The sequence below is a fragment of the Vibrio injensis genome, from assembly GCF_001895205.1.
Lineage (GTDB): Bacteria > Pseudomonadota > Gammaproteobacteria > Enterobacterales > Vibrionaceae > Vibrio > Vibrio injensis.
The window spans coordinates 115,343-230,685 of the sequence record NZ_BDJF01000011.1; the positions used below are offsets into that span (position 1 = coordinate 115,343).

Here is a 115,343-nt window from a genome sequence, read left to right on the forward strand (position 1 = left end):
AGGTTATCGCTTAGGTTTCTACCCACAAATACGTGAAGTCATGCACCGCGAGTTCGACAATATTTTTGCTGGACGCTCGTCGGTGGAAAATAGCCTCAAACGAGTCGAAGACGAAAGTAAAAATCTCCTGCAACGTTTTGCTCGTACTGTGCAGTAACGTTTGTCATTACAACAGGCTTAAGACTAACGGCTTCGTTGTTTGAGTCTCGCTCATTGAATGGTATGGCGAAGATAGCCGTACCATTCAGTACCATTTTTTATGATTGGAAATAACCGTGGAACGTCGACAACAATTTTCTCATACCCCTTTGCCCTATTTACTGTTAGCGCCACAAATGGTGATTATCGCTATTTTCTTTCTCTATCCGGCCGCAAAAGCGATCTATCTTTCCTTTATGCTGGAAGATCCATGGGGGATGTCCTCTACTTTTATTGGCTTGGAAAACTATCAGATGCTGTTTCAATCTCATGAATATTTGAAATCACTCAGCTTCACTTTACTGTTTTCTATCATCGTCTCTTTTTTATCACTCGCTCTTGCTCTGCTACTGGCCGTCAAAGCAGACAACATCATTCACGGGCAAGGAACGTACAAGGTTACTCTAACTTGGGTTTATGCTGTGGCTCCCGCGGTGGCGGGCATTATTGGTGGTTTTCTGTTTAATCCTCACATTGGCCTATTAACGGACCTGTTTGCGATTGCTGGATGGCAATTTAGTCTGCAAACCAATCCATTCGATGCAACCTTCGCATTAATTCTGGTCTCCGTATGGAAACAAGTCGCGGTCAATTTCATCTATTTTCTCGCCGGATTACAGTCCATTTCTTATGCCGTCAAAGAGGCCTCAACGCTCGATTGCGTCAGTGATGCCAAACGTTTTTGGACCATTACTTTTCCTTTGCTTGCCCCGACTGGATTCTTTCTCTTAGTGATTAACCTCACCTATGCCTTTTTCGATACGTTTGGCGTGATCGATACCATGACCAACGGCGGACCTGGCGGCTCAACAACGTCTTTGGTTTATAAGGTTTATCGTGATGGATTTGTTGGCGCTGATTTAGGCGGCAGTTCAGCACAATCTGTGATCTTATTACTACTCGTTCTGGGGCTAACGTTTATCCAGTTCCGTGTCGTTGAAAAACGTGTTCATTATTAAGGTGTTATATCTAAGGAAGCAAAATGAAAAGTAATAACCTATTCGATCACTTAATTTTGATCACCGGAGCCTTATTTATGCTGGTGCCAATCTGGTTGATTTTTGCCAGCTCGACTCATCATCCCAACACCATCATCAGCGACGGCTTACAGTGGGGAATGGGCGATCAATTTTTAGCCATTTATGAAGAAGCGTGGCACAAAAGCCATGGATTTTCGGGCAATGTTACCGCGCAATCGATGATCACCAATTCGATGATCATGGGACTGGGCTTTGCGTTTGGAAAAATTTTGGTTTCGATGATTGCGGCTTACGCTTTGGTCTATTTCCGGCTGCCTTATGCCAGCTTCTGGTTTTGGCTTATTTTTGTCACGCTTTTATTGCCGTTAGAAGTACGAATCATCCCCTCTTATGAAGTGGTATCAAGCCTAGGAATGCTCAATAGTTATACAGGACTTATCTTACCTTTGATTGCCTCAGCCACTGCAACCTTTTTCTTTCGTCAGTTTTTTAAAACGATTCCAGATGAATTGATGGAAGCAGCACAGCTCGATAATGCCGGACCGATTCGTTTCTTTATCGATGTATTACTGCCGCTGTCGAAAACCATGATCGCCGCCATTTTCATCATTATGTTCGTGGTGGGTTGGAATCAGTATTTGTGGCCAATCATGATGACCACCGATGAGCAATACAACACCATCGTGATGGGCATTAAACAAATTCTCAATAATATCAATGAAACTCGTTTACCACGTTATGACTACGCCTTTGCCATGGTGATTTTAGCCATGCTGCCACCGGTATTCGTTGTTGTCATCTTCCAACGTTGGTTTGTTAAAGGATTAGTCGAAAGTGAAAAATAACGCCATGCATTTAGTTACCCCTACTTCGCCACAAAAACTGGACAATGTTATGTTGGATATCAGGCAGTTAGTTAAAACCTATGACAATGGTCATCAGGCCGTTAAGGGCGTAGATCTGGCGATTAATAAAGGGGAGTTTATCGTTTTAGTCGGTCCCTCTGGTTGTGGAAAATCATCCATTCTACGCTCGATTGCGGGGCTTGAGCCCATCAACAGTGGAGAGATCCATCTAGCCGGTCGTCGAGTTGATAACGAAAAACCTGCGCTACGTGATATTGCGATGGTATTTCAAAATTACGCTCTTTATCCTCATATGAGCGTTTACGATAACTTGGCGTATGGCTTAAAAAATCGTGGTGTGGATAAAAAATCCATCGCTGAAAAAATTAATCACGTCGCCAAAACCCTAAAAATTGAAGATTATTTGGATCGAAAACCCGCCAAGTTGTCTGGTGGTCAACGTCAACGTGTAGCGATGGGACGAGCGATTGTTCGCGATCCGCAGCTGTTTTTGTTTGATGAGCCATTATCCAATCTCGATGCGGCATTACGCGCGCATATGCGGTTGGAGATAAAAAAACTGCAACGCAAACTCGGCGTGACCAGTGTTTATGTCACCCATGATCAAGTAGAAGCCATGACACTGGCTGATAGGATTGTGGTGTTAAATCAAGGAAAAATTGAGCAAGTGGGTAGCCCAAAAGAAGTTTACCATCAACCCGCCAGCACCTTTGTGGCCAGCTTTATTGGTAGCCCTGCAATGAACTTTATCCCGGCATCATTAGATAGAGGCGATTTACACGTTGCGCAGCAAAAGGTTTTCTTGCCTCAATATCAACAGCTTAGCGCGCCATCGTTAACTCTCGGTATCAGACCTGAGCACGCTGGACTGTCAAGTAATGAAAACACCCTCAATCTACGCTTACAAATCAGCGTGGTAGAACCGCTAGGACCCAATCAGCTAGTACATGGTAAAATCGCTGGTTTAGATAACCCCAGCGATTTTATTGCGGTAACACCTGAAATGAGTGTAGATATTGATCAAACGCTTAACCTATCAGCCAATGTAGATAACTTACATCTGTTTGACGAACAAGGTCGGCGTTTATGCCCGACCTCATTAGCCCAGCGAGCTATCGCTTAATCATCCTAAGTTAAACTCTTCACTCAGCGGCAGTTTTCCGGTGCGGCTGAGTGAAAATCGGCTCGCTCACGCAGCGTATTGGTAATACGCATGATATTTGGATAAAGGCTAATATCAACGGCAAAGCGCTCTGCATTATACACTTGAGGAATCAGGCAGATATCCGCCAAAGAAAGTGCATCGCCGATACAATATTGCCCTGCACTTATAGTCAGCTTTTCTTCAATGGCGCGAAAACCTACCGCTATCCAATGTTGATACCACTGCGTTTTTTGGGGCTCATCCACAGCAAGGTTTTGTGATAAATATTGTAAAACCCTTAAGTTATTTAATGGATGAATATCCATTGCGATATCATGAGCTAACGCCAACACGCGATATTTTGCCTCACCTGAGACAGGAATAAGCCGCGCCTGCGGGTAGTGGTCATCAAGATATTCAATAATCGCCAGTGATTGGCTGAGAACGAAATCACCATCAACTAACACTGGCACTAATTCACTTGCATTAAGCTGATGGAATATCTCGCTGTGCTGCTCACCACCTTGAGCGATGAGATCAACTGGAAACTGTTGATAACTCAGTTGCTTAATTGCTAAGGCAAGGCGCACTCGATAAGTGGCGGAGGAACGCCAATAGCCATATAACTTTAGCTTACTCATCCATCAGCTCCGCCAGTCAACAACCGTCTGTTCAATCGCACCAAATACGCTATCTCCTTGCTCATTGAGCATTTCCAGTTTAATCGTATCCCCGACTTGCATAAAAGCAGTGCTGGGCTGACCATCTCGAATGGTCTCAATCATACGTAACTCAGCAATACACGAATAGCCGACACCGCCTTCTTGAATCGACGAGCCATATTCAGTTCCTTGCTTATTCGATACGGTTCCAGAACCTATAATGGTACCACTGCATAAAGGGCGAGATTTCGCGGCATGAGCAATCAGCTGAGGAAAATCAAACGTCATATCGACCCCTGCATTAGGACAACCAAATAACTGACCATTATAAGTTGATAGTAATGGCAAAGATAACTTAGCGCCGTCCCACGCCGCATTGAGTTCATCCGGAGTCACTGCCACCGGAGAAAAAGCAGAACTCGGCTTCGATTGAAAAAAGCCAAAACCTTTGGCTAATTCATTAGGGATTAACCCACGTAGAGAAACATCATTCACCAGCATCACTAAGCGAATATATTGCCCAGCCTGATCGGCGGTTATCCCCATAGGCACATCATCGGTGATCACCGCCACTTCAGCTTCAAAATCTAACCCCCATTGAGGGTCTGCAAGTGGGATGGGCTCTCGTGGGTTAAGGAAACTGTCCGAACCGCCTTGATACATTAATGGGTCGGTCCAAAAGCTGGCAGGCATTTCTGCCCCTCTGGCTTGCCGCACTAATTGCACATGATTGACGTAAGCGGAACCATCCGCCCATTGAAAGGCCCTTGGTAACGGCGAGTTACAGTTATCCTCAACAAACGGTAAAGTATGCGTCAGTTGTCCCGCATTTAAAGCATGTGAAATTTCTTGTAATGGCCCTTCTACTTTATGCCAATCATCAAGTGCTTGCTGTAATGTCGAAGCTAAATGATCAACAACCACACAGCGTTGTAAATCTCGACTAACAACAACCAATTGACCATCTCGCGTATCATTTTTTAACGTGGCTAACTTCATGGCGTATCCTTATGCTCTTTCCAGCTATAAACGTACTGAGGATTTTCTACTTTTTTAACCGCGTCGGTAAATTGCAGAGCGTGACGAGTATCAATCATCACCGCGACTTCATCGGTAAAGGTTTTACTGTTTTTTAATCCGGCTTGGAACGCTTTCGGATGTGGGCCATGGGTAAAACCCGCAGGGTGAAACGTCACCATACCAGCTTCAATATTATCGCGACTAAAGAAATCCCCCGCGTGATAAAACAGCACTTCATCATAATCATCATTATTGTGATAAAACGGCACTTTTAATGCGCCGGGATCACTTTCAATCGGTCTTGGTACAAACGTACAGACTACAAACCCTTGCCCAACAAAGGTAGTATGGGCTGATGGCGGCAAATGATAACGATGGGACATTAGCGGTCGAATATCTCGCCAATTCAATCTCAGTACCGCCAGATCGCCATGCCAGCCTACCGCATCTAGAGGATTAAAAGGATAGGTGATCACACTGACTTGATCATGACGTTTAACTTCAACGTGCGTAGTACGCTCCGAATATTGCGCCTGAAAACGTGCATTGATGCTCGGCACTTCAAGCACCGCCGGATCAAACAAAGCGTGCTGACCGACAATGCCTTTTTCTGGTAACGCATAAGCGGCATCCGTATTCTCGATCATCAACAAAAACAACGGTTCATTAGGGTCTAAACGCCAAGTCGTTGAGCGCGGAATTAACACATAATCCCCTTCATGAATCGTCATATGGCCATAATCACAAAACAGCTCGGCACTGCCTTTATGAACAAATAATAATTCATCGCCATCCGCATTACGCACCAATTGGGTCATTGGTTGGCTAAGCTGCCAGACCCGGATTTTCACCTCTTGGTTATGCAGTAAATGAGGGACAGACCAAGGGGAGGATTGTTCAGAGTGGCTCAAGTGATTTAAGTTAAATGCTCTGGGCCGTAAATCGCCCTGCCATTCGGTCCATGCGGTGGGTGGATGCTGATGATGAAAGTGACTCGCAGCGCCAAAAAAGCCACTGCGCCCAGCTTCTCGCTCATAGATCGCTTGCTCAGGAAAATCCGCATGAGCCTGTTTCGAAAACACTCCTTCGCGATGAGGAAACGTAAACGGTTTATGCATCATCCAATACTCCACGACGAATTTGATCTTCTTCTATCGATTCAAACAAGGCTTTGAAATTACCTTCGCCAAAACCTTGATTGCCTTTGCGCTGAATAATTTCAAAAAAGACTGGACCAATAACGGTTTGGGTAAATATTTGCAGCAAAATACCATCTTTGAGCGGTGCACCATCAATCAATACCCGCAATTCGCGTAACTCATCAACGGATTCATGATGACCGGGAACGCGCGAATTAATTTTCTCATAGTAGGTATCTGGGGTAGGCATAAATTCCATACCTTGCGATCGCAACGTACGTACGGTGTGATAAATATCGGTGGTACTCAAGGCGATATGTTGAATCCCTTCGCCATTGTATTCACGCAAAAACTCTTCAATTTGTGATTTATCATCACGCGATTCATTGATTGGAATACGAATTTTTCCACATGGTGAGGTCATCGCTCGGCTAACAAGCCCGGTTAACTTGCCTTCAATATCGAAATATCGAATCTCTTTAAAGTTCGCCAGCTGTTCATAAAAACCAGCCCACTTATCCATATTGCCTTGTTTTACGTTATGAGTCAGATGATCGATTTCGCATAAACCAACCTGCTTGTGCTGCAAACGCTGCTCTGCATCGTCGTAAAATAAGAAATCAACATCATAAATACTTTTATCGCCATAGCGGTCGACAAAGTACAACAAACTGTCACCAATCCCATAAATCGCTGGAATGCTCAATTCCATCGGCCCTATTTCACCTTGATAAGCCTTGGCTCCACAACTTAAGGCATGTTGCAATGCGCTTGCTGCATCCTTGACTCGAAATGCCATACCACAGACCGAAGGGCCATGCAGCTTTGCAAAGTCAGCCGCTTGACTATGAGGTTGAGCATTGATGATGAAATTGATATCCCCTTGACGATATAGCCAAGCTTGTTTAGAGCGGTGTTTCGCGATTTCAGCAAAACCTAAAGAAGTGAACAGCTGTTTTAGTGCTTCAATCCCCTGCGCATCCGCTGCCGTGTATTCAACAAACTCAAAACCATCGGTACCAAGAGGGTTACTTATTGATGTCATGTCTAGGTTTCCTTTATAGGGTCGAAATCTCTATTAACCATGGCACGATTCAATAAAGTCGCAACGATCAGCCAATACCTAATACTGCCCCTAAAAAACACCAACAATGTAACATTTTTGTTACATTGAAAAGCCATAATCCGTTTAAGCCGCCAGTGGCTCATCAATCTCGTTGTCATTTTACTGACAAACCTCGCTCGAAAGAGCCGAGTTTAGTGAGTATAAATATCTATACAGGTGTAAAAAATGAAGGATTTAACTACTTAGCAAACTTAATGCAGGGTTATTTTTTAATCTTGCCTTAGATGACGCAACAAATAACGAATTGGTGAAATCAATGATTGCGCACTATCTTTAATCGATGCGTGTATACAACCGCATAAAAAAACGGAACCTTCGATAACTTATGCCTTGTGCCTTGGCTCGCTTGCTCTATAATGCGCAATCTGTGTACAATCCGTTTCAAATTTAAGACGAAGTTAGAAATACAGGTCAAAAGCATTGCAAAATAAAAAAAGAGTCCTACTCAAAAAAATATTATCTGCTTGTCTTATCCCTATCCCGATCGTTTTTTTTTACGCTTACTACACCAGCGTCACAAGCATTAATAGCCAACTGAATACGATTGCTGATTCATACGCCAAACGAATCGATAGTCTGGTCGCTGATCTCCATGATGAAAATGCCAAAGCGTTATACAGCAACAAAAGCTGCGCTCAGATTCAAGAAGACTTACTGTTTGAAAGTTTATTGCGTGAAATGTTGATCGTTGAAGATCAACAGATCGTTTGTTCATCCAAACGAGGAGAAATGCAGTCAGACATCAGCTACTACTATCCAGATGGTATTATCACCAGTAAAGAACGCTTCTTTGACTTGCAAAACGATCCAGCCATGCGCACTTTATTAGTCATTGATGCCGATAAAAACAATCCCTATCGTGGTGCCATTTCTGTTGTCGATCAAGGTTATATTCAAGCTCGTCTCGGTTATCATACCGATACTCGTATCGCGAAATTAATCGTCAAAGTCGGTAATGAATACTATCCAGCTAATAGTAAATTTATTACTAAGCAACATAATGTAAAAGTGAATTCCGCTAATAAACTGTTTACGTTACAAATTGTCGCTAGTGACTCTTTTGTCACCGAACAGATAACCTTTTATCTACTGAGTGCCCTTCCAGCTTCGATTGCGCTGTCTTTCTTTATTTATGCACTATTTTTATTTTTTACTGGCCGAACTAGCCTACTCGATGATCTAAAAAGAGGATTAGAACGACACGAGCTATTTTTAGTCTATCAACCAGTGATCGATAGCCAGAAACAAAATGTGGTCGGCTATGAAGCGTTACTGCGTTGGATTAATCCTAAATTGGGTTTTGTTAAACCCGATACGTTTATTCAAATTGCAGAAGAGTATGGCTTAATTAATAAAGTCACCGATTATGTGATTAATCAAGTCCAAAAAGACGCTCAGTATTTACCTAACCATCAGCAATTACACCTTAGCATTAATGTTCCGCCTTGTTATCTTTCGCATCAAAAACATATTCATCGTTTAATCCTTTGTGCCACTCATCTGGCGACTCAAGGAATTCAATTAGTGGTTGAAATTACTGAACGCCAACTGCTGGATCAAAAAGGACAAGCCGTTTTACATGAACTACGGCAAGCTGGCGTGATGATCTCTATTGATGATTTTGGCACAGGACAAACCTCGTTATCGGTCCTGCAACATATCGCTTTCGATTATTTAAAAATCGATAAATGCTTTATTGATTCGATTGGCGTGCAATCGGTTAGTGCCCCAATTTTAAACACCATTATTGAGCTGGCTCATCAGCTGAAAGTCAATATCGTCGCGGAAGGAGTGGAACATGCCGCTCAAGCCAAATACCTTGCCAACAAAGGGGTTCAATATCAACAAGGCTATTTCTACTCTAAACCCCTCGATCTTTCGACAATAACAAAGGGGAAAGCATCCTCATCCTAATGAAGACCAGCCAGAACAACACCAAGGTTACACCTTCTGTTGTGATAGGGATTTGCGCAACCAGTGTATATGCGGAACAAATCCCCCTTGCTGATAAAAATGTTGCGCCGTTTGATTAAACTCCCACACCTCAACAAACATTTCTTTGACGCCATAGTCAACGAATGTCTGCTCTAAATGAGCAAGAAGCGAGGCTGCGACTTTTTGTTGGCGATAACAGGGAACAACATATAGCTCATCAATACTGCCCATCGGAATGGGCTGACTGACACTCGAAATTAACTCACAAAAATGCCCAGTAATAAAACCAACGATCTGAGCCCCCTGTTTAGCAACGTAAACCAAACATTCCGGATCATCTAAATAACGAGCAATGCTCTTCTCTTGCTCAATCTCATGAGCGGTTTTGAAATAAGCTGGGCAAGCACGGTGATGCTCGTCGTGTAACTCAAACATCAACTGATTGAGTACTTCTAAATCATTTACCTGAGCCGCTGATAGGATAATTGTTGACATTGTCTTGCCATAACAGAAATAAAAACTAGAGCAATTCTAGCCAATAAAGACAAAAAAAAATACGCCCAACACCGATTAGTGTTGAGCGCATGGGTTAGCATCAAAAAGTAAATAGCGCTACTCTGTGACTGGTGCTTTTACGGTTAATGCATCACGACGCAGCTTGAGAATAGTCAGTAGCATGGCACAAAGTGCTAGAACACTCATGCCGATATAAACCAAGCTAAAGCCTTGAGCTAACACATGGCTAGCAACTTGCGCCTGCTCAGCGCCATGCTCACTCACCGTCACGTCTTGGGGAACTCGTAGATAGAATAACGCCGAGCAAAATGCCACCCCTAATGCCCCACCTAACTCACGACCAAAGTTAAATAACGACATGCCAATACCACGATCGCGAGCAGGCAACACACTTTGCACGACAACGCTGAGTGCGGGCAAGGTTAAGCCAAGTCCAATTCCTGCAAAACCGAGCGCGAAATTAACCCAAATATCATAGTGAATTTGCCATAGCGCAATCATCGCCAAAGCAAAACCTAACGCTACCAACAATTTATAACGAGCAAACTTAGCAACTAACTTGCCGCCAACATAAGCCCCCGCCGTGATACAAAACATGAAAATGACCATCACAACACCACTTTGTGATGGAGAAAGCCCCTTCTGCCATTGCAGTTGTAACGGTAAATAAACTAACAGCGCAAACATCAACATTTGCGATCCCATCACCAACATAATGGCGGTTAAGTAGTTGGGTAAACGCGCTAAACGAGCGGGTAAAATAGGATCGCTCACACGTTTTTCTACCAGTACGAGCATGACAAGGCTTGCCAATAAAATAAACGCACCCCAGCCATTCGGTATAAACGAGTGTGATGAAAGCAACAGCAGCAACATGGTAGTGGCGATCATCAATAATCCGGCACCAAGCCAGTCAAAGCGGCTATTACGGCGTTTATTCAAGTGGCTGAGGTAACGATTAACCATCCATAATGCTACCAAACCAAGAGGCAAGTTGATTCCAAATACCCAGCGCCACGTTAAATGATCGGCAAAATAACCGCCCAATAATGGCCCAGCAATACTCGATACCGCATACACCGCGGAAATATAACCTTGGTACTTGCCTACTTCACGGGCAGGAATCGAATCCGCAATCACGGTAAAGGCGAGAGCAATTAAGCCACCACCACCAATACCTTGAATAACACGAGCACCAATTAAACTCGGTAAATCAATCGCAAACGTACAGAGCGCCGAGCCAATCATGAAAATGACAATGCTGATATTGAGCATGCGTACCCGACCAAATAGATCGCTCAACTTACCATAAACGGGTAGCACTGCTGTCGCGGCCAATAAGTAAGCGGTAATCACCCAAGTAAGCGCCTTTCCAGCCGATAACTCCTGCCCAATCAAAGCTAAGGGTGTGGTGACAATGCTTTTTTCTAAAGAGCCTAAGGCAATCACCAGCGCTACACTGGCAAATATAATTTTCGGATTAGCTGAATAAGTCGAATCGGTTGACATAAATCCTCTGGTATTAAACGATACCAATACAACATAACGTTAAATGGGTAAATAATCAGCGAATGAGCGCAGAGGGTGCGCAGCTTCGGTAACTCAAGATTGAAGAAAGCGCAGTCTATCGCGCATCACGATAAGATAACTGAATATCATTCTATCTAAAATAGGATAGAATGGGATCGTCAATTGCAAATATGGGATTATGATGAAATTAGACGATCTGGCGCTTTTTCTTACGGTGGTACGCTGCGGCAGCTTCGCCTTAGCCGCTAAGCAAAAAGCGCTCTCTAGCAGCACTCTAAGTCGCCGAATCCAACAGCTTGAGCATGATATAGGCAGCATCTTGCTGATCCGTAATAGTAAAGAAATTGTTTTAACCAAAGAAGGGGAACAATTATTTGAGACCTATGCCGAGCTCTTTGCTGAGATCGAATCGAAACAAGAAATCGCCTTACGTGCCAAACAAGAATATCGTGGCACGATTGTCATTAATGCACCGATTATCCCCTTACGTCATCAACTGAGCCCACTTGCATTAGAATTTTGTCAGCAACATCCCAACGTTAATATCCATTTTCAAGTCGGTGCCGGCATGGATTACTTCACGCGTCACGATATTGATATCGCTTTGCGTTTTGGTCCTCAGCCACATTCCGATTGGGTCGCTCGTAAGCTAGCCAATAATCCATCACAGCTCTGCTCGACTCCCAGTTACGCCGCTACCTTAACCTTAAATCATCCTGAACAGTTGCAAACATTACCGCTACTGACGCTAAATACCAAACAGGCTTGGGTGTTTAAACATCGGCTCACCGGAGAACAATTTCAATTTACCCCCCGAGCTCGCTTAAGTTCAGAAGAGTTAGATACGATTTTACAAGCGACACTCCTAGATATGGGAGTCGCTCGTTTACCGAAAGGATTGATTAGCCAAGAGCTAACGCAGCAGCAATTAGTTCCTCTATTGCCAGAATGGGATATAGAAGGGGCTGATGTTTATTTACTGCACCCTCAACGGCGATTTTTACCAGAAAGGACCCAAGCTTTTATTGACTACATTAATGCACATTGGCCAAGAGTGGCGTTCAGTCATTGGTTAAATACATAATTGACGAGAATAAAACGCCCTTGGAGAAAAACAAAACCTCCAAGGACGTTATTGATGTTTTATCAACTGAGTGATAAACCGATTTAGCGACTAACCGCTAAAGCGATTATAGAAAATGGAAAGTTGCGTTAAAGGAAAGCACACTGACGTCTTTCTTATCGAGAGTATAACGATGGTAACCCGCGCCTACCGAAAAAGGACCCATAATAAAATATTCAGCGCCTACGCCATACATGATATCGAAACCATCATCATCTTTACTGTTGTTGATTTCTGTTTTCCATGAATGGATACCACCACGCGCATAAATATGCAAAGGGCCAAAATCAATGCTTGGTTTTAGTGCGGCATACATGGTTGAAGCAGAGGTCTCAATACCATTAATTTTAAAATCGCCTAATTTTGTGTAACCACCTTCAACCGCAAAAAATGGCAGAATTCCGGTCCCAACGTGCAAATTGTAAGCCGTACTGCTATCACCACGGTAATCAGATTGGCCAACCGATGCACCAGCGTAAACCAAAGCATCTGCCATTGCTGCAGAAGAGGCTCCCAATAGCGCGAGGGCAAGTAACGTTTTTTTCATAATTAACCTTTTGATAGTTGTCTGGCCGCTTGCTGCTAAGCCAATGTTATGCATTACCGGAAATTATAGAATCATCTTCACTGCACCTCAAGGAACGAAAGGACAGATAGTGAATAAAGATCAATAATATATCCGCTTATCATTTGAAGTCACCGCCCGATGGGCGGTGACTTGTAGCTTGCCTAACAGGCATCGATCGCTTGTTTGACCCGTTTATCCGAAATCGGATAAGGTGTACCGAGTTGCTGAGCAAAATAACTCACTCTTAGCTCTTCAATCATCCACCGGATCTCTTTGACCGATTCAGGCACTGCCATCCCTTTCGGGATTTTATTCAATAAGGTTTTATACTCATTGACCACAGATTCAATTTTCAACATGTGCAAACGATCTTTATTGGGATCAACCGGTAGCTTTTCCATCCGCCGTTCAATGGCCTTCATGTAACGCAAAATATCCGCCAGCTTTTTCCAGCCACATTCGGTGGCAAAGCCTTTAAAAATCAGCCCTTGCATTTGTGCTTTGATATCCGACAAAGCAAAAGCCATCGTGAAATCGACTTTGCCTTTCAAACGCTTATTGATGTTGTAGGCGGTGGTTAAAATGGTTTCTACTTGCTGGGCAATTTCGACCACCGTATCCCCCAGTTCAGCGCGAACATATTCTTTCAGCGCTTCAAAGGCATCTGGCTGCCAAACCATGCCTCCATGCTGTTCGATAAGCTTATCAACGCCACAGGCAATACAATCATCAATTAAATCCAGCACTTTACCGTAAGGGTTAAAATACAAGCCAAGCTTAGATTTATTGGGCAAGTTACTGTGTAAGTATTTGATCGGTGATGGCACATTAAGCAAAATTAACCGCCTTTGTCCGGCTTGCATGGCAGTTTGCTGCTCACTTTCCGTTTCAAATAGCTTAATTTCAATGCTGTCTTTATTATCCACCAACGCCGGATAGGCTTTAACCTCAAAACCGCCACGTTTTTGCTGGTAGACTTTCGGCAGCTCACCAAACGACCAAGTGTGGAGATCTTTCTGCTCAATATCATCATCTGCCACTTGCGATAGGGTTTCTTGGACCTTAGCTTTCAAGCTTTCTTTCAATGCGTATAAGTCTTTATCCTCATTGAGTTTTCGCTGACGGTGATCCACTACCCGATAAGTCACTTTTAAGTGATCAGGCACTTGCTGCCAATTCCAATCTTCGCGCTCGATAGCCACGCCTGTCATTCGTTTAAGCTCTTTTTCCAGCGCATCCAGTAATGGCATGTCTAATGGCGTGACCCGGGCTAGAAAAGCATCAGCATAGTTTGGCGCTGGCACAAAGTTCTTACGCAGCGTTTTCGGTAGCGATTTAATCAAACTGACCACTAATTGATGACGTAAACCCGGAATTTGCCAATCAAAGCCTTGCGGCTCAATTTGGTTAAGGATCGGCAGTGGGATATGCACCGTGACACCGTCACTATCAATGCCCGGTTCAAACTGGTAACTGAGCTTTAACTTAATCCCATTTTGGTGCCAGAAATTAGGGTAATCGAGTTCGGTGATATGGCTGGCATCGCCTTTAACCAGCATCTCTTTTTCAAAACTGAGTAGATCCGGGTTATCACGGCTGGCTTTTTTCCACCAAGCATCAAAATGACGTCCTGAAACCACCTCCGCGCCGACTCGTTGATCATAAAATTGGAACAGCTCTTCATCATCCACCAAGATATCTCGGCGACGCGATTTATGCTCTAACTCTTCTACCTCAAGTAACAAGGCACGATTTTGCTTAAAGAAAGCGTGTTTAGTTTGCCAATCACCTTCCACCAAAGCACTGCGAATGAAAATCTCTCTGCTCAATGGCACGTCAATCGCGCCATAATTCACCGCACGTTTGGCAACGATAGGTACGCCATAAAGAGTCACTTTTTCATACGCCATCACCGCAGCACTTTTCTTCGACCAATGTGGTTCGCTGTAACTGCGTTTGATCAAGTGCTTAGCAAGAGGCTCAATCCATTCCGGTTGAATTTTGGCGACAATCCGCGCCCACAGTTTCGAGGTTTCAACCAATTCCGCCGACATCACCCACTTTGGCTGTTTTTTAAATAAACCAGAAGCTGGGAAGATATTGAATCTTGCGTTACGAGCCCCTTGATACTCATTTTTTTCAGCGTCTTTACTGCCGATGTGTGACAGCAAACCCACCAAAATGGCGCTGTGCAGACGGTCATAATTGGCCGGCTGATCGTTGAGCTTATAATCCATTTCACGCATCGATTGATGAATTTGGAAATAAACATCTTGCCACTCACGAACGCGCAAATAATTTAAATAATCCTGTTTACATTGACGACGAAAAGCATTGCTATTCAAGGCCTTTTGCTGCTCTTGTAAGTAATGCCACAGATTGATTAAGGTAACAAAATCCGAGTCTTCATCGACAAAACGGCGATGTTTTTCATCTGAGGCTTGCTGCTTATCACTCGGCCTTTCTCTTGGGTCTTGAATCGATAACGCTGAGGCAATGATCATCACCTCTTTTAAGCAGCCGAGCCGCGGCGCTTCTAGCACCATTCGTGCTAAACGTGGGTCAATCGGTAAACGAGCCAACTGGCGTCCAATCGTGGTCAGGCGTTTTTTCGGGTCGCTGATCTCAGGGTTCATTGCCCCCAACTCTTCCAACAAGCGAACCCCATCTTGAATATGACGTTTGTCTGGCGCTTCAACAAATGGGAACGCCTCGATATCGCCTAAGCCTAGCGCGGTCATTTGTAGAATGACTGACGCTAAGTTGGTGCGTAAAATTTCCGGATCGGTAAACTCAGGGCGAGATAAAAAGTCCTCTTCTGAATAAAGACGAATACAGATCCCTTCTTCAACACGTCCACATCGTCCTTTGCGCTGATTAGCACTGGCTTGAGAAATCGGTTCAATCGGTAAACGTTGCACCTTGGTGCGATAGCTGTAACGGCTGATCCGCGCGGTGCCCGGATCAATAACATACTTGATCCCTGGCACCGTTAACGAGGTTTCCGCCACGTTGGTGGCAAGTACGATCCGCCGGCCGCTATGGGGTTGGAAAATCTTATTTTGTTCACCAGAGGATAAACGGGCATACAAAGGCACAATCTCGGTATCTCGTAACTTACGTTTGGCCAACGCATCCGCAGTGTCACGAATTTCCCGCTCACCATTCATAAAAATCAGGATATCCCCTAAACCTTCAAGGCACAGCTCATCCACCGCGTCAAAAATACCTTCGAGTTGATCGCGATCGCTGTCAGTCTCGGAAACCAATGGCCGGTAACGAGTTTCTACCGGAAAGGTTCTGCCTGATACTTCAATGATCGGCGCATTATCAAAGTGTTTCGAAAATCGCTCAGGGTCGATGGTTGCCGAGGTGATGATCACCTTGAGATCAGGGCGGCGCGGTAGTAACTGGCGTAAATAACCAAGAATAAAATCAATGTTTAGACTGCGCTCGTGGGCTTCATCAATAATGATGGTATCGTATTGATTGAGATATCGGTCATGTTGAATTTCTGCCAGTAAAATACCGTCAGTCATTAATTTGATTTGCGTTTGTTCCGAGATTTGATCGTTAAAGCGAACTTTATAACCAACGACTCCGCCGAGCTCACACTGCATCTCTTCAGCAATACGATTCGCTACCGAGCGAGCAGCTAAACGGCGTGGCTGGGTATGGCCAATCAGCCCATATTTGCCGCGTCCAAGTTCAGCGCAAATTTTCGGTAACTGAGTGGTTTTACCAGAACCGGTTTCCCCTGCGACAATCACCACTTGATGCTGCTCAATCGTCCGCGCAATATCATCCCGCTTTTGACTAACGGGTAACTGTTCTGGGTATTCGATAGTCATCTTTTGCGCTTCTCGCTGCGAAACCACCATCATGGAACGAGCAATATCTAAAGCAATCTCATCAAAGACTGCCGTTCTTGCTTGCTCTTTAACAATTTTACTGGCACCGATGATCCGCTTGTTGAGACGAAAACGATCTTTGATTAAACACTGTTGCAGCGCTTGTTGTAGTGATTTGGCTGTATTGGCTTTTGCCATTGTGTTTTTTTCTGAATGAGGCTGTGACTGAGTCAAAGCGTTACCTATTCTTTTCTTTGCATAAAATTGTCTGAATTGTATCACAAACTTGTGGATTGTTCGGTACTTCGTATTGAGCAAATCATACGGACTTAAGCCACTAACCAGCAAAGAAATGCATTTCGACGATTAATTGTTCGTTTAAGGCCCATTGCATACAAGAAGGTTTAGTTTTATTGTCATTTGGCCGCTAAAATAGAAAGATACCTAACCAAGTAGAAAATATTGTGAAAGCTTCTGAACTGAAACTGAGATTGGATGATCTGCCTGCTGATTGTGACCCTGAAGTCGTTATGGGAGAACTTTGGCTACCCGAACGCTTAGTCGGCACTCAGCATGATAACGATATGCTGTTTTTGCAATTTGATAATGCTCCTGAAGAAGGAGAAGGCGAAGAAGAAGGCCGCGGCTTTGTCCAGCATGAAATTAATCTGATCCGCGAGCGTATTACTCAATTGCTCAATGAACCTAATCCGCAGAGCGTTCAGGTTGAAGCCTTGGTTGCCTTACTGCTGCTTGCCCATGAACAAAGCAGTTCAGAGTTTGTCGAAATGGTCAGTGACTGGGAACTCTAGGTATTTGAATGGTTCACCACTTAAATCACCACTCTCTTTCACCCTATTCTGTAACGACAAGGGAACTGTGGCTCCATTTTCTCCTCCAATAGTTAGGGTTCACCGATAGCGCATACAGAAAAGGTTTTTTTATGTTTAATACTATTACCGCCTTATTTAAACAACTCCTCGACGGGCAAGATCTAAGTCAACCCTCTCCTAGCCCTAATTTTGCTATCGCTTGTTTATTAAGCGAGGTCGCTGGCTCAGATCAAAAAATAACCCCCACAGAACGACAAGCTAAGCTAGCCTTACTGCAACGCTTACTCGCGGTAGAAGAGAATGAAGCACAAGCTTTGATTACCCGTGCTGAGCAGCAAATACGCCAATCGGCATCACTGTATGAATTTACTTCCCAGTTGCGAGATCTAACCCAAGATAAACGATTTGAGTTAATAAAAGCGATGTGGGAAGTGGCCCACGCCGATGGCGAAATTGATCCGCTGGAGGATGCGGTGATCCGTAAAACGGCTGAGTTACTGTACGTTGACCACAGTCAGTTTATTCGCGCGAAATTGATGGTTGTTAATCCGAAAAAATAAAGCGAAGTTCTCGAATTAACGCGACCTTCGCTTGATGGTTTATTTGTTTGCTGTTTTTACTTTCTTTAATGTTGCATTCCACGATGACCTTGATGGGAGCTAAGCAATACACCCATCAAGGCCTCTAAGACCGTTCGTTAATATTTAAACTGATTTAAACGCGAACTCACCGCACTCACCCGATTCGCCGCGTCGCGACTCTCTTGATTCGCCGCGCTGGCACCATTATCAATTTCATTCGCCGCATCATTAATCGCCACAATATTGCGATTAACCTCTTCAGTCACTGCCGCCTGCTCTTCTGCTGCGGTAGCGATTTGATGCGCCATGTCTTGAATACGTTCACTTTGCGCGCGAACCTCTTTTAAAGCATCAACAGCACGTTGTGATAACGCTTGGCAGTTATTACTCTGTTCACGACTTTCATTCACTGTGGCCACCGCTTTTTTACTGCGCTGACGTAAAGTATCAATCATGGTTTGAATTTCATCGGTGGACTGCGCGGTGCGCGTGGCAAGGTTACGCACTTCGTCAGCCACCACGGCAAAACCACGTCCCTGATCGCCAGCACGCGCCGCTTCGATCGCTGCGTTTAATGCTAATAAGTTAGTCTGCTCAGAGATGGCTCGAATGACATCCAAGATTGACCCCACTTGCTCACTTTGCGCTTCCAGCTCTTCTATCTCTTGCGCAGATTTGAGAAGATCATTAGCTAGACGTTTCAATCCTTCAGCACTTTGTTCAACTTCGCGCTGGCTTTGGTTAATTTCTTGCTGAGCTTGAGTCACCGCGCTGGCGGTTTCTTGAGCATTGTCAGAAACGCTGTGTGCGGTAGAGGACATCTCATTAGTTGCCGTCACCACCTGCTCGATTTCTGCTCGTTGATGTCGAATTTGATCGACCCCTTGTTTCGCATAAGAAGCCGAACGCTGTGTACTTTCGGTTAAACCCTCCATTTGCTGGGCAACATCAGAGACTATCGAACGAACATTACCGACAAAGGTATTTAAATGATGAGCCAATTGCCCGGTTTCATCACGGCGATCAATTTTAATCGTTTGAGTTAAATCTCCGCCAGATTGGGTGAGTTTTTCAACCAAACCGACCAGCTTTTGAATCGGACGACTGATTGACAATGCCATAATCCACATCGCGATAATGCCTAGTAGAATGAGTAAACCACCGACCCAAAGCTGGCCTTGAAGATTAGCGGAGAAGCCCTGATCTAACTGCTGCGAAATCACAGCGGCTTGAGCTAGTGCTACAGAAACGGGTAGGATAACAATAACTTCCCAATGATCATTCACGCCATGAGCACGAAACTGTGCTGATGCAATCACGGAATTATCTTCAATCCGGCTTTGTCCAACCACACGCTTACTGATCAGTGAAGCCACACCCGTCTGCTGGAGGGCTTTACCAACATTTCCGGCTTCTGAACTATCGGCACTCACGATATTTTTCGGGCTGAGGATGATCACTCGCGCTTGACGGTCAATATGCTTTTGGGTATCAGCAGCAATACGTTGCAGGAAGTTTAACGAATAATCGACGCCAACCATGCCAACCGCTTTACCATTAACCATCACGGGAGAGACAAAAGAGCTCAATAAGGTTTGTACACCTTGAATATCGTAACTCGCTGGGTCAATAACGCAATTTCTGCCCGTTTCGATAGGACATAAATACCATTCAGAATTACGTACACCTGTCGAAGAAACGGTTTTATCGTACATATTACCTAATGGACGCATCCCTAATTGCCCCGAAGCTGAACGGTTCCAATAAGGGGCGAATTGACCATTATCTTTACTATGCGGTAACCCGAGAGAGAAAATATCATCGCCATCGAATTGATGCGCTTCCCAGCCAGTATAAATACCCAGCAGATCGGGGTGCTGAAGAAAAACACTGCGCAGCATCTCGGTGACCACTTCACGGGAAGGTCGTTCACCTTCTAAGCTACTCGATAACGACTGTGAGATCAGCATTGCTTGATCAAAACGACTTTTGACTCCAGACGCCTCCTGATTGGCGATAAGTTGCATATTTTGCAACGCTTGACGACGCAGCTCTTGATCAACCTGTTGATTAACAGAAGCGGATAAAGCTTGACTGCTATGATAACTAAAACCAATCACCGCAAGAGTAATTGATAGAAGGGCTAACACACTGAAGGTTAAAACCTGTTGGCGAATACTGGTAAATTTCATCCTGATAACCTTACTTATCCATTGATTACTACCAGTTTAAGTCAGATTTTTCCTTTGAGCATTGTCATCGCGTTTTTATTGAGAGATTTGCCATAGAAACAACGCAAAAACCAGCTTTAAAGCATGGTTAGTGCCAGTTTAGCGAGGTTATAAGCGTCCACATAACCGGAATGCTGCCGCCCTTCCCAATCAATGCCTTGTGCTTCTTGCGCTGCTCGGTGCCCGATTCGTTTATCTTTTAAACGATGTTGAAGACGATATAATGTCGCTAAATTGACACATTCGTGGATCGGCATGGGCAGACCTTTTTCAGCGCACTCCTTGGCTAAGATCAAATCGTCTCTTCCCCAACACGCATAAATCTTCTTACTGCCTCCAAAATTTTTCACCATCGAACGCAACACATCGGCCAATGGGCGTCCTTGTTTAGCCACTGTACGCGGAGTAATACCCGTTAGTTCAACGCAAAACTCAGAAATTTTATCCTGCTCTGGTTGTACATAATATTGAGCTCGCTTAACAATTTTACCCGCGGTGAGATCGATTTCAGCCAACCCCACTTCGATGATCTCTCCGGTAGTGCCGACACCATTCTCATTCCAACAACACATTTCAAGGTCAAAACACACCACTCGGTTGTAGTTCATTCGCTTATTCCGTGATTAGACTCAACTAGCTGCAAATATTACCCAACTCTCTGCCAAAACTCGACGATTAAACCGTAACACCATGATTGGTTACCGCAATTTTAAAACGATTGTCGACAAACTCGGCAAATCACCACGTTGAGCGCCTAAAAAGCGAACGAATAGTCGTTCTCTCCCCCTGAAAACACCGATTTAACCATGCCTCATCGGTTGAATATGCTAATATCTGCCCTTATTTATCAAGCTATTCTGATCATCAAAATACCGCAGCACGCTGTATTTGTTAGACCTAATATTGAGAATTCATCATGAACTTCGATTTAAGCGCTATGCCAACCACTATCGACATGCTCCACGCTGTCCTTGCTATTTTGAGTCTATTTTTTGTTTTATTACTGATTCTTCGTAAACCGCGTGTGATAGAAACCCTCGTTGAAAAACCGATTGAGAAAATCGTCGAAGTGGAAAAACCGGTTGAGAAGATTATTGAAGTCGAAAAGATTATCGAAGTAGAAAAAGTGGTCGAGAAAGTGGTCGAAGTTGAATCTAAACTTGCCACGACATCGACTGACTCTGCACTGCAACTGCTGGCTATTTTGCAAAAAGAAGCCCGATTCATTGACTTTTTACAAGAAGAACTCAGCGCATTCTCTGACGAAGAAGTCGGTGCAGCGGCTCGCGTTATTCATTCGGGTGGCCAAAAAGTTCTCAAAGAGTATCTAACTTTGGTGCCGATTCGTCCGGAAGACGAAGAAACACGCATCACCATTGAACAAGGCTTCAACTCGCAAGCGATTCGTTTGGTCGGCAATGTAACGGGACAAGCACCGTTTACAGGTACGTTGATCCACAAAGGTTGGCAAGCCAGCGCCATTCATTTACCAAAACTGGCTGAGCATTATGATGCCTCGATCATTGCCCCAGCAGAGGTAGAGCTATAATGGAACATCAACACGATCTCTCCACCCAATCATCAGCAACTTTTAGTGTCGGTATTGATTTAGGTACGACTCACTGTGTGATTGCTTATAGCGATACACGAAACGAACACGCGAGTGTACAAGTCATGCCGATTCCCCAGCTTAGCGCACCGGGTAGCGTCGAATCACTCAATCAGCTTGGTTCTTTTGTCTATCAACCCCATGAGCACGAAATGAATCCTGCGTCTCGTGTGTTACCGTGGACAGATAAACCCCATGCCTTAGTCGGAGCGATTGCCCGTAATCTTGGTGCGAAAACGCCGATTCGTTTGGTAGCCAGTGCTAAATCTTGGTTATGCCATGGCGGCGTTAATCGTCGTGAAGCATTTTTACCCGCTGGTAGCCCCGAAGAAGTCGAGAAAATCTCCCCTCTCCGCGCTACCGAGCTTTACCTTGAACACTTAAAACAGGCGTGGGATCACGCTCATCCCGGTCATCCACTGAGCGATCAAGACGTCACTATCACCGTGCCAGCCTCGTTCGATCCGGCAGCACGAGACCTCACGGCTGAAGCTGCGCGGAATATTGGTTTACACCATCTGACTTTACTCGAAGAACCTCAAGCAGCACTGTATAGCTGGATCGATAATAGCCATGAGCAATGGCGCGATCAGGTCAACGTGGGTGATATTGTATTGGTGGTCGATATTGGTGGCGGAACAACTGACCTATCACTGGTTGAAGTGACCGAAGATGAAGGGACATTAACTTTAAAACGCATCGCCGTCGGTGAGCATATTTTACTTGGGGGCGATAATATGGATCTCGCTCTTGCTTACCATTTAAAAATGAAACTAGCCAAAGAAGGTAAAGAGCTACAACCTTGGCAAGTGCAAGCAATGACTCACGCTTGTCGTGATGCTAAAGAAGCATTATTGAATGACCATCAACGGCAAGCCATGCCGATTGTTGTGCCAAGTCGCGGCTCCAAACTGCTCGGTAGCACCTTGAAAACCGAATTAACGCAGCACGACGTTCAACAAATGTTGGTTGAGGGCTTCTTCCCTAAAGTGACGATTAATGATCATCCACAGCAACGTAACCGTGGTGCATTGACCCAAATGGGCCTACCTTATGCGCAAGATGCCGGAATTACTCGCCATATTGCCGCATTTCTTGCCAAACAAGCGAACGCAACCACAGAGGCAACAGACCAAGAATTCAACCCGTTTCTTGGTGGCATGCTCGGCCAAGCATCACCATCAAACGCTTTTATTAAACCAACCGCCATATTGTTTAATGGCGGGGTGTTAAAATCATCCCTTCTGGCAGAGCGTTTGCAAGACACCATAAATCAATGGTTAATCGAGGCTGGTGCTCCAATCGCTAAACGCCTAACTGGTGTTGATTTAGACTTAGCGGTTGCCAGTGGGGCGGCTTATTATGGGGCCGTACGTCGTGGTCAAGGGGTACGGATTCGTGGTGGTATCGCTTCGAGTTACTACGTCGGCATTGAAAGCGCCATGCCAGCGATTCCCGGTATGGCCCCACCGATGGAGGCGCTCTGCGTTGCGCCATTTGGCATGGAAGAAGGCTCGAACGTCGACGTCCCCAGCCAAACTTTTGGTTTGGTGATTGGTCAACCGGTTAACTTTCAGTTTTTTGGTTCGACAACCCGCCGCGATGATACCGCAGGGACTCATCTGGATCATTGGCAAGAGGATGAGTTAGAAGAGCTGCCAGAAATTCAAGTTACCTTACCAGTATCAGAAGGCCGTCGCGAAGGTGAGATTGTCCCCGTCACTTTAGCCGCCCGAGTCACTGAATTAGGCACTTTGCGCCTTGAGGCTATCGCCGCGGATAATGGGCAAACGTGGCATGTTGAGTTCAATGTGCGTGAAGAGGCTCAACCGACCGCTTAGTCATCCATTACCAAACGGCACTTTCAGAGTGTCGTTTTTATTAACGAAAAAGGTTGTCATGACATCTCCTCGTTTTCTGGTGGGCATTGACTTAGGCACCACCAACACTGTCGTCGCGTATTGCGAGTTAAATACAGATTTACGGCATTCTCCAGTGACGCTGTTCGAGATTGATCAATTAATTGGTCCTGGTGAGGTAGTGCGCAAACCACTGTTGCCTTCTTTCCGCTATCATCCGGCAGCCGATCAAGTCAATATTGCTGATCTTACCCTACCTTGGCAACATCAACCGGTCAGCGGTGATCTTCCTCAGGTGATCATTGGTGAATGGGCTCGATCGCTCGGTGCCAAAGTTGAAGGTCGCCAAGTAGCGAGTGCCAAAAGCTGGTTATCTCATCCTAATGTTGATCGACACTCCGCGATTTTACCTTGGGCTGGAGCGAGCGATGTCGAAAAAGTCTCCCCCGTCATTGCCAGTGCCAGTTACCTAAACCATATCCGTCAAGCGTGGAATCACCGCCATCCAGGAGATCGGTTAGAAAATCAAGAAGTTGTGGTCACAGTGCCAGCCTCATTTGATGAAACAGCACGGCAACTCACTCTTTCTGCAGCGCAATTAGCTGGCTTATCTAAAATCATCCTCTTGGAAGAGCCACAAGCGGTTTGCTACGATTGGTATGCTCGGCACTCTGCTACAGCCAGTGAACAACTGCGTGATCTACCGTTGATTTTAGTTTGTGATGTCGGCGGCGGTACCACTGATCTGAGCTTAATTGAAGTCAATCATCAGCAAAGCTTAAGCCTCAATCGCATTGGTGTCGGTGAACATTTAATGCTCGGCGGTGATAACGTCGATCTTGCCCTCGCTCATCTCGCAGAACAACGCTTCAATAATAATCAAAAACTGAGTGCAGCGAGCCTGAGTAAATTGATTCAGCAAACCCGACAAGCAAAAGAACAATTACTCTCTCATGATGCGCCAGAAAACATCAAAATCACCCTACTCGGCAGCGGTTCTAAATTGCTCGGCGGCAGTAAAAGCATCTCTCTCACTCGCCAAGAAGTACATCAGATTGCTCTGGAGGGATTCTTTCCACGGTCTGAATTCTCTCAGTTGCCTGATAAGCGGCGTCGTGCGGTCGTCGAATTTGGCTTGCCCTACGTCGCCGACCCTGCGGTAAGTAAACATATTGCTGAATTTCTTCATCAGCACCAATCTGTAGCGCTCTCAGCACTCGATCAACTGACCGCTCACCAAGCGGCCATACCGGTTGGCTTATTACTCAACGGTGGGGTTTTTAATAGCCCGTTAATTACTGAACGTCTTACCCAACTGCTGACCGATTGGCGAGGTGCGCCAATAACGGTGTTAGATAATCCTCATCCTGATTGGGCAGTGGCGCTTGGTGCTGTCGCGTTTGCTAAAGCCCGACGCGGCGCACAACTGAAAATTGGCGGCGGCTCACCTCGTTCGTATTTCTTGCATCTTCCAGAAAAAAATCATTTAGGCAAAGCATTGTGTTTACTCGCTAAAGGCAGTGAAGAAGGACAAGAGATCCGTTTAACGGGTCGGCGCTTCTCGTTAACGTTAGGTGAGCCGGTTCGTTTTAACCTTCTCACCTCCAGTTATGATGCTATTGATGAAAAAACGCCCATACAAAATGGTATGGTCGTCAAGGTTGAACCCGAACGATTGAGCCCTTTACCGCCATACATTACCAGCCTCGACGGTGAGGGGAGCGTTTTACATGCGAATCAAAAAGAACGGATTGAAGTACAGCTTGCTTGTCAGTTAACCGAAGTCGGTACATTGAAAATAGAGTGTGTTCACGTTGACGATGAAAGTAAACGCTGGGAATTAGAATTTGAAGTTCGTCGGCAAACCGAAGCGATGCAGCAACCAGCTTCTCTTCATCCTCGCTTATCAGAATGCAAAGCTTTAATCGCTCGTTTATACAGCGGTAATACCAAAAGTGCAGCGAATAACGAGATCAAAACCTTAACCAAAACCCTTGAGAAACAATTGGGTAAACGTGACGACTGGGATTTTACCACCCTGCGTCATTTATTTGATGTATTCGCACAAGGTCGTAAACGTCGTCGCCGTTCAGAAGCACACGAAAAACATTGGCTACGTTTGGCCGGGTTTACGTTGCGCCCTGGTTTTGGTGATAGCACCGACCCATGGCGCATCGATCAGGTATGGGGTCTCTATCAGCAAGGTATTCAGTTTCAAAATCAACAAGGTTGGAGCGATTGGTGGGTATTTTGGCGACGCATCTCTGGGGGGCTAAATCAAGCTCAACAGGAGCAAATTCTCGCCGACATTGCTAAATACTTGCATCCCGGTGCGATGAAAAATCCGCAGACAGCGAAAGTAGCGCAAGAGATGGGCTACGAAGCGATGGTAAGACTCGCGGCATCGTTAGAACATCTGGATGTTGAAGATAAAGTTCTGCTCGCCTCTTGGTTTTTAAGTAAAGCTCTCAACCAAACGAGCTTTACTCAAGCTCACTGGTGGGCATTTGGCCGACTTGCCTCACGTAGCTTATTATACGGAAGTCAACATTCGGTCATTGCGCGTGAACAAGCCGAACAATGGTTACCCACTCTGCTTGAACAAAACTGGCAACAAGAACCGATGATTGCTTTTGCCACCGTGATGATGTGCCGTAAAACGGGTGATCGCTTGTTTGATATTCGTGATTCAATGCGTCGTGATGTGTTAAGTAAACTGAAACACAGTAAGGTTCCTGATGCATGGGTAGCTCTGGTCGATAGCGTCAGTGAGCTTTCCGCGAATGAGTCAAAACGTGTCTTTGGTGATGCTTTGCCGTATGGCCTACAGCTGATTGAACATTAATCGTCAGTTGTGACGAAGGTGTTTAAGATCGATAAAGGACAGTCGCGGTAGCTGTCCTTTATTATATTGGTATTTTCACCGCTGTTTATGGATGAGCGGGGAGCCGTATCGTGAATGTCGTTTGCTGAGGATCAGATTCAAGCTTAATTTCACCATGATGGGCCTCAACGATTGAGCGAGTAATAGACAGACCAAGGCCAGAACCATCACCTTGACGTAGACGAGAAGGATCACCTCGGTGAAAACGTTCAAAAACTAAGGGGATCTGCTCACGAGGGATAGGTTCACCTGGGTTGCTAAACATAATATCAACGTGATGGTTAACCGTGTTTATTGCCACCGTAATCTGCTGATCGGTGGGCGTATGCCGAATCGCGTTAGATAAAAGGTTAGATAGCGCTCTTTGTAACATTAATCGGTCACCAAGCACTGTGCCTTTTCCGGTGAGCCTCATCGTTAAGCCCTTCTCTTCGGCCAAGGCTTCGTAAAATTCAAACAGAGCGAGCACTTCCGATTCAAGCGCAACAGTTTGCTCTGGCTTCGGCAGCATGCCATTATCAGCCTTAGCCAAAAACAGCATATCCGCAATCATCCGCGCTAACCGCTCAAATTCTTCTAGGTTAGAATGTAATACCTCTTGATACTCTTCTGCAGAGCGAGAACGTGATAACGCGACTTGGGTCTCAGTCATTAAATTGGAGACTGGTGAACGTAACTCATGGGCAATATCAGCTGAAAACTCACTCAAACGACGAAACGATTCGTCAAGGCGCTCTAGCATGCCATTAAACGCTTTCACCAGCTCTTGTATCTCGCTGGGTGCCTCTTCTGTTGATAAACGTTCACCAAGACTATGTGCTGATAATCGTCTTGCTGTACCAGCAATCGTTCGCATTGGTGCTAAGCCTTTGTGAGCGGCCATCCAGCCGAAGATACCCGCAAACAGCGTTGCGATACCAATCCCGATACCTAATTGTAATCGTAGCGTATTGAGAAAATGGACATGATGAGAGATATCTAACCCGACCAGCACGTTAACTTCTGTCTGCTCAGGTAATTGCAGCGAAAACTGGGTGGCAATACCAATAAAATTAGCCCCAGATTTATCGTGCCACTTAAAAAAAGGCTGGTCGGAAGTCAGTAAGCGGGCCTTAATCGGCTCAAAATGTTCACCACGTAAAGCATATTGCCACCTTAAATCCGTCATTGAGATCAATATGGCGAGATTATCATGCCCAGCGAGCTGCTCACTCGTACGAGCAGATAGACTATCCAGTGACTGAGAAGACGTCGTGGTCGACAACAACCTTTCTATCATTGTTAGCTTAGTGACTAACTCATGACTATCTAATTCATCAAAGTGGAGTGATACTGATCGCTCAATTAACACCCCCATAATGATCAATAATCCACCCGCCATCAGGGCAAACAGCGCCGCTAATCTAATCGTTAGAGATTGTGCTAATTTCACGTATCATCAGCCTCGAGTACGTAACCCATTCCTCGAACGGTACGAATTAACTTAGGTTCAAAAGGATCATCGACTTTCGCTCGTAAACGACGCACCGCCACTTCAATCACATTGGTGTCACTATCAAAATTCATATCCCACACTTGTGAGGCAATAAATGAACGCGATAAAACCTCACCTCGACGGCGCAATAATAACTCCAATAAAACAAATTCTTTCGCCGTTAAATCAATTCGTTGTCCATTTCGTATTACTCGACGTTTCACTAGATCAAGCGTTAAGTCTACTGCCTGTAAATGGTCCGTTTTCTGAGCCTTCCCTCGCCTCGATAGAGTGCGCACTCGTGCCAGCAGCTCTGAAAAAGCAAAGGGCTTGATAAGGTAATCATCAGCGCCCAATTCAAGCCCATACACACGATCGTCGACCGCATCCCGAGCGGTCAAAAACAGCACCGGCATATGATATTCAGCACGACGAATCGTCTTTAACACCCCCCACCCATCCAGTCCCGGCAACATAACATCCAATATTAAGAGGTCATACTCTCCTGTTAATGCCAGATGTAATCCATCAATGCCATCACGTACCAGATCAACCACAAAACCAGCTTCATTTAATCCTTGCTGTAAATAATCGCCGGTTTTCTTTTCATCTTCTACGATCAAGATTTTCATCATTCGCTACTATAGTTCAGGACAGATGGTGTTATGTTCTCGTAAATACCAAACGATAACAATACTTAACGAGAACATAACTAAGCATGAGCTTTAACGAATTAGTTAAGGCCACGTTCTGCTAACCATTGTTGCATCATACTAATTTCCTCTTCTTGTGCTGCAATGACCGCTTGTGCCAAAGCACGAATTTTAGGATCGCTACCGTGCTCTAATACCACTTTCGCCATTTCAACCGCGCCTTCATGATGAGGAATCATCCCACGGACAAAATCCACATCGGCATCACCGGTAAAATTGATGTTCATGGCTTGGTGCATTTGATCATTAATGGCCTGATAAGCTGCTACTGATGCTGATTGTACTGATGGTGAAGCCATCTTTGTATTGTGTTTGGCATGATGCTGGTGCCCATCGGTGGCTGCAAAAGTCACTGCACTAAACATCACCAAAACACTGGTCAATAATCTTGCTTTACGTAACATAAATACCTCAACTTAATAAAAACTTAATGGAAATTTAGTCATTTCTTAACCACTAAACACACATGTAAACATGAGTTTGGTCGCTGGAATACACTGAGCGTAGTACAGCTTGCCTGTCAGCAACATGACCTCAAGATTACATTTTTGTCATCTAAACAGAACCGTCACTCACTCATCATGCTGACGATCGTGATTCACTGGATAAAAAATTCACTCCATAACCAGCTAAGTCTCTGTAAAACAGCGGGTATTTAGCATAGACAATCATCTTTTAAGCTAAAACAACTTTTCATTCACTGTTTTATGCCGTTTTTTAACATTAGTAACAATTGATCTTGTATTAATTGACCATCGGATAATAATAGTATGTTCAATCTCCCTAAACGGCTTGAGATGACAAACGGACCGTCTGTTCACACCCCGTAGATAATGTATCTAATGCGTTGAACGCATTGAATAACGCTGAATATTGACAAAGAAACAACCACAACTAATACGCGTAAAAATCAGTCTGTGATTCCCCACATTATCTGCACGCTTTTGGTTGCTATTATTTCTGCGCCCTCAACGTCGCACGTTAGGAAAGCAAAATGTTTGAATCTCGACGCTATCAAATCATCAGGGAGGAGAATGTCTCCAATCCCCCCAAACGCTATCGATAATTTAGGAGAATGTCGTGAAAATATTTTGGCATTTGCGCTGGTTTTTTAGGCTACGCTGGCAACACTATTGCGGTTCTATTTTACTGTTCGTACTTATTTCAAGTATGCAGCTTATTACACCGAAAGCGGTTGGTCATATCGTGGATGGTATCGTCGATAACACCATGACTCGCCATGAAATATTACAATGGCTGGGTGGACTCTTTGTGGTCATCCTTATTATCTATGGTTGTCGAATTCTCTGGCGTATTTGGTTATTTGGTGCCAGTTTTGAACTGGGCAGTATTCTGCGTAATCGTCTCTATCAACACCTCTCACACCAGCCACCACGTTTTTTTGAACGCTATAAAACCGGCGACCTCATGGCACGTGGCACCAATGACGTGAAAAATATAGTTATGACGGCAGGTGAAGGTGTGCTTACCGCGACAGATTCACTGATCACCGGTATTGCTGTACTGATCATTATGAGTACTCAAATCAGTTGGAAGCTAACCCTAATGGCACTATTGCCTATGCCCTTTCTTGGATTGACGATTTTTTTCATTGTTCGCATCCTTCATCAGCGATTTAAAGTCGCTCAAGAAGCTTTCTCTGATATGTCCGACATGACTCAAGAGTCATTAAATGGTGTGCGTATGTTGCGGGCATTTGGCCTAGAGAACCAAGAACAACAGCGCTTTGAGACGATGGTCAACGAAACTGGGGATAAAAATATTGCTGTTGCTCGTGTCGATGCACGGTTTGATCCGGCGATCCAATTAGCGATTGGCTTATCGTTTTTCATCAGTATCAGCGTCGGCGCTTACCTTGTTGAACAGCAGGAAATCAGTCTAGGCGATCTTACTGCATTCACTATGTACCTCGGTCTGATGATCTGGCCGATGTTAGCATTTGCGTTTTTATTTAATATCTTAGAACGAGGTTCAGCCGCATGGGAGCGCTTGCAAGAAGTGTTTGATCTAGCCCCCAGCATCACTAGTGGCACTCATTCATTACCAAACAAAGCACAATCTCTGACAATTCATATCGAGCAATTTCATTGGGATGAACAACTTCCCGCTACTTTAGAACAGTGTCATATCGTTCTAAAACCCGGGGCTATGTTGGGTATTGCTGGCCCAGTGGGCAGCGGTAAATCGACCTTAGTCGCCTTACTACTGCGGCAACAAGAGTTACAACATGGGGAGATTCGTTATGGTGATGTGCGGATAAAAGAAGCCAAATTGGATCAATGGCGCAGTAAATTTGCCGTGGTGAGCCAATCGCCTTTTCTATTCTCTCGTTCGATATTTGACAATATTGCCCTAGGTTGTCCGAGCGCCACTCAGGAAGAGGTTTATCGAGCGGCACAACTGGCTTGTATTCATGACGATATTTTGAAGTTTCCGGCGGGTTACGATACCGAGGTTGGAGAAAAAGGCATCACGTTATCTGGAGGGCAAAAACAGCGCATCGCGATCGCACGTGCGATGTTATTGAATGCTGAAATATTGATTCTCGATGATGCATTATCAGCGGTGGATGGACGTACTGAGCATACCATCTTGCGTAACCTTGCAACGAGTAACCAGCAGCAATCTTTGATTATCATCGCTCACCGCTTAACGGCTTTGGAAAAAGCCGATGAAATTATTGTCCTTAACCATGGAAAAATAGCCGAACGCGGTCGGCATCAGTCATTGCTTGCCAATCACGCTTGGTATGCAGAAATGTATCAATATCAACAGTTGGCTCAAGCGATTGAGGGAGAATAAACATGAGAAAGCAAACCATAAAACGCCTGTTTACTTACCCTCTTTCACAGCCCAAACCGATGATCATTGGTCTGTTGTTTTTATTCATCGCCGCAGTAGCGAATGCGGGCGGGCCTTGGCTTATCCAACACTTTATCGATGAACACATTGCTAAAGGAGATTATTCGCAGCAAGCGTTAACTCTATTAGCGGCGGGTTACCTTGGTCTTACCCTGTGCTCAGCACTCTTTCAGTATCTGCAAAGTATTCAATTTAATATTGTCGCCACAGGGGTGATTAAAACCATTCGAAAACAAGCGTTTAACAGTGTCCTTCGACAGCCCCTTGCTGCATTTGATTATACTCCAACCGGCAAGCTCGTCTCACGGTTAACCAACGACACCGAATCGCTACAGCAATTTTATGAATTGCTGATCGCTTCAGTGATCAGAAATATGGTGATGATCTCTGTGATGCTGGTAGTGATGTGGCTACTCAGTTGGCAGCTCACATTAGTGGTACTGGTTCTTTTACCTATCGTCGTTGGATTTATGTTTCTTTTCCAAAAGCTCAGCACCCCCGCATACCGAGTCATGCGAGATCTTCTGACCGATATTAATGGCAATATGAGTGAATCGATTCAAGGCATGAGTGTGATTCAGTTAATGCGCCAAGAACAACGTTTTAACCAACAGTTCAAGCAACTGACTGCCGAGCATTTCAATGCTGGTAAAAAGGTGATTACCTTAAATGGCATTCTTCTTCGTCCATTAATGGATCTGTTGGCTGGTATAGCGTTATTGACCTTAGTGGCTATCTTTGGTTTTAGTGGCACTGAATTGATCGGTGTTGGTGTGCTTTACGCCTTTATTAGTTACCTCGGACGAATAACCGAACCGCTAATCGAAATGACCCAACAATTAGCGTTATTACAGCAAGCCTTAGTTGCCAGTGAACGAATTTTTGAGATGATCGATGCGCCACAACAAACCTACGGAACAGATAACCGACCACTGGCCAGTGGTGCGATCAGCTTCAATAACCTTTCATTCAGTTACGATGGTAAACAAACTGTACTCAAACAGATTAACTTGACGATTCCTCATCAAAACTTTGTCGCTTTAGTTGGCCATACGGGCAGTGGCAAAAGCACCATCGCTTCATTATTGATGGGCTTTTATCCTGTAGAACACAATGCATTATTAATTGATGGAAGATCTATCGATAGCTTAGATAAAGCAGTATTAAGGCAAGACATCGCTATGGTGCAACAAGATCCTCATGTTTTGCCCTCATCCGTACGTGATAACGTGGCTCTTGGACGCAAGATCAGTGATGAATCAATTTGGCGAGCGTTACATCAAGTTGGGTTAGCTGAACAAATTCAACATTATCCCGAACAATTAGAGACTTTATTGGGACAAGGCCAAACTAACCTCTCGGCAGGACAAAAACAGTTATTAGCTATGGCTCGAGTCTTAGTTGCTAAACCTAAGGTACTTATCTTAGACGAAGCAACAGCCAATATTGATTCAGGAACGGAAGCATTAATTCAACGTAGTCTCCATGCATTACGTCATGACATGACCTTAGTGGTGATTGCCCACCGCCTATCAACCATTATGGAAGCCGATAAGATTGTAGTTTTGCATCATGGTGAACTGGTCGAACAAGGCTCACATCAAGAATTACTGGCTCAAAAAGGACGTTACGCACAAATGTATAAAATGCAGCAAGTAGGTGAACATCTTCGTGATATTGAGCATCAAACACCTCTCGAACCAGTTTGCTAATCCTATGCAGCCTCGATCACCAATCGAAGCTGCATCGCCATTTTCCTCGTCAAGTAATCCAACATATTCCCTTTCATCGAATCGCGACTGAAACACACCATCACTAATGACAAAATACTCGCTATCTTATCAATGATTACGGTATGATAGTCGGCTGTCATGATGACTCACCGTTCAGCTCAAAACCCAATCGGAAGGATAGATCACCTTAAGTAAAGCAGTTGTATGATATGTCTATGAACGCAGATAAATTTATGAATGTATTTCGCCTCCCCGGCTCAATACAAGTTCGTATAGGTCAATGGCAGTCGACCTTTCGTGGTACTTCCGATATTGTTTTACACCAAGCACTGACGATACGTAACCAACAGTATCGCCAAACTAACTTTTTGCCTCGAGGGTGGTGTTTAACGCCATTTTCTGTCGAGGACATTTCTATTACCCGTCATGGTAAATACATCCAAACAACGATGCTCACTATGATCGATCGAAAAGTAGCTTATAAACGAATTTATCTGTCCAATTTACCTCTTGAGCAAGCTGAACCGACTTTACGTGCGTTTAAAACCGAGTGGATTAAGCAATACAACCTTGTACTGAACAAATATAATCAACAACAGAAAAAACAGTTTATCCGTTTTGCGCAAGAAGAACTGGAAACCCTCTACCCCTCGATACCGAAAGGACAATTTAACTCGGCATTGTGGAATCGCATAGTACGTTCAGAATTAGGTTCTGAGAAAACACAGACCAATCCATATTTTGTGAAAAGCTCTGGTTAATCAAAACGTTTTGCAGTAAACCATTAACGTGAAGGGTAGAAAGTCAGTGATCCACTCAACCTTAACAGGCTGAGTGGAATACAAGATCAGTGTTGTATACCTGAAGGGTTATGACTAAATTCGGTTTGTTGATAAATATCAGCCAGTGCTTTGACTTTGTTGGCTCTGGCTTTTCGACGCCGTTTGGGTTCGAACTCTTGCTCAACGTGTTTTAACGTTTGCTCATGTTCTTTGGCTGATTGAATGAACTCAGGGTTTGATATCGCCTGTTGGCGTAGGCGGTTAACGCGTTCTAATGTTTCCCACAACATAGAGACCTCCTTACCACTGGTTATATAACCAGCATAGCTCAGCCTCTAAGCTTGTCAAGCGCAAATACTGTTATTATGCACAGTATTTACACTTTTTTACGCTTAAAACTCTATTTTACTCATGCTTTATCGATAGTTTGCTTATGAAGCAAAGATTGAGTAACCTTTTGATGATGAAGTAAATATTCATCTAGGCCCGCTTTACGTAGATGACAAGCAGGACAAACGCCACAGCCGTCACCGATAATGCCGTTGTAACAGGTCAGCGTTTCGTTACGCACTAAATCCAAAGCTTGATACTGATCGGCTAACGCCCATGTTTCTGCTTTATTTAGCCACATTAAAGGGGTACGAATGGTTAATTGACGATCCATACCTTGCACCAAAGCATGGTTCATCGCTTTGACAAAATCATTTCGACAATCCGGATACCCTGAAAAATCGGTCTCACACACTCCAGTGATGATCGTCTCTGCGCCAATTTGGTAAGCGTAAATACCCGCTAAAGTCAGAAACAAAATATTGCGTCCCGGAACAAAGGAATTGGGCAAACCGTTGGCCTGCAATTCATGAGAGACCGGAATATCATCGCGAGTCAGTGAACTGATCGCCAGTTCATTCAACAAGCCAACATCCATCACTTTATGTGCTTTTACGCCCAATTTGAGTGCTAATTGTTGAGCGACTTCAATTTCAAGTTTGTGTCGCTGTCCATAATCAAACGTTATCGCATGAACTTCCTCAAACTCTTGCAAAGCTTGCACCAAACAAGTGGTGGAGTCTTGCCCACCACTGAATACCACGACCGCTCTATTCATGTTGGATTCCCTTAAGCAATATTTAAGTATTTATGGGTTTGGATCGATAAACGCCAGTTACGAGCAATACAAGTCTCTATGCATAACTGGGTTGCCCGTGGTTTTTGACTGATCGGCTGTAAAGCAATAATGGTATCAGCACTGACCGTGACTTGCTCTAATAGCGCCTCTAATTGGGCGATGTCTTTTTCTGTCCCCACTGGGTGCTTGATCTCATTGGCTCTTTGCAGCGCCGACGGCACAATTGACAACTTACCTTTCATTGCAATCTTAGGTGACACTGTCACCCAAGTCTTCACACTGGCTTTAACCTCAAACGTACCACTGGTTTCAATTTGACATTGACAACCTATCGCTTCAAATGCCTCCGTCAACGGAACAAGATCATAAAGGCAAGGTTCACCACCTGTGATCACAATATGTTTGGCTGTATAGCCTTGCTGCTGATATTGAGCGATGATCTGCTCCGCAGAGCCTTGACACCATGTTGGACTATCGCCTTGTTTGGCAATGATTTGATCGAAACTACGCTGATCTTGTGGCTCTGCATCCCAAGTTTGCTTAGTATCACACCAAGCACAACCTACTGGACATTGTTGAAGACGTACGAATACCGCTGGGACACCAGTGAAAACGCCTTCCCCTTGGATGGTTTCAAATATTTCATTCACTTTGTACAAAGTCATTGGCCTATATTTGCGCTGATAAAACGTTAGGTCGCAGACCTTAATAGATGCTCAACTTGAGGTCAATTTAAACCCGCCGATCATCAATAATTTCTCTTTTTAGGCACTGATCTCTTCCTACTTGAAGCGACGTTAGTGTTAACCGCATAACGTTCGTTCACCTAGCTCAATCACACCCTTTCTATAAACTGACTTTAGATTTTCATAAAAAACACGTATCTTGTCATACTTTCAAGCCAAGCGATTTATCCGTTACACGATGGCAAATGTGCTAAAAACGATAAATCCAGCGGTAACTCTCTTTTTAGTCATTTTATTAGGTAACACATGTATAAATTGATCGCACTCGATATGGATGGCACCTTACTCAATAGCCAAAAGCAGATTTCTCTACGCACTCAACAAGCGATAGCCAAAGCCCGCGAGCAAGGGATAAAAGTGGTCCTCGCTTCTGGTCGCCCACTCGCGGGGATGCAAGATAAACTCGAGTTTTTAAACCTCACCTCAGATCAAGACTATGTATTGCATTACAACGGTTCGATGGTGCAAAACGTCGGTACGGGGGAAGTTATCTATCAACAAATTATTGATGGCCGCTTGGCTAAACGGGTCGCACAATTAGCCAAAGAGCTGGGCGTTAACACCCATGCATTTAGTCAAATTCATGGTTTGATCACCCCGAAAATCAGCCAATATACTGAAGTTGAAGCGACTATAAATGGCATTTCCATCACTGAGATGGACTTTGACCAGTTGGAAGATGATCATCCGATCATCAAAGCAATGATTGTCGCAGAGCCAGCAGTGTTAACCGCAACCATCGCGAAAATTCCGGCTGAGTTCTATCGAGATTTCACGATTGTACAAAGTGCGGCATTCTTTGTTGAATTTCTTAATCCTAAAAGCAATAAAGGGATTGGCGTAAAAGCGATTGCTGAACACTTAGGCATTCAGGCCTCTGAAGTGATGTGTATGGGGGATGCTGAAAACGATCACCATATGTTGCAATATGCAGGACTCGGTATTGCCATGGACAATGCTATGGAAGAAACAAAACGCATCGCGGACCATATTACCTTGAGCAATGATCAAGACGGTGTTGCTGTTGCGATTGAGCAGTTTGCTTTACGTTAAGAAACACCATTTAAAAACCCCCTTATTAAATGATTCGGGGGTTTTTATACTCTCAAACTAGAGTGGTGTTTTAGGTATCAAGGGAATACTACCCTTCGCTACCTTGTTTAAGCACTTTTTCTTGCCCTTGCAAAAGCACATATTCTTGACGTGCCGAAGGGATTAATATCACTACACGCTGCTGAGCCTGTTTTGCACTGGCTAAACGTTCGCTTAATTGACCAGGATGGCTAAACGGTTCGCGCTCAGCATCACGACGGCACAAGTTAACAAACTCATGGTCACAAGAGTCACAAAACAACACCAACTCAGCTTGTTGCATATAACGTAACGCTTTTAGTGAAAGCAACTCAACATCTCTACCACACTCAATCCACGTCACTTCTCCTCGTTCATCCATCGGCTGCTCTAGTGCCGCACAATACTGTTTTTCTAACGCTTCACGGCTGGTAGCATTTTTAACCGCAGTTTGCGCAAAAAATAGCTCCCAAAACTTACGGCGTTGATCAACGGTAGAGAGATGCTCTTTGAGGGAATTACGTTTCGAAGCGCCAAAATCTGCTAATAATGCGAGGTTTTGCGGTAAAACACTTTCGAGGGTTTCACGAATATTGCGGATTAAGACTGGAGAAGCCCCGCCACTGGAGATCGCCAGTTGAATTCGGCCGCGCTCAATCATCGATGGAGTAATGAAATCACAATAAGGCTGATCATCGACCACATTGACTAAGACGCCGACAGACTTGGCATCACGAAACACTTGATGATTGAGATCAGGATTATCAGTGGTCGCCCAGACTTGTACATAATCAGCACTGATAAACTTTGATGAGTAGAAATTTTGAATCCAGTGACAACGGTCCTGCTCAACCCAAGCCTGCAACTGAGGGGTAATATGAGGCGACACTACCGTAATATGAGCACCTGCACGCATCAGAGCTTCAATCTTGCGACACGCCACCTCGCCACCACCCACCACTAAAACGGCTTTATTGGACAAATCAAGAAACACTGGAAAATAGCGCATGTTAGTCTTTTACCTTTTAATTCAATCGATTCATGCTAACAAAAAATCAACACTAACAATAGATGGGTTGTTGAAGCAATCTAACATTAATTTGACTTGGTGGAAGTGACTTATCTTATCTACGCTTATAATAACTGACAAATTGACCGAGCGCTTCTGCTCAAAGAGGGAATTTCTTATGGCGAATCGATTGACTACTCTTGTTTGTGCGGTTTCATTATCGTTAACCGCTCATTTCGCTCTTGCATCGCCAACAACCTTAGACCGCGTATTAACCCAAGGAAAACTCACCTGTGGCATCAGCACTGGTTTAGCTGGCTTTTCCGATGCCGATGCTAAAGGCCAGTGGCAAGGTTTGGATGTGGACTACTGTCGCGCTGTCGCGGCGGCAGTATTAGGCGATAAGAATAAAGTGGAGTACGTCCCTTTAACCGCTCGCGAACGCTTTAAAGCCATACAATCTGGACAAGTCGATGTGCTTTCTCGCAATACCACATGGACATTCGAGCGAGATACCACAATGGGGCTCAACTTTGTTGGCGTTAATTTTTATGATGGGCAAGGATTTATGGTTAATAAAAAGTCCGCCCTAACCCAAGTGAGCCAGCTTCATAATCAACCGATTTGTGTCCAATCAGAAACCACCACCAAATTGAATTTGGATGATTATTTTCGCCATCACGGTATGAGTTACCAACCCGTGGTTTTTGATACTGCAATACAAATCGCACGCGCCTTCAATGCAGGACGTTGCGTTGCCATCACCGGGGATCAATCTGGGCTGTATGCCTTGCGACTGAACTTAGCGAAACCAGACTCAGCCATTATTCTGCCAGAAATCATTTCCAAAGAGCCGCTTGGCCCCGTGATTCGCGAAGGCGATGACCGCTGGTTAAATATCACTCGCTGGACACTCGCTGCGATGATTAATGCTGAAGAGCTCGGCATTACTTCAGCTAATGTCGACCAACAGCTCAAATCGGCCAATCCTGAAATCAGGCGCTTGCTCGGTGTGGAAGGAGAAATAGGTCGTCCGCTGGGCCTCAGTAACGACTGGGCTTATCAAATCATTAAACAAGTAGGCAACTATAATGAGAGTTTCCAACGTAATGTCGGAGACGGTTCTCCTTTAGCGATACCACGTGGACTCAATGCATTGTGGAACGCCGGAGGAATTATGTATGCACCACCTATACGCTAAAAGTTTCTTATTATTACGTCTATTTTAACGTAGAATAAGCGTTACCTATTCACAAGCGCGAGCGTCTCGTTCTAGTATGAACAGCAAACCAAAGTAATATCGTGTTACAACTTGTTCACACTTAATTCGCGCTTTTTGATTATTATTCTCGTAAACAAAAATACAGTTATGGGATTGAAATAGTGAACTTTTCACCCCATTACTGTCTACATAGTTAACTACACCTTCTATGAGGAAGAGTATGAACAGTCCAATATATTCACGCACCTCGTCTTATGACAGTGCTCTACAAACCAACAAAGTGTTAAGAAACACCTACGCGCTACTCTCAATGACCTTATTATGGTCAGCTGTTGTCGCTGGGGTATCAATGGCAATGAACCTACCACGCCCGGGTTTGATTCTTATGCTGGTCGGTTTTTATGGTCTGTTATTTTTAACTGAGAAAAACCGTAACAACAGCCTTGGCCTTGTGTTTACGTTCTTATTTACTGGCTTCTTAGGTTATACGATTGGTCCAATCCTCAACATGTACATCGGTGCAGGTATGGGTGATGTGATCCTAACCGCCTTAGGCGGCACTGCCTTAGCCTTTATGGGTGCATCAGCGTATGCGCTAACCACCAAACGTGACCTCTCTTTCCTTGGTGGCGTACTGATGGCTGGTTTCGTGGTACTACTTATCGGTATTGTGGCAAACATCTTCCTACAAATGCCAATGCTGCACCTAGCAATGAGCGGAATGTTCGTGTTGTTTTCAACCGGTGTTATCTTGTTAACAACTCAGCAAATTGTTCGTGGTGGTGAAACTAACTACATCTCTGCGACCGTCAGCCTTTACGTTTCAATCTACAACCTATTCATCAGCTTGTTGACGATTCTTGGCATCATGCGCGATTAATCGCGACACAACTGAAATCACATTACCTAAAGGCCCGAAAGCTTGCTTTCGGGCCTTTGTTTTCTCTTGAGCAAAAACCAAGCCTCCATTACCCTATGCGCACTTTTCAATTTTGGCGAGAAACTGATGTTCGACTACAACGGTAAAAACATTGCAACCGATGCACAAGGGTATTTACTTGATCACACCCTTTGGGAAGAAGGAATGATAGAGATTCTAGCTAAAGAAGAGGGAATCCTGTTGAGTGATGCGCACTTAGAAGTAATCCATTTTGTTCGCCAATTTTATCTAGAATACCAAACCTCCCCCGCGATTCGTATGCTGGTTAAGGCGATGGAAAAAGCCCACGGACCGGAAAAAGGCAGCAGTAAATATCTGTTTAAACTGTTTCCGAAAGGGCCAGCCAAACAAGCGACCAAACTGGCCGGTCTACCTAAACCAGCGAAATGCTTATAATTCACTTTAACAAGGCTACGGAAGGCTGGCAGTGGCTCAGCCTCCCTCATAGGCTATAAAATCTGAAAATCCGATGGCACTGAATCGATGATGACTTGACTGCGCCTCACGTGTTCCACCCGTGCCGTTTTTGGCCCTTGTTGTAGCCACATAAAAAGCTGTTCAACCTGATCAGCTTGACCAACCGCCAGCACCTCAACCTCACCGCTAGGAAGGTTTTTCGCATAACCAAGCACACTTAGCTTCGATGCTTGTAAGGCGGTATGGTAACGAAAGCCAACCCCTTGTACTCTTCCCGACACGATAAACGTCTCGCTTATTAGGTTGTTCATACTCTCCTCCATTTCAAAGTCATTTCCAGTAGAGTATATCTCTCAGCGACTTGCCGTTGTAGGTAGATAACCATTTGGTAACCTTATAGAGGAAGAGGAAAATGAAGGATAGTTATCTCATGAATATCAATAGCGATATAAGTACTGTAAGTACTGAAGGTGAACGTATAGTTAATGCCGTAGCATTGATAAAGCAAAGTAATACTCTGATTTGCTTTTCACCCCAAGTTGCATGACAATGCCTGCCCATTTTTATTAATCTTTTTGAGTAGCGCAATGACTCCTGCAATCTATCTGGTCAAAGGTCGTGATAAATCTTTACGTCGTAAACATCCTTGGGTTTTTTCTCGTGGCATTAGCAAAGTTGAAGGCGATCCACAACTCGGTGAAACGGTCGATATTTACACGCATGATGGACAATGGTTAGCGAAAGCGGCTTACTCTCCCCACTCTCAAATTCGTGCTCGTGTATGGAGCTTTAACAATGAAAACATTGATAGTGATTTTTTTATCAAACGTATTCAGCAAGCTCAAAAACTGCGCGACGAACTGATTGGGCGTGACGGCGTCACTGGATATCGCCTAATTGCTGCGGAGTCGGATGGCTTGCCCGGTATCACGATTGATAAATATGATAACTATTTAGTCTGTCAGCTACTCAGTGCCGGTGCTGAATACCAAAAACCGCACTTGATCACGGCCCTTAAACACTGCTTTGCCAATTGTCATATTTATGAGCGTTCAGACGTTGCCGTGCGTAAGAAAGAAGGCTTAGAAGAGCGCGTTGGTGTATTGCACGGAGAAGTTCCACCAGAGGTGGTGGTGATTGAAGAAAATGGCATTAAAATCCGTGTTGATATTGTTGGTGGCCATAAAACTGGCTTTTATCTTGATCAACGCGATAGCCGTCAGCAATCGATGAAATACGTTAAAGATAAAGAGGTACTCAACTGCTTCTCTTATACTGGTGGCTTTGGGTTATACGCGTTAAAAGGTGGCGCTAAGCGGGTAATTAATGCTGATGTGTCACAACCTGCGCTCGATAATGCAAAAATGAATGCCGAGCTCAATGAATTTGATACTAGCAAAAAACGCGCAGTGTTTTTGAATGCCGATGTATTCAAACTGCTGCGCGAATACCGAGAGCAAGGCACGCAATTCGATGTGGTGATCATGGACCCACCGAAGTTTGCCGAGTCTAAAGCTCAACTGAACGGCGCTTGTCGTGGCTACAAAGACATTAATATGTTGGCGATGCAAATTTTAAAACCCGGTGGCACCCTACTCACTTATTCTTGCTCGGGTTTGATGGATCAAGTCCTGTTTCAAAAAATTATTGCCGATGCAGCGCTGGATGCCGGTCGCGATGTCAAGTTTATCGAACGCTTCGAACAAGCCGCCGATCATCCCGTTGACACGGCATACCCGGAAGGTTTTTATCTGAAAGGCTTTGCCTGCAAGGTTATCTAGACACCATAAAATAACGGCCTCTTTCGAGGCCATTATTTTTCCAATACCACTATACGCTATTACTTGTAGCTTAAGTCTGTCGCCTTACCTTTAAAAATCCGATAGACAACAAAGGTATAAAGCAAGATCATCGGCATAACAATCACTACCCCAATCCCCACCACTAACAAGCTGGCAGTAGACGCGGCTGATTCTTGCGCTGTCATCACACCGGGTACCACATCCGGAAAAAAGCTGTAAGCTAAACCAAGAAAGCTTAAAGCAAAGATCAACATTACCCCAAAGAATGGCCATTGAACGCCCATATCATTCTCTACGGGCACCCGTCTTAAATAACGATCAACCATAAAAATGGTTGCTAACACGACTAATGGCACCGGAGCCAACAGTAACATCTCAGGAAAACTGAACCAACGCTCAGCGACCATCGGATTAAATAACGGATTAACGACACTGACCGCTAGAATACCTAATGCCGCTAACCAACCCGCTCGGCGAGACCAACGTGCAGCGCGTTTTTGTAATTCACCTTCAGTTTTTAAAACTAACCATGCGCCACCAATGTACACGTAAGCCGCAGTGACACACAACGCGCTGAGCAGTGCAAAGGCATAAGCTTGAGTGGACTCTTCAAAACTCATCACATAGCGACCAATCATGTAGCCTTGAGTCAGTGCCGCGAGCAGTGAACCCGTTTTGAAGCACAAATCCCAATGATCTTTGTGATCAGCTTTCGCTTTGGCACGAAAATCGAACGCCACACCTCGCATAATCAAGGCGATCAGCATAATGGCAACTGGTATATAGAGTTCGGTGAGAATGTAACTATGCGCAGCTGGAAAGGCTATCAATAAGATACCGATACCTAATACTAGCCACGTTTCATTAGCGTCCCAAAAAGGGCCAATAGAAGCGATCATTCGGTCGCGTTGCTGCTCATTGTTACGCGGTAATAAAATACCAACCCCGAGATCATAACCATCAAGGACAGCATACATGAAGACACTAAAACCTAAGAGTAATAGGTAAATTTCTGGTAGATGCGCAATCATATTTATACCTTTTGCTCACTAGTCGTTACTGTTTCTGTGGATGATGAAAACTGTCTGGCTAAATAAAACAGGGTATGGATATAAGCCACTAATAAGACCGCATAGACAATTAAATACATCACTAATGACGTGGCTACGGAGCTACTCGCCACCGTCGTTACCGCGTCTGAGGTTCGTAGTACCCCTTGCACTAACCAAGGCTGACGACCAATTTCTGTCACATACCAACCCGCTAAAGTTGCTACCCAGCCGGAAAACGTCATCGCGACTAAAGTGTATAAGTAAGGTTTCGGTAATGATTGTTGGCGTAGCAATCGCCAAGCACCGTACCAACTCACCAATAGCATCAACATCCCGACTCCCACCATGATCCGAAAACCAAAGAATAAAGGCTTGACCGGCGGATGATCCGGCGCAAACTCATTTAAACCCTGAATCTCACCATTGAGATCATGAGTTAAAATCAAGCTCGCTAGTTTAGGGATCCCGACTTCAAAATGATTACTGCGCGTAACTTCATCAGGCCAAGCAAAGAGCAGTAATGGCGCACCTTGTTCAGTTTCCCAGACTCCTTCCATCGCAGCGATTTTCGCAGGCTGATGTTCAAGCGTATTTAAGCCATGTAAATCCCCGACCAAAATCTGCACCGGAATACCGATAGCAGCTAGGATAATCGCCACTTTCATGCCCACTTTCGCAGCATTAAGCTGTGAATTACGTAGATACTGATAAGCCGAGATCCCAGCGATAACGAAGCTAGCAGTAAGCAACGAAGCAAGCAGCATGTGGGCGAGACGATAAGGCATTGAAGGATTCAAAATCACTTCTTTCCAACTGGTTACATGTACAACACCGTCGATTAACTCATAACCCGTCGGCGTATGCATCCAACTATTGAGAACCAAAATCCAAAAAGCAGAAAGTGAAGTACCAATCGCAACCAGTACGGTAGCTAAGGTGTGTACCCATTCCGGAACACGACCCCGTCCAAACAACATCACACCAAGGAAGGTCGCTTCCATGAAGAAAGCGGTCATCACTTCATAACCCAGTAATGGTCCGGCAACATTACCGACTTTTTCCATAAAACCCGGCCAGTTGGTGCCAAATTGGAAACTCATGGTAATACCAGAGACAACCCCAAGAGCGAAGGTAAGCGCAAATACCTTGACCCAAAAATAGTACAAATCAAGCCATAATTGAGCTTGAGTACGAACAAAGCGCCACTTAAAAAACACCATAATCCATGCTAGTGCTATGGTGATGGTCGGAAATAAAATATGAAAACTAATATTGGCCGCAAACTGTATCCGCGACAACATGAGGGTATCTAACATCACGTATTCCTCAATCTAAAAAAACCGTAGGCAACGACACAACGATTATTAACTTACTTGTTAATTACGAGTTCTGCTCCGATTTAGTTTACTCGTGGTAAGTTTTATTCGTGCTGTTAGTGCCTGATAGGGTTGATTTCGATCGGTTCGATATAAAACACAAAGAAGTTTGATGTATATCAAAATTTTGCGGCATAACCGAGGCAAAAGGTGTATCGAATCGATGAGAATGATGACAAAAAGTGAATGAAGCATCGCTTGCGCAATAATCGTACGCTTATTGCGCTGGAGAGACAGGCCAATCAACCATATCAACAACATCAATACTGTGATGATCCGCTTCCCCCTGCCAACGACGAATGAAACTCAGCTCAGGATCGTATAAAGCGGTCTGCTTAGCCAAACCATTACTAGCCACAACTTGGAAACGTTGCTCTAAAGGCGTTAACGAAGGGAGCAGATAACAACAAGTCAACTGGTGACTGTTTTGCGCGGCTTGAGCCAGCAATGGGTTATCTGAGATCCGTAAATCATTGGTAAACCAATAAAGAGAACGTATGGACATAAAAAGTAACCGATGATTAAATTTCATATTGATACGCAAATCGAGGAGTTATCGATCGATTCAGCAATAAAAAAGGGCAGAAACTCTTCTGCCCTTTTTCCAACCGATAGTGGTGCGAGTTTAAAACTCCGCCGTTAGCTTAATATACACTTCATCTTTACCCAGCTTACTGTCTAAACCATGAGCATATCCAATATGAATGGGTAACGCATTGCCATATAAGATTATCGCATCAACTTGTAACTCAGCACCGATGCCCGTTAATGCGCTGTAGCTTTGTTGAGAATTCCAACTGGAACCAGAATCAACAAACGCGGTCGCAGAAATGTCACCCAAGCCAATTGGCCACAAACCCCAGTTTCGCTCAGCGCGATACAGCAAACGGCTTAGCTCAATACTTTGTGTGGCATATTGCTGGCCCACTTGCGCCGCAGAACCGTAACCGCGTAGTTTAAGCTCATTACGACCGTAAAGTTGTCCTTCGTCCCCCGTGTAACCACCAAGTTCAAAAGGTTTGGCTTTGGCATCGGCATAACCAACAGCCAAATGCGTTGTTAAGCGTAAACGTCCGGGCAAATCCCAGTTCGCTTGCCATTGTGCTTGCCACTTCTGTCCTGAGTAATCACCGTCAATGTTGGTTTCCCATACTAAGTCAGCGTAATGTCCCCAAGCGTAACCGGGAATATTCAATAAGCCTTCACGGTTATCCCATTGGATCGCACTACCGGCCAACCATTCATTACTTGCGTCCGCATAGTGAGAACCTTGAGGAGATTTGACCAACGCTTCTTTCTGCCAATAGGTTCCAACGCCAACGTTTAAGTGGTCATCAAACCCATGCCATAAATGGTTACGCTGCAGTGTAAAATCATCCTGACGAACAATACGATCATCTTTACCCGTTAATGCGTTAAATTTAAACTCATGCTCACGACTTAATGTCGCTTGCCAACGGTTATCGTATTGATAACCGAATTGATAAGCAGCCAGTGCATTTTTACTGTCCCACGCTGCCATGATCTCATATTGGTGGCGGCCCAATACATCGGAGCCACTAGTAGCAACACCAAATAACGATTGATTATTATCTGACTGCCAGACCGGCATCCAGTAACGTGGTGCTAACGTTGATAATGGCGAATATGCGATTGGCTGACTTTTCTCTGTCGCAGTGACCGTGGCTATCGGAGCCGCATTAACAGTTTTCGCTACCGGTAGCGTCGACAGCGCTATTTCAGCAAGTCCTTGAGTACTCGTCACACGGCGTAGATGGTAACCATCATGCTCATACGCTTGATAAACAATCCCTTCCGGCCCCGATTGTGGTGAAAATGCTCCACCGATTTCTGCGGTTAATTGTTCAATGATATTGCTTTGTAAATCAAGACGATAAATCTGATAACGCCCAGTATAATCGGCACTAAACAGTAAATCGCCTTGCGCAGTAAAGCTCAGTTGATGTTCGGTAGCCGCGGTTTCAGTCACCGCAATCCAGCTTTGCGTTATCGGATCAAAACGCATAATATTCCACGACTGAAAAGGTGCTTTCACGGCGGCATAAATATCACCGTTTGGTGATACAGCCATATCACCTAATACCCAATTGGGTTCACCCTGCCACAATTGCGTTTGCTTGCCGTTTAATTCGATTTGCCATAGCTCAGCCAGACCTTGTTGGTGACGGACCGCAAAAATGCTTTGCCCATCGTGACTCCAACGTGCTTGTACAAAACGTTGTTGCTCAGTTAACCGTAACCATTGACCATCAACATAACGATACAGATCATTAAAAACACGCCCATCGACATACGAATTGATTTGCGAAACCACTAGCCCTTGCGTCGGATGTGAGTCGATACTGGTTAAGCTTTTGGTACTGATCAGGCTCTGCCATTGACCACGTTTTGCATCCCATTGAGCAAGGTTAGCGCGATCGTCGCCATTTCGACGCCAAGCGAGTAATGTGTCATTGTCATGGGCTAACAAATACTCAAATGGCTGAGCGTCAAGCTCATGGTAAGTAAACGACGTATTCGAAGTCAGTTGATCAGCAAACTGCGTGTTCAAATCGGTACGAAACTCTTCCCAAAGTGCAAAAAAATCTTTTCCAAAAATGTGTCTGGCACTGAGATTTAAGAAAAGCCCCGGAACCAGATAGCCACTATAATCCGTTAAAAATGCCTGAACAGACTCTTCACCATAAGTTTTGGCTAGATACTGAACAAAATAAGCACCATACAAATAGTTACTACCAAGGGGCAAACGCTTATTCGCCACCACCACTTGTTCAATATCGGCTAACTCACCACTCGCCACTTCCATGCGCATCTGCATTGCAAAGTGGCTATTATGCAACCGCCCAACACCATGATCATTTTGGCTTTCCATATAGACCGCCAAACCTTCCAATAGCATCGAAGGGGTAAGAGCATGTGGGAATAAAAGAGGATGACGACCGACAATGCCTCGTCCGATGGTAACAGCACCATCACTCATTTCCATATGGATAATATGAGTATATTCATGACGGATCAGTAAATGCAGCCACTCATCATTACCTTCTAAACCATTCACATCGCTAGGTGGATTGATGATCAGACGTATCTGTGCATAAGGCAGTGGCGTTGCCCAGCCATTAGAGTAATCATAATCATCGACAAGTGTGAGATGAGTTCTCTCCACTGGCATTTGTGAAAACTGAGTCGCAAGCTCTTGATGAACCTGCTCCGCAATATCTAATGCGCGCGCTGCACTACTAGCAAGTTCACTGCGAAAATGCACGATAAAGTGCGCCGATTGCTGGGTTTGCCATACCTGCCCGGCTTGATCCCAAGCAACAGGCTCCGCCAACACATGAGGAGAATGAAGTCCAAGACAAGCCATCAGGCCCATAATCGGAGAAAGTGCAAATGTTTTCGACATAGTGAACAACGATCCTATCAATGATTAACAACGTCTATTATAAGAAGAAACATCAAAACCATTCCGTCTTGAAATGTATGGTTTTGTCTTAATCCTAACCAAGCTATGACCGTTTCAACACAGAAGATCTTGCTGAGAGACGACACTGAATGGCAGCTAATGATGATTACCAAAACAGGTAACGCACACTCCAACTCAACACTGGCTCGGTAAAATGCCTATCCATTTGATGATTAACGCCAACCTCTACTGTACTCACCCAATCGGATAAAAACGGCGTTTCCCATTCAACACTTAGGCCAACATCACGCCATGTACCAGAGACATGACGTAATGCTTGATTATGTTTATCTGCATAGCGAGACCAACCATTGATACTCCACTCATCATTAAGCTGATAGGAGCCATCAATCAGCCACTGCGCTCCAACGGCATTTGACCAATCCTTTTGCCATGCTAATGAGGCCGACAGTGATTCCGTAAATAGATAACCGATACGCAAACTGGAACCGACTCGTGACGATCCCTGCTCTTCGCTCAATAAGACAGGGCCGACAGTAAAATAAGCCTTGTCCGAATATGGCACAGGCAAAGCGATCCCCGCTTCTCCTCCCTGAGCAAAGAGCAGTCCAAATTCAGTCTCTTTTTCATAAGCGATACTCGGTGACCATTGCCATTTGGTTGATGAGTTCACCGCTGGACTATCAATACCAAAACTTGCACCAAGACTAAATTCATCACAACGAACAACGCTGACCCATAGGGTCAGCGTGAACACGACGATAGTTTGGTAACCTAGAATCATCGTTTTATTGAGCATCGGGTAGCCTTTTCTGACGGTAAACATCCTTCCACATCTGATCTTGATGATCACCCATCAGATGACAAATAATGCCTGAGCGTTTAAACAGATAAATGATGCCGACTGATAATGAACATAAGGTAAATATCAGCAAGAAATTATTCGGTAAGGTCGTTCCCATCTTCGCTGAAGCCCAAGTGAGTAGCGGTCCCCATAAGAAAATAAAAATCGACTTATGGAAAATAAACACGGTTAATGAGTACATGCCTATCCAATTGAGAGGACGCCAGCTTAAACGGATCCCAGCTTGATGCAGTGTTAAGATTAAACCAATCACTAGAAATTCCGTACCCCAGATCCCGAGACGACCAATAGTATCTTCTGCTAAAGCATGCTCTTCGGCATACACATCATGTAGATCAATCGTCGCCGCTTGACCATTTAAGAAATAGAGTGTTAAAGCCACCAACGCAACGCCCAAAACAAGTTTATTCAGCGCATCACGTTTTTCAGCGTAATGATGCCATACCCACCCATAGAGAAAACCAAAACATCCACTGGCCATAAACAGGTCTAACCGTGCATCCAACTCATAGCCTGGGTGTACATGGGTTTGCATCCATAGCTCAGCATGCTCAAGTAATGACGTTACCCCAAGCTGACTGACGACAGTACTCAATACGGTTAACACCAACATGCCGCGGATACCAAAAAAGGCGTAAACAATAGAGAAAAAAGCCAGTAACGTCATCCATAGCATGACTGGATAAAATGAAATTGCCTCACCAAAGTTAGGCGCAATAATAAAACCTTCAATATACAACACAAAAATAATGCTCAAAAATAGAGCCAGTTTTTTCACTAGTGTTGCCCGCATATGTTCAGATGATCGCGCCGAGAGATTAAACGCCGCTAACGCCAAATAGACTTGACTCACCCAAGGGATCAACCACGCTGAGACTTGACCGGTAAAACTGTCCATCGGGACAAGTTGCCCCAACATAGGTAAATGTGAACGATATAATGTCTCATAAAAATCGCTCTCTTTAGGAAAAAAATCCACATACCAATAGTTTAAATACCCCGTATAATGTTCAAAGATAGCCATAAAAATGACCAAACCGCGTAAAAAGTCGAGGCCGACTAAACGCGTACGGTTCTCATAGGGTTGTATAGAATTCATGGGACGATACTCGTACTATTAACGTATTGACCCGAACTATAGTTATTTACTTTTTGTGACACAACTCATGTTTTGTACGCTTATGTATGCAAGCCTTACACAGCGCCACATAATGTACCGTTTTGTCTGCTCCTATTGTATCCACGCTATTTTTAACTGATGATTCACTTATGAAAATTGTACTTATCGAAGACGATGTAAAGCTAGCAGAGCTGTTGACTAGCTATTTGGAAAATAATGAGTTTGAGGTTCATCTAGCTCATGATGGCCTGCAAGCAAGCAGCCTGATTTTGCAAGTTCAGCCTGACTTAGTGATTCTCGACCTGATGCTACCCGGTTTAGATGGTTTATCGATTTGTCGAGACATTCGTAACGACTACAAAGGAAAAATCGTCTTTTTAACCGCCAGTGACGATGACATCGACCATGTCGCCGCTCTTGAATTAGGTGCTGATGACTTTGTGAATAAACCGATTAAACCTCGGGTATTACTGGCGAGAATCCGCATGTTGCTGCGCCGCCAGCAACAAACCGAGTTACCACATCCAGACAATGATCATCAACTTCACTTTGGGCAGCTCAGTATCAATCACAAACTTCGTCAATGCTCTCTTGCCGGAGAAGATATTGTGCTCACCGACAGTGAATTTGACCTTTTGTGGTTACTGGCTAGTCATGCTGAGCAAGTACTTTCACGCGAGTATTTAGTCAAAGAAACCCGTGGTATTGAATACGATGGGCTTGATAGAACCATTGATAACAAAGTAGCTATTTTACGCCGTAAACTTGGGGATAGCTCCTCGGTCCCAAAACGTATCTTAACCTTACGTGGTAAAGGTTATTTATTTGTCCCAGAAAGCTGGTCATAAAGGGAGACTATGAAACGTCTTTATTTAGAGCTTTATCTTGCTCTTGTCGGTATTTTTATGTTCACTTTAGTCAGTTATGTCAGTATTAATGACTGGCTCTCTCCTGATCTTGATTTAGTCGCACGCAGCCAGCAAATTCAAAGTAGTCTTGAGCTTTTGGAGTTTGTGGCCGATCAGCATGGGGTTGACGTTGCCAAAGAAAAACTCAAAGCGATTGCCGATGCAAACTGGTTGATCATTGAGGCGCTGCCTGAAAACTCCCCTTTACTAACGGCTCAAGTTAAGGAGCGGCTGGCCAATCATGGGGTGTTTACCACCGACGACGATGGCTCTATATTTACCTTCAATCCGACCGATACCATCTATCACATCTATCGCGATCCAGAAGCTGAGATTTGGATTGCTTTAGATATCGAAGATTGGGTTATTTTTCTGGTTTTAATGGGTTGCTTTGCCGTATACAGCATGTTGATGATGAAGCTATTTATGTGGCGATTCAAACACCTCGAACAAGTTACTCAAGCCTTAGCCAAAGGTGACTTAAGTATCCGAGCAAAAGAGACAGGTTCCATGCGGTTGGGGACCCTAAATCGTAGCTTCAATGCCATGGCTGATAAAATCTCTCAGCTAATAGAAAGTCATAAAATGCTCACTAACGCGATTGCTCATGAGGTGCGCACCCCACTATTTCGCATTCAGTGCCAGCTTGATATGTTGCAAGATATGCCAGAACAAAAAGATAAATACATTGCTGGTATCGAAGATGATATCCATGAACTCGAAGAGATGATTAACGAACTGCTTCGCTTAGGAAAAATGGAAACCACGCCGTTAACCTTCATCAGCCTCGACCTAGCACAATGGCTACCAACGCAAATTGAAAAATGGCAAATTGAGTCACCAGTCCCCATTGAATTACAAGCGCCACAACTCTGGCCAATACCGTTAGTCGATAGTAATTTATTAAATCGCGCCATTTCCAACGTGGTACGTAATGCATCTCGCTATGCCAAACAACAAGTGAAAATCAGTATCAGCCATGATGATATCGATTGGAAAGTCACGATTGAAGACGATGGCCCGGGGATCCCCGAAGTACATTGGCCACACATTTTTAAACCATTTTATCGCGTCGGTTCTGCTCGAGATAAAGCCAGTGGTGGTTTTGGATTAGGATTAGCGATCGCTGAACAGATCGCTCGTCAACATCATGGGCATCTGATCGTCACCTCAAGCCATAATTTAGGTGGCGCTTGTTTTGAATTCAGTTTACCACTCGACATCAGTGAAGAGAGATAACAAAAAATCGTGAGAAGGAATCGCTCCCTTCTCACGACGTTTATTAAATTTGTTGGCTAATGATTACTGCACGACAACTGGTGGATGATGCTCAATCGCTTGTAAAAACTGACGTAACGTTGCATCGCTGCACTCTCGATAATGTTTATTATCCGGCTTACGGAAAAAAGCACCAATTTCGTTCTTACTAAACTCAAGGCCAACCTTCTGGAAAAGATCCAGTAAATCATCGGCCTGTAAATTTAACGCGATACGGAGTTTCTGCAACACCATATTGTTATTCAAATTTTCTTCTAGCTTTGGCGCTTGGCCTTCACGCTTACCACGTTTGAGGTTAATCAAACCATTTAAAAAACTCGCTAATTGTGAGTCACTCAGTTCAGCAAACTCTGATGCTTGTGGCTTGCTCAGCCAAGAGGCGAATTGTGCTGGTGTCGTCTCATTATCCGCGAGATGAAAAATCTCTAATAGATTTTGGTCGTTAAAAGCAAACGTCGTGCGCAAAGCGCAGAAAATATCATTATTGGTCAAAGTTTTTCCTAGTCTTAGGTACTCCAGCGCTATCAACTTGATCGCTGGCAGACCGCCACTTTAGCAGACCTGCCCATGATCCCCAATCAATAAACCGGTTAACGAGGTTTATATTGAGTCGGGCAGTAACCACGATCAACTTCAGGTGGCCGTAATTTAAGATGTTTGGTTTCTCGACCACTGACTCTGGCTCGCCATCGTTTAAAACTGCGTGACGCCAAATTACGCCGCATCAAAGTGATAACTTGTGCTTCAGTTAAACCAAATTGATGATAAATCGCCTCAAAAGGCGTTCTATCTTCCCATGCCATTTCAATAATTCTTGAATACTCATCACCAAAAAACATGCTATCGCCCTATTCTTTTTATGAAAATACTCAGCGTAGTACGTTGTCTAAAACAGGATGGATGCTTTTCAAAAATAAAATTTCCCGTTATTACTCTCTATCCCGTTCCCCTAGGCACTCAGCCGAAAAAAGTATCGTTCAGTGGGGTGATATCCCACCAATCAAACATGTCCCTTAATCGGCTGAGCGTTGCTGATAATTTTAAAAAACTTCATCGTATCGACTTATCGATTGTCCGATATATTAAAATAAGCGACCTCTTTTTTAAGTTCGTTGGCTAAACGATTTAGCTCATGGCCCGCTTTTTCATTGGTTGCCATCAATTGGATAGACTCACTCGACATGGATGAGATTTGCCCCATCGCTGAGACCACTTCACCAACCACAGCAACTTGATCATCTGTGGCTGAAACCACTTCTCGAATCCGATGAAGCGTATCTTTCGCTTGTTTTTCTATATTGATGAGCAGGTCGCTGGCTTGTGCTGTTTTTTGGTTACCCTCTTCGACCTGAGGTTGTGTCGCTTGCATTGCCTTAACGCTAATCGCGGTTTGAGACTGCACCTCACTGATCAATGATTCAATTTGCGAGGTAGCTTCACCGGTACGCTTAGCTAATTGACGCACTTCATCAGCCACTACAGCAAATCCTCGACCCGATTCTCCTGCTCGTGCAGCCTCAATCGCAGCATTCAATGCGAGCAGATTGGTTTGTTCTGAAATACCACTGATCACATTTAATATTCCACCAATATCTTTGGTCTTTGCTTCAAGTAACTTGACTTGTTCAACGGTTGAGTTAACCGTAAGAGCAATTTTTTCCATTTGTTTCGCGACCGAGAAGACTAATTCGCGTCCGTGATGAGCATTATCTGTCGTCATGACCGAATTACTTTCGGTTTGTTTAGCAATATCAGCAATTTGATCAATCGTATGACGCATATCTTCTAATCGGGCAAGGGTATCTGCCGTTAAATGAGATTGTTGTTTGGCCGAATTCAATACTCGACTCGAGCCGTCAGAAACCTCCGAAACTTGGCCAACGATCTTAGTTGAAGCTTGAACAATATTACTGACGATAGCGGTTAAAGTTAATGACATACCCGACAACGAATCGAAAATACTGTCTTTCGCTCTTTGCCCGTAGCGGTGAGTTAAATCACCTTTTGATAAGCGTTTAATTGCCAATTGCGCTTCATATGGCTCACCACCCAATGATTGACGAAAGCTTCTCTCAATGACGATAGCGACGAGTAATGAAATCACGATCGCCACTCCCGATAGCAGCAGCATTAAGTTTTGAAAACCACTCGCTTGCTCACGCGCTGCAGGTGTCATTTGTTGATTCAATTCCTCTTGATAATCAATAAACTGATTGATGCTATTCAACCATTCAACAAATGCCGGACGAACCTGATCTAATAACGTTACATTCGCATTAATGTCTCTTTTCTTATCATTAATGATCGATTGCACCATGGGTAAGGTTTTCTGCTGGATTTGTTCGATATTACGTAAAATGGACTGCTCTTTGGGTGTAAATATCACGCCACTGGCAATCATTTTTTGCATGTTATTTTCAGAGTCTTGATAAAAACGCGCTAAGTTTTTTATTTCATTTTCTAGGGCGTTGAGTTCCGCATTATTTCGTGCAATCGCGACATCTCTGATCGCAATTGCGCGATCATGTACACTACCGCGATAGTTAATCGCATAACGCTGTTTGAGTGAGTTCACGTCGGTGATTTGTGACAAAGTATCGTCAATTAAGTTTACTTTCTGAATACCGAGTATCGTTAACAGCAACATTAAACAGACTAAAATGCCAAAGCCCAGTGCAAGTCGCGTTTTTACTTTCCATTGAGACATAAAGTCCATGGCTTCCTCCAAAAATAAGTATCAATAAATTATTAGTATTTCTTGTTATTAAGCTTGCTGATATTTAATGCAAAAAATAGGCTAAATAGGGTCAACACACCGATGTATCAGACGTTCAGACAAAACAGTTTTTACTGTGCCGTATGCCGAATCAGCGCTGAACAGGTTGTACGTAACGCAAACTAAAAAGACCACTTTAGTCTGATTAGATATAGTGAAATAAAGGGGTCTTCGCTAATAGAATCTACGTATTAATTTGATAGGAAAAAGTAATAATTAACCACTCTGTTTTCTACTGTGCACTTTAACTTATCATCAAAGCGAGCGATTAGACTCGATACTTATTGATTCAACGCTCAATTTTCAAACATTCTGTAACATCGTCGTCATCTAAAAGAGAAATAATCCAGCGTATTCTCGGTATTTTACTACTCAAACACGGCAGTGATAGCGAGAGCCTCTTTCTAACGGTGGTTATCATTATGTTTAAATTAAACCAGTTCAACATTAGTACTCGCTTATTTTGCTTAAGTGCCTTACCCATCATCAGCTTACTGATCGCACTTGGACTCTCATTTGAGGCCGCTCAGGAAAAAGACCGGCAATTCACGCGGCTTTATCAACAACATCTACTACCACTGAGTGATATTTTGGCGACCCACTCTTTACTGAGACAAGAAGGTTTAGATGACTTAAGACGCTATCGCACCGGCTGGGCAAGTCAAAAAGATACCGTAGAAAAAATAGAACAGTTAATAAACCAAGTGGAAACTCACTGGACAGCTTATCAACGGACGCAAAGCGGTGTGCTCGACCCATTAAGTCAACAAGCGGATGAGCAATTGCAAAAAGCTATCGAACTTTATCAGCAGTGGATATCAAGGGCAGGCAGTGATGCAATTATGATCCGAATTCTCAACGAATCAACGTTTGGTAATGAAATTAATCAAGTATTGGTTCCGCTCGGTGACACACTGAATCAATTAGTTAACCAGCAAATTAGTAAAGCCGATGACGTTCAACAAGAAGCAACGCTCTTGACGGCTAGAATGATGCATTTTTATCTCTTTGGTGGAGCCGCTTGGGTTATCTTGCTCACGGCATTCGGCTGGTTGATCCAACGATCCATTCAGCAACCATTACGCCAATTACGTAATAGCATTCAATACCTTGCTCATTCTTCTAATCTAACAACACAAGTAACGGTGCAAGGAAAAGATGAAGTCGCACAAACCGCGCAAGCGCTCAATACTATGGTTAATAATTTCTGTCACTTGATCATCGAAATTGAAAATAAAAGTGTCGATTTACACCAAAATGCTCAATGTATGCTCGCGGTAAGCGAAACGGTTGAGGACAAAGCCAACACTCAAAGTCGACAAACCGCAAGCGTCACAAAAGCGATGGATGAAATGGAGCAAACCATTCATGCAGTCGGTGAACACACACAATATGCGCAAACCGTGATTGCCCAAGCGGAAGCATTGAGTTCACAAGGAACGAATACCGTACAAAAAGCCAGTACTGGAATAAAAAGCTTAGCAAAATCGATCGATGACTCAGCACAAATCATTCGCCATCTGCATAAAGAATCTACCGAAATATCCCAAGTATTAACCGTCATCCAGACCATTGCTGAACAAACGAATTTATTAGCTCTCAATGCCGCAATTGAAGCGGCACGAGCGGGTGAAGCCGGTCGTGGATTTGCTGTCGTCGCCGATGAAGTACGTAATTTATCAGGCAATACTGAACAAGCTACCCGTTCGATTAACGATGTGCTTTCTCGATTACAAAAAGGCGCTAATGACGCGGTCACGGCGATGCAATCGGCAAATCAACAAGCTTTAGCCAGTGTTGAATTTTCGGAACACTCTGAACAGGTCCTTAAACACATTCGTCAAGCCTTTGAAGAAGTTGCTCAGGTTAACCAATCGATCACCACGGCTAGCCATCAACAAGCCAGTGTCGCAAAGCAGACTAAAAGTATTATTTATCAGCTCGGTCAAGAAACTCATGGGCTAGAACAACAAGCAACACAAGCAAGAACGGTCAGTGAGCGGTTAAGTGATGCTTCTCAACAGCTTGGAGAAAAAGTACAGCATTTTACCACCGTATAGGAATGCTGGGGGAGCTTTTGACACTTTGGTCTTGATTCGCAAAGAACAATACCTTCAAGTACGATATCGTACTTGAGGAGCGAAAAAGATCGGTTGCTTGATAATGCCTGCAACGACTAAAAATGCATGATCGGCCAATCAGACACTACAGCTCGCGCTTTAAGCTGTTGGTTTGGATTGGTCGCCACTGGATGGCTGGCAAACTCAAGCATGGCAATATCATTATGTGAATCACTGTAGGCATAACAATCACTAGCACTGATGCCCTGTTCGGCCAACCAACGATTAATTACCGCCACCTTTCCTTCCCGATAACTCAACGGGGTTCGCGCCTGTCCGGTAATAAACCCTTGCTGTGTCTCTATCTCAATACCAATCGCGGCATCAATCGCTAATAACTGCTGCCAAGGACGCACCAAAAAATCCTCACTGGCTGAAACGATCACGACTCGACGTCCAGCTTGTTGATGCTCTCTGATCAATTGTTGAGCCATCGGATATAACTGCTTGAATAAATGCTGCTGCACAAATGCTTCCGCTGTCTGACTGACTTGCTGATACTCCTTACCGACAAGAGGAGCAAGGGTGAGCTTTAAATAGTCATGCATATCCAGTATACCATGATCGTATTCAGCCATCATTTGCGCATGCTGATGATGCAATGCACTCTCTTTCTTCAGCCAACCTATCTCCGACATGTAATGCCACCACTGTGCTGAGCTATCAGTGGCAATCAGTGTGTGGTCTAAATCAAACAGAGCCAGTTCCATATTTTTTCCTAATTAAGAATCCTTAATATAGGATGCCAAGCCAAAATGCGTTTGTATAGCGAGTCTAGCTCGGTCTTAGCCCTATATTTACTAATACCTGTCATGGAAGCTTCATCTTTCTTCTTTATGGTTAAACCACATCCCATTGGAGTTAATCATGAGTCAGTTACCCCCTCTGAATGCGTTACGTGCATTTGAAGCCTCAGCTCGTTTAGGCAGTTTTACCAAAGCAGCCGATGAACTCAATGTCACGCAAGCAGCGGTCAGCCAACAAGTAAAAATTTTAGAACATCATCTCAAAGCCACATTGTTTATTCGTGAAGCGAAAGGCATTCGACTGACGGATGCCGGGCAAAGTTATCAGCCAGTATTAAGCCAGGTTTTTCACTCATTACGGATCGGAACTGAAGACCTGTTTGGTGAGCGAGGTAATAACACCTTATCACTGCGTGTATCCAATACATTTGCTGAGCATTTCCTTGCTCCAAGATTGCCAAATTTTTTAAAAGATTATCCCCGCTTTCGAGTTCGGTTATACACCTCACCATGGAGCCAATCTGATCAAAGAAGTCAGCCTGATATTGAAATATACAACGGCTATGGAGACTGGGATGGACGTCAAGTCGAACGGCTAACTCATGAATACTGGCAAGTGGTATGCCGCCCACAAGCCATAAACCATTACGGTAACGTCACTTGTGCAAAACAGTTATTAGATTGGCCACGAGCCGCCATTATTGGTTATCGAGAAACTTGGCTCGATTGGTTTAGTCAACAAGGTATCACTGAGATTGCCGATGCACCTTGCTTAGAGTTCGATACCACTACCCTAGCAATTCAAGCGGTTCGTCACGGTGATATTGCCTTACTGACGCGTAATTTTGTGGTCGCCGAACCTCTTGCTAAAGGTAGCCTCGTGCTGGCGCATCCAGCGAGCATGACAACGACCGGAGGACATTACCTCGTGTGGAAAAAAGGCGATCATCGCCCCAAAGTATTGGCTTTTTGTGATTGGATCCGCCGTGAAGTTGCCAAGCACCATGCAACACAAGCTGATTTATTAGGGCTAACATAAGAAATTCTAAGTCATTTGATACAGCGGCGTAACGGTTTCGTCATCTAACTTGCTTAACGTATTCATAATAAAGTTCACCAAGAATATTCACTCAACAAATACGTTATTAGGAGTTAACCATGTCAGCACGACACATTTTGGCCAAAGGAATACTGGCTCTCTCGGCAAGTTTTTCTTTTATGCTTTACGCAACAGAACTGACCGTCTACACCGCCATTGAGTCAGATGATTTGCGAAAATACGCCGAGCGTTTCAATCAAGCTCACCCAGACATTAAAATTAACTGGGTACGCGATTCAACGGGTGTCATTACGGCTCGTCTATTGGCAGAAAAAAACAATCCTCGCGCCGATGTGGTTTGGGGGCTGGCGGCAACCAGTCTAATGTTGCTGCAAGATGAAGGGATGCTACTGCCTTACTCACCTAAGGGTGTCGAAAAACTATCGCCTAAATTTAAAGACAGTGCACAACCCACTCATTGGGTCGGTATGGATGCTTGGATGGCAGCCATTTGTTTTAATACTATTGAAGCAAAAAAACACAACTTGCCGATGCCAACATCGTGGCAAGATCTTACTAAACCTGTCTATCGCGGCCATATCGTAATGCCAAATCCAGCCTCTTCCGGAACTGGCTATTTAGACGTTTCTTCTTGGTTACAGCTGTTTGGTGAACAACAGGGCTGGGCGTACATGGATAAGTTACACGCTAACATCAAAAATTATACCCATTCCGGATCTCGTCCTTGTGTGCATGCCGCTACCGGAGAAACCGCTATCGGTATTTCTTTTGCCTTTCGTGGTGCACGTGAAAAACAACGTGGCGCCCCCCTTGAGCTAATTTTCCCAACTGAAGGTGTCGGCTGGGATATGGAAGCGACCGCGATCATCGCGGGGACAAAGCAACAACAAGCCGCTCAAACACTGGTTGATTGGTCAATCAGTCAGGCGGCGATGGAAATGTACAATGAAGGGTATGCCATTGTTGCCATGCCTGGTGTGGCGAAACCGGTTCAATACTTCCCAACCAATGCAGAAAGCTTACTGATTGATAATAACTTCCAATTTGCAGCGGCTAATCGTGAACGGATTTTACGCGAATGGGAACGTCGTTACGACGCTAAATCTGAAGCCAAATAATCGATGGATGGTTAACCAGTTTCTGATTTGTCGCAAATAGCGGAGACTGGTTGCCGCCTATTTACCCCTTTTATCCGAGCTTAGTTAAGGAGAACATCATGCGATGCCAAGGCAGCCAACTGGCTCTTGAAAATATCAATAAATGGTTTGGTGAAACCCAAGTGCTAAATAATATTCAATTAACCATTCAGCCTGGTGAATTGATCTGTTTTTTAGGTCCTTCTGGGTGCGGAAAAACGACTTTATTGCGAATTATCGCCGGATTAGAGCAACAAAATAGCGGAACGTTATTACAAGGCCAACGAGACATCAGCACACTGGCCGTCAAAGAACGTGATTTTGGGATCGTTTTTCAATCTTACGCGCTGTTTCCTAACATGAGCTTGTTCGATAACGTTGCGTTTGGCCTACGTTGCCAAGGAACTGAAAGTCGCTTAATTAAACAACGTGTCAATGAGTTACTCGACTTGGTTGAACTCTCCGAACATGCCCATAAATTTCCCGCACAAATTTCCGGAGGTCAACAGCAACGTGTCGCTCTTGCACGAGCTTTAGCACCTGCACCGGGTTTACTATTACTGGATGAACCATTATCCGCCTTAGATGCTAAGGTTCGTGCTCATTTACGTCATGAGATTCGCAGTTTACAAAAACGCTTAGGCGTAACAACGATTATGGTCACTCATGATCAAGAGGAAGCCTTAGCCATGGCGGATCGTATCGTGGTCATGAACCACGGTGTCATTGAACAAATTGGTACTCCAGAGCAAATTTACAACCAGCCTGCCAGTGCTTTTGTTGCCCATTTCATTGGTCAAATGAACTTCATGACGCCGACACAACAGAGCCAGATCCATCGACTTAGTGCGGTACAACAAGCTCTAGCAACACAACATCCATGCCTAGTCGATAAAACCCTACGTATTGCTGTAAGGCCAGAGCATGTTTCCCTCGTTGCGACTCACGAAAGTCATATTCAAGCACAAATTAATCACATCGAGTTTATGGGCGCTTTCTTACGCTGTGCTTTAGTGATCGAAGGCATTACAGAAGAACTTTATGCCGATGTCACCATTAGTCTTGCTCAGCGCTTACAACTGCGTACTGGCGATCATGTGGGCGTATTATTGCAAGCAGAGAGCATTCATTGCTTTGCGGCATAGTGAGTTAAAAAAAGGAAAGCACCATGTTATCAACTAGGATTTCGCAGTCAAAATCCTCTCTCACTTGGTCTCAAGAATGGCGTTTTAACGAACGGTTTTGGTTAACGGCTTTATTCGCAGTTGGTCTACTATTCTTGAGTATCACTTTATTGGGGCCATTATACGCGCTCTTTAGTCGCAGCCTAATGAATGCACAAGGCGAGTTTGTCGGGCTCGCTAATTTCGCGGCGTATATTTCATCGGGCGGGATCACTACCGCGGCCTACCATTCGCTTTGGGTAGCTTCAATGAGCACGGTTATCGTGATTTTTTTCAGTTTTATAGCCGCTTACGCTCTCACACGCACCCGATTACCGGGCAGCCATCTGCTGCGTCTTTTGCTCACGATCCCAATATTGGCCCCTTCATTACTGCCGGCGATCAGCTTAATTTATCTATTTGGTAATCAAGGTATTTTCAAGTTTTTACTCGCTGAGCAGACCATTTATGGCCCAATTGGTATTGTCCTTGGCTCGGTATTTTGGACATTTCCACACGCGCTAATGATCCTCTGCACTGCACTTTCTCATGCAGACGCAAGACAATATGAAGCGGCAGCAAGCTTAAAAGCGTCCCCATGGCGCACCTTTTGGTCTGTGACTGTGCCTTCTGCTCGTTATGGCTTAGTCAGCGCCAGCTTTGTCGTCTTTACTTTAGTGATCACCGACTTCGGCGTGCCCAAAATCATTGGTGGTCAATTTAATGTTTTAGCAACGGACATTTATAAGCAAGTGATTGGTCAACAGCGGTTTGAAATGGGCGCAGTGGTCGGTGTGATTCTGTTACTTCCTGCTCTACTAGCCTTTACCGCCGACCTGTGGGTGCGCAAAAAACAAGTAGCCAGTTTAAATGCACGTTCGGTCCCTTATCAACTACCACGTTCATGGCGTAAAAGTCTATTTGGTATCCTGTGTGTGGCACCAAGTGGCTTATTTATCCTGACTATTCTCGGGATGGCAGGAATGGCTTCATTATTTACCTACTGGCCATACAATTTAGATCTCACTTTCGCCAACTATCAATTTGAACGTTTTGATGCTCATGGCTGGAAGCCTTATCAAAACTCACTGATAATGGCCTCGGCGACCATGATTATTGGCACTACGGTTGTCTTTTTTAATGCGTGGTTAGTTGAACGCACACCACAACCGACTTGGTTAGCGAAAATCTACCAATTTGTCGCATTGCTACCGATGGCAGTACCTGGTTTAGTTTTAGGAATCGCTTATATCTTCTTTTTCAATCATCCTAGTAATCCACTCAATGCCTTTTATGGTGGATTAATGGTAATGGTATTATCAACAGTGGTGCATTTTTATTCGGTCGCACACTTAACCGCAGTGACTTCTCTAAAGCAATTGGATAGTGAGTTTGAAAGCGTTGGCGATTCTCTTAAATCAAGTCGGATTCATCTCTTCTCGCGCCTCATCTTTCCGCTCTCTTTAACAGCGATATTGGATATTGCGCTGTATCTTTTTGTTAACGCAATGACCACCGTTTCAGCCGTAGTGTTCTTGTATGGCCCTCACTCTCGTTTAGCCTCTGTAGTAGTAATGAGTTTAGAAGAAGCGGGCGGAACGGCCCCTGCGGCGGCCATGGCTATGGTAATATTTTTTACTTGTGTTATCGCTAAACTGATTCACAGTGCACTGCATTATGGACTATCTCGCTCCACCAGCCGCTGGCGAAATAAATAAACCTCGAGCATTAATACATCAAAAGCGCTCCGAAGAGCGCTTTTGATGATGCAGTACTGAGGTTATATCTCGCTATTCGTTACGCTTTTAACATATCGCGCGCAACCGCTTCAGCGACTTTAATCCCATCAATCCCAGCAGATAAAATACCACCAGCGTAACCAGCGCCTTCACCCGCAGGATAGAACCCTTGTAAGTTAATGCTTTGGAAATCCTTACCACGTTTGATACAGATAGGCGATGAAGTCCGAGTTTCTACGCCAGTTAATAGTCCATCATCCGAAGCAAAACCTTTGATTTGGCGATCAAAGGCAGGAATAGCTTCACGAATCGCTTCAATAGCAAACGCAGGTAAAGCTTTCGATAAATCGGTCAGTTTAACACCGGGAGTAAAAGAAGGTTCAACATCGCCGAGAGCATTTGGCTCACGCCCAGCCAGAAAATCACCTATCGTTTGTGCTGGTGCATCGTAATTGGCCCCTCCTAAATGGTAAGCGCCCGATTCCAGTTCACGCTGAAAACGAATCCCTGCTAATGGGTCACCAGGATAGTCACGTTCAGGATCAATACCAACAACGATCGCACTATTCGCATTGCGCTCAGCACGAGAATATTGACTCATGCCATTCGTGACCACGCGCCCTTCTTCTGATGTGGCGGCGACCACAGTTCCACCCGGACACATACAGAAGCTGTATACCGTACGACCGTTTTTGCAATGATGAACCAGTTTATAATCGGCAGCGCCCAAAATCGGGTGGCCCGCACTTGGGCCAAAACGCGCTTCATCGATCATCGATTGTTTATGTTCAATCCGAAAGCCAACCGAAAATGGTTTAGCTTCCATATAAACACCGCGTTGATAAAGCATTTCAAACGTATCACGTGCACTATGACCAACGGCAAGTACTACATGACGAGAATGCAGGACTTCACCATTGGACAACGTCACACCAGTGATTCTGCCATCTTGTTGATGAATATCATCCACTCGGGTGCTAAAACGAATTTCACCGCCCAGTTCAAGAATCGTCGCGCGCATTTTTTCGATCATGGTCACCAATTTAAAGGTACCAATGTGTGGCTTACTGACGTACATGATCTCTTCTGGTGCACCAGCAGCAACAAACTCGGTGATCACTTTGCGACCATAAAAGTTAGGATCTTTGACTTGACTGTATAGCTTACCATCAGAGAAGGTCCCTGCTCCGCCTTCACCAAACTGAACATTCGATTCAGGGTTTAATGTCCGTTTGCGCCAAAAACCGAACGTATCTTTAGTCCGCTCACGCACTTCTTTTCCACGTTCAACAATGATCGGCTTAAAACCCATTTGTGCTAACACTAAGCCAGCAAATAAGCCACAAGGACCAAAGCCAATCACCACTGGACGCTCAGTCAAATCAGCGGGTGCTTGAGCAACAAATTTATATTCCATATCTGGTGTGATTCGAACATGAGGATCATCACTAAACGTTGCCAGCAACTCAGATTCATTGGCAACTTCCACATCTAAGGTATAAATCAACTGGATATTCGTTTTTTTACGAGCATCATAGCCACGTTTGAACAAAGTAAAAGAGAGCACTTGCTGTGCTGGAATACGCAGTTTTTTGGCAATCGCCTCGCGTAGTTCGCCTTCTTCGTGTGTCAAAGGGAGTCTGATTTCAGTTAAACGTATCATGAAGTGATGTCTCGTATCGGTTGGTGTCTTAGCTAAAGCCATTAAGGCCCGGCTCACAATGGCGCGCATTTTACGAGAATTTGCTTTCTATGTCATACTAAATCCCGATTCAGCAAAGATTTGAGCACATTGACCGTAACATTCCGTGCAGAGAATGTTGAATTTTGCCTTCGGATCCGTATTATGCCCCTTCTTCGTTTTTGACTGATTAAAGAGCAACCTGTTATGGCGTTTGTGGTCACCGATAATTGTATACAATGTAAATACACAGATTGTGTGGCGGTATGTCCGGCCGATGCCTTTCACGAAGGCCCCAACTTTATGGTCATTAATCCGATTGAGTGCATTGACTGTGGCCTCTGTGTGCCGGAGTGTGATGCACAAGCGATTTTTCAAGAAGATGAGTTGCCCGACGACCAAAAGCTATTTATTGAGCTTAATGCCGAGCTGGCAGAAATCTGGCCAACACAAACCGAAGTCAAGCCGGCCATGGATGAAGCAGGTAAATGGAATGGTGTGCCAAATAAGCTCTCAATGCTAGAGAAATAGCCCGGTTACCTGATTTTGGTCTCGCACAACAACACCAGCTGAGCGCTGGTGTTTTGCTTTATACCCAAACAATGTGGAGTAGCCATATCAAATAGCAATAGGGTACACGAAAATAGTGATTAACTATGTTGACGACGCATATTATCCAAGATAATTCCTGTCGCCATCGCCACGTTCAATGACTCTGCTCCACCAAACGCCGGGATAGTAATTTTATCGGTTACCCATTGCGCAGCCAGTTCGCGGACACCATGAGATTCACTGCCCATCAACAAAATACCTTGGGCACTAAAGGAAGTTGTATGGACACTTTCCCCCTCTAAAAACGCACCATAAATGGGCAAATTGGCTTGTGCCAAGTAATGAGGTAAATCCACCAAACTCACCTGAACGCGACCAAAACTGCCCATAGTTGCACTGATGGTTTTCGGATTGTAAGGATCAGCGCAATCGACACTGGCAACAATATGTTTAATCCCATACCAATCTGCGACTCGAATAATCGTACCTAAATTACCAGGGTCAGAAACACCATCTAAAGCAATCATTAAACCTTGTGCTTTGGGGACTTCAATCTTCGGAATCTCGACCACTGCTATCGCGGCATTATTACTAACCAACGTACTGGCTTTGGTCAACTCATCCAATGATGCTTCAGTGCAAGTGTAACTCGCTACGTTCTCAGCGTGTGAGTTTAGAAACTCTGCTGTGGCAAAAACATGCTGAACGTTGAATGCGCTATGGGTTAATTCAAGGACGTTTTTTTCACCCTGAACCAAAAATAAGCCGTGTGCTTTACGCTGTTTTTTTTGTCCTAACGCGCGCAGTAATTTGAGTTGGTTTTTTGAAATCATGATTTTATCCCAGATGAAAGCGCGCCGATTATAAAGTAAAGCGCCCTAGAGCTAAAGAGCGCTAGGGCGTTGTGGCAACAATCGTTACGAAGAAATTCTCTTTGTTTCTACTCTCTTTCCTATTTTTAACCATTTACCTAGTGCACGATAAGGCTGATATTTATCGTATAACCAGTTAAATCCTAAGGTATAAAAGAGGAAAAACGTAATAAAGACCGCTTCTAAAGCTAAGGTTTCTAATAACGACATTTGTAAAAACCAGCCAACAAAAGGAATGGTGATCAGTAATAATCCGCCTTCAAAACCCAGTGTATGACCAATCCGCATCATTAAACCACGTTGAATACGATCGCTACCAAACCACTTATCAAAATACACGTTATAAATATAGTTCCATACTGTCGCGGTAACACTCAGGACGATACTCACTAACGCCATATCACCTGTTCCTTTACCAGAAAACCACGAAGCAAGGGGCACCATCATTAATAGTGCAATGATTTCGAAAACCACAGCGTGAAAAATACGCTCATTCCGACCCATGATGAATTACCTCAATTCAACTATTCAAGAGTCATCATTTTATCTACAATAAGGATACTTAAAAGTTAGATACCATCGGTAAAAACGATATGTTCAACATCGATCAACTGCGTGCTTTTGTGAAAACCGTAGAAACAGGCTCGTTTTCCTCAGCAGCAAGAGAACTTGGCAAAGCACAATCAGTGATCAGTCAGCACATCATCAATATGGAATTAGATTGCGGGGTCGATCTCTTTGATCGTAGTGGACGCTATCCAAAACTAACCGCTAAAGGGGAAGAGTTAATGCCTTATGCACAAGCGACATTGATTCAGCTTGCTCGCATGAGTAGTAAAGCATCACAACTCTATACTCCTGATGCCAACCAATTAATTTTAGCGATGGATGAAGGGATTCCGCTGGCTAAACTGCCGATTGCTTTACGTCAATTAGAACAAACCTTTCCTCATCTTCAGGTCGAGTGCTTAATGGCCTCGAGCCGTGATATTATTGAGTTAGTCGAATCAGGGCGCGCGACAACTGGACTGATTTTAAGTGAACCAGATTTACCCACTTGCTTAGATTTTTTCAGTTTAGGTCATATCGCCTTTGATGTCTTTGTGGCTAAACATCATCCACTGGCTAACATACCGATCACACACATTGATGAGTTAAGACAATATCGACAGCTCACCGTGCGCTCTAAAAACAGTCAATTTAGTAGTTTAAATCAAGCATTTAGTCCAGACATTTGGTACACCGATAACTATTACACTGTTCTAGAATTGGCGGTGAATGGCTTTGGCTGGTCCTTTTTACCTAACCATCTCGCACAAAGCGTCCCTGACGCACTGACTCGAATTAATGGTACATTCACTAATTTCGCATGGGAGGTTAATATTGACCTGATTCAACACCAAAAATGGAATACCGATCCTTTGCACCAGCAAGCACGCAAAGCCTTATTAGCACTATTAAATGATATTATTGATAAAGATTAAATATAGTTAATAAAATCATCCACTATTAATTAAAAAACTGTCAATAATAAACATAATAAAAACCATTGGAATAAAATACCAATTTGTATCTAATAAAAATCACCGATAGAAACTTAAAAAGTATAATTATACCATGTAAAAACTAAGCTTACTTATACAGTAAGCTTAGTTCATGAGATTAATTTGGTATTATCTTTCTTCTAAACAGAGAGCTTTTACTGTACTTCCTTGTTTAACTGGCGTTGTCATATCATTAATCCAGTCATCAACAGTCACTTTATATTGTCTTGAGAAAGCCTCTCTAACCGAAGCCCAACTTGTTGGGGAGAGTGAATACATCGCTTGTGATAATTCATACTCTGAATGGAAAGTAATAATGCCTTTTTTCTCTGTTGCGGATATTTGGAAAGTACTACTATAAAGACTAAACTGAACATTACCTGCTGAATCTACTTGTAATAAGTTTTGAGCAAAATTAGACATTTTTTCCGTTTGGTTAGCATAGGATAACGCTGCTGAAACCAACCCTTGAACAGATTTTACTATTTGATTTTTATCACCTTTTTCTATACCCCAAAATCCATCCACAAATGAGTTAATCAACACATCCGCATTTTTGCTCTGCTGTTTTATTTGTGTCGTTGTCGCCCAATCTAAAGTTACAAAAGGCATCGAGCTAATATATTGAGTAAACTGAATAAAATGGGTTTTATCGCCCTTACCATCTGGGTCTAATGGGTTATATTCCGCTTTGGTTCGACACATATTAACAGCTGTCTGCATACCATCAAAAATACTTTGAGGTGCAGTACCTGGGGTTGATGCATTATTTGCTTGCTGTCTATAGTCACCGACAGCTTCTGCACGTGCAGGGTTCTCTATTTGAACACCTTCCATCCTTAGTAAGGATGGCCTTTCAAATATCGACTGAGGTAAAATAATTTTATCTGTACTAGTGATATGTTTAACCCATTCATTAGTTTTTACTAATAAATTACTCATTTTCATATTTCCTTTATATTGATTAATACCAGCACTACTTAGTCCATTTGTTAGAGAACTAATACGGCTAACAGCGTCCCTACCAAATCATACTAAACTAGTTTTATATCAGATTTGTGATAATTCAATGAACACATTTATTTTAATTAAATATTTTGGTTTTAATGCCAGTTAAAGCTCAGTTTAATATGTAATGTCTATGTAACCACCTCTCCATTTAGTGATCTTGTATATAGATTGGAGTTTTAATATTCCTAATATTAAAAAATGTTCTACGTCACTTGGAATTTGCTCATTAAAACGTTTTATTTCACGAGATAACACTATCATTACAATTTCACTACTATTACCTACCCATAACAAATAAGTATTTATTTTTACTCACTAAGATAGATAAATGATGCTAATTTCATAAAATATTTTTCTTACTCTCTATAAATTTAGCGCTATACTTCTCGCCCAAATTTTAAGAGGAGCACTTTGTGAGTAAGCAAATATCGGTGATCATTGGTTTATGTAACCCCAAAAGCCCAACCAATGTCGGTGGTGTATTACGTGCTGCTGGATGCTATCAAGCGGATGCGATTCGTTATACGGGGACTCGTTACGACAGAGCCGCGAAACTACAAACCGACACTAAAAACCGCCAAAGTAGCATCCCCTTGATGGCAGTCACTGAGATCACCGACGATTTGCCATCCGCTACCAAGATTGTTTGTGTTGAACTGGCGGAAGGGGCAACGCCACTGCCTGAATTTGTTCATCCGCCACAGGCGCTGTATGTCTTCGGCCCCGAAGATGGATCTATCCCTCAAAGCATCATTAATCAAGCTGATGAGGTAGTGTATGTCCCGACCGTAGGCTGTATGAATTTAGCCGCCAGCGTTAATGTCTTACTTTACGATCGCCTGGCTAAAGCTAACCCTGATATCGACCATCAACAGCAAATTATTGCTAACCGCGATGTCAAAAACCGCTTGAAGTTTCAGCGCAACAGACTGAATAAAGAGAATGCTTAGCCGAAAACTCTTTATCTCTCATAACATTACTGTGTTTTGATTCAAACTGAAAAGCCAGTACGATTTCATACTGGCTTTGATATAGTCATAATGAAAAATCACGCATTAGACGATTTTCGGTTGCCCATCTGAAGCCGTCGCGCCGCCATCAACAGGCAAATTCACACCATTGATAAATGAAGCATCATCACTGGCTAAAAATGCCACTACCGCTGCAATCTCTTTAGGTTCAGCGGCTCGCCCTAGTGGGATACGTTCATTAAATTTATCTCGCACTGAATCAGGCCAACCATTGGTCATATTGGTTTTCACTAAGCTTGGGCATACTGCATTAACACGAACACCGTCTAAACCATGATCTAGTGCCATCGCACGCGTTAAATTGACGACTGCGCCTTTCGTCGCACAATAGAATGCAGCGCCCCAATCACCACCTAGACCAGAAACTGACGCGGTATTCACAATACAACCGCGGGTTTTTAGTAATTCTGGTAAGGCAAATTTGGCGCAGTAAACCACCCCATCAATATTGACTGCCGAAATTTTCTGCCAGTCTTCTACACTGCATTCCAGTACCGTTCCGGGAATATGAATCCCCGCATTGTTGACTAAAATATCCAGTTGACCAAAGTGCTCTACGCAAGTTTGTACCAAGGCCGCTACTTGCTGGGCATCGGAGACATCCACTTTTTGCGCGGCAACACGAGCCTTATCAAAATGCTCTAAAGCATTCAGCAATTGCTCTTGATCCCAGTCAGCTAGCATCAACTGAGCACCTTCATCATACAAACGCTGTGCAATCGCTAAACCAATACCATTAGCGGCACCAGTGATGATCGCAACTTTATTGATTAACCCTTTCATAGTAAAACTCCTTCATTATTGATTTGAAAAACAGGATCTTGATGCTGCTCACTACGAGCCTGCATTAATTTGTAGTTATCTGAATAGTCCACTGGAATCGCGACAACTGCTGGCCCTTCTACTGCCATGGCTTGGCGAAGGATAGGCATTAATTGATTGGCTTGAGTCACGGCAAATCCATGCGCACCAAACGATTGTGCATAAGCTTGAAAATCAATAGGGCCAAATTTTACCCCTGAGCTGCGTTGATATTTTTGTTGCTCCTGCATTTCTACCATGTTGTAAGCATGATCAACCCAGATAATATGGACAATGTTGCATTTTAAGCGCACCGCAGTTTCTAACTCCATGCTCGATTGCATAAAGCCACCATCACCAGAAACCGAGACGACCTTATGCCCCGGTTTTAATAAGCTCGCAGCAATCGCCCAAGGTAGCGCCACTCCCATGGTTTGCTGACCATTTGAAACCAACATCTGCCGAGCTCGAAAGCAGCTTAAATAGCGCGCAATCCAAATATGAAAGCTACCCATATCAAGGCACAAGGTTGTATCGGGCGTGATGATCGCCTGCATGGTTTTAATCAAGCTTAAAGGGTGAAAACCTGCGGCTTTCTGCTTAATCGGATAGCTTTTGATGATATGTCTTTGCTGCGTTACTTCTTCTAGAATCGATAGTGCTGTTGGTGATAAGCGGGCAAACTCCGTTATCTGTGCGCAAAGAGCCTGTAAGGCTCCACCGATATGACCAACAACCTCAATACAGGGTTGGTAATGTTGTTGATACTGTGCAGGTTCCATATCAATATGAATGATCGGACAACGACGTGCATTCCAGAGCTCTGGGTCGTATTCGATAGGATTAAAACCGATGGTGATGATTAAATCCGCATCTTGCAGTAACACATCCCCCGGTTGATTATTGAATAATCCGACTCGGCCAGCAAAATGGTGATAATAGTTAATATCTACGGCACCTGCCGCTTGATAAGTACCAACCACAGGTAATTGTGTTTTTTGTAAAAATTGACTGATCATCGATGCGTTAGCTTGATCACTGGCATGTAAACCAAGCAATACCACGCAACGCTGCGCTTTACCGATCCGGTTGGCTGCCTCTTCAACAGCCGCTAAATCGGCATAACCGCTTGGGCGATAACTCGATGGGATAACTAAATCCGCATCCGTTTGATCACTTAATACATCTTGTGGAACACTGATAAAACATGCCCCTTGACGCCCAGATTCAGCAATTCGAAATGCATTGGCCATAACTTCACTAGCCGCATCAACATGTTGGATCTCTGCGCTGTATTTGGTTACCGAGCGAAAAATACTCACGGTATCCATACTCTGGTGAGTCTGTTTTTGTTGGTAAGTTCGTTTTACTGCACCACCAATAGCTAGCATCGGATCCCCTTCTGCATTAGCCGTGGCAACGCCAGTCACTAAGTTCCCACATCCCGGACCAGAAGTCGCTAACGTTACGCCCGCTTTACCGGTTAAACGTCCCATGATACCGGCCATAAACGCACCATTGGCTTCATGTCTGACTGGGATCATCTGGATATTCGTATCTTCAAGCGCGTCGAATAATCGATCAATTTTGGCACCAGGTATACCAAATACGTACCGAATGCCTAAGGTCTCTAGCTGCTGTGCAATTAACTGCGCGCCACTGCGCAAAGCGTGATGAGATGACATAACATTTCCTTTTGACTGACGATGTGTTGGGTTATTTTTCAGCCGCTTCGATAGCGGAATGAAGATTTTTGGGCATAAGATCGGCATCAAGAAAATCACTTGATATCGGGGTATCAATCACTAGACGCGAGACACGACCGATTTGTAAAAACCCCGATGAAACGAGGTAGTCCTGAACATGGCCTCCCCCTGTTCTCGCTTGATCAATAAAATGCTCATGATAGCCAGGAACATTAATTCCCGTGGTATATCGCGGACTACGAAACCCCGCCATCACGCCCGATTGGTGTTCAAAATGAAACGTAGGCTGCTGTTTGATCGCTTCGAGCATCGGTCGATAAGGACGCTGCTGTTTAGGAACAGTACGGGTTTGGACTAATGGAAAGTCCCCTTCAAGGCGAATCGCACAAAAAACATTGTCACTAGGTACCAAACGATCGATAAGCTGATGCACTTCCTGACGGGTTAATGTGTCATTAATGGGCAGTTCAATGTCTGGTTTAAAGAAAGTAAACACCGCAAAAGGCGTTTTTTGATCCAGTTGAGCAGGATGTGCGGAACCATTGGCGTGCAGTTGGAAAACCTGACTATCAAAAGCAATCAACTCGCCATCCAATTGATTAAAAGTCCCCAAACCAAAATCACCGTGTTTAAGCAGTTCAGCAATGGTTGTTGAACCTTCATAAACACCAGCAATTAAGGCGCTCATCAGCGAAGTTTGATAAATCTCCCCTTCTCCCGAGCCTTGCTGATAATGAGCAAACTGCTCTGCAATTTGCTGAGGACAAGAACAGACCGAAGAGATAAAACGTTGCATAACTCAAACCTAATATGAACTAAAGTGTATATTTAGATTGACTTGAGAAGCACAACAAATCCAATATAAAAAAGATTTATTTTGATATAAAAAAAATATGGATGAATGATGGAATTTCGCTACATGAAGTATTTCGTTGCCGTTGCTAACGCTAAGCATTTTACGCGCGCTGCTGAGCAGTTAGGTATCGCCCAACCACCATTAAGTCAACAAATCAAAAAATTAGAAGATGAGTTAGGCGTTGCCTTATTTAAACGTTTATCTCGCGGAGTTGAACTTACTGCCGCTGGGGAAGAGTTTTATCATGATGCGCAACACATTTTACAAGAGGTTGAGTGCTGTCAGCGAAAGTTGGAGCAAATTGCGCGCGGTGAAAAACAGGAATTACGCATCGGATTTGCTTCCTCAACAGCGAGTAGCCGTGAAGTTTTAGACAATATCCGCCGTTTGCATGAGCAATATCCAACGCTCAATTTAGTAGCTGTTGAGCATCCAATGCCCGAGCTGGTCACATTGCTCAAACAGCGGCGTTTAGAATTTGCTTTTATGCGCCTGCCTTGTTATGCCAGTGAGTCACTTAACCAACAAATCTTATTTGATGATCCTTTCGTGGCCGTTACCCCCATTAGCTATCGTTTAGCCACTCATCCAACCCTCAATTTGGCCCAGTTACATAATGAAAATGTCTTAATGTTTCCTCGTGAGACTGGCCCAGCCTTGTACGATCGTATTGAGGCGGCTTTACATAATGCAGGGGTGCATATTGCTCGGCCTTACGCCGCGCCACAACTTCGCACTGCTATTACCATGGCGCAAGCCGGTTTTGGCATTGCCATTGTACCGCTATCGTTAACTGAGCATCTCGATCGATCGGTTGTTGTACAACAGATCAATGACATGCCTTTTGTCAGTCAGGTCGCATTGGTATGGGATAGTCGTCATCATCACCCATTAATTAATACCAGCATCCAATGTATGCGCAGCCCTAGACGGTGATCGACACCGTCACAAAGACGTATAATCAGCATGATAATTTTAACCGGACCCAACCATGACTCAATTAACTTTATTTTATGATGCCACTTGCCCATTGTGCGTTAAAGAAATGGATGCACTGAGGCGGTTAGATAAAAACCAGGCACTTAAGATGGTTGATATTTATAGTGAAGAGATTAGCGCTTACCCGCAAATTGATATCAAGCAAGCGGGCACTATTTTGCATGCGCTCGATGAGTCTCAACAGTTAATCCTTGGCTTAGACGCCGTACATCGCGCTTGGCAATTGGTCGGTAAAGGCTGGATCTATGCGCCACTGCGTTGGCGATTAATTAAACCTTTGGCCGATAAAGCTTACCTGTACTTTGCCAAACATCGTTATCGTTTTTCATTTTGGTTAACTGGCACAGCGAAGTGCAGCAATAACCAATGTTCCCGCTAACGGCTTTTTTAAGCGCTTAGATTGGCATCAATTGCAAGCCTATTGATAGTGCAAAGCGCCATTGCTCTTGCATTGTCAGTGGATATGATCAGATACTTAGCCTATCAAGACTGCTCAATCATTTTCTAGTTACCGAATATTAATACTCCGCCGATCTCGTTCACTGATCGTGCTCTCTGTGACTGGTTATGATTGTATTGTTATGTCCAAACCGACGTCATGAATGAGAGCCTGGCTCTCTCTTTTAATCACTCGACGGAAAGATAAGGCTTACTTTGAAAAACTCCACTCACTCCAGCGCTGATCCACAACCAACATTCTTCTTCCTAGATTATGAAACTTGGGGAACAAGCCCAGCCAAAGATCGTCCTAGCCAGTTTGCTGGTGTGCGTACCGATATGGATTTTAATATTATCGGTGAGCCTTTGGTGATTTACTGCCAACCACCGAGTGATTATTTACCCTCACCAGAAGCCGCCTTAATAACCGGTATTACGCCACAAAAAGCGCAGGTAGAGGGGCTGCCCGAGCCAGAATTTATTGCCCGCATTCATGCTGAACTCGCCACACCGAATACCATCAGTTTGGGCTATAACAGCATTCGATTTGATGATGAAGTGACCCGCTATACCTGCTACCGCAACTTTATTGATCCTTATGCTTGGAGCTGGCAAAAAGGTAACTCACGTTGGGATTTACTTGATGTGATGCGCGCTTGCCATGCATTACGTCCAGAAGGCATTGAGTGGCCTGAAAACCAAGAAGGCTTTACCAGCTTTAAACTTGAGCATCTCTCAGAGGCGAATGGTATAGAACACAGTAACGCTCACGATGCAATGGCTGATGTGATTGCCACCATTGAACTTGCGAAAAAAGTTAAAGCCGCTCAACCTAAGTTGTTCGATTACTTCTTATCCATGCGTCACAAACGTAAGCTAATTGAACTGGTTGATATTGTTAATATGACCCCATTGATGCATGTTTCAGGCATGCTTGGGCGTGAACGCAGTTATACCAGTTGGGTCGTGCCCATTGCGTGGCATCCCACCAACCAAAACGCCGTAATCGTGGTCGATTTAGCCAAAAACCCCGAGCCGCTATTTGAGTTAACCAGCGAGCAACTCTTACAGCGCCTGTATACTAAACATGATGATTTAGCAGAAGATGAATTGCCAGTACCGGTTAAGCTGATTCACTTAAATAAATGCCCCATTTTAGCTCCTGCGAAAACCCTCACGGCTGAAAATGCAGCCACCATTGGTATTGATCGCGAGCAATGCTTGGCCAACCTGGCTCAAATCCGCCAGCAGCCGACACTTCGTGAAAAACTGGTGAATGTCTTCAGTAGTGAGCGAGACTTTGCACCGAGCAATGATGTCGATTGCCAATTGTATGATGGCTTCTTTTCTCCCGCCGATCGCGCGGCAATGGACATTATTCGCTCTGCCGCGCCAGAGTCACTGGCTGATTTAGATATTCAATTCAGTGATCAACGCATTGCACCTTTACTGTTCCGTTATCGAGCGCGCCATTATCCTTGGACACTCAATGAAATGGAACAACGCCGTTGGGCAAGTCATTGCCAAGATTATTTTGCTACTCAGTTACCAAGTTATATGCTCAATTTAGAAAATTTGGTCGAGCAACATCAACACGATGCTAAAAAGATCGCCTTACTAAAAGCGGTGTATCGCTATGTTGAAGCGCTTACTTCTTAAATGGCTTATTACAAAAAGGGTTTATTCACACCATGATACCTAAGCTCGCCAAATTATTGAAAACGACTGCGCAGTATCTAGTCTCAATGGGGCTTATTTTTTTATGTCTATGGGCTGGCGTTAGCCTACAACATTGGCTCGGGATTGCTATCCCAGGTAGTATTTTTGGCCTGCTAATTTTATTTGCTTTACTGGCCAGTGGTATTGTTCCCGTCGATTGGGTACGACCTAGCGCTCATCTTTTTATCCGTTATATGATTTTGCTGTTCGTACCAATCAGCGTTGGCTTAATGGTCCATTTTGACATGTTAGCAACTAACCTTTGGCCGATTATCGCCAGCGCGATTGGCGGAACAACCCTTGTCTTGATTTCAGTAGGTTACGTGCTTGATCGCTTTTTAAAAAGAGGCAAAAAATAATGTGGTTACTCATAACACTGATGGTGTTTTTTTTCGCTCGTTGGGTAGCTCAAAAATACCGCTCACCTTTAGTTAATCCATTGTTGATCTGCATCGCCATCTTAATTCCGTTACTGATCTGGTTAGAAGTGCCTTACCAAGAATATTACGCGGATAATCACTGGATCAGTGATTTACTCCAGCCTGCCGTTGTGGCGCTCGCTTATCCCCTTTATGAGCAATTACCGCAAATTCGCGCAAATTGGCGAATTATTCTCTTAGCTTGTGGCGTTGGCAGCATCATGTCTATGCTCACGGCCAGCATTATTGCCTTATCAATGCACGCAGACATTACCTTAGTCGCCGCCTTGATGGGCAAATCCGTCACTACACCTATTGCAATGGAAGTCAGTAGTAATTTGGGCGGAGAGCCTGCCATCGCCGCTATTCTTGTTCTACTCGTCGGGTTGTTTGGCGCTATTATGGCCTACCCCATTTATAACCTGCTGAATATTACCCACCCAATAGCTAGAGGCTTAACCACAGGGACTGTTGCTCACGCTCTGGGTACTGCAACCTGTGCTGAAAAAGATCCACGAGATGCGGCATTTAGCTCGTTAGCACTGGTACTCTGTGGTGTGATCACCTCTATTTTAGCCCCTAGCCTGTTTGCTTTTAGTCTATGGCTTTTTTATTAAACGGGTCTTGTTGAGATTTTGGGAGATTCGATGGGTATTATGTGTGACCTCACTCTAATTATGAAAAATGAAATCAATTTACACAAAAAATTGAGACTTTAATCACGGAATAGCTATGGTAATTATCTAAAATGGAGTTCAATTGACCAATTAAGGATGAATTATGTATAGCCGAATCGAACAAGCGTTATCACAAATGCCAGCCATGCTTAGCGAGTTTCTAACGCCTATCGTCACGGCCGAGCGCTTTGATGCGACACTTTCTGCTGAACAATTCCATCAATTATTGACTTTATCAGGATTAAACGACGCCGATCTCAGAGTCGCTTTACTGCCACTCGCTGCGGCTTATGCATACGTGCCAATTTCCAACTTTCATGTCGGAGCGATTGCTCGAGGAGTGAGTGGTCGGCTCTATTTTGGCGCTAATATGGAGTTTTCCGGAGCGCAGCTAGGACAAACCATCCATGCTGAGCAAGCCGCGATTAGTCACGCGTGGATGAAGGGTGAACAAGGCATAGCCAGTATGACGGTCAACTATAGTCCTTGTGGTCACTGCCGACAGTTTATGAATGAATTGAACACCGCTCCCTCTTTAACCATTCAACTGCCACAACGTGAAGAAAAGTCCTTACAATATTATTTACCTGAATCTTTTGGTCCAAGTGATTTGGGAATTCAATCTGCATTAATGACCCCGATTGATCATGGTTACCGTAGTGATGATCAAGATGCGTTAATTCAAACCGCCATCTGCGCACTCAACCGTAGTCATGCACCTTATACCAATAATCTCAGTGGCGTAGCTTTGCGCAGTGCTTCTGGTGCTGAATACAGCGGCGCTTATGCCGAGAATGCCGCTTTTAATCCAAGCTTACCACCGTTACAAGTCGCGTTAATCCAATTGCGTATGGCAGGGGAAGAATTCACCGACTTAGCGGGCGCTGCGTTAGTCGAGATGGCACAAGGTCAAATCAGCCATTTAGCTGATACTCAAGCGACCCTCGAAGTGATTAATCCAGACCTCCCTTTGTCTTATTTAGCACTCTAATCTTAGTCAATATTGATTACTCGTCGCGTTAGTATATTGATGAGTAATCAATAACAACCCGATTTTATTTATCGCACTCATGCCCCGACTTGATTTCATCCAACCCAAATAGCAAACGTTTTCTTTTTCACACGATTCCAGTATCATTGCCGCTGTTTTTATCTCTCAAGAAGAAGTCAATGCCACTTAGGTATTGAGTATGAATAAGGATTTTTTATGTTGGGAACGGCTACTCTCAATAGTGCAACACGGGTGCTATTACTTGGTTCAGGCGAGCTTGGTAAGGAAGTCGCCATTGAATGTCAACGCCTTGGTTTAGAAGTGATTGCGTGTGATCGCTATGCGAACGCCCCTGCGATGCAAGTCGCTCATCGTTATCATGTTTTCGATATGCTTGATCCACAAGCACTACAACAAATCATCGAGCAAGAACAACCACACTATATCGTGCCCGAAGTCGAAGCTATCGCCACGGATAAACTGGTCGAATTAGAAACACAAGGTTTCACGGTTATCCCAACCGCCAAAGCCGCTCAATTGACGATGAATCGAGAGGGCATTCGCCGCCTCGCTGCTGAACAGCTGTCACTACCAACCTCCAATTATCAATTTGCGGATAGTTATGAGCAATTCGTGCTCGCTGTCGAGCAAATCGGCTTACCTTGTGTCTGTAAACCGATCATGAGCTCTTCCGGTAAAGGTCAGAGTGTTTTAAGAAGCCCTGAGGATATTGAACAAGCCTGGCACTATGCTCAACAAGGTGGACGTTCAGGAGCAGGCCGAGTCATCGTCGAAGGTTTTGTTGATTTTGATTATGAAATCACCTTATTAACGGTTCGCGCTATCGATGGTGTCCATTTTTGCGCTCCTATCGGTCACCGACAAGAAGACGGTGATTATCGTGAGTCTTGGCAGCCACAAGCGATGTCCGAAAATGCCTTAAAAGCCGCTGAATATGTAGCAGAGGAAATTGTTAATGCGCTTGGTGGCTATGGATTATTTGGTGTTGAACTGTTCGTCAAAGGCGACCAAGTCATTTTCAATGAGGTCTCCCCTCGCCCACATGATACTGGCATGGTGACGATGATTTCCCAGGATTTATCAGAATTTGCACTGCATGTTCGCGCATTTATCGGTTTACCTGTCGGAACGATAACTCAATATGGGCCTTCTGCTTCAGCCGCGATTCTTGGTCAAGGTTTTTCAAACAACATCCAATTTTCAGGATTGGATGACGCTCTAAGCATTCCAACCGCTCAGGTTCGTTTATTTGCGAAACCGGATATTGATGGGCGTCGTCGTTTAGGTGTTGCTTTAACGCGTGGTAAGACGACAACGGAAGCAACGGATAGAGCGATAGAATGTTCTAAAGCGATAAAGATTGAGTACTGAACCATCCTTGAAGCTGCAGGGGGCCAGACGGTCCCCCAATGATTATAAATAATTATGTAATTAGAGATAAAAATCGAGCCAATATCGCTAAAGCGTCAAGCGCTTCAAGCTGGAAAGACATACACGTTAAACAAAAAGAGCAACACCACTCTACTTGATTTTTTCTATCGTCTCCGCTACGTACACAGCACCCTTACGTATTTCTTCAATTAATGTTTTAGTAATATTTAACTGATTATTACATTCCGTCACCTTGGCACGTACGCTATCTAGACTCGCTTCTGAGGTTGTCGTTAATTCGGTATTTCTTTTGACAATAGTGCTAATTTCATCGGTCGCTTTAGAGGTATTGGCTGCAAGTGATCGAACCTCATCGGCAACGACTGCAAATCCACGGCCATACTCGCCAGCTCTTGCTGCTTCAATCGCCGCATTCAATGCCAATAGGTTAGTCTGATCAGCGATACTAGAAATGGTGGTAACGATTTGCACAATCTGTTTAGATTGTCCGGCTAGTTGCCCCATTAACTCATTAGCTTTATTGACCGTAGCTTCAATATCTTGTGCACTAGCGGCTGCATCTGCCACCATTTTGGAGCCATCGTGAGTTAAAGAAACGGTTTCTTGAGAACGCTGCTCGGCAATCAGAGTCGCCTCTTCTATCCGTTTTGACCTTTGTATTCTATCGGTTATATCACTAGCAAATTTAGTGACTCGAACCACCTTACCTTGATCATCAAAAATAGGGTTGTAGGTCGCTTCGATCCAAATTTCTTCACCATACTTAGTCAAACGTTTAAATAATCCCGCTTGAAACTTACCTTTCGCTAATTCGATCCAGAATTTAGGATGTTCTTGATGAAACGCATCATCGCAAAAAATACGGTGGTGTTTGCCAACAATTTCATTCAATTGATAACCAAGCGCCGCTAAAAAATTTTTATTGGCTTCAACAATTGTCCCATCCGGCGTAAAAGAGATCACTGCCATCGATTTATCTACCGCATTAAAAACGGCCGCCTGTGAATCTAATTTTTGTTTCGCTTTAGTCACATCACTGGCAATTTTAATCACCTTATAGACTTTACCTTGCTGATTTTTAATCGGTATATAGGTCGCTTCGATCCAAATTTCTTGTCCGCCTTTGGTTAAACGACTGAACGTTCCCGATTGAGACTGGCCTTGAGCAAGCTGCTGCCAAAAAGTTGCATAAGCCGGAGAATCACTCACTTTTTTAGCACAGAACATTCGATGATGATGCCCTTTAACCTCATCTAAACCATACCCTGTCACTTGCAAGAAAAGCTTATTTGCAGATAACACTTCACCTTGGGGAGTAAACTCGATGTAGGCGGTATGATTACCGATTGCCGCAAGAATATCGCCCGCGGCGATTAACTGGTCACGCTCTTGAGTAACTTGTTTTAATTGTTTGGACTGCTGATTAAAAAACATAAAACGATCCTTATTATCTACGGCTGGGGCTTTAAAAGGGCTTGATTAGCAAATCCTTGATTACAGTTTATATCATTCTATCCAAAACCTCAGGTTCTTTATCTTTTTATCAACCAAACCTCTTCAGCAAAATAACTGACTCCTTTTTTAACGCTTTCCGGATGCTGTGCATTCACTTCCTCCCGAGCTAAACGCTGGATATCAAAGCCATTAAATAACTGACGAATTTCTTGTTCATTGACGCTAAATGGTGGGCCACTACGCTCTTCTTGAGGGTAATCTAAACTGATCAGTAATAGTCTACCTCCGGGATTCAATAAGCTTTTTAAGCGCTCAGCATAATGTACTCGCATCTCTTCTGGGAGGGCAATTAAGGCCGCGCGATCATAAATAATATCAACCGGAACCAATGGCGCGGTGAAAATATCCCCAGTATAAAGAGTCAGTTCATCAAATTGATAACTCTCATGCTGTGCAGAAAGTTGAGTCACTAATGGCGTATAAAAATGCTCAGCAAAAAATGCCCTTACCGCTATCGGACTCAGTTCGACACCTTGTACATTATCATGCCTAGCAGCTAGCCAGACTAAGTCTTCACTTTTTCCACACAAAGGAACAAAAACGTTATCACTGCGTTGTGGTAACGTCGCTGACCAATATTCCATGAGTAATGGATTAACGTCATCAAGATGAAAACCAAGCTGATTTGCCGCCCATTTGTTATGCCAAAATTCTGGATCTCTCATTTTTCTCTACCATTGTATTATTAAAAGACGACTAGCTTACTGATACGCTAAGTACGCAAAAGGCTGCATTATGCTGTTGTCATCAATAAGGCTCAACATCAAATGTGAAGGATATACATTTCTTTACATTCGAATGTGGAACTGTGGATCTAATCAAGTGTCTCAACACTGTGACCAAAGCCATATTATTGAAATAGAGAAGATCGTTTAGGTTGAATTCGTTTCAGTCACCCCAACTTAAACCTTAGTGGCTTCTGTTTGTTGTTGGATTAGCGTTCTTTTAAGTCCTTCTTTTGACCTAAACAACGCAAGCTAAGGAGAATGAATGAGTCTATTGCTAAGAACAACGGCCCTCATGCTATTCATGTTAAGCCGAGCCCCTGCCTTCGCCGCAACCATTCCGGTCAATGTATCGTCTCAAACGCCTCAAGGAGAATATCAAAATGAAATCAATGCCCAACGTTTTAAGCATAGTTTAAGTGGTTTATACGGTATTCAAACCACACATCACTCGGTTATCCAACCGTATAGCAACTTTGATGAACTCTATCAAAAAGCAAGTGATGCTCAACTAGAGCTCGAAACGTTATGCACTAGCGCCGCAATGTTGACATCTGCTAAAGCGTTATTTTCTGGAACCAAATCTCGTTCAAGAGCGCTCGAAAAAATTGCATTAGAACTCAATGGCCAACCAGAACGAATTACCGATTTAGCACGCGCAACCATCATTGCTGACGATGTACCAAGTTTGGTGGAAGCTTATGAAGTGTTAGGACGCGAAGCAACGATCGTAAAAGTAAAAAATCGCTTTAAAACACCAGCGGCCTCTGGTTATCGTGACCTGAATGTCTTAGTCGAACTACCGAAAAGTAAAATCATTGCCGAGGTTCAATTGCACTTAAAAGCCATTGCTGAGGTAAAAAGCGGCCCTGAGCATCGTTTGTATGAACAAATACAACGTATTGAACGTCAAGCCAGCCGGGAGCAAAGACCTCTTAACGATTGGGAATTAGCCAAAATTCATCAAATTCGCCATCAATCTCTCAACCTATATCAACAAGCTTGGCAACCTTACATTACGACAAATATCCAAGCAGCTTAATTTAAATTTATTACCCCAATAATAAAGAACGCAGAGTCTCGCTGGCTCTGCGTTCTTTTGTTGATGTTTTGTCTATCAACGCGTTAGTTTTTGAGCAAACTAAACTGAGTTCAATAATTCTTATTATGATTAATCAAAATAAACCACTAACTCAACATTCTCACCTCGTGCTTGCGCATCCAAAGTGAAATAGACATGACCTGCTTTTTCTACTGGTATCGATAGATATTCATAACTATCTACGCTCGTAGAAGCCCATTGATGAGAGGCTCGACTTGCCCATTGGCCAAAGCTGGCAAAAAGATCAACATTACTGTTTGTGGATTGTGTTGGCGTCATCCACACCTGAACCGTACTCACTCCCTCTGGAACATAAATGGCGGCATAACGACGCTGATTAACCAGCAAAGTTTGACTCTGGTTTTCTTCTAGTCGAATTGGACGTAAGTCATCCTGCTCTTTGGGGGGCAAGCTGACCTGCTCGGTTTGAATTTTTGCTGAAAGTATTACATCAGAAAACGCTGCTCTTCCAGTAACACTAATGTAATAGCGACCAGCTTGTACATAACCATCAGCTTGTGGTTCTAAGTTAATGGTTTCATTACTACTGCCACTAATAAAGTCACTGAATTGATAGTCATAATAATGAGCAACTTGGTTATAACTCATGTATAAATCGGCGTCGCCTTGCCCTGTTATCGACACCTGAAAACTCAAACTGCGTTCAGGAACATCGATATAAAAGCGTTGCTCGGAAAGATAGCTACCGTGTAATGTTATTGGTTGATTAACCACTAATTCTATCGGTTGCGCCTCTTGTGGTGGCTCAGGTGTGGGATCCACCGTTTCTGGTTCTTCAAGCTTTAACGTATCTAACCAACGCGAAAAAGCTTCATCGTGCTGAGCACCCAACTGCTTAACGATTTCAGCCCACTGTGCATATTGACCTTGTCTTGCCAACGTCAACAAGCGCTCCACTTCTTGAGGATGTTCTTCAAGCATATAGCGCACCGCGAGATACCCCCAACGATAAATACGATTAGTATCATGAGAATAGGTGGTCGCCATAACATCAGAAAGACTCATTTTTCCCTGTTGAATCGTGCGAATAGCAGCATCGTAACCTTGTTTGTAATGCATGTATTCCGCAAAACCTTCTAACCACCAAACCATATATCCATGAGCAAGATTCTCACCAAAACCACCGTATAAATTGAATCGTCCATCCAAATAATGCACATACTCATGCTCAAGGTTAAGAATCGATAGCGCATCTTCACCGTTAGCATAACGGTAAGCGATAAATCGTGCCCGATTGTTCGGATCGGCTGGATTGCCCTCTAGATACTGACCACCATTATCCGTCGTGTTATTAAACAAAAATGCGGAATAATCGACGTAACTTTGGTTATTCGCAAACACCACAACTTCTACTTTGTCATTCAAATCGTCGGCTACCGGTAGACCACCGCTGTTGACAACCTGATGGAAATCTTGCTCTTTCGCGTTGAGAACCGAACAGACTTCACGCTCTTGTTGTATGGTCAAATCTTGCGAACGAACAATCGCTGGGCCATCACATTGGTGCCAATTAGGTAATATACGCGCTGCCAGATTGTCTTTTTGAGCTTCTATATTTATGTCAGCAATCGCATCTGGAGCAAAATGCTGGAGCATTTCTACCGCAGCTAACCATAACGTTTCATGTTCACTACCCAACGGGTAACGTTGTAACGTATCTAGCATCACTTGTTTCGCTTGTTGGCGAGTGGCTAACTGAGGAGAAGCTAATAACCGTCCTGTTTCTCGAACGGCATTAAATACTAAAAATTTCGCATCCGTGGTTAATGCCCATTGGTTATTTTGCGCAAATCGTTCTAGATTATCGATATGCTGTGGATTAAGAGCTAAGTATTGATAAAACTCATCTCGTCCAATATGACCAGCCATAGCTCTAAATAAATTATTCAGTCCATCAACCCATTGAGTATTTTGGGCCGTGTCAGGGGTAAAATGGGCCAATAGCGCCATCATACTGTCCATCGTCAATGGCAATTGTTTAATGCTATCTGCCATCAGGCTCATGTTTTTAAAAGCATCGACTTGTTCACGACCTTGATTAATCACATGAGGAGAGCGTAGGAACTGATTGATCGCTTGTGCAATACGCTCGCTTAGTGCTTGAGAAAACGGCTGATGTTCGCCTTGGGCATAAAAGCGTACATAATAAGCCGCACGAATAAATTCGCTTAAATTTTTAATGACCTTCGCTTGCTCCGCCAGACCTTGATACTCATGGACTTTATCCATGAGTTCATCCTGAACCCTCGCGATACTCGGCTCACTGTATAAATCGTTGAGGCTATCTACTCCAGCGCTATACCATGAACTGTAACATGCGTGATCGGCATCGATTATACTAACTAATCTATCCTCTGCTTGAACTAATTCAGAAAAATAACAGCGATGATCAGCCAAACTCGCTGAAGAAAAAGCCAACAAACAGGCCAATACTAATGGGCGTTGACGATGTAGAGGAAAAGTAACCATATAACTCACTCCAAAGCGCCAGTGAGCTTTCCTAACAATTTGAATAACAATTAATGAGATACGCCATTCATATAGGGAAAGACTATCGCCCATTAAGATGGCAGGCACATTATTGGCATCCAGTTGCTTAGGCAAACTTAAACTTAGGCACTTTATTATTGATTGAACAGAGGCGTGGTTATACGTATAGCGGCAGAGATATGAAACTAGGTTAATTTAAAAATAAGAGGCTGCTTCCAAAACAAAAGTTAAGAAAGGCTTTTCTATCAACAGGTTAAGTAAAAACAACGAGGCCATACGGAGAGTATGGCCTGATACGATGTGTTGTTATTTTTCTACTGGGATATTTTCGACCCGGGCTTTTAACTTTTGTCCGGGACGAAATGTAACGACACGTCGAGCTGAAATAGGAATATCTTCCCCCGTTTTAGGATTTCGACCTGGTCTCTCACTTTTATCTCGCAGATCGAAATTACCGAAACCAGAGAGTTTTACTTGTTCGCCATTCTCAAGTGCTTTACGAATTTCTTCAAAAAATACTTCTACCGTGTCCTTGGCATCCCGTTTACTAAAGCCTAGTTTTTCGAACAGGTTTTCAGCCAAATCGGCTTTTGTGAGCGCCATAAACTTTCCTCAAAGCTAGGTTAAACTTTGCTGTATTAAGCAGCATCAAAATCATTTTTGTTCAGCCAATCAAAGACATATCGGCTCTGTTGAAAAGTGTATGCCAAGCTTATGATTTTCGCCAACTTTTTTATTATGAAGGATATCGACTGGGAAGCCTTTAGAATGGTACGTTTTACATACAGCAACAAGATTAAACTCTAATATTTTTTTAAATAAAAAATTTAAAGCTAAAAAAGTAATTATATATAACTAAAATCAGAATGTATGACTAAAAAAACAAACGTCATCTTTATTGAACTTGATCTTGAATTTTTGTAAATAATCTTAAAAATCATACTGTTGTTTTTATAATTCTAAAATTAAACCTAAAAAAAGCAGATCACGTTGATCTGCTTTTTGGTATTACTGCATGTATTGAACCAGGTTAATCTCGCAGCGTTGCAGAGTATTGGTTTGCCACTGCTTGAACAATATTGTTCACTGCAGCAGAAATATCCGCATCTTCTAGCGTTCGCTCAGACGATTGTAAGATAAGCGCAATAGCTAAGCTCTTCTTACCATCTTCAACGCCTTTACCAATATAAACATCAAACAGCTTAGCATCACGTAATAGCGAACCTCCAGCCGCTTGACAGGTTGCAACGACATCCCCAGAAGCAACACTTTGATCGACAACCAGAGCAATATCACGACGATTTGCAGGGAACTTGGACAGAGCCACCGCTTCTGGGATCACTTTGGTATTAATCGCTGACCATTCGATTTCAAATACGATAGTACGACCATTTAAACCAAATTTACGCTCAAGTTCTGGATGAACGGTACCAATCACGCCTATCTCTTTACCATCTAGTACAATGGCAGCAGCCTGACCAGGATGCAATGCCGGATGCTGCGTTGCAGTAAACTGATAAGCTCGGCCATTCGCAGTTAAATCGAGGATTGCTTCTACATCGCCTTTTAGATCAAAGAAATCAACGCTAGCCGTTTCCATGTTCCAATGTTCATCACTACAAGTACCAGCGATCACACCAGCCAGCATAGGTTCTTGACGCATACCATTTTCAGCAGCTTGATCGGGAATAAAACGCAAACCTTGCTCAAACAAGCGTACGCGCGGCTGTTGACGTTTCTGGTTGTGCACCACTGTATTCAGCAAGCCTTGGATTAAGCTAAGGCGCATTGCTGACATATCGGCAGAAATTGGGTTTGGTAAAATGAGGGGTTCTATATTCGGAACCACTAGTTTTTGCTGTTCTGGTTCAACAAAGCTATAAGTGATAGCTTCGTGATAACCACGATCCACTAACAAATCACGCACACGCTTGAGCGGTAAACGCGCTTCTTTGTGGACATTCATATTTAATGCTGCTTGAGGTGCTTGATTAGGGATATTGTTATAGCCATAAATACGACCGACTTCTTCGACTAAATCTTGCTCGATCGCGATATCAAAACGCCAAGTTGGTGCAGTCGCCAGCCAACCTTGTGACGTAGTTTCTACTTGCATACCAAGACGTTGTAGAATTTCTACCACATCAGCATCGGCGATAGTATGGCCAAGTAAATTATCCAATGTCGTACGACGTAAAGCGACTTTATTAGCACTTGGAAGATGCTGATCAGATTGAGCCGTGATGACTGGTGCCGCTTGACCTCCACAAATATCAATCAGGAGTTGGGTCGCTCGCTCAAGAGCCGCTTGCTGTAACTCGTAATCCACACCACGCTCAAAACGCATTGACGAATCCGTATGTAAACCATACCGACGTGCACGTCCGCGAATATGATCTGGCGCGAAGAAAGCCGACTCTAATAACACATCTTGCGTGCTTGAACTTACCCCAGAATGCTCACCACCAAATACACCGGCAATCGCCAATGGTTTATTATGGTCAGCAATCAATAAAGTATCTGGATTAAGCGTTGCTTCAGTGCCATCAAGGAGAATTAACTTTTCATCTTGCTCAGCAAGACGTACCACAATACCACCCTCAATCTTTGCCAGATCAAACGCGTGCATTGGCTGACCTTGCTCTAGCATGACATAGTTAGTGATATCGACAATCGGATCGATCGAACGAATACCGCAACGACGTAACTTTTCCTGCATCCATAACGGTGTCGCAGCGTTCACATTGACATTTTTGACAATTCGCCCGAGATAACGCGGACAAGCGGCAGGTGCTTGGATATCAATTGTTAAGGTATCGGTAATTGACGCCAAAACTGGCTCAACCGATGGCTCAGTAATATCCATACGGTTAAGTACACCCACTTCACGCGCCAATCCACGTAAGCTGAAACAATCAGCACGGTTAGCCGTAAGGTCTACATCGATGGTGACATCATTAAGGCCTAAAAACTCACGAAAATCACAACCAATAGGCGCATCTGGCGCTAATTCCATGATTCCGTCAGATTGAATGTCAATCCCTAATTCCGAGAATGAGCACAACATGCCGTGAGAAGGCTGGCCACGTAATTTGGCTTTCTTAATTTTGAAGTCACCTGGCAGTACAGCGCCAACGGTAGCAACCGCAACTTTCAAGCCTTGACGACAGTTAGCCGCGCCACAAACGATATCAAGTAATTCGTCTTCGCCGACATCAACTTTAGTGATACGCAGTTTATCAGCGTCAGGATGTTGACCACATTCAACCACTTGACCAACTTTAACACCGTTAAACACGCCAGCAACAGGGAGGACGTCATCGACTTCTAACCCTGCCATAGTAATTTGATGGGTCAATTCGTCAGTGCTAACCGCAGGGTTTACCCACTCACGAAGCCAAGATTCGCTAAATTTCATAGTGATAAGCCTCTGGATTACTTGAATTGTTTAAGGAAACGCAGGTCGTTTTCGAAAAACGAACGTAGATCGTTCACGCCATAACGCAACATCGTTAAACGCTCTACTCCCATACCAAAGGCAAAACCTGAGTACTGCTCAGGGTCAATACCGACACTGCGCAATACATTTGGATGAACCATACCGCAACCCAGTACTTCTAACCATTTACCGTTCTTACCTTTCACATCCACTTCAGCGGAAGGCTCGGTAAAAGGAAAATAAGAAGGACGGAAACGCACTTCAACTTCTTCTTCAAAGAAGTTGCATAGAAAATCGTGCAAAATGCCTTTAAGCTGAGCAAAGTTAACCTTTTCATCGACCAACATGCCTTCGACTTGATGGAACATTGGTGTATGAGTCTGATCATAATCATTACGATACACACGACCCGGAGCAATAAAGCGGAACGGTGGTTTACCGTTTTCCATAGTACGTATCTGTACGCCAGAGGTGTGAGTACGCAACATCAAATCAGGATTAAAAAAGAAGGTATCGTGATCGGTACGCGCCGGATGATCAGCAGCAATATTTAACGCATCAAAGTTATGGAAGGCATCTTCAACTTCAGGGCCAGACTCAACGCTAAAGCCTAATTCACCAAAAAAGTTTTCGATGCGTTCAATCGTGCGGGTGACTGGGTGTAAACCACCATTATCGATACGACGACCCGGTAAAGTCACGTCAATCGTTTCAGCCGCTAACTTCGCTTCTAATTCAGCGCGTTGTAAAGCATCTTTACGCAGTGAAATCGCTTTTTGCACGGTTTCTTTGGCAACGTTGATCTCTTGACCTGCGGTACGACGCTCTTCTGGTGGTAATTTACCTAGGCTTTGCAGTTGAGCAGTTAGCTCACCCTTTTTGCCCAGATAATGAACACGCACTTCATCCAGTGCAACTAACGACTCCGCAGCATCAATAGCTGCTGTCGCGTTAGCAATAATCTGTTGTAGATGTTGCATTGTTTCCTCGTCTGCTGATGCGCAGTTTCCTTAAGGCACCCGTGAGGGAATTAAGGGATTCTTGGGTTTTTTAGTAAGCTGTACATAGTAACGAAAGCCGCTGTCAAAGCCAAATTGAAATCACATTTCCTTCATTCTTTGCCTGTTTATTCATCGCTAACTCATCAAGTTAGGAACTTGCAAAATAACTTTTAGTTATAGTGATTTTGTCATAAATTGATTTTGTTCAAATGACGCTGCCCGTTATGGTTAGAACCACAAAGATTATGACCAGAGGTTGATGATGCCATTAACAGTTTTACCCATTGAAGCAGAACACGACGCTGCAATTTGCCAAATTATTAAACAAGTCGGTGCTGAATTTGGTGCAGTCGGCGAAGGTTTTGGACCTGCTGATGAAGAAGTTTTAACTATGAGTAAGTACTACACTCAGGATAGGCATAGCCTATATCTTGTTGCTCTATTAGATAATGATATTGTTGGAGGGGGTGGAATAGCACCTTTTCAAGATAGTGGGAGTGTTTGCGAATTAAAAAAGTTGTTCTTACTAGCCAAAAGCCGGGGTTACGGCGGCGGAAGAATCATCGCCGAACGCTGTCTCGAATTTGCTAAATCTCAAGGGTTTCAGTACTGTTATCTTGATACCCTTTCTAGTATGTCTTCAGCCATTGCATTGTATGAACGATTGGGTTTTGAGCATCTATCAAAACCTCTTGAAGGTACTGAACATGGTGGTTGTGATGTTTGGATGATGAAAAAGCTATAATCAGGATACTATGCCTAACTATAAATTGCTGCCGACCCTATATGCTCTATTAGAGACCAAAAATCTCACGGATGCTGCTAAAAAACTGAACGTTACTCAACCCGCTATCAGCAAAACGCTTAAACAACTGCGCGAAGAGTTTCAGGATCCGTTACTTATCAGGCAAGGACAGCAATTTATATTAACCAAACGGGGAGAATCATTACTGGCACTTCTCCCTTCCGTATTTACACAACTGGAACAACTTTATCAACCTGCCGATTGTGAAGTGCATAAAATTCAGCGGCCATTTAATCTCGCGCTCAATCATTTTATTTCACCAGATATTCTGCCCCAACTTTGCCGAGAGTTTCATCAACAAGCCCCCAGTGCTCGACTCAATACAACACTATGGCAAGATCGTGCACTCAGCGAGTTAGCGGAAAGCCAAGTAGATTTACTAGCCACATTATCTGTTATTGTTCCTGAAAATTTACATGGTAAAAAATTAGCCAGTGATCAGTATGTCGTCTGTCGTTGGTCACAGCGTATCGAGCAGAATACAACACTCACACTTGATGACTACTTTCGAGCAAGGCATATTTTAGTCAGTGGACTTCATACGGAAAGCTTACAAGTTGATACGTTATTTCAGCGCTATCGAAAAAAACGTCAGATCTTTGCCACGTTACCTTCAATTCGCCTTGCCATTGAAACCATGATTGGTACCGACTGCTTGGTTACGTTACCATTACATATCGCCGCTCAATACGCCCAAGTGTACCCAGTGACCCTTTTTCCTACGCCTTATGAGCTGCCTCGGCACGATTATTACTTACTTTGGCATGCAAAACACCATCACTCACTTGAACATCGCTGGTTTCGTGAATTCTGCTATCAGTTTTTTCAACAAGATATCAAAGACAAACAAGATATTGGCTACTCACTACTGGTCTCTTAGTCACTGCTTGTTTACTCCAGTATTGAATAAATTTTCTAGGCTATAGTTCAATCAATCGGACGTCCGCAAATCTGAATATGATACTGTTTATTAAAACGTAAGTTTTTCAACAGAAAATAGTTAAAATAAAAAAGCCCAGCCATTTCTGGCTGGGCTTTTTTATTTTGGAGCGACACACGAGGTTCGAACTCGTGACCTCAACCTTGGCAAGGTTGCGCTCTACCAACTGAGCTAGTGTCGCATTAAGTAAGTGATCTTATCACATTACTATTTAAAAATGGTGCCCCGGGCCGGACTTGAACCGGCACGACTCGAAAGTCGAGGGATTTTAAATCCCTTGTGTCTACCAATTTCACCACCAGGGCACACTTATTTTTTAATTTAGCACCGCTTTTGCCATGCTAATATAATTTGGAGCGACACACGAGGTTCGAACTCGTGACCTCAACCTTGGCAAGGTTGCGCTCTACCAACTGAGCTAGTGTCGCAATGGAGGCGCGTCCCGGAGTCGAACCGAGGTTCACGGATTTGCAATCCGCTGCATGACCACTCTGCCAACGCGCCTTCGAAACTCAAACCGCTTGCTTCTTTATCGCGTTGCTCTTGAGTACGGGATGCATTCTACGGATTCGATGCGATCAGTCAATAGAATTTTTTTGCTTTTTGAATCGTTTGATTACTTTGCATTCAAAAATGGTTTTTTTGTTTATTTTTTTAGCAAAAAGTCTCTATTTATCCAGAACATAACAAGCAAAAATCTACTTTTACTAGATTTTTGATTAGCTGCTATCAATCCGTAATCGACGATAATTAATCAACAAGAAACACGTGATAAAAAAATAATCGCAACCAAGCTCAGTAGACATCCAACTCGTCGGTGTTCAAAAATAGAAAAACGGGCCAATGCCCGCTTTTCTAGTGATGTTCTTCATTTAGCAAATCATTTTTCGCCGCTGCTAAGTATTGTGCCATAGACCAATACGTTAAAATAGTCGCGACATACAGAGCTATAAATCCTAACCAAACCATCCATTGGTCGTAGCGCCAGATCAAAATCCACAATGCAAACATTTGGCTGACGGTCTTTACTTTACCAATCCAAGAAACAGCCACACTAGCGCGCTTACCGATTTCAGCCATCCATTCTCTTAAGGCAGAAATAATAATTTCTCGGCCAATCATGGTCACCGCGGGGATGGTTATCCATATTGAATGATAATACTCGGTGATCAAAATCAGCGCAGTAGCGACAAGAACCTTATCAGCAACCGGATCAATAAACGCACCGAAACGCGACGTTTGGCCAAGTTTTCTCGCCAGCATACCATCTAGCCAATCGGTAAAACCTGCAACAAAAAAGATCATGGCAGCCGCAAAGGGAGACCAACTATAAGGCAAATAAAAAACAACGATGAAGACAGGGATGAGAAAAAGTCGCAACAACGACAAGATGTTAGGAATATTTAAACGCATAATAGTAGGCTCTGATCAATGGCGCGTTAATGGTGCTGCATTTTGACTATGGTTTCAATGCTTGATAAATAATTTCTGCTAAAGAGTGACTAATACCCGGCACCTTGGCGATTTCTTCAACAGTCGCACGCTTAATTTCTTGCAAGCCTCCCATGTATTTCAATAAAGCTTGCCGACGTTTAGGCCCCACGCCTTCAATCCCTTCTAACGTACTGGTACGTCGTGTTTTACCTCGTTTAGCACGATGTCCGGTAATAGCGTGATTATGGCTTTCGTCGCGAATGTGTTGGATAAGGTGTAATGCAGGCGCATCACTGGGTAAATGAAACTCATCGCCCTCAGTGGTGATTAATGTTTCAAGGCCAGGTTTACGAGTAATCCCTTTTGCTATACCAATCAATTGTGGCCGCTTCGGCCAATCTTGCCAACATTGAGTAATGATCTGTAACGCGCGATTGAGCTGACCTTTACCACCATCAATAAATATCACATCCGGAATTTTATCCACATCCAATTGCTTTGCGTAACGACGCTCTAAAGCTTGGGCCATGGCTGCGTAATCATCACCGCCAGTAATTCCAGTGATATTAAAACGGCGATATTCTGCTTTGATTGGCCCCTCTTGATTAAATACCACACAAGAAGCAACCGTACTTTCTCCCATAGTATGAGAGATATCAAAACATTCCATACGAGCTATATTCTCTATACCTAATACACGCTGCAGCTCATTAATACGCTGCTGAATGGTCATCTTATGATTCAGCTTACTGGTCATCGCGCTCAAGGCATTGGTGTTTGATAACTTCAAGTATCGGCCACGAGTACCGGTCGGATTCACATGAAAATAAACGTTATGCCCAGCTAATTCACTCAGTGCCTGCTGTAATGATTTAGTCTCTTTTAGTAATCCCTGATTAAGAATGATCCGACTGGGAACGACTCTGCTATCAGTATGATTGAGATAATATTGGCTTAAAAAGCTCTCGAATACTTCTTGCGATTCAGTATTGGCTGGAATTTTTGGAAAAAAACTACGACTCCCCAACACCTTACCTTGACGGATCATTAAAATATGGATACAAGCGAGCCCTTTTTCTTGCGCAAAACCAAGCACATCCAGATCATCTTGTGAATCTTCAGCCACAAACTGCTGTTCTTGGACACGGCGAATCGCTTGAATTTGGTCACGAAACTTTGCCGCATCTTCAAAACGTAATGCTTGACTAGCCGTCTCCATTTTTCGAACCAACACTTCCAAAACTTGCTTATCTTTTCCTTGCAAGAACAGCCGTACATAGTTCACTAACTCGGCATAATCTGCATCAGAAATAAGGCTACTCACACAAGGAGCCGCACAGCGGCCTATTTGATACATTAAGCAAGGGCGAACACGATTGCTGTACACGGTATCTTCACATTGCCGCACTGGAAATATTTTTTGAATCAGGTGTAACGTTTCTCGCACCGCACCAGAATCTGGATAAGGGCCAAAATACTCACCTTTGCGTTTTTTTGCACCGCGATGAGAAGAGAGACGAGGATGCTTGTGCGCACTAATAAAGATATAAGGATAAGATTTATCATCCCGCAGCAACACATTATATTTGGGTAAATACTGCTTGATGTAGTTATGTTCGAGGATCAACGCTTCGGTTTCAGTATGCGTTACCGTGACGTCAATTTTATTGATATGGCTGACTAAAGCGCGAGTCTTTTCACTATCAACTTTACTACGAAAATAGCTAGACAGTCGCTTTTTAAGATCTTTGGCTTTACCAACATAAATCACCTCAGCCTCAGTGTTATACATACGGTACACACCGGGCTGATGGGTGACATTTTTTAAAAAGGAAGCAGAATCGAAATCAGCCACTACAACTTCTCTGTATCGAGCATCCCATGTCGAATGGCTAAATGAGTTAACTCAACATCGCCATTGATATCTAGTTTGGCAAATAAACGATAACGATAACTATTGACTGTTTTAGGGCTAAGACTAAGTTGCTCAGAAATATCGGTTACTTTTTGGCCTTTAGTGATCATCATCATGATTTGTAACTCACGTTCTGATAGACCAGCAAACGGATTTTCAGAGGCAGGTGAAAATTGGCTTAGTGCCATTTGCTGAGCGATTTCAGGAGAAATATATCGCTGGCCACTATTCACAATACGAATAGCGTTCACCATTTCATCGGGCGCGGCACCTTTGGTCAAATAACCAGCAGCACCAGCTTGCATCACTTTGGTTGGGAACGGATTCTCAGTATGAATAGTGAGCACAATGATTTTTACGTCTGGATTAAAACGCAAAATCTTCTTAGTGGCTTCCAATCCACCAATACCGGGCATATTCATATCCATTAATACAATATCAGTGTGATTACTACGACACCACTTTACTGCATCTTCACCGCTATCCGCTTCCCCTACTACGTTCATTCCACGGACGTCTTCAATAATACGTCGTATCCCTGTGCGAACCAGCTCGTGATCATCTACAAGGAAAACACTTATCAAACTTGTATCTCCACACTTATCTATTCGCTCTGCATCTTATCGTGTTTAAAGATGCAGCATGGCCGCTTAGTCTAACCTAAATGGCTAGCTCGCTGCCAATGAATATGTGCCGAAAGCACACGTTTGGCAAGTATTTCTTTTACAAACTGTGCAGTTTAATAGGCAATTAGGCTCTCATTAAAACGTTTCTACTCAACACCATAAATCGCTAACATTAAATTTAGCAAACAATCAGTAGCAAGCATAACCAAATCCAATTAAGCAGAGCAATCATGGTGATGATTGAAGAATATATTCCCTTATTCCCACACGATATGAAGATGATGAAAAAACACTCCTTTATTTTACAAATAAGGTTAATACTGAACAAAGATCATACCAAATAACCGTTTTTTGAGAGTGCATCGTAACTTTAGATTGAAAATGCAGTCAATTTCATATATTTATAAGTCCCATCAATTAATTTCGAATATACACCGTTTATTATTTGCTCACTGAGTCATTACTCTTTGTCCCGATTGAAACGGGTACCGCTATTTGGAATAGGTTGATATTAAAACGATAATCTTAAGGATATAAAACATGAAAAAACTATTCGCAGTGGCCGCTCTTGTAGCACTCCCTTTTTCTAACGCAGTCATGGCAGACTCTGATATTGGTTGTGGTGTCGGCACTATGATCTTTGATGGTAAGGAAGGTAAAGTGTTTAAAGTACTGGGGGCAACCACTAACGGTACTTCTGGTAACCAAACCTTCGGTATCACTTTTGGTACATTAGGTTGTGATGGTACTGGCACAATCAATTCTGCCCAAAAACTTGCGCTATTTATCGATGGTAACCTTGATAACCTTGCACGTGATATCGCACGTGGTGAAGGCGAAACACTGGCAACGCTTTCTGAAGTTTGGGGAATTCAAGCTTCTGATAAAGCAGCATTTAATCAACTAGCAAAAGAAAATTTTGCCAACGTTTTCCAATCTGAAAACGTGACTTCACAAGAAGTCTTTACTAATCTAAATGCTTTAGTTGCTCAAGATCAAACCCTTGCTGCTTATACTATCTAATCGCTTATTCCTGACCAAAGCGAAAACCTAATCTAATGGTAGAGTTTTCGGTTGATGAATAAGCTACCTCTAGAGTGCCCGATAAGGGCACTCTTTATTTATTTTCGCCCCCAACGAACACGATAAGTATGAGACTTTCTGCTAGACATTGTTGCCATTGGCGCTCCTTAGGGTTTTTCTTACTCAGTATGGCATTAACTCGCCCCGTACTAGCCAGTTCCGAACTGAATACGATGGAGCTCGCGATACACCCCTATTGGCTAAAATTAGGTCACTATCTGCCGCGATGGGGAGGATATCGCAGTACCATCGATTCAACACCGTTTTTCCTTGCACCTAATGGTAAAACCAATCCACAGGCCGAATTGCAAGCTACACTCGATAAACTTTATCATTCTGACCCTGCCATAGCAGAGCAAGCACGTTGCAGTTATCCCGCACGTTTTACATGGATAGAATCCCAATTAGGCCGCAAAGCTCAGCTTAATTGTCCCGAGTTAGATAATTGGCGCAGCGTACTCGATCCTGCAGGAATGACCTTGGTTTTTCCTACCGCGTTTATGAATAATCCCTCTTCGATGTTTGGTCATACCCTGCTACGAATTGATGCGAAAGATCAAACTCGTCATCAAGAGCTGGTCGCGTTTGCAATTAATTTTGCCGCCGAACCCGAAGGCAATGACAACCCTGCATTATATGCGATGAAAGGTTTGTTTGGTTTTTATCCGGGCAGATTCACTGTAATGCCTTATTATCGTAAAGTGCGTGAATACAATGACATTGAGTCACGAGATATTTGGGAATATCCTCTAAATTTAACGGCGCAAGAGGTCGAGCGAGTGCTACTGCATTTATGGGAAATGCAACTCGCCGAGTTTGATTACTATTTCTTGGATGAAAACTGCTCTTACCAACTGCTCGCTTTGTTGGAATTGGCTCGTGATGATCTTTTTCTGGTTGAGGACTTTCCCTTTCAAGCGATTCCATCGGATACTGTCAACGCCTTAGCTAAACGAGGCTTGATTGATACCCCTCGTTATCGAGAATCATTCGGTACACGTTTAATTCATCAATCACAACAAGTCTCTCCAGAGCTTTTTCAAGCAGCAAAACTGGCGACCCAAGGTCAATTCCCTGATCCTAACCAATTTAACGCGCAAGAATTAGCCACCATTTATGAATTTGCCTATGAGTGGCTTAATTTTCAATTGTATGATCAAGGCTTGGAACGCGATCCAACAGCTCAGCGACTAACCAAATTGTTACGACTGCGTAGCCAAATCAACGCCCCATCACCTTTTGAGCCTGTACCGATACCGGCTTTTTCTCCTGAACAAGGGCATGGTTCGGCGCGATTCGGGGTTGGTGGGCAATATTGGCACCATACTCCATCGGCATTAAACCTTGAATGGCGCGCCGCTTATCACGACTTATTAGATGCTCAACAAGGCTTTATTCCTGGCGCGCAAATTAGCTTTTTGGATCTGCAATTAAGCCAAGACCAAAATAGCACCACTCGTTTAGAAAAGTTGTATCTGCTTGATGCCATGACGGTAGCGCCAAATCACAATCTATTCTCTAGTGCATCATGGAATATGCGAATTGGCTTTGACCGTCAGCCGAGTCAACAACAACGTCAAGGACGATGGTTTTTGCAAGGTGGTTATGGACAAGCGTGGGGCGATCCTAACCGTCTGCATGGCTATGGATTAGCATCATTGGCATTCAATCATGGTTCACTGACCGATTATCGTTTCACTACTGGTGCGGGGATTGAGGCTGGCCTACTCTGGCAAGCGGCAGATAAGCATCGTTTAGGGCTACAAGGACAATACTTAGCTTTATTTAACAGTAATGCTGATCATCATAGCCAGCTTAATGTGACTTGGAACTGGAGTCTTGCTCGCCATTGGGCACTGCGCAGTGAAGTTCGCTATCAGCATTGGCAACAAGAAGAAATCAGCGCAAAAATCACCGGTTATTTTTATTACTAAGAGCGAAATGTAACTTGCAATATACCCAAACCAATTGGAGTTGCAGGTAGGCGGTAAGTGAGTGATAAATTTGTCTAGAACAATTTGAACAGCCGTAGGCTGGCCTTTGATGGAAGCCACGGATGGTTCTCATCATCCCCATGAACATAGGCCAACATCAACGCCTCCTGACGCTGATAGCAGAAGATGATATTATCTTCTGCTATTTTTTTGTGATAACCCAAAACTACGTGACGTTGACAATACACCTGCAACTTCACGTTGGAAGAGGGTATCTCAATGCTTCAATTAATAAGGTTGACCGTGACTCTCGAATCAGGTTTTGTTCTCACTCGTCAAACAAGAGATATCAATGGCAAAAGTCATATTGAGCTGTGGCTGGCAACCCATCATGGCCCGACACAATTGATTATCGAAGGTGAACAAGCGGTCTTCTTTATCGAGCAATCACAGATCCAAGCCTGTCAAGCCATCGCGACTCAGCAACAGATAACGGTAGATATTCGCCCTCTGCAACTTAAAGACTTTAACCAGCAGCCACTGGCAGGCTGTTATTTTGCTAGCCATCATCAGGCATCTCAACTGGCCCAAGCGCTCCAGCATGCTGATATCATGACGTTAGAAGCTGATATTAAACTGGCTGATCGCTATTTAATGGAGCGATTTATTCAAGGTAGCCTTGAGTTTACGGGCGCGATAACTCATTACGACAACTATCGCCAAGTTCGGCAAGCGAAATGTCGACAAGCCGACTACTTACCACAACTACATGTGGTTTCATTAGATATTGAATGCTCCGAAAAAGGCCTGCTCTACTCCATCGGTTTGCATAGCCCCATCGACAGCCGCGTGATCATGGTCGGCCAACCACAACCTGCTGAAACCACCATCGAATGGGTTGCCGATGAATATCACTTACTGAGTGCGTTAGTCGATTGGTTTCAACGTTACGACCCAGATGTGATCATTGGCTGGAATGTGATTGATTTTGACTTTCGCTTACTGCATAAGCGTGCCGAGTGGCACAAATTAAAGCTGAAACTTGGCCGAGCTAAGCAGGCCAGTTACTTTCGATCGGCTGCGCAAACGAACCAAGGCTTTATTACCATTCCCGGACGCGTGGTACTGGATGGAATCGATACCTTAAAAACCGCGACCTATCAGTTTCGCTCTTGGTCTTTAGAGGCGGTATCCCGTCAACTGTTAGGAGAAGGTAAAGCCATTACTCAACCGCACGATAGAATGGAAGAAATCAATCGCCTTTACCAACAAGATAAACCTCAGCTCGCCCATTACAATCTGCAAGATTGCATTTTAGTCGAGAAGATTTTCCAACATACCCATTTACTAGACTTTGTTATTCAGCGCTCTCGATTAACCGGATTAGAGCTAGATAGGATTGGCGGTTCAGTCGCCGCGTTTACAAACCTCTACCTGCCTCAACTCCATCGTGCAGGTTATATCGCGCCCAACCTACACTCGGAAAACTGGATGGCTAGCCCAGGTGGTTATGTCATGGACTCTCGCCCTGGCTTGTATGACTCCGTATTAGTGTTAGATTTTAAGAGTCTTTACCCGTCGATCATTCGCTCATTTTTGATTGATCCTCTGGGGTTAATTGAAGGGTTAACGATCGACGTTGGCCGGGCATCCCATCAAGCGGTAGAGGGGTTTCGCGGCGGGCAATTTCATCGTCAGCGCCATTTTCTGCCCGCCATGATTGAATCGCTATGGGCCGCACGGGATATCGCTAAGAAAAACAATGAACCTGCCTTTTCGCAAGCGATTAAAATCATCATGAACTCCTTTTATGGCGTACTTGGATCCTCTGGCTGTCGGTTTTTTGATACTCGTCTGGCTTCAAGTATTACCATGCGTGGCCACGAAATCATGAAACAAACCAAAATGTTAATTGAGGCGCAAGGTTATCAGGTCATTTATGGTGATACCGATTCAACCTTTGTTTCATTAGGTGGTGCATTTAACCAAACACAAGCTGACCAAATCGGACGCGACTTGGTCTCGCACATTAACCAATGGTGGACAACCCACCTTGAGCAAACCTACGCCCTGAGCTCTTTTTTAGAATTAGAGTACGAAACTCACTACCGCAAATTTTTAATGCCGACCATTCGCGGCTCAGAAACTGGATCGAAAAAGCGCTACGCTGGCCTAACTAGTGAACACGGCACGGAAAAAATGGTGTTTAAAGGCTTAGAGAGCGCCCGCAGCGATTGGACACCTCTTGCCCAACGTTTTCAGTCTGAACTGTATTGGATGATATTTCACAATGAGCAGCCCGATGAGTATATTCGCACCACCGTAGAGCAAACGTTGGCTGGAGAGTTTGATCACCAATTGACCTACCAAAAGCGGCTACGACGCAAGCTGCACGAGTACCAAAAAAACGTGCCGCCTCAAGTGCGCGCCGCTCGTCTAGCCGACGAAATTAATGCGCGTTTGGGCCGAGCTTTACAATATCAAAACAAAGGCACGATTGAATACTGCATGACACTTAATGGCCCTGAGCCTAAACAGTACTTATCGAGCCCTATCGATTATCAGCATTACATTGATAAGCAGTTAAAACCGGTTGCTGATGCCATTCTGCCTTTTATTAACCGTAAGTTTGAGCAAATTATCGCGCCGCAACTCGGGTTATTTTAATTCCAAGAGCATTAACCTATCTTAAATTCAGTTTTCTTATACTGTTTTACTAACCATGGGCCAAAGCTATCTAATAAACCAATTACCGAACGCTTGGGGATCACTCGCCCTTTCAATAAAATCTTTAAACGGTCAATCTCGGTTTGTTTCTCTGGGTAATAACGTAAAAACTGCTCGCCGCACTGCCGTGGATCATCAAACCAATTTTTGTCCTGATACATGACTAATGAATAACTCGCGCGCAGCAATTTTTTAGCAATCGTCTGCTGAGCATTAACTTGTTGTGCAGTATCATTGGTTTTCGCGATTTTATCACGATAGAACAATAACCAATCTTCAACATCCATATTCCAATGTTTAGCAATTTCCCAACTCGGTTCATAGTCACCAAAACATTCTGCGAGGTTATCGCCATAGACACAAACGCTACAGTGACGCAGTAAAAACCCCCAAGAAAATAAACTGTCTAAACTTGCCACCTCTTTTACTTGCGCAGTTTTAAAACTGATATCAGTAATGAATGCGAAACGCTTTTGAAAACGCCAACGGATGGTATTGATTAATGTCGTGCGAGTATTCTCGATTGAGCCATAAGTCACCACAATCACATCTAGATTAGAGTGATGAGGACGCGCAGTTTTGCGAGCCACGCTACCATACAGATAGACACTATGTAGCTGATCTCCTAATCCAGCGCGCAAAAAAGAGACCAACTCATTAATGGCTGGTTGATAATCAGCTTGGAAAGGCGGCTTTGCATCAATAGGCGACAAGGTCATGCCGTAAAGTAACTCAACAAGTGAAACATAAAGTTATGTTCTCCTATGCACGCGTTTGAATCAATAGCCAAATCATGACTAAGCGTATCTTGCGAAACAACGTCTGTTCCAGCAATTTTTTCTTTTCCGTGGTGCATGAAGCATTTCTTTTCTGAGAAAGCATTCGTTATAATGCGCCGAAATCAAGCACAAAGGGTATTTTCCATGCCAAAGGCAAGTGAACTAAAAAAAGGTTTTGCTATCGTTTCTAACGGCAAAACATTGTTAATCAAAGATATCGAAGTGACCACTCCGGGTGGCCGTGGTGGCTCTAAAATTTACAAGCTACGTTGTACTGACCTAACCACAGGTGCTCGCGTCGACGAACGTTATAAATCTGACGATTTTCTTGATACGGTAGAGATGAACAAACGCAATGTTTCTTTCTCTTATGTCGATGGTGATGACTATATCTTCATGGATAATGCAGATTACTCACAATTCACCTTCAAAAAAGCCGATATCGAAGATGAACTGCTGTTTATCACCGAAGAAATTCAAGGTCTACAAGTGGTACTGGTTGATGGTAAACCCGTTGCCATCGAATTACCGTCTTCTGTAGAGATGGTGATTGAAGAAACCGATCCATCAATCAAAGGAGCGTCTGCTTCTTCACGCACTAAACCAGCGCGCTTTGCCACAGGTCTAGTGGTACAAGTACCTGAATACATCGCTAACGGTGATCGCATTGTGATCAATACCGCTGAGCGTAAATACATGAACCGAGCGTAAACATGACAGACTTACTCTCTTACGATGAAGCCATCGATACCGCATACGACATTTTTTTAGAAATGGCGGAAGATAATCTTGAACCGGCAGATGTGTTACTGTTCGTCGCTCAGTTTGATGAGCGCGGCGCAGCTGAGGTGGTTGATATTAGTGATGATTGGGATGCGGAAGTGGGCTTTAGCGTCGACAAAGAGCGCTATGCGGAAATTTGCATAGGTTTGGTCAATGAGAGTAATGACGTACTGGATGACGTTTTTGCACGTTTATTGCTGAGCCGAGATCCTGAACAAAAGTTTTGTCATATTCGCTGGAAACGTGACTAATATTCGTTTTGTTAGCCGACTAATCTAGGTTAAGCCACTAAGCGACAATGCCAACTCAGTACGAGTTGGCATTATTTTTATCCTAACCGAAAAATCGACTGAGCATGGCCGCTAAGTAGCCAAAGATCGTTATTCGACTAGTTGGTAATGAATCACATACAACTCTTCTATCCCTGGATAGATATCGCTGATCACCTGTTTTAATTCAGTTAAAGTCATATTTTCTTGCTGAGCATGAAACTCATTTAAGTCATCAAACAGGATGGGTTCAATATTGATGATCTTTAAACGGCAAAACCAACGCCCTTCTTCTAAGGTACTCACTTCAACAATAGAACCCGGCTGATAATCTTTCTCGCTGTGATCGCGAATAGTGATGACTTTTTTCTCCGTTAAAATATCGTTTTCAAACCGCGAAAAGAAAGTCATTTCGGTGGGTATGCTGGTCGAGGATGCGAGCATATTTTTCTCTCTTATTAGCACATAAAGAGCTAACACTATAACGGATAAGCCTACGGCTGTTCAAATGGGTTCCAGACAAATAGCTGACTCATTTACACGTCTATCTACAACCCCGAGTAATTTGCGCATAGCCGTATCTCCTGCCTAAATACGAACAAATAGACTTGCTTTTTTTAGCTCGCTCATCAATCATTTGTATAGATAAATAAATGTAATGGATTTGTATGCCAACCTCACCTCTGTACCAACAAATTAAACAGCACATTATTCACCAGATCGAATCCGGCCAATGGCCAGTTGGTGAACGGATCAGCACCGAATTGGAATTAACTGAGCAATTTTCTGTCAGTCGCATGACGGTCAATAAAGCGATTCGAGATTTAGTATCCGAAGGCCGCTTGCAACGTCGTCCACGGTTAGGCACCTTTGTCTGCGCCGTACCAGAAAAAGCCGAATCTCCACTGTTAGATATACGTAACATTGCCGAGGAAATCGTCAGTCGAGGTCAGCGTTATCATAATAAAGTTCGCGCTCATCAATCTTTAATTGCCGATGAAACTCTTGCCACTCAACTGGGAGTAATGCTGGCTACTCCATTGTTTTATAGTGAAATATTGCATTATGCGAACGACCAACCATTACAACTTGAAGTTCGCTGGGTTAACCCTAGGCATGCCCCTGACTACCTTCAACAAGACTTTACTCATATTACGCCTAACCAATATCTTTCCGAGGCCTGCCCGCTCAGTGCTATTGAGCATACGGTCGAAGCTTTGATCGCCGACAAGCCAATCAGCGAAGCGCTGCTACTCAAAGCTAACGAACCTTGCTTGCTGCTTAATCGCCGAACTTGGAGTGGTGAGCATTTAGTTAGCTTCGCTCAGCTCTATCATCCGGCCAGTAAGTACAAATTGAGCTCGAAAATTGTCTATCCACAACCACAGACCTGATCACATTTTCGTAACATAACTATTGCATTCATCATCTGTTAACCCTATTAATTGTATATACATTAAATCATCCTTAACGACCTAATGTTACCTGTTTGGAAAAATCGTCCTCAAACAGTCGAAAACTCAGCGATTGAATTGAGATGAACGAACGTAGCCAATGTCGCTGCAGCTTCAAGTAGCAAGGAAGTCGGTATCATCGCGAGCCTCTGGCTCGCTAAGTAGGGGAAATGGAACACGTCTTAACCAATGCGCGTATAGTGAGTATGCAAGCTGGTGATATCGGCTATCAACCCAGTGAGCCGCTTTCAATTGTCATCCGTGACGGAAAAATTGCCGACATCACCACAAACACCTTCGCCGACCATCCACAGCGAACCAATTGCCAAGGCCAGTTAGTCACTCCGGGACTGATTGATTGCCATACGCACCTTATCTATGCAGGTCAACGAGCCAACGAGTTCGAACAACGCTTAAATGGCATTTCTTATCAGACGATTGCCGCCCAAGGAGGCGGAATCATGGCAACGGTGCAAGCGACGCGCCAAGCCTCACAAGAGCAATTAACCGAGTTAGCACTGCCTCGCTTAGATGGTTTATTACGCAGCGGGATCACCAGTGTAGAGATCAAATCTGGCTATGGGCTGACGCTTGATGATGAAATTAAAATGCTCAAAGCCGCGAAAGCGTTGGAAGCCCACCGCCGAGTGAAAATCACCACCACCCTACTTGCTGCCCATGCCGTACCACCTGAGTTTGCCGGTAAAGCCGATAGTTATGTTGATTTCATTTGTCAAACTATCATTCCACAAGTGGCAGAGCAGCAATTGGCAAGCAGTGTCGATGTGTTTTGTGAGTCGGTAGGCTTTAATCTTAAGCAAGCTGAGCAAGTATTTCAGTGTGCCATTGAGCATGGTTTAGCGATTAAAGGCCATACAGAACAGTTGTCCAACCTCGGTGGTAGCGCTTTAACGGCGCGCTATAACGGGCTATCGGTCGATCACATTGAGTATCTCGATGAAGCTGGAGTACAAGCATTAGCACAATCAACGACCGTCGCGACTTTGCTGCCCGGCGCGTTTTATTTTTTACGCGAAACCCGTAAGCCCCCCATCGAATGGTTGCGCCGCTATCAAGTACCCATGGCGATTGCTACCGATATCAATCCTGGCACTTCACCCTTTGCCGACCTGACCTTAATGATGAACATGGCTTGCACTTTGTTTGGCTTAACCCCGCAAGAAGCGCTGCGTGGCGTTACCACGCATGCAGCACAAGCTCTTGGTGTCGCGGCAAGCCGTGGCCAAATTGCAGTCGGCTATGATGCCGATTTGGCCTTCTGGTCACTTAATCATCCTGCCGAATTGAGTTATCAAGTTGGTATCCCTTATTTACAAGCCCGTATGGTTGATGGAGAGCCCTGTCATGACTAATTCCGTTTCCCCTTCCCATCTTTATCAGTGGCAGGGTCGTGATGATGTTGAAGATGGTGAACTTGGTAAGCGAGTCCACCATGTCATGCAAATAAAACACCTTGATGAATTAACCGAGGCCTCTCATAGCGTTGCATTGGTTGGTTTTGAATGTGATGCCGGTGTTGAGCGTAATAAAGGGCGGATCGGCGCAAAACATGCACCGAATTTAATTAAACAAGCATTAGCCAATTTAGCCTGGCACCATACCAGCTCGTTATGCGATTTGGGCAATATTCACTGCCATGATGATGACTTAGAGCAATCCCAACTCCGTTGTGCGCAGTTAATTGCTGACGGTTTAGAACACTCACCAGTGATTGTGCTTGGCGGTGGTCACGAAGTGGCGTGGGCGAGTTTTCAAGGGTTGGGCAAACATTTACTCAAACAAGGCATGAAAACGCCAAAGATCGCGATCATCAATTTTGATGCTCACTTTGATCTCAGATCCTTTAGCAGTGAGAAGATATCTATCAAGCCCAGCTCTGGCACCCCGTTTATGCAAATCGCTGATCACTGCCAACAAATCGGCTGGGATTTTCATTACGCCTGCTTAGGTGTCAGCCGCGCGAACAATACGACCGCTCTATTCCAGCGTGCCGATCAGCTTGGTGTTTGGTATGTCGATGATAAAACCCTGAACGAGCGCAATCATGCTGCGTTAATCGAGAAAATGGATGCATTTATCGCCGATTGTGATTATCTCTACTTAACCATTGATCTCGATGTCTTTCCAGCGGCGACCGCCCCCGGTGTCAGCGCTCCTGCCGCCCAAGGTGTTAGCTTAGATAATTTCCATCTCTACTTCGATCATCTATTGCAACACCATATCAGTAAACTGCTGATTGCCGATCTGGCTGAATATAACCCGAGCCATGATATCGATAATCAAACGGCGCGACTTGCTGCTCGTCTGTGTTGGGAAATCGCCAGTGCTATGACTGAGTACCAAGATCAGCAACACGCTACCACATCATCGGTTGAAGTTCAGAGTGCTAACTCTCCTTCTGATAATATTTAAAGTTCAATCAAACGACTCACTCATTATCGGCCCCAACACAGGCTGAGTGGGTCATTCATCTATCCTCGATGATAAAAAGGGTTTGACCCGTAAACGGAACCATGAATAAGGAGCAACACCATGTCACAACCACCCAATAACGATACTCGTTTAGATACCACTCGTACTATTCGTGCTCCGCACGGCACGACTCTGCGCGCGAAATCTTGGTTGACCGAAGCACCACTACGCATGTTAATGAATAACTTAGATCCTGAGGTTGCCGAACATCCTCATGCATTAGTGGTATACGGTGGTATTGGCCGCGCGGCGCGCAACTGGCAATGTTTCGATAAAATCGTCGAGGTATTAGAGCGTCTTGAAGAAGATCAAACGCTGTTAATTCAATCGGGCAAACCAGTGGCGGTGTTCCCAACCCATAAAAACGCACCACGAGTGTTGATTGCTAATTCAAACTTAGTCCCTCATTGGGCGAATTGGGAGCATTTTAATCAGCTCGATAAACAAGGACTGATGATGTATGGGCAAATGACCGCTGGCTCATGGATTTATATTGGTTCACAAGGCATTGTCCAAGGCACTTACGAAACCTTTGTCTCGGTTGCCAAACAACATTTTGATGGTCAAGCCAAAGGGCGTTGGATCTTAACCGGTGGACTCGGTGGTATGGGCGGTGCTCAGCCACTCGCAGCTACCATGGCAGGATTTTCAATGATCGCCGTTGAATGCGATGAATCACGCATTGATTATCGTCTACGTACTGGCTATGTCGATAAAAAAGCCACTAGCTTAGATGAAGCGTTAGCCATTATTTATGAATCAGAGACGCCCGTCTCGGCCGGTTTATTAGGTAATGCCGCGGATATTTTCCCGCAGTTAGTTGAGCGTAATATCACGCCCGATGTGGTGACCGATCAAACTTCAGCTCATGACCCACTCAATGGTTATTTACCGCAAGGCTGGACGATGGAGCAAGCCGCGCAGCGTCGTTTAGAAGATGAAGCTAAAGTCACGGCAGCCGCTAAAGCTTCGATGGCCACTCAAGTACGAGCCATGCTCACCTTGCAGCAACGTGGTGCGGCGACCTTAGATTATGGAAATAACATTCGGCAGATGGCTTTAGAAGAAGGCGTAGCTAATGCGTTCGACTTCCCCGGTTTCGTTCCTGCTTATATTCGTCCCTTATTTTGTGAAGGCATCGGACCATTTCGCTGGGCGGCTTTATCGGGCGATCCGGAAGATATTTATAAAACCGATCAAAAAGTTAAAGAACTCATTCCTGACAATCCTCACTTACATAATTGGCTCGATATGGCTCGTGAGCGCATCCAATTTCAAGGGCTACCCGCGCGTATCTGCTGGGTGGGTTTAAAAGACCGTCAACGGCTTGGACTCGCATTTAATGAAATGGTCAAAAATGGCGAGCTAAAAGCGCCCATCGTTATTGGTCGTGATCATTTAGATTCTGGTTCAGTGGCAAGCCCTAACCGAGAGACCGAAGCGATGCTTGATGGCTCTGATGCCGTCTCTGATTGGCCATTATTGAATGCACTACTCAATACGGCCAGCGGTGCGACTTGGGTTTCTCTTCATCATGGTGGCGGCGTGGGTATGGGCTTTTCACAGCACTCAGGAATGGTGATCTGTTGTGATGGCAGTGACGATGCGGCCGAGCGCATTGCCCGGGTGCTGCATAACGATCCTGCTACCGGCGTAATGCGTCATGCTGATGCTGGCTACGACATCGCCAAGCGCTGCGCGGCGGAACAAAAACTCGATTTACCTATGCTTAACGCAGAGTTGGCTCAATTAAAATAATAAGGATAACCCATGCATCACTTAACCATTACTCCCGGCGAGATGACGTTGAGCCAGCTACGCCAAATTAACTCATCCCCTGTCTGCTTGAGTTTAGATCCCAGTGCTGTCCCGGCGATTGAACAAAGTACCAAAGTGGTCGAGCAAGTGATCACAGAAGGCCGAACCGTGTACGGGATCAATACCGGTTTTGGCCTATTGGCTAACACCAAAATCGCCCCTGAAGATCTAGAAACGCTGCAAAAAAGTATTGTCCTTTCCCACGCTGCTGGCATTGGCGCATGGATGGATGATGACACCGTGCGTTTAATGATGGTGTTAAAAATTAACAGCTTAGCACGCGGCTTCTCAGGCATACGTTTGTCGGTTATTGAAGCTTTAATCACTTTAGTTAACCATCAAGTCTACCCCTGCGTACCGCAAAAAGGCTCGGTGGGAGCTTCAGGTGACCTAGCTCCTCTCGCCCACATGAGCACCGTATTGCTCGGTGAGGGACAGGCACGTTATCAAGGGGAGATCATTGACGGTGCTCAGGCACTGCGCATTGCTGGTCTATCACCGATTACTTTGGCACCTAAAGAAGGACTGGCGCTGCTCAATGGCACTCAGGCCTCAACAGCTTTCGCGCTGCAGGGTTTATTTATGGCCGAAGATCTGTTCGCCTCGGCAACCGTCTGCGGCGCCATGTCCGTCGAGGCGGCGTTAGGCAGCCGTAAGCCATTCGACCCACGCATACATCGCGTGCGTGGTCATCGTACCCAAATGGATGCTGCCGCCGCCTATCGTCATCTACTTGATAGCCGCAGTGAAATTGGCGATTCACATTCAGGCTGCGAAAAGGTGCAAGACCCCTACTCGCTACGCTGCCAACCACAAGTAATGGGAGCATGTTTACAGCAAATTCGCCAAACTGCGGAAGTGCTGTGCGTTGAAGCGAATGCGGTGTCTGATAATCCTCTGGTGTTTGCTGATGATGGCGATATTATCTCTGGCGGTAACTTTCATGCCGAGCCAGTGGCAATGGCGGCCGATAACCTCGCTTTAGCCATCGCCGAAATCGGTAGCTTGTCAGAAAGGCGCATGGCGCTGTTGATTGATAGTGCGCTGAGTAAATTACCGCCCTTTTTGGTCGATAATGGCGGCGTTAACTCAGGGTTTATGATTGCCCAAGTGACCGCAGCCGCACTAGCGAGTGAAAATAAAACCTATGCGCATCCTGCCTCGATTGACAGTTTACCCACTTCAGCGAATCAAGAAGATCACGTCTCCATGGCAACCTTTGCCGCCAGAAGACTGCGTGATATGGCAGAAAATACCCGTGGTATTTTGGCGGTCGAATATCTCTCAGCTGCGCAAGGATTAGATTTTCGCGCGCCGCATCGTTCTTCTGAACGTATTGAATTGGCCAAGCAGATATTACGCGCCAAGGTGCCGTTTTATGATAAAGACCGCTACTTTGCACCAGATATACAACAAGCGAACGAGTTACTTAAACAAGCGGTGCATAATAGTTTAATGCCTGAAGGACTGCTGCCAAGTGTTACTCATCATGTAACCATGTGATAATCATAGGTAACCCACTTACACAGGGATTGATCGGCAGATCAATCCCTGTGTTATATCAGCGCAGCTTGCATTCGATTAGCTTATAAAATGTCCGCCATTATAAACAACCTACTTCGCCCAATTACCTATTATCGGTTTTCCAAGCAGCGCTAAGACGGCAATAAGGCTCACCTCAATCGAAACAGACCAGCAAACATGGCCGATCATTTCGCTCCAAAACTCATAACCATTAAGATTCCATAACCATCCTACTTGCCCGTCAAGATACGCAGGATGTCGAAAACCTAATGCTGGGATCAATAGGCCATGCATAACTAAGGTAATTATAATTCCGTACGCCATCCCGTACCAAAGTCTTATCTTGGGTACTATGGCTGAGATAAAAATATAAACAAAGGCAAAAGCAAAACTAAATAGCCAGTGATAAAGCATAACCGCACCAGGGATAGTAATGCCTTGATAAACATAATCCAGCGAATGAGAGTTTACTCCTAGCCATCCTAACCAAGCATCAATATTCGCGGCAGGCGGCGATATTTCACCCGCTATACGTGGCGGCATATTAGCCTCAGTACCTGATTTTACGAGAGAACTAATAAAGCCCCCAATAAAGGTAGCAAGCACCAAAACCATGGCATTTTTTTTGTCGAAAATAAAATCAAATCTATTCATATTTTGAGAGGACATTCTCGAGATCCTTTTTGGCTCGCGCAATTTCTTGCACTGTCAGTAAAAACACGACCATCCACTGTTGGTTTCGAAGATAGCTGTGCAGTAAACATCATATGCTCATGTGATTTCAGTGTAGCTGTAGTTATGTGCATACTGCAAAATAACTATAACTTTCTACATACCTGAATAAATCATTAACAAGGCATAAAGTGCCCAACTCACTCCAAGCTAATGACTGCAAATTCTAGAAATTCAAGGGATAATATTTGTGGGTATGCATCGAATAACTCTGTTATTCATCAAATCGACCCATGCGCGACGAAAAAAGGAACGATTAATGCATATAATAACTTAGTGTCCTATCATTAATTTTGCCAAGTAACGATATAAAAAGCGTTCTCTAGTCAACACTTTTTACTGGATCAGATAATTAGGGTTATCTTGAAACCATTGAAAAATAGTCTCCTGCAAATCTCGTAACTTTTTGGGGTATAACCTTTGCTTAGCATATACCATGTAAAGTTCATAAGGTGCGATTTGCCACTGTGGTAAAAGGACGATTAAATTGCGCTTTTCCACCTCTTCTTCTACTAGGTAGAACGGCAGCATTGCGATACCAAGCCCACTTAAAGTTAATAAATGAGTGGTGGCATAGTTTGAACTTCTCACTATGGGAGCAACGGCGACTTCACATAGTTGATCCTGTTGTTGAGTTAAAAGCCATTCACTTTCACCAGAAGAGAGCAGTTGATGCGCTTGCAGTTCATTGGGATGCAAGATCGACTGTGATTGTAAATACTCAGGGGATGCAACTAACACATAGCGAATGCGACCTAGAAAACGGGCAATAAGATTGTCGCTGTGCGCGAGTGTAGTACGCAAGCCAAGATCAAAACTACCAAACTCAATATCTTGTAAAGACCTTTCAAAACACAATTCCAATCTCACTTGAGGATAAGCCGCGAGAAATTTACCTAGCATGGGGGGAAGTAATTTGTTGCCCAACTCGTTGGGTGCGGTCAGTTTTAGCTTTCCACAATTATCTTGAGTGAGATCTTTTATGATCTGTTCGGCTTCATGAGCTAGGCTATCAATCTCACAAGCTTTCTCATATAAAGCTTGGCCTGCTTCAGTTAATGATAGTCGTCGAGTTGTTCTATGCATTAACTGACATCCCATCACTTGCTCTAGCGATTTTACATGCCTTGATAGCTGTCCTTTGGAAATATCTAATTGTTCTGCGGCAGCACTAAAGCTACTCAGTTTCGTGACAGCCATGAACGATTGTAGATGGGTGAGATTCATATATTGGATTCATTTTTACAACAATGTAGTTATTTTAAGCGCTTTTTTAGCCTTTTTACTAATACTAGTATTGTTTCTGTATTAATTAAGAGGTGTACGATGAAAGTTGTTATTGTTGGATCTGCAGGTAAAGTTGGGCAAGGGGTTGTTAAACTATTCAGAAATAACGGGCATGAAGTTATTGAGGTCAATCGTTCACAAGGTGATGTTTTTATGGATCTTCGAGATGTCGGATCACTGCAGAAAGGTTTTGCGCAAATAGGCAATGTGGATGCCATTATTGCTACCATGGGGGAAGTCGCGTTTAAGCCGTTTGACATGCTGACACATGATGACTGGATCCAAGGTTTCAAGAGCAAACTGCTTGGGCAAATTCAGTTAACACAAATTGGCAGTCGTTATCTTAACGCTGAAGGGAGTATCACTCTGACTAGTGGAATTATTGCCGATGTTCCAATTAAGGATGGCGTCAGTGCGGCGACCATTAATGGCGCGCTTGAACATTTTGTCTCTGCTGTTGTTGCTGAATTACCCTCAAAGCAAAGGATTAACATTGTCAGCCCAACGGTATTAACGGAATCTTTGGGAACCTATCAGGAGTATTTCCCTAGTTTCGTATCGATTGATGCTGAGAGTTTAGCTCAAGTCTACATGCGGTCTGCGCTGGGGCGAGAAAATGGCCGAATTTTAAAAGCCTTCTCTAATTATGGAGTGATGAGTGTCTAAGCATCTTTGCTAAGCAATACTCAAATAGCAGAGACTCAGTTGCTCACTGTCAATGCAGATCAAGCAATGTATTTGCTTGGTCTGCGACCAAATGTTCGGGTCAGTTTCGATACCAGATTATCCAAAAAATAATACACCTAGTAACTGGAATACCGTCAAAATTTGGTCAAAGATCAGAAAACTGAACAAATACGTACTATACATTTAGCTAACCCAGCCCCCGTCTTTGTACAAAAATCCCCATTACCTCATATTCATCCGCGCGTGAATGGCAAGAATACGCTGAGCTTCACGATTAACATCCTCTCGTTTACGCCATGTCCATAACCTATCTCGCGCTTGCTTAGCGCGAGTTGCCACATCAATCACAGGGTTTAAATAGCGACTATCGGCGGGCAATTGATACATCATGGCTTCCATCGGACTCATTTGCCATGGTTCAAACAGCAAAGATAGTGGTACTTCTGCCAGTTCAGGCACCCACTGCCGAATAAAAACACCTTGCGCGTCATGCTCTTGAGCTTGTTTGAGAGGATTATAAATTCGAATGGTATTGATCCCAGTCACCCCTGCCTGCATTTGAAATTGAGCATAATGAATACCAGGTTCAAAATCTAAAAAGAGTTGTGCTAAATGCTCAACTCCCGCACGCCAATCTTGATTCATATGATGAGTCAACACACTCACCAACATGGCGCGCATACGAAAGTTTAAATAACCGGTATGATACAAACAACGCATACAAGCATCGACTAACGGAATACCGGTTTGGCCGCTTTTCCAAGCTTCAATAACTTCTGTATCTGGCTGACACGCTTGCGCCAGAAGCGCCTCATAAGCACGGTTTACGCAGCGAAACTCCATCTCACATTCCGATTCAAATTTCTGTATAAAATGGCAATGCCAGTGTAACCGTGAAGCTAACGCAATTAGACTCCGCCTTAACCCAGCAGTGTTCCAATAACTGAGTAGCGTTTGATACATCTCGCGCAATGAGATGTTGCCCCATGCAAGATAAGGGGACATACGTGAACATGACACACGAGCCAGTGATGGACTCGATAGCTGGAAATAATAATTTTTTGCTCGGCGCTGAAAGAAATCGTCTAAGGTCTGTTTAGCCAGTGTCTCACCGCCCGTTTGAAAACCTTTCTCTTTACGTCGCCAAGCTGATGGTACATTGTTATCCAAACCTAAATCGGTAGCACAAACAGAAATTAGCCTCTGTGCGGTTAAATTAGGCATTGCCAATGGTGCTCGCATAATCGCTTGCCAGTGCTTATCCCAACCTTGACGGTGAGTTGCCGCGCGGCGTACGGCGCCATAAGCACTTTGATGCCAAGTTATCCCCTGCTCTGTACACCAATGCTGAATAGCGATATCACGTTCGAAAGTATTAGCAAGACCAACTTCCTGATGAGAATAAAGACCTTGAATAGAAAAGTGTGTCGCTAGTGTCGCCAAACCTTGCTCAGCTGAGACGTTAGCAATCAGTATCTGATGACCAAATCGAGCGAGCTTTTGATTGATATCTTGTAGTGATTGCCAGACAAAACGCCAATGTCGCTCAGAATAATGACGATCATTGAGCAGCATGGGTTCAAAGAAATACACCAACAGCGTCGGTATTCCACTCTCTAATGCAGCGCACAAGGGGGGATGATCACTTAAACGTAAATCACGCTTGAACCAAACAATGTTGATGGCT

99 protein-coding genes and 4 tRNA genes (2 of these 103 running past the window's edge) are annotated in these 115,343 nt (G+C 44.0%); 50 read left to right on the plus strand and 53 right to left on the minus strand.

The features are described from left to right. From BSR11_RS03860 to BSR11_RS03875, 4 genes are all read left to right on the plus strand, one after another. Positions 1-157, plus strand: the 3' end of a protein-coding gene (locus BSR11_RS03860; RefSeq protein WP_072669160.1) for an extracellular solute-binding protein. The gene continues 1,136 nt to the left of window position 1, outside the view; 157 of the gene's 1,293 nt are visible here — the last part of the coding sequence; its start codon lies beyond the left edge, outside the window; its stop codon occupies positions 155-157. Positions 158-275: 118 nt separating this feature from the next. Then, on the plus strand, positions 276-1,157 hold the full coding sequence (locus BSR11_RS03865) for an ABC transporter permease subunit (protein WP_072669161.1): 882 nt from the start codon (positions 276-278) through the stop codon (positions 1,155-1,157). Between the two features lie 23 nt (positions 1,158-1,180). After that, on the plus strand, positions 1,181-2,023 hold the full coding sequence (gene ugpE / locus BSR11_RS03870) for a sn-glycerol-3-phosphate ABC transporter permease UgpE (protein WP_072669162.1): 843 nt from the start codon (positions 1,181-1,183) through the stop codon (positions 2,021-2,023). Positions 2,024-2,072: 49 nt separating this feature from the next. Then, entirely contained in the window at positions 2,073-3,167 is a 1,095-nt protein-coding gene (locus BSR11_RS03875) for a sn-glycerol-3-phosphate import ATP-binding protein UgpC (protein ID WP_208604770.1), read from the plus strand. Positions 3,168-3,190: 23 nt separating this feature from the next. Here BSR11_RS03875 and maiA read toward each other — a convergent pair whose 3' ends face one another. The 4 genes from maiA to hppD are packed head-to-tail and all read right to left on the minus strand — an operon-like array spanning position 3,191 to position 7,054. Further along, positions 3,191-3,829 (minus strand): maleylacetoacetate isomerase, encoded by a 639-nt coding sequence (maiA, locus tag BSR11_RS03880; RefSeq protein WP_072669164.1) that lies wholly within the window; start codon positions 3,827-3,829, stop codon positions 3,191-3,193. Positions 3,830-3,832: 3 nt separating this feature from the next. Continuing rightward, the gene (locus BSR11_RS03885; protein ID WP_072669165.1) at positions 3,833-4,849 is read right to left on the minus strand and encodes a fumarylacetoacetate hydrolase family protein; all 1,017 of its coding nucleotides are present in this window, start codon (positions 4,847-4,849) and stop codon (positions 3,833-3,835) included. Continuing rightward, positions 4,846-5,988, minus strand: a complete 1,143-nt coding sequence (locus tag BSR11_RS03890; protein ID WP_072669363.1) for a homogentisate 1,2-dioxygenase — start codon at positions 5,986-5,988, stop codon at positions 4,846-4,848. Before BSR11_RS03890 ends, BSR11_RS03885 begins: the two co-directional genes overlap by 4 nt. Beyond that, positions 5,981-7,054 carry a 4-hydroxyphenylpyruvate dioxygenase gene (gene hppD, locus BSR11_RS03895; protein WP_072669166.1) on the minus strand — a complete coding sequence of 358 codons (1,074 nt, stop codon included), beginning with the start codon at positions 7,052-7,054 and terminating at the stop codon, positions 5,981-5,983. Before hppD ends, BSR11_RS03890 begins: the two co-directional genes overlap by 8 nt. A gap of 501 nt (positions 7,055-7,555) precedes the next feature. Here hppD and BSR11_RS03900 point away from each other — a divergent pair. Beyond that, positions 7,556-9,049, plus strand: coding sequence for an EAL domain-containing protein (locus tag BSR11_RS03900; protein ID WP_072669167.1), 1,494 nt, complete (start codon positions 7,556-7,558; stop codon positions 9,047-9,049). A gap of 27 nt (positions 9,050-9,076) precedes the next feature. On the opposite strand, the gene BSR11_RS03905 is transcribed toward BSR11_RS03900, so the two are convergent. Beyond that, positions 9,077-9,565 (minus strand): GNAT family N-acetyltransferase, encoded by a 489-nt coding sequence (locus tag BSR11_RS03905; protein WP_072669168.1) that lies wholly within the window; start codon positions 9,563-9,565, stop codon positions 9,077-9,079. Positions 9,566-9,682: 117 nt separating this feature from the next. Then, positions 9,683-11,095, minus strand: coding sequence for an MDR family MFS transporter (locus BSR11_RS03910; protein ID WP_072669169.1), 1,413 nt, complete (start codon positions 11,093-11,095; stop codon positions 9,683-9,685). Positions 11,096-11,297: 202 nt separating this feature from the next. Here BSR11_RS03910 and BSR11_RS03915 point away from each other — a divergent pair, with 202 nt between their 5' ends. Then, positions 11,298-12,200 carry a LysR family transcriptional regulator gene (locus BSR11_RS03915; RefSeq protein ID WP_072669364.1) on the plus strand — a complete coding sequence of 301 codons (903 nt, stop codon included), beginning with the start codon at positions 11,298-11,300 and terminating at the stop codon, positions 12,198-12,200. Between the two features lie 106 nt (positions 12,201-12,306). Here the strand turns inward: BSR11_RS03915 and BSR11_RS03920 are convergent, their stop codons facing one another. Beyond that, on the minus strand, positions 12,307-12,786 hold the full coding sequence (locus tag BSR11_RS03920; protein WP_072669170.1) for an outer membrane beta-barrel protein: 480 nt from the start codon (positions 12,784-12,786) through the stop codon (positions 12,307-12,309). A gap of 182 nt (positions 12,787-12,968) precedes the next feature. Beyond that, positions 12,969-16,892: an ATP-dependent RNA helicase HrpA gene (gene hrpA, locus BSR11_RS03925; RefSeq protein WP_072669171.1), complete on the minus strand. Its 3,924-nt coding sequence runs from the start codon at positions 16,890-16,892 to the stop codon at positions 12,969-12,971. A gap of 230 nt (positions 16,893-17,122) precedes the next feature. Between hrpA and BSR11_RS03930 the strand changes: the two genes are divergently transcribed. Both BSR11_RS03930 and BSR11_RS03935 read left to right on the plus strand, forming a co-directional pair. Then, positions 17,123-17,470 carry a VC1380 family protein gene (locus BSR11_RS03930; protein ID WP_072669172.1) on the plus strand — a complete coding sequence of 116 codons (348 nt, stop codon included), beginning with the start codon at positions 17,123-17,125 and terminating at the stop codon, positions 17,468-17,470. Positions 17,471-17,601: 131 nt separating this feature from the next. Continuing rightward, a complete protein-coding gene (locus tag BSR11_RS03935; protein WP_072669173.1) occupies positions 17,602-18,051 on the plus strand; it encodes a tellurite resistance TerB family protein in 450 nt (149 codons plus the stop codon). 137 nt (positions 18,052-18,188) lie between these two features. On the opposite strand, the gene BSR11_RS03940 is transcribed toward BSR11_RS03935, so the two are convergent. Next, a complete protein-coding gene (locus BSR11_RS03940) occupies positions 18,189-20,264 on the minus strand; it encodes a methyl-accepting chemotaxis protein (RefSeq protein ID WP_072669174.1) in 2,076 nt (691 codons plus the stop codon). Positions 20,265-20,380: 116 nt separating this feature from the next. Beyond that, entirely contained in the window at positions 20,381-20,911 is a 531-nt protein-coding gene (locus BSR11_RS03945; protein ID WP_072669175.1) for a 3'-5' exonuclease, read from the minus strand. A 308-nt stretch (positions 20,912-21,219) separates the two neighbouring features. Between BSR11_RS03945 and BSR11_RS03950 the strand changes: the two genes are divergently transcribed. From BSR11_RS03950 to BSR11_RS03960, 3 genes are read left to right on the plus strand one after another with little or no spacing between them, the layout of a single operon-like run. Further along, positions 21,220-21,852: a DUF2760 domain-containing protein gene (locus tag BSR11_RS03950; protein ID WP_072669176.1), complete on the plus strand. Its 633-nt coding sequence runs from the start codon at positions 21,220-21,222 to the stop codon at positions 21,850-21,852. After that, complete coding sequence (locus BSR11_RS03955) at positions 21,852-23,753, plus strand: Hsp70 family protein (protein ID WP_072669177.1); 1,902 nt, start codon at positions 21,852-21,854, stop codon at positions 23,751-23,753. The genes BSR11_RS03950 and BSR11_RS03955 overlap by 1 nt, the downstream gene beginning before the upstream one ends. A 58-nt stretch (positions 23,754-23,811) precedes the next feature. Beyond that, positions 23,812-26,616 (plus strand): Hsp70 family protein, encoded by a 2,805-nt coding sequence (locus BSR11_RS03960; RefSeq protein ID WP_072669178.1) that lies wholly within the window; start codon positions 23,812-23,814, stop codon positions 26,614-26,616. Between the two features lie 85 nt (positions 26,617-26,701). Here the strand turns inward: BSR11_RS03960 and BSR11_RS03965 are convergent, their stop codons facing one another. The 3 genes from BSR11_RS03965 to copM all read right to left on the minus strand — a co-directional run bounded on the left by BSR11_RS03965 (position 26,702) and on the right by copM (position 29,246). Beyond that, positions 26,702-28,087: a heavy metal sensor histidine kinase gene (locus BSR11_RS03965; protein WP_072669179.1), complete on the minus strand. Its 1,386-nt coding sequence runs from the start codon at positions 28,085-28,087 to the stop codon at positions 26,702-26,704. Continuing rightward, positions 28,084-28,761 (minus strand): heavy metal response regulator transcription factor, encoded by a 678-nt coding sequence (locus BSR11_RS03970; protein WP_072669180.1) that lies wholly within the window; start codon positions 28,759-28,761, stop codon positions 28,084-28,086. Before BSR11_RS03970 ends, BSR11_RS03965 begins: the two co-directional genes overlap by 4 nt. Positions 28,762-28,862: 101 nt before the next feature. After that, positions 28,863-29,246: a CopM family metallochaperone gene (gene copM, locus BSR11_RS03975; protein WP_072669181.1), complete on the minus strand. Its 384-nt coding sequence runs from the start codon at positions 29,244-29,246 to the stop codon at positions 28,863-28,865. Positions 29,247-29,922: 676 nt separating this feature from the next. Between copM and BSR11_RS03980 the strand changes: the two genes are divergently transcribed. From BSR11_RS03980 to BSR11_RS03990, 3 genes are all read left to right on the plus strand, one after another. Then, positions 29,923-31,665: an ABC transporter transmembrane domain-containing protein gene (locus BSR11_RS03980; RefSeq protein WP_072669182.1), complete on the plus strand. Its 1,743-nt coding sequence runs from the start codon at positions 29,923-29,925 to the stop codon at positions 31,663-31,665. 2 nt (positions 31,666-31,667) lie between these two features. Then, positions 31,668-33,437 (plus strand): ABC transporter transmembrane domain-containing protein, encoded by a 1,770-nt coding sequence (locus tag BSR11_RS03985; protein WP_072669183.1) that lies wholly within the window; start codon positions 31,668-31,670, stop codon positions 33,435-33,437. Between the two features lie 236 nt (positions 33,438-33,673). Further along, entirely contained in the window at positions 33,674-34,219 is a 546-nt protein-coding gene (locus BSR11_RS03990; RefSeq protein WP_072669184.1) for an MSHA operon transcriptional regulator, read from the plus strand. Between the two features lie 86 nt (positions 34,220-34,305). Here BSR11_RS03990 and BSR11_RS03995 read toward each other — a convergent pair whose 3' ends face one another. From BSR11_RS03995 to queE, 3 genes are all read right to left on the minus strand, one after another. Beyond that, the gene (locus tag BSR11_RS03995; RefSeq protein WP_072669185.1) at positions 34,306-34,530 is read right to left on the minus strand and encodes a hypothetical protein; all 225 of its coding nucleotides are present in this window, start codon (positions 34,528-34,530) and stop codon (positions 34,306-34,308) included. Positions 34,531-34,649: 119 nt separating this feature from the next. After that, the gene (queC, locus tag BSR11_RS04000; RefSeq protein ID WP_072669186.1) at positions 34,650-35,348 is read right to left on the minus strand and encodes a 7-cyano-7-deazaguanine synthase QueC; all 699 of its coding nucleotides are present in this window, start codon (positions 35,346-35,348) and stop codon (positions 34,650-34,652) included. An 11-nt stretch (positions 35,349-35,359) separates the two neighbouring features. Then, positions 35,360-36,034, minus strand: a complete 675-nt coding sequence (gene queE / locus BSR11_RS04005) for a 7-carboxy-7-deazaguanine synthase QueE (RefSeq protein WP_072669187.1) — start codon at positions 36,032-36,034, stop codon at positions 35,360-35,362. A 327-nt stretch (positions 36,035-36,361) separates the two neighbouring features. Here queE and yidA point away from each other — a divergent pair, with 327 nt between their 5' ends. Continuing rightward, positions 36,362-37,168, plus strand: coding sequence for a sugar-phosphatase (gene yidA / locus BSR11_RS04010; protein WP_072669188.1), 807 nt, complete (start codon positions 36,362-36,364; stop codon positions 37,166-37,168). A gap of 88 nt (positions 37,169-37,256) precedes the next feature. Here yidA and BSR11_RS04015 read toward each other — a convergent pair whose 3' ends face one another. Continuing rightward, positions 37,257-38,195 (minus strand): precorrin-2 dehydrogenase/sirohydrochlorin ferrochelatase family protein, encoded by a 939-nt coding sequence (locus tag BSR11_RS04015; protein ID WP_072669189.1) that lies wholly within the window; start codon positions 38,193-38,195, stop codon positions 37,257-37,259. Positions 38,196-38,373: 178 nt separating this feature from the next. On the opposite strand from BSR11_RS04015, the gene BSR11_RS04020 reads away from it, so the two are divergent. From BSR11_RS04020 to BSR11_RS04030, 3 genes are all read left to right on the plus strand, one after another. Then, entirely contained in the window at positions 38,374-39,396 is a 1,023-nt protein-coding gene (locus tag BSR11_RS04020) for an amino acid ABC transporter substrate-binding protein (RefSeq protein ID WP_072669190.1), read from the plus strand. A 241-nt stretch (positions 39,397-39,637) separates the two neighbouring features. Beyond that, the gene (locus tag BSR11_RS04025) at positions 39,638-40,297 is read left to right on the plus strand and encodes a Bax inhibitor-1/YccA family protein (RefSeq protein ID WP_072669191.1); all 660 of its coding nucleotides are present in this window, start codon (positions 39,638-39,640) and stop codon (positions 40,295-40,297) included. A 126-nt stretch (positions 40,298-40,423) separates the two neighbouring features. Then, positions 40,424-40,753, plus strand: a complete 330-nt coding sequence (locus BSR11_RS04030) for a TusE/DsrC/DsvC family sulfur relay protein (protein ID WP_072669192.1) — start codon at positions 40,424-40,426, stop codon at positions 40,751-40,753. Positions 40,754-40,806: 53 nt separating this feature from the next. Here the strand turns inward: BSR11_RS04030 and yccX are convergent, their stop codons facing one another. Beyond that, positions 40,807-41,085 (minus strand): acylphosphatase, encoded by a 279-nt coding sequence (yccX, locus tag BSR11_RS04035; RefSeq protein WP_072669193.1) that lies wholly within the window; start codon positions 41,083-41,085, stop codon positions 40,807-40,809. 276 nt (positions 41,086-41,361) lie between these two features. Here yccX and BSR11_RS04040 point away from each other — a divergent pair, with 276 nt between their 5' ends. Then, complete coding sequence (locus BSR11_RS04040; protein ID WP_072669194.1) at positions 41,362-42,555, plus strand: class I SAM-dependent methyltransferase; 1,194 nt, start codon at positions 41,362-41,364, stop codon at positions 42,553-42,555. 59 nt (positions 42,556-42,614) lie between these two features. On the opposite strand, the gene BSR11_RS04045 is transcribed toward BSR11_RS04040, so the two are convergent. The 6 genes from BSR11_RS04045 to BSR11_RS04070 all read right to left on the minus strand — a co-directional run bounded on the left by BSR11_RS04045 (position 42,615) and on the right by BSR11_RS04070 (position 50,416). Next, positions 42,615-43,607 carry a cytochrome d ubiquinol oxidase subunit II gene (locus BSR11_RS04045; protein WP_072669195.1) on the minus strand — a complete coding sequence of 331 codons (993 nt, stop codon included), beginning with the start codon at positions 43,605-43,607 and terminating at the stop codon, positions 42,615-42,617. A 2-nt stretch (positions 43,608-43,609) separates the two neighbouring features. Continuing rightward, positions 43,610-44,944 (minus strand): cytochrome ubiquinol oxidase subunit I, encoded by a 1,335-nt coding sequence (locus tag BSR11_RS04050; RefSeq protein ID WP_072669196.1) that lies wholly within the window; start codon positions 44,942-44,944, stop codon positions 43,610-43,612. 277 nt (positions 44,945-45,221) lie between these two features. Beyond that, complete coding sequence (locus BSR11_RS17610) at positions 45,222-45,509, minus strand: deoxyribodipyrimidine photo-lyase (protein ID WP_419796192.1); 288 nt, start codon at positions 45,507-45,509, stop codon at positions 45,222-45,224. 120 nt (positions 45,510-45,629) lie between these two features. Continuing rightward, the gene (locus tag BSR11_RS04060; RefSeq protein ID WP_072669198.1) at positions 45,630-48,431 is read right to left on the minus strand and encodes a TolB; all 2,802 of its coding nucleotides are present in this window, start codon (positions 48,429-48,431) and stop codon (positions 45,630-45,632) included. Positions 48,432-48,597: 166 nt separating this feature from the next. Next, the gene (locus BSR11_RS04065) at positions 48,598-49,251 is read right to left on the minus strand and encodes a hypothetical protein (RefSeq protein WP_072669199.1); all 654 of its coding nucleotides are present in this window, start codon (positions 49,249-49,251) and stop codon (positions 48,598-48,600) included. Next, positions 49,241-50,416 carry a hypothetical protein gene (locus BSR11_RS04070; RefSeq protein ID WP_072669200.1) on the minus strand — a complete coding sequence of 392 codons (1,176 nt, stop codon included), beginning with the start codon at positions 50,414-50,416 and terminating at the stop codon, positions 49,241-49,243. Before BSR11_RS04070 ends, BSR11_RS04065 begins: the two co-directional genes overlap by 11 nt. 170 nt (positions 50,417-50,586) lie before the next feature. Here BSR11_RS04070 and BSR11_RS04075 point away from each other — a divergent pair, with 170 nt between their 5' ends. Continuing rightward, on the plus strand, positions 50,587-51,285 hold the full coding sequence (locus tag BSR11_RS04075; protein ID WP_072669201.1) for a response regulator: 699 nt from the start codon (positions 50,587-50,589) through the stop codon (positions 51,283-51,285). 9 nt (positions 51,286-51,294) lie between these two features. Next, entirely contained in the window at positions 51,295-52,584 is a 1,290-nt protein-coding gene (locus tag BSR11_RS04080) for an ATP-binding protein (RefSeq protein ID WP_072669202.1), read from the plus strand. 63 nt (positions 52,585-52,647) lie between these two features. On the opposite strand, the gene BSR11_RS04085 is transcribed toward BSR11_RS04080, so the two are convergent. From BSR11_RS04085 to BSR11_RS04095, 3 genes are all read right to left on the minus strand, one after another. Further along, the gene (locus BSR11_RS04085; RefSeq protein WP_072669203.1) at positions 52,648-53,115 is read right to left on the minus strand and encodes a YehS family protein; all 468 of its coding nucleotides are present in this window, start codon (positions 53,113-53,115) and stop codon (positions 52,648-52,650) included. A gap of 98 nt (positions 53,116-53,213) precedes the next feature. Beyond that, positions 53,214-53,462 carry a TIGR03643 family protein gene (locus BSR11_RS04090; protein ID WP_072669204.1) on the minus strand — a complete coding sequence of 83 codons (249 nt, stop codon included), beginning with the start codon at positions 53,460-53,462 and terminating at the stop codon, positions 53,214-53,216. Positions 53,463-53,686: 224 nt separating this feature from the next. Next, positions 53,687-55,339: a methyl-accepting chemotaxis protein gene (locus BSR11_RS04095; RefSeq protein ID WP_072669205.1), complete on the minus strand. Its 1,653-nt coding sequence runs from the start codon at positions 55,337-55,339 to the stop codon at positions 53,687-53,689. A gap of 482 nt (positions 55,340-55,821) precedes the next feature. On the opposite strand from BSR11_RS04095, the gene BSR11_RS04100 reads away from it, so the two are divergent. Further along, the gene (locus BSR11_RS04100) at positions 55,822-57,459 is read left to right on the plus strand and encodes a methyl-accepting chemotaxis protein (RefSeq protein ID WP_072669206.1); all 1,638 of its coding nucleotides are present in this window, start codon (positions 55,822-55,824) and stop codon (positions 57,457-57,459) included. A gap of 116 nt (positions 57,460-57,575) precedes the next feature. Here the strand turns inward: BSR11_RS04100 and BSR11_RS04105 are convergent, their stop codons facing one another. Continuing rightward, positions 57,576-58,229 carry an HAD family hydrolase gene (locus BSR11_RS04105; RefSeq protein WP_072669207.1) on the minus strand — a complete coding sequence of 218 codons (654 nt, stop codon included), beginning with the start codon at positions 58,227-58,229 and terminating at the stop codon, positions 57,576-57,578. 157 nt (positions 58,230-58,386) lie between these two features. On the opposite strand from BSR11_RS04105, the gene BSR11_RS04110 reads away from it, so the two are divergent. From BSR11_RS04110 to BSR11_RS04125, 4 genes are all read left to right on the plus strand, one after another. Continuing rightward, complete coding sequence (locus BSR11_RS04110; RefSeq protein WP_072669208.1) at positions 58,387-59,304, plus strand: LysR substrate-binding domain-containing protein; 918 nt, start codon at positions 58,387-58,389, stop codon at positions 59,302-59,304. A gap of 119 nt (positions 59,305-59,423) precedes the next feature. Beyond that, the gene (locus BSR11_RS04115) at positions 59,424-60,443 is read left to right on the plus strand and encodes a putative 2-aminoethylphosphonate ABC transporter substrate-binding protein (protein ID WP_072669209.1); all 1,020 of its coding nucleotides are present in this window, start codon (positions 59,424-59,426) and stop codon (positions 60,441-60,443) included. A gap of 98 nt (positions 60,444-60,541) precedes the next feature. Then, entirely contained in the window at positions 60,542-61,606 is a 1,065-nt protein-coding gene (locus BSR11_RS04120; protein ID WP_072669210.1) for a putative 2-aminoethylphosphonate ABC transporter ATP-binding protein, read from the plus strand. Positions 61,607-61,629: 23 nt separating this feature from the next. Continuing rightward, complete coding sequence (locus tag BSR11_RS04125; RefSeq protein WP_072669211.1) at positions 61,630-63,342, plus strand: putative 2-aminoethylphosphonate ABC transporter permease subunit; 1,713 nt, start codon at positions 61,630-61,632, stop codon at positions 63,340-63,342. A 79-nt stretch (positions 63,343-63,421) separates the two neighbouring features. On the opposite strand, the gene BSR11_RS04130 is transcribed toward BSR11_RS04125, so the two are convergent. Further along, positions 63,422-65,026, minus strand: coding sequence for an NAD(P)/FAD-dependent oxidoreductase (locus BSR11_RS04130; RefSeq protein WP_072669365.1), 1,605 nt, complete (start codon positions 65,024-65,026; stop codon positions 63,422-63,424). Positions 65,027-65,251: 225 nt separating this feature from the next. On the opposite strand from BSR11_RS04130, the gene fdxA reads away from it, so the two are divergent. Beyond that, on the plus strand, positions 65,252-65,575 hold the full coding sequence (fdxA, locus tag BSR11_RS04135; RefSeq protein ID WP_040904355.1) for a ferredoxin FdxA: 324 nt from the start codon (positions 65,252-65,254) through the stop codon (positions 65,573-65,575). Between the two features lie 119 nt (positions 65,576-65,694). Here the strand turns inward: fdxA and BSR11_RS04140 are convergent, their stop codons facing one another. Both BSR11_RS04140 and BSR11_RS04145 read right to left on the minus strand, forming a co-directional pair. After that, positions 65,695-66,429, minus strand: coding sequence for an RNA methyltransferase (locus tag BSR11_RS04140; RefSeq protein ID WP_072669212.1), 735 nt, complete (start codon positions 66,427-66,429; stop codon positions 65,695-65,697). An 84-nt stretch (positions 66,430-66,513) separates the two neighbouring features. Further along, a complete protein-coding gene (locus BSR11_RS04145; protein ID WP_040904357.1) occupies positions 66,514-66,972 on the minus strand; it encodes a PACE efflux transporter in 459 nt (152 codons plus the stop codon). 89 nt (positions 66,973-67,061) lie between these two features. On the opposite strand from BSR11_RS04145, the gene BSR11_RS04150 reads away from it, so the two are divergent. Further along, on the plus strand, positions 67,062-67,952 hold the full coding sequence (locus BSR11_RS04150; RefSeq protein WP_072669213.1) for a LysR family transcriptional regulator: 891 nt from the start codon (positions 67,062-67,064) through the stop codon (positions 67,950-67,952). 189 nt (positions 67,953-68,141) lie between these two features. Here BSR11_RS04150 and BSR11_RS04155 read toward each other — a convergent pair whose 3' ends face one another. After that, a complete protein-coding gene (locus BSR11_RS04155) occupies positions 68,142-68,954 on the minus strand; it encodes a hypothetical protein (RefSeq protein WP_072669214.1) in 813 nt (270 codons plus the stop codon). 482 nt (positions 68,955-69,436) lie between these two features. On the opposite strand from BSR11_RS04155, the gene BSR11_RS04160 reads away from it, so the two are divergent. Next, complete coding sequence (locus tag BSR11_RS04160) at positions 69,437-69,973, plus strand: RNA methyltransferase (protein WP_072669215.1); 537 nt, start codon at positions 69,437-69,439, stop codon at positions 69,971-69,973. A gap of 105 nt (positions 69,974-70,078) precedes the next feature. Here BSR11_RS04160 and budC read toward each other — a convergent pair whose 3' ends face one another. Genes budC through budA form a run of 3 tightly spaced genes read right to left on the minus strand, consistent with a single transcriptional unit; the run spans position 70,079 to position 73,357 of the window. Further along, positions 70,079-70,837, minus strand: coding sequence for a meso-2,3-butanediol dehydrogenase (budC, locus tag BSR11_RS04165; RefSeq protein WP_072669216.1), 759 nt, complete (start codon positions 70,835-70,837; stop codon positions 70,079-70,081). Continuing rightward, the gene (gene alsS / locus BSR11_RS04170; protein ID WP_072669217.1) at positions 70,834-72,540 is read right to left on the minus strand and encodes an acetolactate synthase AlsS; all 1,707 of its coding nucleotides are present in this window, start codon (positions 72,538-72,540) and stop codon (positions 70,834-70,836) included. Before alsS ends, budC begins: the two co-directional genes overlap by 4 nt. Before the next feature lie 31 nt (positions 72,541-72,571). Further along, positions 72,572-73,357, minus strand: a complete 786-nt coding sequence (gene budA / locus BSR11_RS04175; protein WP_072669218.1) for an acetolactate decarboxylase — start codon at positions 73,355-73,357, stop codon at positions 72,572-72,574. Between the two features lie 108 nt (positions 73,358-73,465). Here budA and BSR11_RS04180 point away from each other — a divergent pair, with 108 nt between their 5' ends. The 7 genes from BSR11_RS04180 to purT all read left to right on the plus strand — a co-directional run bounded on the left by BSR11_RS04180 (position 73,466) and on the right by purT (position 80,052). Then, positions 73,466-74,353: a LysR family transcriptional regulator gene (locus BSR11_RS04180; RefSeq protein ID WP_072669219.1), complete on the plus strand. Its 888-nt coding sequence runs from the start codon at positions 73,466-73,468 to the stop codon at positions 74,351-74,353. 55 nt (positions 74,354-74,408) lie between these two features. Then, the gene (locus tag BSR11_RS04185; RefSeq protein ID WP_072669220.1) at positions 74,409-74,795 is read left to right on the plus strand and encodes a thiol-disulfide oxidoreductase DCC family protein; all 387 of its coding nucleotides are present in this window, start codon (positions 74,409-74,411) and stop codon (positions 74,793-74,795) included. Positions 74,796-75,070: 275 nt separating this feature from the next. Further along, positions 75,071-76,513 (plus strand): exodeoxyribonuclease I, encoded by a 1,443-nt coding sequence (sbcB, locus tag BSR11_RS04190; protein WP_072669221.1) that lies wholly within the window; start codon positions 75,071-75,073, stop codon positions 76,511-76,513. A 32-nt stretch (positions 76,514-76,545) separates the two neighbouring features. Beyond that, positions 76,546-76,932, plus strand: a complete 387-nt coding sequence (locus BSR11_RS04195; RefSeq protein WP_072669222.1) for a CidA/LrgA family protein — start codon at positions 76,546-76,548, stop codon at positions 76,930-76,932. Continuing rightward, a complete protein-coding gene (locus tag BSR11_RS04200) occupies positions 76,932-77,609 on the plus strand; it encodes a CidB/LrgB family autolysis modulator (RefSeq protein WP_072669223.1) in 678 nt (225 codons plus the stop codon). The genes BSR11_RS04195 and BSR11_RS04200 overlap by 1 nt, the downstream gene beginning before the upstream one ends. Before the next feature lie 163 nt (positions 77,610-77,772). Continuing rightward, a complete protein-coding gene (cdd, locus tag BSR11_RS04205; protein ID WP_072669224.1) occupies positions 77,773-78,660 on the plus strand; it encodes a cytidine deaminase in 888 nt (295 codons plus the stop codon). Positions 78,661-78,876: 216 nt separating this feature from the next. Then, positions 78,877-80,052, plus strand: coding sequence for a formate-dependent phosphoribosylglycinamide formyltransferase (purT, locus tag BSR11_RS04210; protein WP_072669225.1), 1,176 nt, complete (start codon positions 78,877-78,879; stop codon positions 80,050-80,052). A gap of 150 nt (positions 80,053-80,202) precedes the next feature. Here the strand turns inward: purT and BSR11_RS04215 are convergent, their stop codons facing one another. Together BSR11_RS04215 and BSR11_RS04220 are read right to left on the minus strand one after the other, a co-directional pair. Continuing rightward, complete coding sequence (locus BSR11_RS04215) at positions 80,203-81,507, minus strand: methyl-accepting chemotaxis protein (protein WP_072669226.1); 1,305 nt, start codon at positions 81,505-81,507, stop codon at positions 80,203-80,205. Positions 81,508-81,605: 98 nt separating this feature from the next. Further along, complete coding sequence (locus tag BSR11_RS04220) at positions 81,606-82,253, minus strand: thiopurine S-methyltransferase (RefSeq protein WP_072669227.1); 648 nt, start codon at positions 82,251-82,253, stop codon at positions 81,606-81,608. Positions 82,254-82,578: 325 nt separating this feature from the next. Between BSR11_RS04220 and BSR11_RS04225 the strand changes: the two genes are divergently transcribed. After that, complete coding sequence (locus tag BSR11_RS04225; RefSeq protein ID WP_072669228.1) at positions 82,579-83,355, plus strand: RelA/SpoT domain-containing protein; 777 nt, start codon at positions 82,579-82,581, stop codon at positions 83,353-83,355. Positions 83,356-83,484: 129 nt separating this feature from the next. On the opposite strand, the gene BSR11_RS04230 is transcribed toward BSR11_RS04225, so the two are convergent. From BSR11_RS04230 to pheS, 4 genes are all read right to left on the minus strand, one after another. Further along, on the minus strand, positions 83,485-85,905 hold the full coding sequence (locus tag BSR11_RS04230) for a M9 family metallopeptidase (RefSeq protein WP_083544849.1): 2,421 nt from the start codon (positions 85,903-85,905) through the stop codon (positions 83,485-83,487). Between the two features lie 327 nt (positions 85,906-86,232). Next, positions 86,233-86,529 (minus strand): integration host factor subunit alpha, encoded by a 297-nt coding sequence (gene ihfA / locus BSR11_RS04235; protein ID WP_072669229.1) that lies wholly within the window; start codon positions 86,527-86,529, stop codon positions 86,233-86,235. Positions 86,530-86,956: 427 nt separating this feature from the next. Then, a complete protein-coding gene (pheT, locus tag BSR11_RS04240; RefSeq protein WP_072669230.1) occupies positions 86,957-89,344 on the minus strand; it encodes a phenylalanine--tRNA ligase subunit beta in 2,388 nt (795 codons plus the stop codon). Positions 89,345-89,361: 17 nt separating this feature from the next. Beyond that, the gene (gene pheS / locus BSR11_RS04245) at positions 89,362-90,345 is read right to left on the minus strand and encodes a phenylalanine--tRNA ligase subunit alpha (protein WP_004395419.1); all 984 of its coding nucleotides are present in this window, start codon (positions 90,343-90,345) and stop codon (positions 89,362-89,364) included. Positions 90,346-90,628: 283 nt separating this feature from the next. On the opposite strand from pheS, the gene BSR11_RS04250 reads away from it, so the two are divergent. Further along, the gene (locus BSR11_RS04250; RefSeq protein ID WP_072669367.1) at positions 90,629-91,111 is read left to right on the plus strand and encodes a GNAT family N-acetyltransferase; all 483 of its coding nucleotides are present in this window, start codon (positions 90,629-90,631) and stop codon (positions 91,109-91,111) included. Between the two features lie 10 nt (positions 91,112-91,121). Beyond that, positions 91,122-92,051: a LysR family transcriptional regulator gene (locus BSR11_RS04255; RefSeq protein WP_072669231.1), complete on the plus strand. Its 930-nt coding sequence runs from the start codon at positions 91,122-91,124 to the stop codon at positions 92,049-92,051. Positions 92,052-92,216: 165 nt separating this feature from the next. Here the strand turns inward: BSR11_RS04255 and BSR11_RS04260 are convergent. From BSR11_RS04260 to uvrY, 7 genes are all read right to left on the minus strand, one after another. Further along, positions 92,217-92,292, minus strand: a tRNA-Gly gene (locus tag BSR11_RS04260). Positions 92,293-92,329: 37 nt separating this feature from the next. Then, positions 92,330-92,416 (minus strand) — tRNA-Leu (locus BSR11_RS04265). Between the two features lie 47 nt (positions 92,417-92,463). After that, positions 92,464-92,539, minus strand: a tRNA-Gly gene (locus BSR11_RS04270). A gap of 2 nt (positions 92,540-92,541) precedes the next feature. Beyond that, positions 92,542-92,615: transfer RNA gene (locus tag BSR11_RS04275), tRNA-Cys, on the minus strand. Positions 92,616-92,966: 351 nt separating this feature from the next. Continuing rightward, the gene (gene pgsA, locus BSR11_RS04280) at positions 92,967-93,524 is read right to left on the minus strand and encodes a CDP-diacylglycerol--glycerol-3-phosphate 3-phosphatidyltransferase (RefSeq protein ID WP_072669232.1); all 558 of its coding nucleotides are present in this window, start codon (positions 93,522-93,524) and stop codon (positions 92,967-92,969) included. Between the two features lie 46 nt (positions 93,525-93,570). Beyond that, the gene (gene uvrC / locus BSR11_RS04285; RefSeq protein WP_072669233.1) at positions 93,571-95,400 is read right to left on the minus strand and encodes an excinuclease ABC subunit UvrC; all 1,830 of its coding nucleotides are present in this window, start codon (positions 95,398-95,400) and stop codon (positions 93,571-93,573) included. After that, entirely contained in the window at positions 95,400-96,044 is a 645-nt protein-coding gene (gene uvrY, locus BSR11_RS04290) for a UvrY/SirA/GacA family response regulator transcription factor (protein ID WP_072669234.1), read from the minus strand. The genes uvrC and uvrY overlap by 1 nt, the downstream gene beginning before the upstream one ends. A gap of 582 nt (positions 96,045-96,626) precedes the next feature. Here uvrY and BSR11_RS04295 point away from each other — a divergent pair. The 3 genes from BSR11_RS04295 (at position 96,627) to BSR11_RS04305 (ending at position 101,770) form a co-directional block, all read left to right on the plus strand. Continuing rightward, positions 96,627-97,109 (plus strand): DUF3015 family protein, encoded by a 483-nt coding sequence (locus BSR11_RS04295; RefSeq protein ID WP_072669235.1) that lies wholly within the window; start codon positions 96,627-96,629, stop codon positions 97,107-97,109. 128 nt (positions 97,110-97,237) lie between these two features. Next, entirely contained in the window at positions 97,238-99,103 is a 1,866-nt protein-coding gene (locus BSR11_RS04300; protein WP_072669236.1) for an Lnb N-terminal periplasmic domain-containing protein, read from the plus strand. A 303-nt stretch (positions 99,104-99,406) separates the two neighbouring features. Beyond that, positions 99,407-101,770, plus strand: a complete 2,364-nt coding sequence (locus BSR11_RS04305; protein WP_072669237.1) for a DNA polymerase II — start codon at positions 99,407-99,409, stop codon at positions 101,768-101,770. Between the two features lie 11 nt (positions 101,771-101,781). On the opposite strand, the gene BSR11_RS04310 is transcribed toward BSR11_RS04305, so the two are convergent. After that, positions 101,782-102,549 carry a nucleotidyltransferase domain-containing protein gene (locus BSR11_RS04310; protein ID WP_072669238.1) on the minus strand — a complete coding sequence of 256 codons (768 nt, stop codon included), beginning with the start codon at positions 102,547-102,549 and terminating at the stop codon, positions 101,782-101,784. 204 nt (positions 102,550-102,753) lie between these two features. Between BSR11_RS04310 and yeiP the strand changes: the two genes are divergently transcribed. Further along, on the plus strand, positions 102,754-103,320 hold the full coding sequence (yeiP, locus tag BSR11_RS04315) for an elongation factor P-like protein YeiP (protein WP_072669239.1): 567 nt from the start codon (positions 102,754-102,756) through the stop codon (positions 103,318-103,320). A gap of 2 nt (positions 103,321-103,322) precedes the next feature. After that, the gene (locus BSR11_RS04320) at positions 103,323-103,643 is read left to right on the plus strand and encodes an HI1450 family dsDNA-mimic protein (RefSeq protein ID WP_004395430.1); all 321 of its coding nucleotides are present in this window, start codon (positions 103,323-103,325) and stop codon (positions 103,641-103,643) included. A 129-nt stretch (positions 103,644-103,772) separates the two neighbouring features. Here BSR11_RS04320 and yqfB read toward each other — a convergent pair whose 3' ends face one another. Beyond that, complete coding sequence (gene yqfB / locus BSR11_RS04325; protein WP_072669368.1) at positions 103,773-104,072, minus strand: N(4)-acetylcytidine aminohydrolase; 300 nt, start codon at positions 104,070-104,072, stop codon at positions 103,773-103,775. 257 nt (positions 104,073-104,329) lie between these two features. Here yqfB and hutC point away from each other — a divergent pair, with 257 nt between their 5' ends. From hutC to hutH, 5 genes are all read left to right on the plus strand, one after another. Further along, positions 104,330-105,055: a histidine utilization transcriptional repressor HutC gene (gene hutC, locus BSR11_RS04330; protein ID WP_072669240.1), complete on the plus strand. Its 726-nt coding sequence runs from the start codon at positions 104,330-104,332 to the stop codon at positions 105,053-105,055. A gap of 230 nt (positions 105,056-105,285) precedes the next feature. After that, a complete protein-coding gene (hutI, locus tag BSR11_RS04335; protein ID WP_072669241.1) occupies positions 105,286-106,488 on the plus strand; it encodes an imidazolonepropionase in 1,203 nt (400 codons plus the stop codon). Continuing rightward, the gene (hutG, locus tag BSR11_RS04340; protein WP_072669242.1) at positions 106,481-107,548 is read left to right on the plus strand and encodes a formimidoylglutamase; all 1,068 of its coding nucleotides are present in this window, start codon (positions 106,481-106,483) and stop codon (positions 107,546-107,548) included. Before hutI ends, hutG begins: the two co-directional genes overlap by 8 nt. A gap of 120 nt (positions 107,549-107,668) precedes the next feature. Continuing rightward, complete coding sequence (hutU, locus tag BSR11_RS04345) at positions 107,669-109,366, plus strand: urocanate hydratase (RefSeq protein ID WP_072669243.1); 1,698 nt, start codon at positions 107,669-107,671, stop codon at positions 109,364-109,366. 12 nt (positions 109,367-109,378) lie between these two features. Next, on the plus strand, positions 109,379-110,929 hold the full coding sequence (gene hutH / locus BSR11_RS04350; protein ID WP_072669244.1) for a histidine ammonia-lyase: 1,551 nt from the start codon (positions 109,379-109,381) through the stop codon (positions 110,927-110,929). A 111-nt stretch (positions 110,930-111,040) separates the two neighbouring features. On the opposite strand, the gene BSR11_RS04355 is transcribed toward hutH, so the two are convergent. Then, positions 111,041-111,619, minus strand: a complete 579-nt coding sequence (locus tag BSR11_RS04355) for a YagU family protein (protein WP_240004040.1) — start codon at positions 111,617-111,619, stop codon at positions 111,041-111,043. 399 nt (positions 111,620-112,018) lie between these two features. Beyond that, on the minus strand, positions 112,019-112,909 hold the full coding sequence (locus tag BSR11_RS04360; protein ID WP_072669245.1) for a LysR family transcriptional regulator: 891 nt from the start codon (positions 112,907-112,909) through the stop codon (positions 112,019-112,021). Between the two features lie 99 nt (positions 112,910-113,008). Here BSR11_RS04360 and BSR11_RS04365 point away from each other — a divergent pair, with 99 nt between their 5' ends. After that, complete coding sequence (locus BSR11_RS04365) at positions 113,009-113,635, plus strand: short chain dehydrogenase (RefSeq protein WP_072669246.1); 627 nt, start codon at positions 113,009-113,011, stop codon at positions 113,633-113,635. A 243-nt stretch (positions 113,636-113,878) separates the two neighbouring features. On the opposite strand, the gene BSR11_RS04370 is transcribed toward BSR11_RS04365, so the two are convergent. Continuing rightward, on the minus strand, positions 113,879-115,343 hold the 3' portion of the coding sequence (locus BSR11_RS04370) for an FAD-binding domain-containing protein (protein ID WP_072669247.1). The gene runs 14 nt beyond the window's last position; only the last 1,465 of its 1,479 coding nucleotides appear in the window; its start codon lies off the right edge, out of view; the stop codon is at positions 113,879-113,881.

Bases quoted from the DNA above. Each gene is read 5' to 3' on its own strand.
- yqfB (WP_072669368.1), bottom strand. From the start codon at position 104,072: ATGACTTTCTTTTCGCGGTTTGAAAACGATATTTTAACGGAGAAAAAA.
- BSR11_RS04025 (WP_072669191.1), top strand. From the start codon at position 39,638: ATGAACAGTCCAATATATTCACGCACCTCGTCTTATGACAGTGCTCTA.
- BSR11_RS04065 (WP_072669199.1), bottom strand. From the start codon at position 49,251: ATGCTCAATAAAACGATGATTCTAGGTTACCAAACTATCGTCGTGTTC.
- queC (WP_072669186.1), bottom strand. From the start codon at position 35,348: ATGAATAGAGCGGTCGTGGTATTCAGTGGTGGGCAAGACTCCACCACT.
- BSR11_RS04030 (WP_072669192.1), top strand. From the start codon at position 40,424: ATGTTCGACTACAACGGTAAAAACATTGCAACCGATGCACAAGGGTAT.
- BSR11_RS03915 (WP_072669364.1), top strand. From the start codon at position 11,298: ATGAAATTAGACGATCTGGCGCTTTTTCTTACGGTGGTACGCTGCGGC.
- ugpE (WP_072669162.1), top strand. From the start codon at position 1,181: ATGAAAAGTAATAACCTATTCGATCACTTAATTTTGATCACCGGAGCC.
- queE (WP_072669187.1), bottom strand. From the start codon at position 36,034: ATGACTTTGTACAAAGTGAATGAAATATTTGAAACCATCCAAGGGGAA.
- budC (WP_072669216.1), bottom strand. From the start codon at position 70,837: ATGAAAGGGTTAATCAATAAAGTTGCGATCATCACTGGTGCCGCTAAT.
- BSR11_RS03905 (WP_072669168.1), bottom strand. From the start codon at position 9,565: ATGTCAACAATTATCCTATCAGCGGCTCAGGTAAATGATTTAGAAGTA.
- BSR11_RS03940 (WP_072669174.1), bottom strand. From the start codon at position 20,264: ATGAAATTTACCAGTATTCGCCAACAGGTTTTAACCTTCAGTGTGTTA.
- yccX (WP_072669193.1), bottom strand. From the start codon at position 41,085: ATGAACAACCTAATAAGCGAGACGTTTATCGTGTCGGGAAGAGTACAA.
- BSR11_RS04225 (WP_072669228.1), top strand. From the start codon at position 82,579: ATGAGTCTATTGCTAAGAACAACGGCCCTCATGCTATTCATGTTAAGC.
- BSR11_RS04060 (WP_072669198.1), bottom strand. From the start codon at position 48,431: ATGTCGAAAACATTTGCACTTTCTCCGATTATGGGCCTGATGGCTTGT.
- BSR11_RS03970 (WP_072669180.1), bottom strand. From the start codon at position 28,761: ATGAAAATCTTGATCGTAGAAGATGAAAAGAAAACCGGCGATTATTTA.
- BSR11_RS04115 (WP_072669209.1), top strand. From the start codon at position 59,424: ATGTCAGCACGACACATTTTGGCCAAAGGAATACTGGCTCTCTCGGCA.
- BSR11_RS04295 (WP_072669235.1), top strand. From the start codon at position 96,627: ATGAAAAAACTATTCGCAGTGGCCGCTCTTGTAGCACTCCCTTTTTCT.
- BSR11_RS04255 (WP_072669231.1), top strand. From the start codon at position 91,122: ATGCCTAACTATAAATTGCTGCCGACCCTATATGCTCTATTAGAGACC.
- hutU (WP_072669243.1), top strand. From the start codon at position 107,669: ATGTCACAACCACCCAATAACGATACTCGTTTAGATACCACTCGTACT.
- BSR11_RS03950 (WP_072669176.1), top strand. From the start codon at position 21,220: ATGAACTTCGATTTAAGCGCTATGCCAACCACTATCGACATGCTCCAC.
- ihfA (WP_072669229.1), bottom strand. From the start codon at position 86,529: ATGGCGCTCACAAAAGCCGATTTGGCTGAAAACCTGTTCGAAAAACTA.
- BSR11_RS04360 (WP_072669245.1), bottom strand. From the start codon at position 112,909: ATGAATCTCACCCATCTACAATCGTTCATGGCTGTCACGAAACTGAGT.
- BSR11_RS04355 (WP_240004040.1), bottom strand. From the start codon at position 111,619: ATGTCCTCTCAAAATATGAATAGATTTGATTTTATTTTCGACAAAAAA.
- BSR11_RS04195 (WP_072669222.1), top strand. From the start codon at position 76,546: ATGATACCTAAGCTCGCCAAATTATTGAAAACGACTGCGCAGTATCTA.
- yidA (WP_072669188.1), top strand. From the start codon at position 36,362: ATGTATAAATTGATCGCACTCGATATGGATGGCACCTTACTCAATAGC.
- BSR11_RS04180 (WP_072669219.1), top strand. From the start codon at position 73,466: ATGGAATTTCGCTACATGAAGTATTTCGTTGCCGTTGCTAACGCTAAG.
- BSR11_RS03910 (WP_072669169.1), bottom strand. From the start codon at position 11,095: ATGTCAACCGATTCGACTTATTCAGCTAATCCGAAAATTATATTTGCC.
- BSR11_RS04075 (WP_072669201.1), top strand. From the start codon at position 50,587: ATGAAAATTGTACTTATCGAAGACGATGTAAAGCTAGCAGAGCTGTTG.
- BSR11_RS04015 (WP_072669189.1), bottom strand. From the start codon at position 38,195: ATGCGCTATTTTCCAGTGTTTCTTGATTTGTCCAATAAAGCCGTTTTA.
- hutC (WP_072669240.1), top strand. From the start codon at position 104,330: ATGCCAACCTCACCTCTGTACCAACAAATTAAACAGCACATTATTCAC.
- BSR11_RS04145 (WP_040904357.1), bottom strand. From the start codon at position 66,972: ATGGGTCGGAATGAGCGTATTTTTCACGCTGTGGTTTTCGAAATCATT.
- hutG (WP_072669242.1), top strand. From the start codon at position 106,481: ATGACTAATTCCGTTTCCCCTTCCCATCTTTATCAGTGGCAGGGTCGT.
- purT (WP_072669225.1), top strand. From the start codon at position 78,877: ATGTTGGGAACGGCTACTCTCAATAGTGCAACACGGGTGCTATTACTT.
- BSR11_RS04105 (WP_072669207.1), bottom strand. From the start codon at position 58,229: ATGGAACTGGCTCTGTTTGATTTAGACCACACACTGATTGCCACTGAT.
- BSR11_RS03885 (WP_072669165.1), bottom strand. From the start codon at position 4,849: ATGAAGTTAGCCACGTTAAAAAATGATACGCGAGATGGTCAATTGGTT.
- BSR11_RS04155 (WP_072669214.1), bottom strand. From the start codon at position 68,954: ATGAGTAATTTATTAGTAAAAACTAATGAATGGGTTAAACATATCACT.
- BSR11_RS03890 (WP_072669363.1), bottom strand. From the start codon at position 5,988: ATGCATAAACCGTTTACGTTTCCTCATCGCGAAGGAGTGTTTTCGAAA.
- maiA (WP_072669164.1), bottom strand. From the start codon at position 3,829: ATGAGTAAGCTAAAGTTATATGGCTATTGGCGTTCCTCCGCCACTTAT.
- BSR11_RS04050 (WP_072669196.1), bottom strand. From the start codon at position 44,944: ATGTTAGATACCCTCATGTTGTCGCGGATACAGTTTGCGGCCAATATT.
- BSR11_RS04125 (WP_072669211.1), top strand. From the start codon at position 61,630: ATGTTATCAACTAGGATTTCGCAGTCAAAATCCTCTCTCACTTGGTCT.
- BSR11_RS04100 (WP_072669206.1), top strand. From the start codon at position 55,822: ATGTTTAAATTAAACCAGTTCAACATTAGTACTCGCTTATTTTGCTTA.
- BSR11_RS04130 (WP_072669365.1), bottom strand. From the start codon at position 65,026: ATGATACGTTTAACTGAAATCAGACTCCCTTTGACACACGAAGAAGGC.
- BSR11_RS04080 (WP_072669202.1), top strand. From the start codon at position 51,295: ATGAAACGTCTTTATTTAGAGCTTTATCTTGCTCTTGTCGGTATTTTT.
- BSR11_RS04045 (WP_072669195.1), bottom strand. From the start codon at position 43,607: ATGATTGCGCATCTACCAGAAATTTACCTATTACTCTTAGGTTTTAGT.
- BSR11_RS04090 (WP_072669204.1), bottom strand. From the start codon at position 53,462: ATGTTTTTTGGTGATGAGTATTCAAGAATTATTGAAATGGCATGGGAA.
- BSR11_RS04070 (WP_072669200.1), bottom strand. From the start codon at position 50,416: ATGAATTCTATACAACCCTATGAGAACCGTACGCGTTTAGTCGGCCTC.
- pgsA (WP_072669232.1), bottom strand. From the start codon at position 93,524: ATGCGTTTAAATATTCCTAACATCTTGTCGTTGTTGCGACTTTTTCTC.
- BSR11_RS04140 (WP_072669212.1), bottom strand. From the start codon at position 66,429: ATGATTTCAAAAAACCAACTCAAATTACTGCGCGCGTTAGGACAAAAA.
- BSR11_RS03875 (WP_208604770.1), top strand. From the start codon at position 2,073: ATGTTGGATATCAGGCAGTTAGTTAAAACCTATGACAATGGTCATCAG.
- BSR11_RS04040 (WP_072669194.1), top strand. From the start codon at position 41,362: ATGACTCCTGCAATCTATCTGGTCAAAGGTCGTGATAAATCTTTACGT.
- BSR11_RS04200 (WP_072669223.1), top strand. From the start codon at position 76,932: ATGTGGTTACTCATAACACTGATGGTGTTTTTTTTCGCTCGTTGGGTA.
- fdxA (WP_040904355.1), top strand. From the start codon at position 65,252: ATGGCGTTTGTGGTCACCGATAATTGTATACAATGTAAATACACAGAT.
- BSR11_RS04120 (WP_072669210.1), top strand. From the start codon at position 60,542: ATGCGATGCCAAGGCAGCCAACTGGCTCTTGAAAATATCAATAAATGG.
- yeiP (WP_072669239.1), top strand. From the start codon at position 102,754: ATGCCAAAGGCAAGTGAACTAAAAAAAGGTTTTGCTATCGTTTCTAAC.
- BSR11_RS04110 (WP_072669208.1), top strand. From the start codon at position 58,387: ATGAGTCAGTTACCCCCTCTGAATGCGTTACGTGCATTTGAAGCCTCA.
- BSR11_RS04320 (WP_004395430.1), top strand. From the start codon at position 103,323: ATGACAGACTTACTCTCTTACGATGAAGCCATCGATACCGCATACGAC.
- hutI (WP_072669241.1), top strand. From the start codon at position 105,286: ATGGAACACGTCTTAACCAATGCGCGTATAGTGAGTATGCAAGCTGGT.
- BSR11_RS17610 (WP_419796192.1), bottom strand. From the start codon at position 45,509: ATGTCCATACGTTCTCTTTATTGGTTTACCAATGATTTACGGATCTCA.
- BSR11_RS03935 (WP_072669173.1), top strand. From the start codon at position 17,602: ATGTTTAATACTATTACCGCCTTATTTAAACAACTCCTCGACGGGCAA.
- BSR11_RS04185 (WP_072669220.1), top strand. From the start codon at position 74,409: ATGACTCAATTAACTTTATTTTATGATGCCACTTGCCCATTGTGCGTT.
- BSR11_RS04365 (WP_072669246.1), top strand. From the start codon at position 113,009: ATGAAAGTTGTTATTGTTGGATCTGCAGGTAAAGTTGGGCAAGGGGTT.
- BSR11_RS03995 (WP_072669185.1), bottom strand. From the start codon at position 34,530: ATGTTGTGGGAAACATTAGAACGCGTTAACCGCCTACGCCAACAGGCG.
- BSR11_RS04250 (WP_072669367.1), top strand. From the start codon at position 90,629: ATGCCATTAACAGTTTTACCCATTGAAGCAGAACACGACGCTGCAATT.
- hppD (WP_072669166.1), bottom strand. From the start codon at position 7,054: ATGACATCAATAAGTAACCCTCTTGGTACCGATGGTTTTGAGTTTGTT.
- BSR11_RS03945 (WP_072669175.1), bottom strand. From the start codon at position 20,911: ATGAACTACAACCGAGTGGTGTGTTTTGACCTTGAAATGTGTTGTTGG.
- BSR11_RS04150 (WP_072669213.1), top strand. From the start codon at position 67,062: ATGTTCAACATCGATCAACTGCGTGCTTTTGTGAAAACCGTAGAAACA.
- BSR11_RS03985 (WP_072669183.1), top strand. From the start codon at position 31,668: ATGAGAAAGCAAACCATAAAACGCCTGTTTACTTACCCTCTTTCACAG.
- BSR11_RS03955 (WP_072669177.1), top strand. From the start codon at position 21,852: ATGGAACATCAACACGATCTCTCCACCCAATCATCAGCAACTTTTAGT.
- BSR11_RS04095 (WP_072669205.1), bottom strand. From the start codon at position 55,339: ATGGACTTTATGTCTCAATGGAAAGTAAAAACGCGACTTGCACTGGGC.
- BSR11_RS04310 (WP_072669238.1), bottom strand. From the start codon at position 102,549: ATGACCTTGTCGCCTATTGATGCAAAGCCGCCTTTCCAAGCTGATTAT.
- pheT (WP_072669230.1), bottom strand. From the start codon at position 89,344: ATGAAATTTAGCGAATCTTGGCTTCGTGAGTGGGTAAACCCTGCGGTT.
- pheS (WP_004395419.1), bottom strand. From the start codon at position 90,345: ATGCAACATCTACAACAGATTATTGCTAACGCGACAGCAGCTATTGAT.
- BSR11_RS04230 (WP_083544849.1), bottom strand. From the start codon at position 85,905: ATGGTTACTTTTCCTCTACATCGTCAACGCCCATTAGTATTGGCCTGT.
- BSR11_RS03920 (WP_072669170.1), bottom strand. From the start codon at position 12,786: ATGAAAAAAACGTTACTTGCCCTCGCGCTATTGGGAGCCTCTTCTGCA.
- BSR11_RS04300 (WP_072669236.1), top strand. From the start codon at position 97,238: ATGAGACTTTCTGCTAGACATTGTTGCCATTGGCGCTCCTTAGGGTTT.
- hutH (WP_072669244.1), top strand. From the start codon at position 109,379: ATGCATCACTTAACCATTACTCCCGGCGAGATGACGTTGAGCCAGCTA.
- budA (WP_072669218.1), bottom strand. From the start codon at position 73,357: ATGCAACGTTTTATCTCTTCGGTCTGTTCTTGTCCTCAGCAAATTGCA.
- BSR11_RS03990 (WP_072669184.1), top strand. From the start codon at position 33,674: ATGAACGCAGATAAATTTATGAATGTATTTCGCCTCCCCGGCTCAATA.
- copM (WP_072669181.1), bottom strand. From the start codon at position 29,246: ATGTTACGTAAAGCAAGATTATTGACCAGTGTTTTGGTGATGTTTAGT.
- BSR11_RS04215 (WP_072669226.1), bottom strand. From the start codon at position 81,507: ATGTTTTTTAATCAGCAGTCCAAACAATTAAAACAAGTTACTCAAGAG.
- alsS (WP_072669217.1), bottom strand. From the start codon at position 72,540: ATGTCATCTCATCACGCTTTGCGCAGTGGCGCGCAGTTAATTGCACAG.
- BSR11_RS04220 (WP_072669227.1), bottom strand. From the start codon at position 82,253: ATGAGAGATCCAGAATTTTGGCATAACAAATGGGCGGCAAATCAGCTT.
- BSR11_RS04020 (WP_072669190.1), top strand. From the start codon at position 38,374: ATGGCGAATCGATTGACTACTCTTGTTTGTGCGGTTTCATTATCGTTA.
- BSR11_RS03960 (WP_072669178.1), top strand. From the start codon at position 23,812: ATGACATCTCCTCGTTTTCTGGTGGGCATTGACTTAGGCACCACCAAC.
- cdd (WP_072669224.1), top strand. From the start codon at position 77,773: ATGTATAGCCGAATCGAACAAGCGTTATCACAAATGCCAGCCATGCTT.